The 113,999-nt window shown below is 60.3% G+C and carries 103 protein-coding genes, 4 tRNA genes and 1 pseudogene; 49 read left to right on the forward strand and 59 right to left on the reverse strand.

Annotation, left to right across the window (positions count from 1 at the left end; translation table 11 throughout):
- Positions 1–126: 126 nt before the first annotated feature.
- The 6 genes from msrQ to KVG87_RS22625 form a co-directional block, all read right to left on the reverse strand.
- Entirely contained in the window at positions 127–750 is a 624-nt protein-coding gene (gene msrQ / locus KVG87_RS22600) for a protein-methionine-sulfoxide reductase heme-binding subunit MsrQ (RefSeq protein WP_217852672.1), read from the reverse strand.
- Positions 750–1,763, reverse strand: a complete 1,014-nt coding sequence (gene msrP / locus KVG87_RS22605; protein WP_024014317.1) for a protein-methionine-sulfoxide reductase catalytic subunit MsrP — start codon at positions 1,761–1,763, stop codon at positions 750–752. The genes msrQ and msrP overlap by 1 nt, the downstream gene beginning before the upstream one ends.
- A 63-nt stretch (positions 1,764–1,826) precedes the next feature.
- Positions 1,827–2,684 (reverse strand): CDP-diacylglycerol--serine O-phosphatidyltransferase, encoded by an 858-nt coding sequence (gene pssA / locus KVG87_RS22610; RefSeq protein WP_016773182.1) that lies wholly within the window; start codon positions 2,682–2,684, stop codon positions 1,827–1,829.
- A 148-nt stretch (positions 2,685–2,832) separates the two neighbouring features.
- Positions 2,833–3,849, reverse strand: a complete 1,017-nt coding sequence (ilvC, locus tag KVG87_RS22615; protein WP_007909969.1) for a ketol-acid reductoisomerase — start codon at positions 3,847–3,849, stop codon at positions 2,833–2,835.
- A 46-nt stretch (positions 3,850–3,895) separates the two neighbouring features.
- Entirely contained in the window at positions 3,896–4,387 is a 492-nt protein-coding gene (gene ilvN / locus KVG87_RS22620; protein ID WP_003176102.1) for an acetolactate synthase small subunit, read from the reverse strand.
- Positions 4,388–4,389: 2 nt separating this feature from the next.
- Positions 4,390–6,114: an acetolactate synthase 3 large subunit gene (locus KVG87_RS22625; RefSeq protein ID WP_039761986.1), complete on the reverse strand. Its 1,725-nt coding sequence runs from the start codon at positions 6,112–6,114 to the stop codon at positions 4,390–4,392.
- 399 nt (positions 6,115–6,513) lie between these two features.
- Between KVG87_RS22625 and KVG87_RS22630 the strand changes: the two genes are divergently transcribed.
- Positions 6,514–6,930, forward strand: coding sequence for a DUF4124 domain-containing protein (locus tag KVG87_RS22630; RefSeq protein WP_133339013.1), 417 nt, complete (start codon positions 6,514–6,516; stop codon positions 6,928–6,930).
- Between the two features lie 22 nt (positions 6,931–6,952).
- Here the strand turns inward: KVG87_RS22630 and KVG87_RS22635 are convergent, their stop codons facing one another.
- Genes KVG87_RS22635 through mrcB form a run of 3 tightly spaced genes read right to left on the reverse strand, consistent with a single transcriptional unit; the run spans position 6,953 to position 10,378 of the window.
- A complete protein-coding gene (locus tag KVG87_RS22635; protein WP_076564127.1) occupies positions 6,953–7,288 on the reverse strand; it encodes a YqcC family protein in 336 nt (111 codons plus the stop codon).
- The gene (locus tag KVG87_RS22640) at positions 7,288–8,037 is read right to left on the reverse strand and encodes a tetratricopeptide repeat protein (RefSeq protein ID WP_016773179.1); all 750 of its coding nucleotides are present in this window, start codon (positions 8,035–8,037) and stop codon (positions 7,288–7,290) included. The genes KVG87_RS22635 and KVG87_RS22640 overlap by 1 nt, the downstream gene beginning before the upstream one ends.
- Positions 8,038–8,053: 16 nt before the next feature.
- Positions 8,054–10,378 carry a penicillin-binding protein 1B gene (gene mrcB, locus KVG87_RS22645; RefSeq protein WP_217852674.1) on the reverse strand — a complete coding sequence of 775 codons (2,325 nt, stop codon included), beginning with the start codon at positions 10,376–10,378 and terminating at the stop codon, positions 8,054–8,056.
- 116 nt (positions 10,379–10,494) lie between these two features.
- Between mrcB and KVG87_RS22650 the strand changes: the two genes are divergently transcribed.
- From KVG87_RS22650 to KVG87_RS22665, 4 genes are all read left to right on the forward strand, one after another.
- Positions 10,495–12,051 carry a bifunctional aminoglycoside phosphotransferase/ATP-binding protein gene (locus KVG87_RS22650; protein ID WP_130928041.1) on the forward strand — a complete coding sequence of 519 codons (1,557 nt, stop codon included), beginning with the start codon at positions 10,495–10,497 and terminating at the stop codon, positions 12,049–12,051.
- A 91-nt stretch (positions 12,052–12,142) separates the two neighbouring features.
- Entirely contained in the window at positions 12,143–12,487 is a 345-nt protein-coding gene (locus KVG87_RS22655) for a pentapeptide repeat-containing protein (protein ID WP_016773176.1), read from the forward strand.
- Between the two features lie 288 nt (positions 12,488–12,775).
- On the forward strand, positions 12,776–13,048 hold the full coding sequence (locus KVG87_RS22660; RefSeq protein WP_016773175.1) for a TfoX/Sxy family protein: 273 nt from the start codon (positions 12,776–12,778) through the stop codon (positions 13,046–13,048).
- Between the two features lie 15 nt (positions 13,049–13,063).
- A complete protein-coding gene (locus tag KVG87_RS22665) occupies positions 13,064–13,858 on the forward strand; it encodes a Crp/Fnr family transcriptional regulator (RefSeq protein WP_217852676.1) in 795 nt (264 codons plus the stop codon).
- A gap of 233 nt (positions 13,859–14,091) precedes the next feature.
- Here the strand turns inward: KVG87_RS22665 and KVG87_RS22670 are convergent, their stop codons facing one another.
- From KVG87_RS22670 to KVG87_RS22685, 4 genes are read right to left on the reverse strand one after another with little or no spacing between them, the layout of a single operon-like run.
- Positions 14,092–14,940, reverse strand: coding sequence for a ChaN family lipoprotein (locus KVG87_RS22670; RefSeq protein WP_217852678.1), 849 nt, complete (start codon positions 14,938–14,940; stop codon positions 14,092–14,094).
- A 19-nt stretch (positions 14,941–14,959) separates the two neighbouring features.
- The gene (locus KVG87_RS22675) at positions 14,960–15,727 is read right to left on the reverse strand and encodes a heme ABC transporter ATP-binding protein (RefSeq protein WP_217852680.1); all 768 of its coding nucleotides are present in this window, start codon (positions 15,725–15,727) and stop codon (positions 14,960–14,962) included.
- Positions 15,727–16,710, reverse strand: coding sequence for a FecCD family ABC transporter permease (locus tag KVG87_RS22680; RefSeq protein WP_163012295.1), 984 nt, complete (start codon positions 16,708–16,710; stop codon positions 15,727–15,729). Before KVG87_RS22680 ends, KVG87_RS22675 begins: the two co-directional genes overlap by 1 nt.
- 50 nt (positions 16,711–16,760) lie before the next feature.
- Positions 16,761–17,633, reverse strand: coding sequence for a heme/hemin ABC transporter substrate-binding protein (locus tag KVG87_RS22685; protein ID WP_217852682.1), 873 nt, complete (start codon positions 17,631–17,633; stop codon positions 16,761–16,763).
- Between the two features lie 164 nt (positions 17,634–17,797).
- On the opposite strand from KVG87_RS22685, the gene KVG87_RS22690 reads away from it, so the two are divergent.
- Entirely contained in the window at positions 17,798–18,115 is a 318-nt protein-coding gene (locus KVG87_RS22690) for a Rieske (2Fe-2S) protein (RefSeq protein ID WP_217852684.1), read from the forward strand.
- Here the strand turns inward: KVG87_RS22690 and sfsA are convergent.
- Together sfsA and KVG87_RS22700 are read right to left on the reverse strand one after the other, a co-directional pair.
- Positions 18,112–18,825, reverse strand: a complete 714-nt coding sequence (gene sfsA / locus KVG87_RS22695; RefSeq protein ID WP_122706084.1) for a DNA/RNA nuclease SfsA — start codon at positions 18,823–18,825, stop codon at positions 18,112–18,114. The two genes, KVG87_RS22690 and sfsA, sit on opposite strands and share 4 nt — an antisense overlap.
- Positions 18,825–19,994, reverse strand: a complete 1,170-nt coding sequence (locus KVG87_RS22700; protein WP_217852686.1) for a pyridoxal phosphate-dependent aminotransferase — start codon at positions 19,992–19,994, stop codon at positions 18,825–18,827. The genes sfsA and KVG87_RS22700 overlap by 1 nt, the downstream gene beginning before the upstream one ends.
- A 332-nt stretch (positions 19,995–20,326) precedes the next feature.
- Here KVG87_RS22700 and dksA point away from each other — a divergent pair, with 332 nt between their 5' ends.
- From dksA to KVG87_RS22770, 14 genes are all read left to right on the forward strand, one after another.
- Entirely contained in the window at positions 20,327–20,770 is a 444-nt protein-coding gene (gene dksA / locus KVG87_RS22705) for an RNA polymerase-binding protein DksA (protein ID WP_217852688.1), read from the forward strand.
- A gap of 211 nt (positions 20,771–20,981) precedes the next feature.
- Entirely contained in the window at positions 20,982–21,878 is an 897-nt protein-coding gene (gene gluQRS, locus KVG87_RS22710; RefSeq protein ID WP_076564137.1) for a tRNA glutamyl-Q(34) synthetase GluQRS, read from the forward strand.
- Positions 21,879–21,955: 77 nt separating this feature from the next.
- Entirely contained in the window at positions 21,956–22,132 is a 177-nt protein-coding gene (locus KVG87_RS22715; RefSeq protein WP_003176118.1) for a hypothetical protein, read from the forward strand.
- Positions 22,116–25,070 carry a sensor histidine kinase gene (locus KVG87_RS22720; protein ID WP_024014332.1) on the forward strand — a complete coding sequence of 985 codons (2,955 nt, stop codon included), beginning with the start codon at positions 22,116–22,118 and terminating at the stop codon, positions 25,068–25,070. The genes KVG87_RS22715 and KVG87_RS22720 overlap by 17 nt, the downstream gene beginning before the upstream one ends.
- 22 nt (positions 25,071–25,092) lie before the next feature.
- Positions 25,093–26,529: a sigma-54-dependent transcriptional regulator gene (locus tag KVG87_RS22725; RefSeq protein WP_217852690.1), complete on the forward strand. Its 1,437-nt coding sequence runs from the start codon at positions 25,093–25,095 to the stop codon at positions 26,527–26,529.
- 733 nt (positions 26,530–27,262) lie between these two features.
- Complete coding sequence (locus KVG87_RS22730; protein WP_039761624.1) at positions 27,263–28,663, forward strand: polynucleotide adenylyltransferase PcnB; 1,401 nt, start codon at positions 27,263–27,265, stop codon at positions 28,661–28,663.
- A 3-nt stretch (positions 28,664–28,666) separates the two neighbouring features.
- The gene (gene folK, locus KVG87_RS22735) at positions 28,667–29,152 is read left to right on the forward strand and encodes a 2-amino-4-hydroxy-6-hydroxymethyldihydropteridine diphosphokinase (RefSeq protein WP_217852692.1); all 486 of its coding nucleotides are present in this window, start codon (positions 28,667–28,669) and stop codon (positions 29,150–29,152) included.
- Positions 29,153–29,588: 436 nt separating this feature from the next.
- Positions 29,589–30,389, forward strand: a complete 801-nt coding sequence (gene panB / locus KVG87_RS22740; RefSeq protein ID WP_041477826.1) for a 3-methyl-2-oxobutanoate hydroxymethyltransferase — start codon at positions 29,589–29,591, stop codon at positions 30,387–30,389.
- Positions 30,386–31,246, forward strand: a complete 861-nt coding sequence (gene panC, locus KVG87_RS22745; protein WP_056790423.1) for a pantoate--beta-alanine ligase — start codon at positions 30,386–30,388, stop codon at positions 31,244–31,246. The genes panB and panC overlap by 4 nt, the downstream gene beginning before the upstream one ends.
- 359 nt (positions 31,247–31,605) lie before the next feature.
- Positions 31,606–33,270 carry a glucose-6-phosphate isomerase gene (gene pgi / locus KVG87_RS22750; RefSeq protein WP_076564140.1) on the forward strand — a complete coding sequence of 555 codons (1,665 nt, stop codon included), beginning with the start codon at positions 31,606–31,608 and terminating at the stop codon, positions 33,268–33,270.
- A 201-nt stretch (positions 33,271–33,471) separates the two neighbouring features.
- On the forward strand, positions 33,472–35,409 hold the full coding sequence (gene acs, locus KVG87_RS22755; RefSeq protein ID WP_217852694.1) for an acetate--CoA ligase: 1,938 nt from the start codon (positions 33,472–33,474) through the stop codon (positions 35,407–35,409).
- 135 nt (positions 35,410–35,544) lie between these two features.
- Positions 35,545–36,561: a class I SAM-dependent rRNA methyltransferase gene (locus KVG87_RS22760; protein WP_076564142.1), complete on the forward strand. Its 1,017-nt coding sequence runs from the start codon at positions 35,545–35,547 to the stop codon at positions 36,559–36,561.
- 222 nt (positions 36,562–36,783) lie between these two features.
- A complete protein-coding gene (locus tag KVG87_RS22765; RefSeq protein WP_217852696.1) occupies positions 36,784–39,735 on the forward strand; it encodes a DUF748 domain-containing protein in 2,952 nt (983 codons plus the stop codon).
- Positions 39,732–40,031, forward strand: a complete 300-nt coding sequence (locus KVG87_RS22770; protein WP_039761633.1) for a DUF2845 domain-containing protein — start codon at positions 39,732–39,734, stop codon at positions 40,029–40,031. The genes KVG87_RS22765 and KVG87_RS22770 overlap by 4 nt, the downstream gene beginning before the upstream one ends.
- A gap of 263 nt (positions 40,032–40,294) precedes the next feature.
- On the opposite strand, the gene KVG87_RS22775 is transcribed toward KVG87_RS22770, so the two are convergent.
- Both KVG87_RS22775 and KVG87_RS22780 read right to left on the reverse strand, forming a co-directional pair.
- Positions 40,295–40,648, reverse strand: a complete 354-nt coding sequence (locus KVG87_RS22775; protein ID WP_217852698.1) for a BON domain-containing protein — start codon at positions 40,646–40,648, stop codon at positions 40,295–40,297.
- Positions 40,649–40,942: 294 nt separating this feature from the next.
- A complete protein-coding gene (locus tag KVG87_RS22780) occupies positions 40,943–41,359 on the reverse strand; it encodes a pilin (protein WP_217852700.1) in 417 nt (138 codons plus the stop codon).
- A gap of 226 nt (positions 41,360–41,585) precedes the next feature.
- Here KVG87_RS22780 and pilB point away from each other — a divergent pair, with 226 nt between their 5' ends.
- Genes pilB through yacG form a run of 5 tightly spaced genes read left to right on the forward strand, consistent with a single transcriptional unit; the run spans position 41,586 to position 46,197 of the window.
- Positions 41,586–43,286: a type IV-A pilus assembly ATPase PilB gene (gene pilB, locus KVG87_RS22785; protein WP_073475466.1), complete on the forward strand. Its 1,701-nt coding sequence runs from the start codon at positions 41,586–41,588 to the stop codon at positions 43,284–43,286.
- A gap of 2 nt (positions 43,287–43,288) precedes the next feature.
- Positions 43,289–44,506, forward strand: coding sequence for a type II secretion system F family protein (locus tag KVG87_RS22790; protein ID WP_217852702.1), 1,218 nt, complete (start codon positions 43,289–43,291; stop codon positions 44,504–44,506).
- Position 44,507: 1 nt separating this feature from the next.
- Positions 44,508–45,380 carry a prepilin peptidase gene (locus KVG87_RS22795; RefSeq protein ID WP_217852704.1) on the forward strand — a complete coding sequence of 291 codons (873 nt, stop codon included), beginning with the start codon at positions 44,508–44,510 and terminating at the stop codon, positions 45,378–45,380.
- The gene (gene coaE / locus KVG87_RS22800; protein WP_217852706.1) at positions 45,377–46,000 is read left to right on the forward strand and encodes a dephospho-CoA kinase; all 624 of its coding nucleotides are present in this window, start codon (positions 45,377–45,379) and stop codon (positions 45,998–46,000) included. The genes KVG87_RS22795 and coaE overlap by 4 nt, the downstream gene beginning before the upstream one ends.
- The gene (gene yacG / locus KVG87_RS22805; protein WP_016773149.1) at positions 45,997–46,197 is read left to right on the forward strand and encodes a DNA gyrase inhibitor YacG; all 201 of its coding nucleotides are present in this window, start codon (positions 45,997–45,999) and stop codon (positions 46,195–46,197) included. Before coaE ends, yacG begins: the two co-directional genes overlap by 4 nt.
- 4 nt (positions 46,198–46,201) lie before the next feature.
- Here yacG and KVG87_RS22810 read toward each other — a convergent pair whose 3' ends face one another.
- Positions 46,202–46,417: a hypothetical protein gene (locus tag KVG87_RS22810; protein WP_016773148.1), complete on the reverse strand. Its 216-nt coding sequence runs from the start codon at positions 46,415–46,417 to the stop codon at positions 46,202–46,204.
- Positions 46,418–46,482: 65 nt separating this feature from the next.
- The gene (locus KVG87_RS22815; protein ID WP_217852708.1) at positions 46,483–47,172 is read right to left on the reverse strand and encodes an energy-coupling factor ABC transporter permease; all 690 of its coding nucleotides are present in this window, start codon (positions 47,170–47,172) and stop codon (positions 46,483–46,485) included.
- A 117-nt stretch (positions 47,173–47,289) separates the two neighbouring features.
- On the opposite strand from KVG87_RS22815, the gene KVG87_RS22820 reads away from it, so the two are divergent.
- The 4 genes from KVG87_RS22820 (at position 47,290) to KVG87_RS22835 (ending at position 50,027) form a co-directional block, all read left to right on the forward strand.
- On the forward strand, positions 47,290–47,916 hold the full coding sequence (locus KVG87_RS22820) for a DUF1780 domain-containing protein (RefSeq protein ID WP_007909887.1): 627 nt from the start codon (positions 47,290–47,292) through the stop codon (positions 47,914–47,916).
- The gene (locus tag KVG87_RS22825; protein ID WP_016773146.1) at positions 47,913–48,440 is read left to right on the forward strand and encodes an MOSC domain-containing protein; all 528 of its coding nucleotides are present in this window, start codon (positions 47,913–47,915) and stop codon (positions 48,438–48,440) included. Before KVG87_RS22820 ends, KVG87_RS22825 begins: the two co-directional genes overlap by 4 nt.
- Positions 48,441–48,491: 51 nt before the next feature.
- On the forward strand, positions 48,492–48,665 hold the full coding sequence (locus tag KVG87_RS22830; protein WP_007909875.1) for a DUF3094 domain-containing protein: 174 nt from the start codon (positions 48,492–48,494) through the stop codon (positions 48,663–48,665).
- Between the two features lie 63 nt (positions 48,666–48,728).
- The gene (locus KVG87_RS22835) at positions 48,729–50,027 is read left to right on the forward strand and encodes an NAD(P)/FAD-dependent oxidoreductase (protein ID WP_016773144.1); all 1,299 of its coding nucleotides are present in this window, start codon (positions 48,729–48,731) and stop codon (positions 50,025–50,027) included.
- Between the two features lie 208 nt (positions 50,028–50,235).
- On the opposite strand, the gene KVG87_RS26330 is transcribed toward KVG87_RS22835, so the two are convergent.
- The 9 genes and pseudogenes from KVG87_RS26330 to rluD all read right to left on the reverse strand — a co-directional run bounded on the left by KVG87_RS26330 (position 50,236) and on the right by rluD (position 57,112).
- Positions 50,236–51,099, reverse strand: a complete 864-nt coding sequence (locus KVG87_RS26330; RefSeq protein ID WP_437180906.1) for a methyl-accepting chemotaxis protein — start codon at positions 51,097–51,099, stop codon at positions 50,236–50,238.
- Positions 51,091–51,861: pseudogene (locus KVG87_RS26335) on the reverse strand (MCP four helix bundle domain-containing protein); the annotation flags it as partial. The pseudogene KVG87_RS26335 and the gene KVG87_RS26330, both read right to left, overlap by 9 nt.
- 161 nt (positions 51,862–52,022) lie before the next feature.
- Positions 52,023–52,099: transfer RNA gene (locus KVG87_RS22845), tRNA-Pro, on the reverse strand.
- A 97-nt stretch (positions 52,100–52,196) separates the two neighbouring features.
- A tRNA-Lys gene (locus KVG87_RS22850) sits at positions 52,197–52,272 on the reverse strand.
- 5 nt (positions 52,273–52,277) lie between these two features.
- A tRNA-Pro gene (locus KVG87_RS22855) sits at positions 52,278–52,354 on the reverse strand.
- Between the two features lie 9 nt (positions 52,355–52,363).
- Positions 52,364–52,439: transfer RNA gene (locus tag KVG87_RS22860), tRNA-Asn, on the reverse strand.
- Positions 52,440–52,735: 296 nt separating this feature from the next.
- Positions 52,736–55,300 carry an ATP-dependent chaperone ClpB gene (clpB, locus tag KVG87_RS22865; protein ID WP_073475480.1) on the reverse strand — a complete coding sequence of 855 codons (2,565 nt, stop codon included), beginning with the start codon at positions 55,298–55,300 and terminating at the stop codon, positions 52,736–52,738.
- 130 nt (positions 55,301–55,430) lie between these two features.
- Positions 55,431–56,153, reverse strand: a complete 723-nt coding sequence (gene pgeF / locus KVG87_RS22870; RefSeq protein WP_217852712.1) for a peptidoglycan editing factor PgeF — start codon at positions 56,151–56,153, stop codon at positions 55,431–55,433.
- Positions 56,150–57,112, reverse strand: a complete 963-nt coding sequence (gene rluD, locus KVG87_RS22875; RefSeq protein ID WP_016773140.1) for a 23S rRNA pseudouridine(1911/1915/1917) synthase RluD — start codon at positions 57,110–57,112, stop codon at positions 56,150–56,152. Before rluD ends, pgeF begins: the two co-directional genes overlap by 4 nt.
- 151 nt (positions 57,113–57,263) lie before the next feature.
- On the opposite strand from rluD, the gene KVG87_RS22880 reads away from it, so the two are divergent.
- From KVG87_RS22880 to KVG87_RS22895, 4 genes are all read left to right on the forward strand, one after another.
- The gene (locus tag KVG87_RS22880; protein WP_056790462.1) at positions 57,264–58,280 is read left to right on the forward strand and encodes an outer membrane protein assembly factor BamD; all 1,017 of its coding nucleotides are present in this window, start codon (positions 57,264–57,266) and stop codon (positions 58,278–58,280) included.
- Between the two features lie 126 nt (positions 58,281–58,406).
- A complete protein-coding gene (locus tag KVG87_RS22885; protein ID WP_016773138.1) occupies positions 58,407–58,640 on the forward strand; it encodes a PP0621 family protein in 234 nt (77 codons plus the stop codon).
- Positions 58,630–60,219 (forward strand): sensor histidine kinase, encoded by a 1,590-nt coding sequence (locus KVG87_RS22890; protein WP_217852714.1) that lies wholly within the window; start codon positions 58,630–58,632, stop codon positions 60,217–60,219. Before KVG87_RS22885 ends, KVG87_RS22890 begins: the two co-directional genes overlap by 11 nt.
- Positions 60,216–61,562, forward strand: a complete 1,347-nt coding sequence (locus KVG87_RS22895) for a sigma-54-dependent transcriptional regulator (RefSeq protein WP_217852716.1) — start codon at positions 60,216–60,218, stop codon at positions 61,560–61,562. Before KVG87_RS22890 ends, KVG87_RS22895 begins: the two co-directional genes overlap by 4 nt.
- 92 nt (positions 61,563–61,654) lie before the next feature.
- On the opposite strand, the gene thiO is transcribed toward KVG87_RS22895, so the two are convergent.
- The 7 genes from thiO to KVG87_RS22930 are packed head-to-tail and all read right to left on the reverse strand — an operon-like array spanning position 61,655 to position 68,425.
- Positions 61,655–62,755: a glycine oxidase ThiO gene (gene thiO, locus KVG87_RS22900; protein WP_217852719.1), complete on the reverse strand. Its 1,101-nt coding sequence runs from the start codon at positions 62,753–62,755 to the stop codon at positions 61,655–61,657.
- A gap of 57 nt (positions 62,756–62,812) precedes the next feature.
- Positions 62,813–63,214 (reverse strand): type IV pilin protein, encoded by a 402-nt coding sequence (locus KVG87_RS22905; RefSeq protein WP_039761672.1) that lies wholly within the window; start codon positions 63,212–63,214, stop codon positions 62,813–62,815.
- A 15-nt stretch (positions 63,215–63,229) separates the two neighbouring features.
- Positions 63,230–66,319, reverse strand: coding sequence for a pilus assembly protein (locus KVG87_RS22910; RefSeq protein WP_217852721.1), 3,090 nt, complete (start codon positions 66,317–66,319; stop codon positions 63,230–63,232).
- Entirely contained in the window at positions 66,306–66,785 is a 480-nt protein-coding gene (locus tag KVG87_RS22915; RefSeq protein ID WP_217852723.1) for a pilus assembly PilX family protein, read from the reverse strand. Before KVG87_RS22915 ends, KVG87_RS22910 begins: the two co-directional genes overlap by 14 nt.
- 10 nt (positions 66,786–66,795) lie before the next feature.
- Positions 66,796–67,509 (reverse strand): PilW family protein, encoded by a 714-nt coding sequence (locus KVG87_RS22920; RefSeq protein WP_076564158.1) that lies wholly within the window; start codon positions 67,507–67,509, stop codon positions 66,796–66,798.
- The gene (gene pilV / locus KVG87_RS22925) at positions 67,506–67,955 is read right to left on the reverse strand and encodes a type IV pilus modification protein PilV (RefSeq protein ID WP_071173641.1); all 450 of its coding nucleotides are present in this window, start codon (positions 67,953–67,955) and stop codon (positions 67,506–67,508) included. The genes KVG87_RS22920 and pilV overlap by 4 nt, the downstream gene beginning before the upstream one ends.
- Complete coding sequence (locus KVG87_RS22930; protein ID WP_041477800.1) at positions 67,952–68,425, reverse strand: GspH/FimT family pseudopilin; 474 nt, start codon at positions 68,423–68,425, stop codon at positions 67,952–67,954. The genes pilV and KVG87_RS22930 overlap by 4 nt, the downstream gene beginning before the upstream one ends.
- 130 nt (positions 68,426–68,555) lie before the next feature.
- Here KVG87_RS22930 and KVG87_RS22935 point away from each other — a divergent pair, with 130 nt between their 5' ends.
- Complete coding sequence (locus tag KVG87_RS22935; protein ID WP_217852725.1) at positions 68,556–69,125, forward strand: GspH/FimT family pseudopilin; 570 nt, start codon at positions 68,556–68,558, stop codon at positions 69,123–69,125.
- On the opposite strand, the gene ispH is transcribed toward KVG87_RS22935, so the two are convergent.
- The 6 genes from ispH to murJ form a co-directional block, all read right to left on the reverse strand.
- Positions 69,082–70,026, reverse strand: coding sequence for a 4-hydroxy-3-methylbut-2-enyl diphosphate reductase (gene ispH / locus KVG87_RS22940; RefSeq protein WP_016773129.1), 945 nt, complete (start codon positions 70,024–70,026; stop codon positions 69,082–69,084). The genes KVG87_RS22935 and ispH overlap by 44 nt on opposite strands.
- A gap of 206 nt (positions 70,027–70,232) precedes the next feature.
- Complete coding sequence (gene fkpB, locus KVG87_RS22945) at positions 70,233–70,685, reverse strand: FKBP-type peptidyl-prolyl cis-trans isomerase (RefSeq protein ID WP_016773128.1); 453 nt, start codon at positions 70,683–70,685, stop codon at positions 70,233–70,235.
- The gene (gene lspA, locus KVG87_RS22950) at positions 70,678–71,190 is read right to left on the reverse strand and encodes a signal peptidase II (RefSeq protein WP_024014359.1); all 513 of its coding nucleotides are present in this window, start codon (positions 71,188–71,190) and stop codon (positions 70,678–70,680) included. The genes fkpB and lspA overlap by 8 nt, the downstream gene beginning before the upstream one ends.
- Positions 71,183–74,014: an isoleucine--tRNA ligase gene (gene ileS, locus KVG87_RS22955; protein WP_133339081.1), complete on the reverse strand. Its 2,832-nt coding sequence runs from the start codon at positions 74,012–74,014 to the stop codon at positions 71,183–71,185. The genes lspA and ileS overlap by 8 nt, the downstream gene beginning before the upstream one ends.
- 13 nt (positions 74,015–74,027) lie before the next feature.
- A complete protein-coding gene (ribF, locus tag KVG87_RS22960; RefSeq protein WP_016773125.1) occupies positions 74,028–74,966 on the reverse strand; it encodes a bifunctional riboflavin kinase/FAD synthetase in 939 nt (312 codons plus the stop codon).
- A gap of 129 nt (positions 74,967–75,095) precedes the next feature.
- A complete protein-coding gene (murJ, locus tag KVG87_RS22965) occupies positions 75,096–76,634 on the reverse strand; it encodes a murein biosynthesis integral membrane protein MurJ (protein WP_016773124.1) in 1,539 nt (512 codons plus the stop codon).
- A 252-nt stretch (positions 76,635–76,886) separates the two neighbouring features.
- On the opposite strand from murJ, the gene rpsT reads away from it, so the two are divergent.
- On the forward strand, positions 76,887–77,159 hold the full coding sequence (gene rpsT, locus KVG87_RS22970; protein WP_003228351.1) for a 30S ribosomal protein S20: 273 nt from the start codon (positions 76,887–76,889) through the stop codon (positions 77,157–77,159).
- 184 nt (positions 77,160–77,343) lie between these two features.
- On the opposite strand, the gene KVG87_RS22975 is transcribed toward rpsT, so the two are convergent.
- The 5 genes from KVG87_RS22975 to rplU all read right to left on the reverse strand — a co-directional run bounded on the left by KVG87_RS22975 (position 77,344) and on the right by rplU (position 81,099).
- A complete protein-coding gene (locus KVG87_RS22975) occupies positions 77,344–77,811 on the reverse strand; it encodes a CreA family protein (protein WP_041477794.1) in 468 nt (155 codons plus the stop codon).
- A gap of 10 nt (positions 77,812–77,821) precedes the next feature.
- Positions 77,822–78,940 (reverse strand): glutamate 5-kinase, encoded by a 1,119-nt coding sequence (proB, locus tag KVG87_RS22980; RefSeq protein WP_076564163.1) that lies wholly within the window; start codon positions 78,938–78,940, stop codon positions 77,822–77,824.
- 137 nt (positions 78,941–79,077) lie between these two features.
- A complete protein-coding gene (gene cgtA / locus KVG87_RS22985; RefSeq protein ID WP_016773122.1) occupies positions 79,078–80,301 on the reverse strand; it encodes an Obg family GTPase CgtA in 1,224 nt (407 codons plus the stop codon).
- 193 nt (positions 80,302–80,494) lie between these two features.
- On the reverse strand, positions 80,495–80,752 hold the full coding sequence (rpmA, locus tag KVG87_RS22990) for a 50S ribosomal protein L27 (protein WP_016773121.1): 258 nt from the start codon (positions 80,750–80,752) through the stop codon (positions 80,495–80,497).
- Between the two features lie 35 nt (positions 80,753–80,787).
- Complete coding sequence (rplU, locus tag KVG87_RS22995) at positions 80,788–81,099, reverse strand: 50S ribosomal protein L21 (protein WP_007924746.1); 312 nt, start codon at positions 81,097–81,099, stop codon at positions 80,788–80,790.
- A 241-nt stretch (positions 81,100–81,340) separates the two neighbouring features.
- Between rplU and KVG87_RS23000 the strand changes: the two genes are divergently transcribed.
- The 3 genes from KVG87_RS23000 to KVG87_RS23010 all read left to right on the forward strand — a co-directional run bounded on the left by KVG87_RS23000 (position 81,341) and on the right by KVG87_RS23010 (position 83,294).
- Entirely contained in the window at positions 81,341–82,309 is a 969-nt protein-coding gene (locus tag KVG87_RS23000) for a polyprenyl synthetase family protein (RefSeq protein WP_016773120.1), read from the forward strand.
- Positions 82,310–82,490: 181 nt separating this feature from the next.
- Complete coding sequence (locus KVG87_RS23005; protein WP_016773119.1) at positions 82,491–82,832, forward strand: zinc ribbon domain-containing protein YjdM; 342 nt, start codon at positions 82,491–82,493, stop codon at positions 82,830–82,832.
- 204 nt (positions 82,833–83,036) lie between these two features.
- Positions 83,037–83,294: a PA4570 family protein gene (locus KVG87_RS23010; RefSeq protein WP_016773118.1), complete on the forward strand. Its 258-nt coding sequence runs from the start codon at positions 83,037–83,039 to the stop codon at positions 83,292–83,294.
- 130 nt (positions 83,295–83,424) lie between these two features.
- Here KVG87_RS23010 and bamJ read toward each other — a convergent pair whose 3' ends face one another.
- The 3 genes from bamJ to KVG87_RS23025 form a co-directional block, all read right to left on the reverse strand.
- Positions 83,425–84,042, reverse strand: coding sequence for a BamJ family beta-barrel-assembly machinery protein (gene bamJ / locus KVG87_RS23015; protein WP_016773117.1), 618 nt, complete (start codon positions 84,040–84,042; stop codon positions 83,425–83,427).
- Between the two features lie 120 nt (positions 84,043–84,162).
- Complete coding sequence (locus KVG87_RS23020; RefSeq protein WP_217852727.1) at positions 84,163–84,468, reverse strand: DUF6482 family protein; 306 nt, start codon at positions 84,466–84,468, stop codon at positions 84,163–84,165.
- 131 nt (positions 84,469–84,599) lie between these two features.
- Complete coding sequence (locus KVG87_RS23025) at positions 84,600–85,088, reverse strand: TIGR00645 family protein (protein ID WP_016773116.1); 489 nt, start codon at positions 85,086–85,088, stop codon at positions 84,600–84,602.
- 160 nt (positions 85,089–85,248) lie between these two features.
- Between KVG87_RS23025 and KVG87_RS23030 the strand changes: the two genes are divergently transcribed.
- Positions 85,249–87,078 carry a hypothetical protein gene (locus KVG87_RS23030; RefSeq protein WP_217852729.1) on the forward strand — a complete coding sequence of 610 codons (1,830 nt, stop codon included), beginning with the start codon at positions 85,249–85,251 and terminating at the stop codon, positions 87,076–87,078.
- Here KVG87_RS23030 and KVG87_RS23035 read toward each other — a convergent pair.
- Positions 87,075–87,395, reverse strand: coding sequence for a PA4575 family protein (locus KVG87_RS23035; RefSeq protein ID WP_016773114.1), 321 nt, complete (start codon positions 87,393–87,395; stop codon positions 87,075–87,077). The two genes, KVG87_RS23030 and KVG87_RS23035, sit on opposite strands and share 4 nt — an antisense overlap.
- 324 nt (positions 87,396–87,719) lie before the next feature.
- Positions 87,720–90,158 carry a Lon protease family protein gene (locus tag KVG87_RS23040; protein ID WP_016773113.1) on the reverse strand — a complete coding sequence of 813 codons (2,439 nt, stop codon included), beginning with the start codon at positions 90,156–90,158 and terminating at the stop codon, positions 87,720–87,722.
- A 302-nt stretch (positions 90,159–90,460) separates the two neighbouring features.
- Between KVG87_RS23040 and KVG87_RS23045 the strand changes: the two genes are divergently transcribed.
- The 4 genes from KVG87_RS23045 (at position 90,461) to KVG87_RS23060 (ending at position 94,038) form a co-directional block, all read left to right on the forward strand.
- Positions 90,461–90,949, forward strand: coding sequence for a DUF3015 domain-containing protein (locus KVG87_RS23045; RefSeq protein ID WP_016773112.1), 489 nt, complete (start codon positions 90,461–90,463; stop codon positions 90,947–90,949).
- 96 nt (positions 90,950–91,045) lie between these two features.
- Complete coding sequence (locus KVG87_RS23050) at positions 91,046–92,899, forward strand: Lnb N-terminal periplasmic domain-containing protein (protein ID WP_024014368.1); 1,854 nt, start codon at positions 91,046–91,048, stop codon at positions 92,897–92,899.
- A gap of 217 nt (positions 92,900–93,116) precedes the next feature.
- Entirely contained in the window at positions 93,117–93,473 is a 357-nt protein-coding gene (locus tag KVG87_RS23055) for a hypothetical protein (RefSeq protein WP_217852731.1), read from the forward strand.
- A 70-nt stretch (positions 93,474–93,543) separates the two neighbouring features.
- Complete coding sequence (locus KVG87_RS23060) at positions 93,544–94,038, forward strand: GreA/GreB family elongation factor (protein ID WP_042610511.1); 495 nt, start codon at positions 93,544–93,546, stop codon at positions 94,036–94,038.
- Here KVG87_RS23060 and gdhA read toward each other — a convergent pair.
- Together gdhA and ettA are read right to left on the reverse strand one after the other, a co-directional pair.
- A complete protein-coding gene (gene gdhA / locus KVG87_RS23065; protein WP_217852733.1) occupies positions 94,035–95,372 on the reverse strand; it encodes an NADP-specific glutamate dehydrogenase in 1,338 nt (445 codons plus the stop codon). The two genes, KVG87_RS23060 and gdhA, sit on opposite strands and share 4 nt — an antisense overlap.
- A 375-nt stretch (positions 95,373–95,747) precedes the next feature.
- Positions 95,748–97,412, reverse strand: a complete 1,665-nt coding sequence (gene ettA, locus KVG87_RS23070) for an energy-dependent translational throttle protein EttA (protein WP_016773108.1) — start codon at positions 97,410–97,412, stop codon at positions 95,748–95,750.
- A gap of 286 nt (positions 97,413–97,698) precedes the next feature.
- Between ettA and morA the strand changes: the two genes are divergently transcribed.
- The 5 genes from morA (at position 97,699) to KVG87_RS23095 (ending at position 106,179) form a co-directional block, all read left to right on the forward strand.
- Positions 97,699–101,547, forward strand: a complete 3,849-nt coding sequence (gene morA, locus KVG87_RS23075) for a cyclic di-GMP receptor MorA (RefSeq protein ID WP_150638468.1) — start codon at positions 97,699–97,701, stop codon at positions 101,545–101,547.
- 303 nt (positions 101,548–101,850) lie between these two features.
- Positions 101,851–103,104, forward strand: coding sequence for a serine hydroxymethyltransferase (gene glyA / locus KVG87_RS23080; protein ID WP_041477786.1), 1,254 nt, complete (start codon positions 101,851–101,853; stop codon positions 103,102–103,104).
- A gap of 284 nt (positions 103,105–103,388) precedes the next feature.
- Positions 103,389–104,702: a C4-dicarboxylate transporter DctA gene (locus tag KVG87_RS23085; RefSeq protein ID WP_041477785.1), complete on the forward strand. Its 1,314-nt coding sequence runs from the start codon at positions 103,389–103,391 to the stop codon at positions 104,700–104,702.
- Positions 104,703–104,751: 49 nt separating this feature from the next.
- Positions 104,752–105,456, forward strand: coding sequence for a FadR/GntR family transcriptional regulator (locus KVG87_RS23090; protein ID WP_016773102.1), 705 nt, complete (start codon positions 104,752–104,754; stop codon positions 105,454–105,456).
- Between the two features lie 18 nt (positions 105,457–105,474).
- A complete protein-coding gene (locus KVG87_RS23095; protein WP_217852736.1) occupies positions 105,475–106,179 on the forward strand; it encodes a GntR family transcriptional regulator in 705 nt (234 codons plus the stop codon).
- A gap of 114 nt (positions 106,180–106,293) precedes the next feature.
- Here KVG87_RS23095 and yjiA read toward each other — a convergent pair whose 3' ends face one another.
- The 3 genes from yjiA to KVG87_RS23110 all read right to left on the reverse strand — a co-directional run bounded on the left by yjiA (position 106,294) and on the right by KVG87_RS23110 (position 109,703).
- Positions 106,294–107,271: a GTPase gene (gene yjiA, locus KVG87_RS23100; RefSeq protein WP_217852738.1), complete on the reverse strand. Its 978-nt coding sequence runs from the start codon at positions 107,269–107,271 to the stop codon at positions 106,294–106,296.
- Between the two features lie 152 nt (positions 107,272–107,423).
- Entirely contained in the window at positions 107,424–107,621 is a 198-nt protein-coding gene (locus tag KVG87_RS23105; RefSeq protein WP_003228401.1) for a YbdD/YjiX family protein, read from the reverse strand.
- Between the two features lie 15 nt (positions 107,622–107,636).
- Positions 107,637–109,703 carry a carbon starvation CstA family protein gene (locus KVG87_RS23110; RefSeq protein WP_217852740.1) on the reverse strand — a complete coding sequence of 689 codons (2,067 nt, stop codon included), beginning with the start codon at positions 109,701–109,703 and terminating at the stop codon, positions 107,637–107,639.
- A 159-nt stretch (positions 109,704–109,862) separates the two neighbouring features.
- On the opposite strand from KVG87_RS23110, the gene KVG87_RS23115 reads away from it, so the two are divergent.
- Entirely contained in the window at positions 109,863–110,231 is a 369-nt protein-coding gene (locus KVG87_RS23115; RefSeq protein WP_217852742.1) for a PilZ domain-containing protein, read from the forward strand.
- Between the two features lie 205 nt (positions 110,232–110,436).
- Here KVG87_RS23115 and radA read toward each other — a convergent pair whose 3' ends face one another.
- From radA to katB, 3 genes are read right to left on the reverse strand one after another with little or no spacing between them, the layout of a single operon-like run.
- A complete protein-coding gene (gene radA / locus KVG87_RS23120; RefSeq protein ID WP_217852744.1) occupies positions 110,437–111,804 on the reverse strand; it encodes a DNA repair protein RadA in 1,368 nt (455 codons plus the stop codon).
- 47 nt (positions 111,805–111,851) lie between these two features.
- Positions 111,852–112,397 carry an ankyrin repeat domain-containing protein gene (locus tag KVG87_RS23125; protein WP_076564177.1) on the reverse strand — a complete coding sequence of 182 codons (546 nt, stop codon included), beginning with the start codon at positions 112,395–112,397 and terminating at the stop codon, positions 111,852–111,854.
- Positions 112,398–112,454: 57 nt separating this feature from the next.
- Positions 112,455–113,996, reverse strand: a complete 1,542-nt coding sequence (katB, locus tag KVG87_RS23130; protein WP_217852747.1) for a catalase KatB — start codon at positions 113,994–113,996, stop codon at positions 112,455–112,457.
- Positions 113,997–113,999 lie beyond the last annotated feature (3 nt).

A 113,999-nucleotide genomic window follows, 5' to 3' on the forward strand; every position in this document is an offset into this window, starting at 1 on the left:
GGCTTCGATGATCTGAAGCAAGCCGCTGTCGAAAACTGCGTAACTCTTTGAATCTCAAGGAGTTTTCCGTTTCGACTGCGCCGGAAGTGGGGCGAATTATAGACCTCTGGAATCTGCCGTCAACCGTTAATTTCGCTTTTCTTGCAGATTCTGCTTTTTACCCAGTAAACGCGGGATTCGCTTCATCACCGGCGGCAGACGAAGCAGCAAAAGCACGCCACCTATAAAGGCATAAATGCTCCACTCCTCCAGATCGGCCCGCACGATCCACAGCATATGCAGCAAACCCAGTCCGAGAATCAGGTAAACCAGGCGATGCAGCTTCTTCCAGCGAGCGCCCAAACGACGCTGACTATAACGATTGGACGTCACCGCCAATATCAACAATCCGAGAAAGCCCAACGCACCGACAATAATGTAAGGCCGCTTGCGTAGCTCAACGCCCAACTGTGACCAATCGAACCCGAGGATAAACGCCATATAGCTGAACAGATGCAGCGTCACATAAGCAAAACACCAAAGCCCTAACTGCCGGCGCACTGCAATCCACCCCGCCCAGCCACTCAGCTTTTGCAAAGGCGTCATGCTCAGGGTGATCAACAGCAACACCAGCGTGCCAAGCCCGAGACGATCAACCAGCACCTTGCCCGGATCAGGCCCGAGCAGATCGGCGAACGCTTGATAGAACCACAGCAATGGCCAGAACGCCGCAGCAATGAACACGCCCACTCGCCAGAACGGATAGCGCATCAGTAGTTCTTCCGCAGATCGAGCCCTGTATATAAAGAAGCGACTTCATCCGAGTAGCCGTTGAACATCTGCGTATCGCGCACATTCGGTTTGAACAGGCTGTTCGGCAAGCGCCGCTCGCGCGCCTGGGTCCATCGCGGATGGTCGACCGTAGGGTTCACGTTCGCATAGAAGCCATACTCATCGGCAGCAATGCTTTGCCAGGTGGTCTTCGGCTGCTCGCTGACCAGACTGATGCGCACAATGGACTTCACACTTTTAAAGCCGTACTTCCAGGGCACCACCAGACGCAAAGGCGCGCCGTTCTGGTTCGGCAGTTCGCGGCCATACATGCCCACCGCCAGGATCGCCAAAGGATTCATCGCCTCATCGAGACGCAAGCCTTCGACATACGGCCAGTCGATCAACGCAAAACCGGAACGCTGGCCGGGCATACTCTTGGGATCCTGCAGGGTTTCGAAACGGATGTACTTGGCCTTGGAAGTCGGCTCGACCTGCTTGAGCAAGGCCGAGATGGGAAAGCCGATCCAGGGAATGACCATCGACCACGCCTCGACGCAGCGCAGACGATAAATACGTTCCTCCAACTGATACGGTTTCATGAAGTCTTCCAGCGCATAACGCCCCGGCTTACCCACCTCCCCGTCAATCACCACGCTCCAGGGTTCGGTTTTCAGGTCGCCAGCGTTCCTCGCGGGATCGCCCTTGCCGGTACCGAATTCATAAAAGTTGTTGTAGTTCGTGGCGTCCTTATAAGGCGTGATCGCCTCGTCCTTGACGTTGACCGCCCCCCATTGAGTAGAAGGAAGCTTTTCGGCAAACCAGGCCGGAGCCTTGCCGGATTCAACATCAGAGTAGCGAGGGGCATCAGCGGCACTGGCCCAGCGCGGCAGACTGCTCACGGCAATACCGGCAGCAGTGGCGCCGAGCAATTGGCGACGGGAGAGATAAATGGCTTCAGGCGTGACATCCGACTCATGGCAGTCGGATGCTTTGGGGATCTTGATCAACATGACAACTCCGCAGCTTTGGAGGACAGGTGCACCCATAGACTGCGGAGTATGCGGGAAATTACATCACTCGGCGTTTTTGTGACGACGAAGGCGCAACAGATATTGCACCGGACCGGACGCCGCATAGGCGAGGAACACCAGCAGCAGAATGCGCGGCGGATCACTGAACACGACAGCGAATACCAGCACCACCGCGAGGATCGCCACGAACGGCACGCGACCTTTGAGATCCAGCTCCTTGAAGCTGTTGTACTTGATGTTGCTGACCATCAGCATGCCGGCCGCCGCCACCATCAAGGCCACCAGGAACGACATCTTCGAACCCTGGATGCCGTAATCGCTGAACGCCCAGACAATACCGGCCACCACACCTGCCGCCGCCGGGCTGGCCAGACCGATGAAGTAGCGTTTGTCCGCCGTGCCGACCTGGGTGTTGAAACGCGCCAGACGCAACGCCGCACCCGCTACATATATGAAGGCGACCATCCAGCCGACCTTGCCCATGTCTCCCAGCGCCCAGCCGAAGGCCAGCAATGCCGGCGCTACGCCGAAGGCGACCATGTCCGACAGCGAGTCATACTCGGCGCCGAAGGCACTTTGGGTATTGGTCATGCGCGCCACGCGACCATCGAGGCCGTCGAGCACCATCGCGACGAAAATCGCGATCGCAGCGAAGGCGAAATACTTGCTCGCATTCACCGAGTCGCCGGCGCTCAACGCGGCCTGGGCGCTCATCGAGTTGATGATGGAATAGAAGCCTGCGAACAGGTTGGCAGTGGTGAACAGGTTCGGCAGCAGATAGATACCACGATGCCGGACTTTACGACCTTCAGCGTCGTGCCCTTCTTCGATGTGCTCATCGATGGGCAGCAGGCTTTCGGCGTCGGAAGCCTTGTTCGGCTCTTCGGGACGTTCGCTCATGGACATTACCTTGCAACGGTTTGGAAAAAATTCGACAGAGGCTTGAGGACGACAGTTCGGCCACAAACGATGCAGCTTTATACCAGAAGCACCGGCCCAAACGAAAAAACGCGGCCGAGGCCGCGTTTTTCGTACAAGGGACGACGACTTAGTTTTTGGCTTTGTCGACGATCTTGTTGGCACCGATCCACGGCATCATGGAGCGCAGTTGCTCGCCGATGACTTCGATACCGTGAGCGGCGTTGTTACGACGCTTGGCGGTCATCGAAGGGTAGCCGGTTGCGCCTTCGCTGATGAACATTTTGGCGTATTCGCCGTCCTGAATACGTTTCAGGGCGTTGCGCATGGCCTGACGGGATTCGGCGTTGATCACTTCCGGGCCAGTCACGTACTCGCCGTACTCGGCGTTGTTGGAGATCGAGTAGTTCATGTTGGCGATACCGCCTTCGTACATGAGGTCAACGATCAGCTTGAGTTCGTGCAGGCACTCGAAGTAGGCCATTTCCGGCGCGTAGCCAGCTTCAACCAGAGTTTCGAAACCGGCTTTCACCAGTTCAACGGTACCGCCACACAGAACGGCTTGTTCGCCGAACAGGTCGGTTTCGGTCTCGTCCTTGAAGGTGGTTTCGATGATGCCGGTACGACCGCCACCGACGCCAGCGGCGTAGGACAGTGCAACGTTTTTGGCGTTGCCCGAGGCGTCCTGGTAGATCGCGATCAGGTCAGGGATACCGCCGCCTTTGACGAACTCGGAACGCACGGTGTGGCCCGGGGCTTTCGGCGCGATCATGATCACGTCGAGGTCGGCACGCGGAACAACCTGGTTGTAGTGAATCGCGAAGCCGTGGGAGAAGGCCAGAGTGGCGCCTTTCTTGATGTTCGGCTCGATTTCGTTCTTGTACAGCGAGGACTGGAACTCGTCCGGGGTCAGGATCATGACCAGGTCGGCAGCGGCAACAGCGGAAGCAACGTCGGTCACTTTCAGGCCGTGAGCTTCGGCTTTGGCAACGGTGGCCGAACCTTTACGCAGACCGACGGTAACGTCGACACCGGAGTCTTTCAGGTTGCACGCCTGAGCGTGGCCCTGGGAGCCGTAACCGATGATGGCAACTTTCTTGCCCTGGATGATCGACAGGTCGCAGTCTTTATCGTAGAAAACTTTCATGAATTTCCCCTTATATCCGGCCGTTCAGGCCATGCGCTAATTTGGTTTAGATGCTGAGTACTTTGTCGCCGCGAGCAATGCCGGTCACGCCGCTACGGACGGTCTCCAGAATCGATGCGGTGCCGATGGACTGAATGAAGCTGTCGAGCTTGTCGCTGGTACCGGTCAACTGAACGGTATACACGCTGGCGCTGACATCAACGATCTGTCCACGGTAGATATCGGTGGTGCGTTTGATCTCGGCGCGCTGGGCGCCAGTGGCCTTGACCTTGACCAGCATCAGTTCACGCTCGATGTGAGCGCTTTCCGACAGGTCCACCAGCTTGACCACTTCGATCAGCTTGTTCAGGTTTTTGGTGATCTGCTCGATCACTTCATCGTGGCCCACGGTGGTCAGCGTCAGACGCGACAGGGTCGGGTCTTCGGTCGGGGCCACGGTCAGGCTTTCGATGTTGTAGTTGCGCTGCGAGAACAGGCCGACTACACGAGACAGAGCGCCGGGTTCGTTTTCCAGAAGCAGGGAAATAATGTGCCGCATGATTAAGTACGCTCCGTCTTGCTCAGCCACATATCGCGCATGGAGCCGTCTTTGATCTGCATCGGGTAGACGTGCTCGCTGGTGTCGACCGCAACATCGATGATCACCAGGCGATCCTTCATGGCGAAGGCTTCGGCCATCTTCGACTTCAAATCTTTCGATTCGGTGATGCGTACGCCAACGTGGCCGTAGGCTTCAGCCAGCTTGATGAAGTCAGGCAGCGATTCCATGTAGGAGTGCGAGTGACGGCTGCCGTAGCTCATGTCCTGCCACTGGCGAACCATGCCCAGCACACCGTTGTTGAGGATGACGATCTTCACCGGCAAGCCGTATTGCAGGCAGGTCGACAGCTCCTGGATATTCATCTGGATACTGCCTTCGCCGGTGACGCAGGCAACGTCGTCGTCCGGGAAGCTCAGTTTGATGCCCATCGCGGCTGGCAGACCGAAGCCCATCGTGCCCAGACCACCGGAGTTGATCCAGCGGTTAGGCTTGTTGAACGTGTAGTACTGCGCAGCGAACATCTGGTGCTGACCAACGTCGGAGGTCACAAAGGCGTCGCCCTTGGTCACTTCGCAGAGGGTTTCGATCACGGTCTGCGGCTTGATCTTGCTGCCGTCGCCCTTTTCATAAGGGAACAGGCCGCGATCGCCACGCCATTCATCGACCTGCTTCCACCAACTGGCCACGGACTCCTTGTTCGGGGTCTCGCCAATTTCCTTGAGGATCGCGACCATTTCGGTCAGGACGCTCTCGACCGGACCCACGATTGGCACGTCGGCCTTGATGGTCTTGGAAATCGACGCCGGGTCGATGTCGATATGGATGATCTTGGCGTTCGGGCAGAATTTCGCTGGACCGTTGATCACCCGATCGTCGAAGCGTGCGCCGACGGCGAGGATCACGTCGGCATGGTGCATCGCCAGGTTCGCGGTGTAGCTGCCGTGCATACCCAGCATGCCGATGAACTGACGGTCAGTGCCTGGGAAAGCGCCCAGACCCATCAAGGTGTTGGTCACCGGCAGGTTGAGCATTTTCGCCAGCTCGGTCAGTTGCGCAGAGCCATTGCCGAGGATTACACCGCCGCCGGAGTACAGTACCGGGCGCTTGGCCGCCAGAAGCATTTCTGCCGCCTTGCGGATCTGCCCGGAGTGACCGCGAACGGCCGGGCTGTAGGAACGCAGCTTGGCTTTCTTCGGGAAAACGTATTCGAATTTCTCGGCCGGATTGGTCATGTCTTTCGGGATGTCGACCACGACCGGGCCCGGACGACCGGACTGCGCCAGGTAGAAGGCCTTCTTCATGACTTCCGGGATTTCCGAAGCGTGCTTGATCATGAAGCTGTGCTTCACGATCGGCCGGGAGATACCGATCATGTCGGTTTCCTGGAACGCGTCGGTGCCGACCATGGTGCTTGGCACCTGACCGGAAATGATCACCATCGGAATCGAGTCCATATAGGCGGTGGCGATACCGGTGATGGCGTTTGTGGCGCCTGGACCGGATGTCACCAATACCACGCCGGCTTTACCGGTGGCACGGGCGTAGCCGTCAGCCATATGGGTAGCCGCTTGTTCGTGACGAACCAGGATGTGGGTCACTTCCGGTTCTTTGAACAGGGCATCGTAAACATGCAGGAGAGCACCACCCGGGTACCCGTAGATATATTTGACGCCTTCGTCACGCAAAAAGCGGACGAGCATCTCACCGCCAGATAAAAGCTCCACGTTGTTCACCTCTAAAACGCCAGAATACCGTCCACAAAAAAGGGGCGGGTCTTAATAGGTTTACTTCTCGGCAGAGCATGAGCGACGGTGGTCGCCGACTACGTCAGCACTGACTGAGCAAGTATTGGGATCGTCCCAAGTGTTGCGGGCCTTTCCCACCCAGCGCGAGGTAACGCGTTGCGGGTGTAACAGGTCGGCGCGGATGTGCGCCTCATGATCTACCGAGTGGGTCTGCTTCTGGCAGTCCCTCTACAGCGGACTTTGGATTCTTCTGTTTCGCCCTCTGCAAGTCAAGTCGTCTGTGTGGTTAATTGTGGGTAAGCACATGAGAACGCAAGAAAAAACCTGAAAAGCGCTACTCTGTTAGCGTCAATTGCGCATTTTTGCCAAGGAATCAGCATGCGAACGCTCCTCCTCACTCTGCTGATCGGTCTCAGCCCATGGTGCTCGGCCGCTCAAATCTACAAATGGGTCGACGCCCAAGGCGTCACGCATTTCGATGCGCAGCCTCCGCAGGGCCTACCGTCGACGACCGTACAGACACCCTCCTCGCCCGCGCCGAAAGCTGCGCCGATGCCGGGCGGCGGCGTCCTTGGCGATCAGAAAGCCATTGATGCCAAGGTGAAGAAACAGGTCGCCGAGCAGCAGGCGCAGCTCAAGGCGTTTTGCGAACAGGCGCGCACAAACCTGGCGCAACTGCAGAACAATCCGCGTTTGCGTGAGGAGGTCGAGGGGGATGTGCGCAGGCTCGACGATACACAGCGTCAGGAACGCATCGTCGAAGCGAAGAAGCAGATTGCCGAGAACTGCCAGTAGGCCTGGCAGTTCCCAGTTTAGTTCAGCGGGATGCAGTGATCAGCAGGTCAAACTCTTTGAGCAGCACCTGCAATTGCCGATCCTTGCCGCCAAGGTTGCGCTGGGCGAAGACCATTTCCGCCATTTCCTGAATGCCCGAGGCGTTTGGCAAGGGCAGATCCTGTTCGAGGATCATCTTCATGCGCGGCAGGAAGATCCATTGCAGCCATTGTTCGAAGTCCAGCGTGTCGACCGAGAACGGCTCGACACTGCTCAGGGCTTCGACCGACGGCTGAACCTTATCCCACCAGCCCTGGGTGCGCAGCTCGCGTTCGATCAGCAACAGCTGATCGGCGATTTTCGGGAAACGCACGTCCATCACAGGGAAACCTTGGCCTTCTGACGGGCCAGCGCGGCGCCGGCGGAATCGCCTTGTTTCTCACGAGACTGAGCGATGATTTCCCACAGACTGGCTTGCAGATCCGGACGACCGTTGGCCATGGTCAGCGCACGACGGGCAAATTGCTCGGCTTGCGGCGCATCGCCCTGGGCCATGCGCACCTGCGCCAAACGGTAAAGCACTTGTGGCTCACGCGGGGCGACACGTTGCGCCCGCTCCAGGCTGGAAGAAGCACCATTGAGGTCGCCGCCGGCCTGCTGCTGTTGCGCGGTGGTCAGCAAGGCGAGCACAGGGCCGTCCAGTTGCTCATCCGCCGACAGGCCACCGCCGCTGCTGGCCGAAGGAATGCCACTGGGTGTCGACGGCATGCTGTAGCTGCCGGAGTTGATCGGTGCCGACTCAACCGCCGATGGGTTGTACGGCCCCGACGTAATGCCTCCGGATGCAGGCCCCGGGACGATCGGCGAAGAGCTGATCGGTGTCGACACCGCCGCACCGCCGCCCGGCACCATCACCACTACGCCGGTATCGCCTTGCGGAATCGCCTGAGTCTGGCCCTGCACCGGGCGCTTGACGGTGGTCTGGCGGAAACCGCCATTGGCGCCGATGCGTTCGCTGTTGGACACGGCCGTACCCGAATCCACTACCGGAATCGAACCACGCTGTACGGTGGAGCAGCCGCTGAGCAAAGCCACGGCGGTCACCGCTGGAATCAACCACTTGTTCACTTGAAACCCTCTTTGCTTAATTCATCCAGCCCTTGACCCAGTCCATCACCGACTCCGGCGAGGCAGGTGTTTCGCTTGCACACGCGGCGCCGGGTGGCGGCTCGCTGCCGCGAATATACGGCATCTGCACCGCGCCGGGGCAGTTGGCATCGGAACCCTGGCCGGTGCGCGAATCGACCCAGGCCTGCACGACGTTGTCCGGCTGCGGCATGTCCAGCGGCAGCGGATCGGCCTTGCGCATGAAACTGGTCCAGACCTGCAGCGCACCGGTGGCCCCGGTGAACGGCGTCTTGCCGTTGTCGTCGCGGCCGAGCCAGACCACTGCCAGCAGATCCTGACTGAAACCGGCAAACCAGCTGTCGCGCGAATCGTTACTGGTACCGGTCTTGCCCGCCAGTGTCAGGGTCTTGGGCAGCACGTTATAAACCGAACTGCCGGTACCTTCACGCATCACCCGCTGCATGGCGTTCTGGATCAGGTAAATCGAGGCAGGGTCGAAGCGCTGTTCGATCTGGAACGGATAACGCTTGAGCGGCTCGCCCTCGGCGGTCAGCACGCTGCGAATGCCGCGCATCGGCGTATTGAAACCACCGTTGGCCAGCGTCTGGTACATGGTCGCCACTTCGATCGGCGTCATGCCGCCAGCACCGAGCAGCATCGACGGGAACGCCGGGAATTCACGGGTAACTCCCAGACGACCTACGGTCTTGAGCACGTTCGGCACGCCGACTTCCAGGCCCAAGCGCGAGGTCGACAGGTTGTAGGAATGCGCCAGACCCTGATAGAGGAACACCGTACCGTGGGAGCGGCGATCGTAGTTCTGCGGTTTCCACACCTGGCCGTTGGCGCCCTTGACCGACAGTGGATCGTCCGACAGCCAACTGGTCAGCGTGTACTGGCTCGGTTTCTCAAGCGCGGTCAGATACACCGCCGGTTTGATCAGCGAGCCGATCGGGCGTACCGCATCGAGTGCGCGGTTGAAACCGGCGTAACTGGCCTGACGGCTGCCGATCATCGCCTGGACTTCACCGGTTTCCGGGTTGGTCACGACCATCGCCGCTTCGACGTCATCCGAGCCCTTGCGCCCGGCCAGACGCTTGAACGTGTCGTTGACCGAGGCTTCGGCTTTCATCTGCAGAATCGGGTCGAAACTGGTGAAGATGCGCAGGCCTTCTTCGGTCAAGTCTTCGTCGCGGTAGTCTTCGCGCAACTGACGTTTGACCAGGTCGATAAAGCCCGGGAACGAGCTGTCGGCGAGCTTGCCGCGAGTCGTTACACCGAGCGGCATTTTCTTCGCCGCTTCGACTTGTTCGGGGGTTGCCACGCCTTGCTGCGCCAGCACGTCGAGGACCAGATTGCGCCGCTCCAGCGCGCGTTCCGGGTTGCGGCGCGGGTTGTAGTAGGACGGTCCCTTGACCATGCCGACCAGCATCGCAACCTGATGCAGTTTCAGTTCGGACAAAGGCTGGCCGAAGAAGAACTGACTGGCCAGACCAAAACCGTGCACCGCACGCTGGCCGTCCTGACCGACGAAGACTTCGTTGAGGTAGGCCTCAAGGATTTCCTTCTTGTCGTAATGCAGTTCGAGCAGCAACGCCATCATCGCTTCGGTGAGCTTGCGGGTCAGGCTGCGTTCGCTGGTCAGGTAGAAGTTCTTCACCAACTGCTGGGTCAGCGTACTGCCGCCCTGGGTCATCTTGCCGCCGGAGGTGTTGATCCACACGGCGCGGGCGATCGATTTCGGCGACACGCCCCAGTGGCTGTAGAAGTCGCGGTCTTCCACGGCGATCAGGGTTTCGAGCAGATACGGCGGCACCTGATCAAGTTTGATCAGGATGCGGTCTTCGAGATTTTTCGGGTAAATGCCGCCGATCATCAGCGGCTCGAGGCGCACCACCGACAGCTTCGAACCGTTGGTCGCGGACAGCTCAGCAACGTAATCGCCGGAGAAGCGCACGCGAACCGGTTGCGGTTTCTCAAGGCCTTCATAGAACTGGAAGCCACGGGTGTTCAGGTCAACCGTATTGCCGCTGACGGCGGCGGCGCCGGGGCCATTGCTCACGGCTTCGCGGCGATAGCCGAGGGCATCGAGTTCGGTGAGGAAATCGTCCTTGCTGAGCTTCTGTCCGACGAACAGCTCGAGCGGGCGCGCGTACACCTTGGCCGGGATGGTCCAGCGCTTGCCGGAGAACTTCTCCTGCACCACGGCATCGAGGTAAACGGCAAAGCCGGCCAGCACTACAAGGCCGACCAGGCTGAGTTTAATGGCCCAGCTCAACCATGGGCTGAGGCCCTTGGCTGGTGGTTTTTTCTTGGTACGGGGGGATCGGGATCGAGTCATGGCGGCGGATTATACGCACTTTATCGATCCTCAACAGGCACGCGCAGAGGTTTGCGTCAGGCGGGCAAGCAGCCATAATGGCCGCCTCGAATTCCCCCGCCTCTGAAGGATCGCCCGTGAGCCAGTCCCTGATCGCTGCCCTGCAAAACCCGGCCCTCTACCCGCATCCCGTCGAAGGGTTTCAGGTCATCGAAACCCACATTTCGTGGGTGATTCTCACCGGCCCCTTTGCCTATAAAGTGAAGAAGCCGGTGAATTTCGGCTTCCTCGACTTCACCAGCCTCGACGCACGTGCGCATTTCTGCGCTGAAGAGCTGCGTCTGAACCAGCGTCTGACCGCTGATTTGTATCTGGACGTGTTGCCAATCACCGGCAGCGTCGAGGCACCGCAATTGGGCGGCGACGGCCCGGCTATCGAATACGTGCTGAAAATGCGCCAGTTCCCCCAGAGCGGGTTGCTCAGCACCCTGCAAGCCAATGGCGAACTGACCACTCAGCACATCGATGCGTTGGCCGAACAGATCGCCCATTTCCATCTCAACGCCCCGAAAGTCCCGGCCGAACACGACGCCGGCACGCCGGACAGCGTGATGGCGCCGGTCGCGCAAAACTTCGAGCAGATCCTGCCGTTCCTCAGCGACAAGAACGATTTGCTGCAACTTGAGGCATTGAAAGCTTGGGCCGAAAGCAGCTTCGAGCGCCTCAAGCCCCTGTTCGCCCAGCGCAAGTCACAAGGTTTCACCCGTGAATGCCACGGCGACATCCATTTGGGCAACGCCACGGTCATCGACGGCAATGTGGTGATCTTCGACTGCATCGAGTTCAACGAGCCGTTCCGTTTTACTGACGTCTGGGCCGACACCGGTTTCCTCGCCATGGACCTGGAAGACCGTGGCCTGAAGTCACTGGCGCGTCGCCTCATCAGCCAGTACCTGGAACTGACCGGCGACTATGAGGGCCTGGAAGTGCTGAACTTCTATAAAGCCTACCGCGCGCTGGTGCGGGCCAAGGTGGCATTGTTCAGCATGCCGGCCGACGCGACTGCGGTGCAGCGCGCCACCACCCTGCGCCAGTACCGCAACTACGCCAACCTGGCGGAAAGCTACAGCACCATTCCTTCGCGCTTCATGGCCATTACCCACGGTGTTTCCGCAGTCGGCAAGAGCCATGTGGCCATGCGCCTGGTCGAAGCGCTGGGCGCGATTCGCCTGCGTTCCGATGTCGAGCGCAAGCGCCTGTTTGGTGAGCAGACCGTTGCCAACGATGTGCAGGCCGGCATTTACAGCGCCGATGCCAGCACCGCGACCTACGCGCGCCTGCATGAAATCGCCGAGGTGATCCTGCACGCCGGCTTCCCGGTGGTGATCGACGCGACTTACCTCAAGCGTGAACAGCGCGACAACGCGGCGAAGATTGCCGAAGCCACCGGCACGCCGTTCCTGATCCTCGACTGCAACGCCCCGCAAGCGGTAATCGAGAGCTGGCTGGCGATGCGTCAGGCCGACCAGAAGGATCCGTCCGACGCCACCCTGGCAGTGATCGAAGCGCAGCAGGCCAACCGCGAAGCGCTGACCCCGGAGGAAATTCTGCGCAGCAAACGCGTGCAAACCAATGAATCCGGCACGCTGGACACTGTGGTCGCGCAAATCCGTCAGCGCCTGCCGGGTCTGTAAAAAACTATTTCGGCCGTGAAGCCCACGCTCGCTTCACGGCCGGCAAATAGTGGCACTATACTGGCGTCATAAAACCAACAGGTGATCTGACATGAGCCAGCCAAAACTGCTCGACACTCCGCTTTACGCCCTGCTGCACAAAGACGACATCGCAGGCTTCAACAAGGAACGCCCACTGGATGGTCCGATCGACATGGTCGGCGGCGATTTCCGTGGTCTCGACCTGCGCGAACTGAACGCCGACGGCGTGGATTTCCGCGATGCGTACTTCCGCTCCGCCGATCTGCGCGGCATCGACTTCCGCAAGGCTTCGCTCGAAGGCGCCAGCCTGGCCCATGCGCAGATTTCCGGGGCGTACTTTCCACCGGAGCTGAGTGCCGACGAGATCCTGATGTCGATGAATTTCGGCACACGGTTGCGCTATCGCACCCGCTGAAATCTGGAAATCTTCCTGACACCACGCCTTGCCCCTGTGGGAGCGAGCCTGCTCGCGAAGGCGTAGTGTCAGTTGATATCGATTGTGTCTGATACGCCCTCTTCGCGAGCAGGCTCGCTCCCACATTGTTAACCGCCTACCTCCCTCCCCTCTGCGTTCGCAGGTCCTTTACCCCCTTTCTTAGAAGCTTTTGCGTCGAATCCGACCAAACAACCACGCTTTTCCTACTGATGGCTACACTGCTGAGAAGCTCGCCCACGCACCATTCGGCCGTCGCAAGGAGGCTTGATGAATGATGAACTGCAACACCTGAAAAATCTTGGCAAGACATCGGCGCAATGGCTGCATGCCGTGGGCATCCACAGCGCCTCGGACTTGCGTCGCCTCGGTGCAGTGGATGCCTACCGGGCCGTGCGTACTCGAGGCTTTCGCGCATCGAAGGTGTTGTTGTATGCGATCGAGGGCGCGTTGATGGACGTGCACTGGAACGATATCCCCGCCGAGCGCAAGGACGCCTTGAACAAACAGCTCGAAGCCATTTCCGCACGTCACAAGAACTGAACAGGCGCTGACGCCATGTATTTACTGGGGGAGCAATCGGCCCACGCCGACGCGTTGATCAATCGCTTGCAGAATCTTCCCGGGCAGTGGCTGCAGGATTTGTCGCCGTGCGCGCCGGTCATCGAGCTGGAGGCCACGGATGATTTGTTTGCGCAGTTGCCGGACGATCAGCTGTTTTTGCTGAGCGAGGGCGTTGTGCATGGCTGCATCGCGGGCCGTGCGCTGTTCTACTGGCAGGAAGGTGATCTGCTCGGCCTGCAACGTGGCGAGCAATGGAGCGACTGTCGCATTTGCAGCGACAGCGCTGTGCGCCTGGTGCCCTATGGACGCGCTGAGGTTTTGCAGCATTTGTATGCCGAACCTGATCGAGCGGAGCAGTTGCTGAGCTATCTGCTCGGGCAAATGGCGCTGCTCGCCCATGCCGTGGCCGAGCTGAAACCTCGGGAGTTTCGTAGCACCAACGGCTTCAAACGCGTTGAGGCGGGCGCCGTGCTGATTCAACAGGGCGATGCAGCGGATCATGTCTTTGTGATTATTGACGGGCATGCCGAGGCGTTCCTCGACGGGCACAAGGTAGGCGACGTGGCCAAGGACGAGATTTTCGGCGCCATGGCGTTGTTTACCGGCGAGCCGCGCAACGCTTCGGTGGTGACGTCCGAGCCGAGCACGGTGATGTTGATTCCCGGTGATCAATTTTTGAGCATGACCCGCAGCAATCCGAAGATCGCCCATAGCCTGATTGAGGGTATGGCTCGACGCATCGGCCAGTTGAATCGGCAGATTACGCAGTTGACGACACAGCGCACCTAGCGCAAAGCCCTTTATTCACAGGGCCTCACCACCGCTCGCAAAACTAAATTACAGATTTGCAAAATCAGCGGTTGACGCGGTAATGAGAATCGCTATGATTATCACAACTGGTCGCGAGATCAGTCGATATTCTGAAAAGCCCTTGGTTCGGACTCTCAGATTATCTCCTCATCAGGCTAATCACGGTTATTTGACCCGGTTTTTTACCGGGTCTTTTTTTGCCTGTGGAAAAGTCATTTAGCGAATTGCTGGCGCATCTGCTCGCAGTAATCCGGCTTCGGCGTGGCCGGCGTGTACCAGACGTAATCGGCCATCGCCGCCGTTACCGCAGCGCCCTGCTCGGCCAGCATCAATACGATCGGTGGCTTGCCAGCGCCGAGATCCAACAGATGCAGCGGCACGCCAACATCCTTGCGCGCATGCCAGGCACCGGCCAGCAGGATCGAAGGCATTGGCGCAGCCAGCATGCGTTCGGCCATGCGTCGATCACGCTGTTGCTGAATCGCCAACATCGCCGGCATCTGTGATTCGGGCAGCAGGCCGCAGTGGGATTTACTGATTTGCCCAAGCAAGGTTTTTTTAACCGAAAGCGCATTACTGCGCGGGCCGTCGAGAGCAGGTGGATTTCGATAAAACGCGCGGATTTCGCTGTCGGCGAGATTGGCCGCCAGCAGCGGATACGGCTGCGTCAGGGCGAAGCGCACGATAGACCCGTAAAGATTCCAGTCCCATCCATCCTGCCAGGCCAATGCAGCAGGCAGATCTGCCGGAACAGATTTCGACTGGCGCAGCGCATCGACTTTCGCTTGTTGATCCGGCGTGAGCATTTCCAGCAGCAGACTGCCCTGCGCTCGGTGCTCGCCCAGCGACTGCAACAGCCACAATTGCGCAGCATGATGATCGGCATTGTCGTGCTGCTCACCGATGATCAAACGCTCAGGTTCAGCGAGACGCACCAGCAGTTGCTGCGCGGTGAGCATCTCGCCGCTGCGTAGATCGCGGATATCGCCGCCCACCGGTGGAGCCGCCACATGCTGACACCCCGCGAGCAACACCAGCGCCAGCAAACACAATCCACGCATGCGACACCTCGATGATGATTCAGCGGGCGATGATCAGCGGATGCCCACGCTCCGGGTGCGGTTGCACCAAAACCTCCAGGCCGAACACCGCTTTTAGCGTATCCGGGCGGAGCACCTGCTGCGGAGTATCCAGCGCAACCGGGCGCCCCTCCTCCAGCAACAGCACACGATCACAATAGCGTGCCGCCAGATTCAGATCATGCAAGATCACCAGCACCGCCGCGCCGCGATCGGCGAACTCGCGCACCGCCTGCAAGGTGGTGTGCTGATGCAGCGGATCGAGCATGGATGTCGGTTCGTCGAGCAACAGGGTTTGCCCGGCCTGACCCGGCCAGAGTTGCGCCAGCACCCTCGCCAGATGCACGCGCTGACGCTCGCCACCGGACAACGCCAGATAGCTGCGCCCACTCAGGTGCCCGGCGTCGGCGGCGGCCAGCGCTGCCGCGACAATCTCGTCGTCGCGCACGCGCCCGGTCTGGTACGGCAAACGGCCCATGCCGACGACCTCTTCCACGGCGAAGGCAAAGTCCAGCGTCGACACCTGCGGCAACACCGCCAGTCGTTGTGCCCGCTGCGTTCCGCTCCAGTGGCTCAACGCCTGACCGTCGAGAGAGACGCTGCCTTCACTGGCGCTCAACTCTCCACACAAGGCGCCGAGCAAGGTGCTTTTGCCGGCGCCGTTCGGTCCCAGCACGCCAAGCACTTCACCGGGTTCGAGTTGCAGCGTGACCCCACTGAGCACAGCCTTGCGGCCACGGCGGACATGCAGATCGCGTGCAGACAACATCAGGCACGCCCTCGCAGCAGCAGATAAAGAAAGAACGGCGCGCCGATAAACGCAGTAACAATGCCGATCGGCAACTCCGCCGGCGCCAGCGCCAGGCGCGCCACCAGATCGGCGAGCAATAACAGGCTCGCACCCGCCAGCACCGAGGCTGGCAACAGCACCTTATGATCGGGGCCGGCCAGCAGGCGCACCAGATGCGGCACCACCAGCCCGACAAAACCGATCATGCCCGCCGCCGCCACCGCCGCGCCGACACCCAGCGCTGTACAGAACACCAGTTCGCGCTTGAGCCGTTCGACATCGATGCCCAGATGTCCGGCCTCGGATTCACCGAGCAACAAGGCATTCAATGCCTTGGCCCGACGCGGCAGCCACAGCGCCACGCCGATGGTGATGATCAGCAGAGGCCAAAGCCGCGCGTAACTGGCGCCGTTGAGGCTGCCCAGGTTCCAGAAGGTCAGGGTGCGCAGCGTGGCGTCATCGGCCAGATAAGTGAACAGACCGACCGCCGAACTGGCCAGCGCCGTCAGCGCGATACCGGCCAGCAACATGGTCGCCACATGGGTCTGACCGTTGCGCCGGCCCAGCCGATAGACCAGCGCCGTCACTCCAAGTCCGCCAAGAAACGCACACACCGACAACAGATACGGCCCGAACCACTCCGGCAGGCCGCCAAAGAACGAACCGCCGACAATCGCAACCGCCGCGCCAAGTGCCGCGCCACTGGACACCCCGACCAGCCCTGGATCGGCCAGCGGATTACGAAACAGGCCCTGCATCGCCACCCCGGACAGCGCCAGCACGCCGCCGACCGCCAAGCCGAGCAAGGTTCGCGGCAGGCGGATCTGGCCGAGAATCAGCTCGGCCTGCTCCAATCCTTGCGGCGCCAATGGCACGCCGATCAGACGCAGCGCCGCGCGCAAGGTATCGAATAGCGGCAGGCTCACCGGCCCCAGCGCCAGCGACAGCCAGATCGCCAGCAGACACAGCACTGTCAGGCCGATAAACAAGCCACGGGGTTTGACCAGTGTGGTCATTGGCCGCCCTTGGCCGGGTAGAAGCCGTCAGTCAGGGTTTGCAAAGCAGCCGGCAACCGCGGCCCGAGACCGCCCACCAGCAGCGTCGGATCCAGCTCCATCACCCGACCGCTCTTCGCCGCGCGGCTGGAATTGAGGATCGGGTTTTCCTTGAACAATGCCGCTTTTGCGGCCTCGCCGGCCAGCGCACGGTCAGCGAACACCAGCACTTCGGGATCGAGGCTGGCGAGGGATTCGACAGAAAACGGTTTGTAGCCGGTATGCGTCGCAAGGTTGTGCCCGCCGGCTTGTTGCAGCAACCAATCGGCGGCGGTGTCCTTGCCGGCGATCAACGGCTTGCCGCCGGCATGCCCGAGCAACAGCAACACGCCGGGGGCTTTCTGCGTGGTCTGCACTTGGGCAACGCGCGCTTTCTGCGCCTGGAGCTGCTGTTGATAACTCTGCAGTAGCTGCGCCGCCTGGTTTTGTGCGCCGAGCAACTGGCCCAGATGGGTGACATTCTTTTTCAGTGTCGGCAGATCAGGCTGGGCTGAAAACAACTCGACCTTGACCTTGGCCGCTGTGACTTGCGCCAGAACCGGCGGCGGCCCCATTTCTTCGGTACCGATCAGAATGTCCGGGCGCAGGCTCAATATGCCTTCGGCCGACAGGCTGCGCTGATAACCAATACTCGGCAGCGCCTGCAACGATTGGGGATGCTGACTGGTGGTGTCGACCCCTACCAGCTTCGATTCACCGCCCAGTGCGCTGACCCATTCCGACAGCGCACCGCCGGCGCTGACCCAGCGTTGCGGTAAATCCGCTGCGCTCGCCTGATGGCTGAGAAAAAGGCCGACGCACAGTACGGCAACGCGGGTTTTCAGGCGCATACGCAGCTTCCTTGAACAAGGTTTCCCGGGCATCGGCGCAGCGAGCCAAGTATCCTCGGCAACGGCCAGACTCCCTGCGGGAGGAGGTCGCCATTTGATAATTGTTTGCATTTGAACGTCAAGCTCGGACATATCCCGACACGAGCGGACATTAGAGGATAGCCATGAAGTTTCTCTGCGCCGGCAGCGATCTGGCCGAAGCCGGCAGTCGCGGTTTCGTTATCGAAGGCAAAAAGCTTTTCGCCGTGCGTCGAGGTGGCCAAGTCTTTGTCTATTTCAATCGCTGCCCGCACCGGGGTGTCGGGCTGGAATGGCAGCCCGACCAGTTTCTCGACCCGAGCAACAGCCTGATCCAGTGCGCCACCCATGGCGCACTGTTTCTGATCGAGAACGGCGAATGCGTCGCCGGCCCCTGCGCCGGGCAGTCGCTCACGGCAATTGAATGCCGGGAAGATACACAAGGCGTTTGGATCGACGTTTAACCGTTTAGCCGCACATCGAGTCGGCGGTCGATAACCATTTCTTCGTGGTCCAGGCGCACGCCATACGCCAACACCTCGACACCGCAGGCGACCGCTTCACGCAGCGCCTCGGCGTAAGCCCAATCGATTTCCTCGGCCGGGCGCACGGCATCGATGCCGGTGAGGTTCACGCAGTACAACTGCACCGCCCGAATGCCGTCGCGCGCCAGATGCGCCAGCTCGCGCAGATGTTTGGCGCCGCGCTGGGTCACCGCATCGGGAAACGCCGCCACCGCCGTGCCGTCAAAGCCCAGGGTGACGCTTTTCACTTCGACATACGCCGGGCCGCTGGGGTATTCGAGGCGGAAGTCGATTCGGCTTTTTTCCTGTCCGTAGGCAACCTCACGCTTCAACGCGGTAAAGCCGTTCAACTCGGTAATCACGCCAGCCTGCAATGCTTCTTCGACCAAGCCGTTGGCACGTGCGGTGTTGACGCAAAACAGCCGGCCCTGCGGGGTCTCGCCAATTTCCCAAGTGCCGGGCAACTTGCGTTTAGGGTCGTTGGAGCGACTGAACCAGACCTGCCCGCCCTCGACCTGGCAATTGAGCATCGAACCGGTATTCGGGCAGTGAATGGTCAGCAACTCGCCGCTAACGGTCTCGATATCAGCGAGAAAACGCTTGTAACGTCGAATCAGCCGCGCCTCTTCCAGAGCAGGATAAAAGCGCATCAGCCTTGCCAGCTCTTCAAGCCGCGAGCGATGCGCTCCACGGCTTCCTGCAAACGTGCGAGGTTTTGTGTGTAAGCGAAGCGCACGTGATGACCGGCCTGATAACGACCGAAATCCATTCCCGGCGTAAAGGCGACGTGCTCGGTTTCGAGGAAATGCCGGCAGAACGCGAAGGCATCGCCGCCGAAACGGCTGATATCGGCGTACAGATAAAACGCACCTTCAGGCTCAACGGCAATGTTGAAACCGAGTTCACGCAGCGCTGGCAGGAGAAAATCGCGACGGCGCGCAAATTCGGCGCGGCGCTCTTCGAGAATCGCAATGGTGGCGGGCTCGAAACAGGCCAGCGCAGCGTATTGCGCCATGCTTGGCGCGCTGATGTAGAGGTTCTGCGCAAGCTTTTCCAATTCGCTGACCGCCGCGTCTGGCGCCACGAGCCAGCCCAGGCGCCAACCGGTCATACCGAAATACTTGGAGAAACTGTTGAGGACAAAAGCGCCGTCATCGACTTCCAGCACACTGGCAGCATCAGTGCCGTAGGTCAGGCCGTGGTAGATCTCATCCACCACCAAGTGTCCGTGCCGGGCCTTGATGGCTGTGGATAATCCGCCCAGTTCATCGCGGGTCAGCAGGGTTCCGGTCGGGTTGGCCGGCGAAGCGACGAGGGCGCCGACACTGTCGTGGTCCCAATGCCGCGCCACCAGATCCGGGGTCAGTTGGTAACGCACCTCCGGCCCGACCGGCACCAGTTGCGCCGCGCCTTCGACCAGCCGCAAGAAATGCCGGTTGCACGGGTAGCCGGGGTCGGCCAGCAGCCAGTGTTTACCCGGATCGACCAACAAGGCACTGGCCAGCAACAGCGCGCCGGAGCCGCCCGGCGTGATCAGAATCCGTCGTGGGTCGATATTCAGCCCGTAGCGCGATTGGTAGAAACCGGCGATCGCCTCGCGCAGTTCGGGAATGCCCCGGGCCGCGGTGTAACGGGTCTTGCCGGCAGTCAACGCGGCCTGGCCGGCGCGAATGATCGGCTCGGCGGTGGTGAAGTCCGGCTCGCCGATTTCCAGATGGATCACGTCGTGGCCTTCGGCCTGCAATTCATTGGCCCGCGCCAGCAGCGCCATCACATGGAACGGTTCGATCGCACGACTGCGCGCACTGTAGGGGGCCATTGGAATGCCTTCGACGGAAAAAAGAGACGATTCTACCTGTCTGCCGGAACGAGCGAGAACCCGTGAAGGTCACAGCCTCAAGAACGCTGGACTGTAACGATCTGAACGTACGCTCCAGGATTGACTAAAATCAGTGATTGAACAGGTCTCCCTTCCCACAGACACGGCTTGTCAGACATCTGCAAGCGCCACCCGCCGGGAGCTCGACATCCGGGAGTAGCGCAGGCCGAATTGATCTGGTAAGTTCGCCCGCTTGCAGCCGCAGGGCCGGCAGGTGTCGGTGATGGAGCAATCCTGCGCAATGGATTACAAGAGTAGAGGCGGTCTATTTCATGTCCACCCAAGCAAAGCAACAGCAGCAAACGTCGATCAGCGGCTTCGAACCTTACGTTCAGAAGGCGGGTGAAGAGTACATGGGCGCTCCAATGCGCGCGCACTTCACCAAGATCCTGAACAAGTGGAAACTGGACTTGATGCAGGAAGTAGACCGCACGGTTGACCACATGAAAGACGAAGCGGCCAACTTCCCTGACCCGGCCGACCGTGCCAGCCAGGAAGAAGAATTCGCCCTCGAGCTGCGCGCCCGCGACCGCGAGCGCAAGTTGATCAAGAAGATCGACAAGACGCTGGAGCTGATTCAGGACGAAGAATACGGCTGGTGCGAGTCCTGCGGCATCGAGATCGGCGTCAAGCGCCTCGAAGCCCGTCCGACCGCGGATCTGTGCATCGACTGCAAGACCCTGGCGGAAATCAAGGAAAAGCAGGTCGGCAAGTAATCTCGACCTGAACGAAAAACGGAGCGTGTGAACGCTCCGTTTTTGTTTCTGTGTTTTGCCCGCGGAACCTGCTTCTGCCTCTGTGGGAGCGAGCCTGCTCGCGAAAGCGTCCTTTCAGACAGCTCATTATTGACTGACACAGCGCTTTCGCGAGCAGGCTCGCTCCCACAGGGATACCCTGCTTAAATTCTGAATAGCTTTTATCGCCTCCATGACCGCCAAAACATCCCCCGCCTACATCGGCCGCTTCGCCCCTACCCCCAGTGGCCACCTGCACTTCGGTTCGCTGGTCGCTGCATTGGCGTCTTACCTCGACGCCCGCTCCGTCGGTGGGCGCTGGCTGGTACGAATGGAAGATCTCGATCCGCCGCGCGAAGAGCCCGGTGCGCAAGCGGCGATTCTCAAAGCGCTGGAAAGCTACGGCTTCGAATGGGACGGCGAAATGGTCCGCCAAAGCGATCGACACGCGGCTTATGCCGAAGTGCTCGATAGCCTGTTCAATCATGGCCTGGCCTACGCCTGCACCTGCTCGCGCAAACAACTGGAGCCCTATCACGGGATTTATCCGGGGTTTTGCCGCAATGCCGGGCATGATCAGCACGACGCCGCGATCCGCCTGCGCGTGCCTGAGCTGGAATACCACTTCATCGATCGCGTGCAGGGCGAATACCGTCAGCACCTGGGCCGCGACGTCGGCGACTTCGTCATTCGTCGGCGCGATGGTCTCTACGCTTATCAATTGGCGGTGGTGCTCGACGACGCCTGGCAAGGCATTACCGACATCGTGCGCGGCGCCGACCTGCTCGATTCGACGCCGCGTCAGCTGTACCTGCAAGAACTGCTCGGTCTGAAACAGCCGCGTTATCTGCACCTGCCGCTGATCACCCAGCCGGACGGCAACAAACTCGGCAAGTCCTACCGTTCGCCGCCGCTTGAGGCTGATCAGGCCACGCCGTTGCTGCTGCGGGCCTTGCGTGCATTGGGACAGAATCCCGGCACCGAACTGGCACACGCTTCGCCGCGCGAACTGCTGGCTTGGGGCAGCGCACATTGGGATGCTGCCAAGATCCCGCGCACACTGACCTTGCCGGAAGCGCAACTGCAATGACGACACTTGCAGTCGCGCGCCCATCCGTTACCATCGCCGCACGTTTTCGGGCACGCGCATAAAAAAGAGAGGCCGGGATGTACATCTATCGCTTGGTCCTGCTTTTGGTCGTCGGGATCTACCTGTTCTCCCCCGCCATCATGGATTGGTGGATCGACGCGACGGGCGCCTGGTATCGCCCTTATCTGCTCTGGCTGATCCTGATTGTCGTGACCTTCATCCTGCAGAGCCAAAAAGATGCCGATGAGCTTTAGCCTGACCCAGATGATCCTGATCAGCGCCGCGTACCTGGCGGCGCTGTTCGGCGTTGCCTGGGTCAGCGAACGGGGCATGATCCCGCGCGCGATCATTCGCCACCCGTTGACCTACACCCTGTCGCTGGGGGTTTATGCCAGTGCCTGGGCGTTCTACGGCACGGTGGGCCTGGCCTATCAGTACGGTTACGGCTTTCTGTCCAGCTATCTCGGCGTATCCGGTGCATTTCTGCTGGCGCCGGTGCTGCTCTATCCGATCCTGAAGATCACCCGCACCTATCAGCTGTCGTCGCTGGCCGACCTGTTTGCCTTCCGCTTTCGCAGCACCTGGGCCGGAGCGCTGACCACGATTTTCATGCTGATTGGCGTCTTGCCACTGCTTGCCCTGCAGATTCAGGCCGTGGCCGACTCGATCGGCATTCTCACCGGCGAACGCGTGCAGAGCCGCGTGGCGCTGGCGTTCTGTGCGCTGATCATCCTGTTCACGATCTTCTTCGGTTCCCGGCATATCGCCACGCGCGAGAAACATGAAGGGCTGGTGTTCGCGATTGCCTTCGAATCGATCATCAAACTGATCGCCCTCGGCGGCGTTGGCCTGTATGCGCTGTATGGCGTATTCGACGGCCCGCAACAGCTCGAACTGTGGCTGCTGCAAAACCAGACCGCCCTCGCCGCCCTGCACACGCCGTTGCAGGAAGGCCCGTGGCGCACACTGTTGCTGGTGTTCTTCGCCTCGGCGATCGTGATGCCGCACATGTATCACATGACCTTTACGGAAAACCTCAACCCGCGCTCGCTGGTCAGCGCCAGTTGGGGCCTGCCGTTGTTTCTGCTGTTGATGAGCCTCGCGGTGCCGCTGATTCTCTGGGCCGGGCTGAAACTCGGCGCCACCACCGACCCGGAATATTTCACCCTAGGCATCGGCATTGCCGCCAACAGCAAACCGCTGGCCTTGCTCGCCTACGTCGGTGGCCTGTCCGCCGCCAGTGGCCTGATCATCGTCACCACCCTGGCCTTGTCGGGCATGGCGCTGAACCATTTGGTGCTGCCGCTCTATCAGCCGCCGGCCGAGGGCAATATCTACCGCTGGCTGAAATGGACCCGTCGAGCGCTGATCGTGGCGATCATCATGGCCGGTTTCGGTTTCTACTTGATGCTTGGCGTCGAACAGGATCTGGCCAACCTCGGTATCGTCGCATTCGTGGCTACCCTGCAATTTTTGCCCGGGGTGTTGTCGGTGCTGTACTGGCCGACCGCTAACCGCCGCGGCTTTATTGCCGGTCTGCTGGCGGGGATCACGGTCTGGGTGGTGACCATGCTGCTGCCGCTGGTCGGCAATCTGCAGGGTTTCTATATCCCGCTGCTGAACATGATCTACGTGCTCGACGACACCAGTTGGCACATGGCGGCCATCGCCTCGCTGGCGGCCAACGTGCTGATGTTCACCCTGATCTCACTGTTCACCAACGCCAGCCCGGAAGAAGCCAGCGCCGCCGAAGCCTGTGCGGTGGATAACGTGCGCCGCCCGCAGCGCCGCGAACTGCACGCCGCCTCGCCGCAGGAATTCGCCACGCAGTTGGCCAAGCCGCTGGGTGCCAAGGCTGCGCAGAAAGAGGTCGAGCAAGCGCTGCGCGACTTGTATCTGCCCTTCGACGAACGCCGGCCGTATGCCTTGCGCCGCTTGCGCGACCGCATTGAGGCCAACCTGTCCGGCCTGATGGGCCCGAGCGTTGCGCAGGATATGGTGGAAACCTTCCTGCCCTATAAGGCTGGCGGCGAAAACTACGTCACCGAAGACATTCACTTCATTGAAAGCCGTCTCGAGGATTACCACTCGCGCCTCACCGGCCTGGCCGCCGAGCTCGACGCCCTGCGCCGCTACCACCGCCAGACCTTGCAGGAACTGCCGATGGGCGTCTGCTCGCTGGCCAAGGATCAGGAGATCCTGATGTGGAACAAGGCGATGGAAGAGCTTACCGGCATCGCCGCGCAGCGAGTGGTCGGTTCTCGCTTGAGCACCATCGCCAACCCGTGGAAAGAGTTGCTGCAAGGCTTTATCAACCTGCCCGACGAGCATTTGCACAAACAGCATCTGGCCCTCGATGGTCAGACCCGCTGGCTGAATCTGCACAAAGCGGCAATCGACGAGCCGTTGGCCCCGGGTAACAGTGGCCTGGTGTTACTGGTCGAGGATCTGACCGAAACGCAGATGCTCGAAGACAAACTGGTGCATTCCGAACGACTGGCCAGCATCGGCAGACTCGCAGCGGGTGTGGCCCACGAAATCGGCAACCCGATCACCGGCATCGCCTGCCTGGCTCAGAACCTGCGCGAAGAGCGTGAAGACGACGGCGAGCTGACGGAAATCAGCGGGCAGATTCTCGAGCAGACCAAACGCGTCTCGCGCATCGTCCAGTCGCTGATGAGCTTCGCCCATGCCGGCAGTCATCAGCACAACGACGAACCGGTGTGTCTGGCCGAAGTCGCGCAGGACGCCATTGGCCTGCTGGCGCTGAACCGGCGCAATTTCGAAGTGCAGTTCTACAACCTGTGCGATCCCGATCATTGGGTCGAAGGCGACCCGCAACGGCTTGCCCAGGTGCTGATCAATCTGCTCTCCAACGCCCGCGACGCCTCGCCGCCGCACAGTGCGGTACGGGTCAAGAGCGAAGCCGGCGAACACACGGTCGATCTGATCGTCGAAGACGAAGGCAGTGGCATTCCGTCGAGCATCATGGACCGATTGTTCGAACCTTTCTTCACCACCAAGGATCCGGGTGAAGGCACCGGTCTGGGCCTTGCACTGGTCTATTCCATCGTTGAAGAGCATTATGGACAAATCACCATCGACAGCCCGGCTGATGTACAAAGCCAACGCGGCACCCGTATCCGGGTGACCTTACCGCGTCATGTCGAAGCGACGTCCGCTGTGAACTGAGACCGTCGAGAGTATCGAATCAATGCCGCACATTTTGATCGTCGAAGACGAAACCATTATCCGCTCCGCCTTGCGCCGCCTGCTGGAACGCAACCAGTACCAGGTCAGCGAAGCCGGATCAGTGCAGGAAGCACAAGAACGCTTCACCATTCCTACGTTCGATCTGATCGTCAGCGACCTGCGCCTGCCGGGCGCTCCGGGCACCGAGCTGATCAAGCTCGGCCAGGGCACCCCGGTGCTGATCATGACCAGTTACGCCAGCCTGCGCTCGGCGGTCGACTCGATGAAAATGGGCGCGGTCGATTACATCGCCAAGCCGTTCGACCACGATGAAATGCTCCAGGCGGTTGCGCGGATCCTGCGTGATCGCCAGTCGGCGCCAGCTGCCGGCGAAGCCACGGCGAGCAAGCCTGCCGCCGGCAATGGCAAAGCCTCTGTGGATAACAGCAATGGTGAAATTGGCATCATCGGCTCCTGCCCACCGATGCAGGACCTGTACAGCAAAATCCGCAAAGTCGCGCCAACCGACTCCAACGTGTTGATTCAGGGTGAGTCCGGCACCGGTAAAGAGCTGGTGGCCCGCGCCCTGCACAATCTGTCGAAACGCGCCAAGGCGCCGATGATTTCGGTGAACTGCGCGGCGATTCCGGAAAGCCTCATCGAATCCGAACTGTTCGGCCACGAGAAAGGCGCGTTCACCGGGGCCAGCGCCGGTCGCGCCGGTCTGGTCGAAGCGGCGGACGGCGGCACCCTGTTTCTCGATGAGATCGGCGAACTGCCCCTCGAAGCCCAGGCTCGCTTGCTGCGGGTTCTGCAGGAGGGCGAGATCCGCCGCGTAGGTTCGGTGCAGTCGCAGAAAGTCGATGTGCGCCTGATCGCTGCAACGCACCGCGATCTGAAGAGCCTGGCGAAAATCGGCCAGTTCCGTGAAGACCTTTATTACCGTCTGCACGTGATTGCCCTGAAGCTGCCGCCGCTGCGCGAGCGTGGCGCCGACGTCAACGAAATCGCCAATGCCTTCCTCGCTCGCCAGAGCGCGCGGATCAATCGCACCGACCTGAAATTTGCCACCGATGCCGAACAGGCGATCCGGCACTATTCCTGGCCGGGTAACGTCCGTGAGCTGGAGAACGCTGTCGAGCGCGCGGTGATTCTCAGCGAAAGCCCGGAGATCTCGGCCGACCTGCTGGGCATCGACATCGAGCTGAGCGATCTGGAAGACGACGAGTTCATCGGTCTGCCGCCGCAAACCGGCGGTAACGCCAGCAACAGCAGCCATGAGCCGACCGAGGATCTGTCGCTGGAAGACTATTTCCAGCATTTCGTCCTCGAGCATCAGGACCACATGACCGAGACCGAACTGGCACGCAAACTCGGCGTCAGCCGCAAATGCCTGTGGGAACGCCGCCAGCGTCTGGGCATTCCACGGCGCAAGACCGGGGTTGCCAGCGAGAGCTGAGCGTTACCCACCGCGTGCGCGGGTAACGCATGACAATGTGAAAAAACTGTTACCGCAGTCGATTCACGTAACAGAAGCCGGGGTTATCGGTAACGAAACCCCGGCTTTTTTTCGCCCCTGCAAAACGGTTATATCGACCTAACCCCTTGTTTTACTGGGCGAGACAAAAGTTGGCACGCACCCTGCTATATGTTTGGTACAAGAACAATAACAAGCAATGCACAAGACAATAAAAATAAGACGAATCGACTCACGCACAATAAAAACAAGACGGCGAGAGGCGCAGCTAACTGATTCTTTTGGAGAGGCGTTGTATTTGGGGCTTGCCCCACGACCAGGCCGAGAACAACAAAAACTGTCCTAAGACAGAGCCTGTACTGGTTGGATCGACAGATCACTGCAATTCAGCGACCAAAGCAATCCGTTTGCTCTTGGCTCCCGATTGGGAGGGTCACGAAGGAAACACTTCGTGGCGAGGGCACTCAACAAAAACAAGAAGCCCGAATCAATAATAAAAAGAGCACGCAACTACTTCTTGGGGAGCTTCGGCTCCCCTTGTAGTTTCTCCCTTCCGTGAAATCTCCCCGTTTCCCTCGTTCAACCCTTGCAGCTTGCGGCTTGCAGCTCATATCTGCCGCGTCCTACACCATCCCCCGACTAAATGCTAGAATCTGCGCCCATCATGCGGTCATTCTTTTGGTATGGCCGAACATTCCTTCAAACAGTGCATCCCATGCTGAAGAAGCTGTTCCAGTCATTCCGAACTCCCGTGCGTCGTACGCAACACATCCGCAGCACCCCTGAAGTGCTCAACAGCGGCCAACATTCGCTGCAGAAAACGCAGTTCAGCCGCTATGCGGTGAATATCGTCGAACGCCTGCAAGGTGCCGGTTACCAGGCTTATCTGGTCGGTGGTTGCGTGCGTGACATGCTGTTGGGCATCACGCCCAAGGATTTCGACGTCGCCACCAGCGCCACCCCCGAGCAGGTCCGTGCCGAATTCCGCAATGCGCGGATCATCGGCCGCCGGTTCAAGCTGGTGCACATCCATTTCGGTCGCGAAATCATTGAAGTCGCGACCTTCCGCGCCAATCACCCGGTCAACGAAGACGAGGAAGACAGCAACCAGTCTTCGCGCAACGAGAGCGGGCGGATTCTGCGCGACAACGTCTACGGCACCCTGGAAGAAGACGCGCAACGCCGCGATTTCACCATCAACGCCCTGTATTACGATCCGGTCAGTGAGCGCATTCTCGATTACGCCAACGGCGTGCACGACATCCGCAATCACCTGATCCGCCTGATCGGCGACCCGAAGCAGCGTTACCAGGAAGACCCGGTGCGCATGCTGCGGGCCGTGCGTTTCGCCGCCAAGCTCAACTTCGGCATCGAGAAGCACACCGTGCAGCCGATCCGTGAGCTGGCGCCGATGCTGCGCGAGATTCCGTCGGCGCGGCTGTTCGAAGAAGTGCTCAAGCTGTTCCTCTCCGGGCACGGCGCGATCACCTTTGAAATGCTGGTTGATTTGCAACTGTTCGCCCCGCTGTTCCCGGCCAGTGCCGAGGCGCTGGAATACAACCCGGAATACACCCACACGCTGATCAGCGAAGCACTGACCAACACCGACCTGCGCATCAAACAGAACAAACCGGTGACCCCGGCGTTCCTCTTTGCCGCTCTGCTCTGGCCGGCGCTGCCGGCCCGCGTGTTGCGTCTGCAGGAACGTGGCATGCCGCCGATTCCGGCGATGCAGGAAGCCGCTCATGAGCTGATCGCCGAACAGTGCCAGCGCATCGCGATTCCGAAGCGATTCACCATGCCGATCCGCGAAATCTGGGACATGCAGGAACGCTTGCCACGCCGCAGTGGCAAACGCGCCGATCTGTTGCTGGACAACCCGCGCTTCCGTGCCGGTTACGATTTCCTCCTGCTGCGTGAAAGCGCCGGCGAGGAGACCGATGGCCTCGGCGAGTGGTGGACCGATTATCAGGACGCCAATGACAGCGAGCGTCGCGACATGATCCGCGACCTCAGCGGCAAGGGCGACGATGCCAGCGGCGCACCGCGCAAACGTCGCCGCAGCGGCGGTTCCAAGCGCAAGCGCGCCGGTGCTTCGAGCGCGACGGGCGAGTAAGCGATGGAACGCATCTACATCGGCCTGGGCAGCAACCTCGCTGACCCGGCCGACCAGTTGCGCAGCGCCATCGCGGCGCTGGGGCAATTGCCGCAGACGAGTCTTGCCGGCGTCTCAGCCTTTTATCAAAGCGATTCGCTGCTGCCGGGCCAGCCGCGTTACACCAACGCCGTCGCCGCGATCGACAGTTCGCTCGCACCGATCGAGCTGCTCGACGCCTTGCAAGCGATCGAAAATGCTCAGGGCCGCGAGCGTCTTGAGCGCTGGGGGCCACGCACGCTGGATCTGGATATTCTGCTGTTCGGCGATCGCCTGATCGATGAGCCACGGCTGAAGGTCCCGCATTACCAGATTCAGGAGCGGGCGTTCGTTCTCTATCCCTTGGCTGAGCTGGCGCCGCAGAATCTGCGTCTCGCCGATGGCCGCACCCTTCCCGCCCTGCTGGCCGCCTGCCCGTTCGTCGGCCTCGAACGCCTCTCCCAGCCCTGACAAAAATCTTCTGTGAAATGTGGTTATGTGGCGAGGGGATTTATCCCCGTTGGACTGCGAAGCAGGCCCAAATCTGACCAAGCTGCATACAAACATGGGGCCGCTCCGCGACCCAACGGGGATAAATCCCCTCGCCACAGGTCACTTGCCAATCTCCAGTTTTTGTCAGACAAAAATCCCCCCAATCAGGCCCGCCGCGCCGCTGAATCGCATCAGTAACGCCGGTAACACCGCCCGCGTAACAAGGCGGTAACACACGCAATTGACTTCCTGTTGGCTCATCACGACTATAGGCGTCCCGCTGCCGCCAACCCGGCATGAACGGGCGCAATCCAGGCCTTTCAAAGCACGACACAAGACCGTGCGCCTGAGTAGATGAAGAATCACGCGCGTGACTCGCAGCAGTTTCCAGAGCGCCTGAACGAGGATTTTTTACATGCCAGCCATCACCCTGACCACGCTCCAGAGCCTCAAGCAGAAAGGTGAAAAAATCACCATGCTGACCTGCTATGACGCGACCTTCGCCCATGCCTGCAATGAGGCCGGTGTCGAAGTGCTGCTGGTCGGCGACTCCCTGGGCATGGTCCTGCAGGGGCACGACAGCACCCTGCCTGTGACCACGGCGGAAATGGCCTATCACGTCGCCAGCGTCAAGCGTGGCAATGGCGATGCCCTGATCCTCGCCGACCTGCCGTTCATGGCCAACGCCACCCTCGAACAGACCATGAACAACAGCGCCATGCTGATGCAGGCCGGCGCGCACATGGTCAAGGTTGAAGGTCAGCTGTGGCTGGCGGAGTCGATCCGCCTGCTCGCCGAGCGCGGTGTGCCGGTGTGTGCGCACATGGGCCTGACCCCGCAAGCAGTGAACATTCTCGGTGGCTATAAAGTGCAGGGCCGCAATGAGAACCAGGCGCGGCAGATGCGTGCCGATGCGATCGCGCTGGAGCAGGCCGGTGCGGCCATGCTGTTGCTTGAGTGCGTGCCGAGCGAACTGGCGGCAGAAATCAGCCAGGCCGTGGGCATTCCGGTGATCGGTATCGGTGCCGGCAACGCCACCGACGGCCAGGTACTGGTATTGCACGACATGCTCGGCCTGTCGATCACCGGCCGCGTACCCAAATTCGTCAAGAATTTCATGCAAGGTCAGGACAGCATCCAGGCCGCGCTGAAGGCTTACGTCAGCGAAGTCAAAGCCACCACGTTCCCTGGCATCGAACACGGATTCTCTGCATGAACACCGTCAAAACCGTACGCGAACTGCGCGCCGCCGTCGCCCGCGCGCGCAGTGAAGGCAAGCGCATCGGCTTCGTGCCGACCATGGGCAACCTGCACAGCGGCCACGTCGCATTGATCACCAAGGCTACGCAGCGAGTGGATTTCGTGGTCGCGAGTATTTTCGTCAACCCGCTGCAATTCGGCGCCGGCGAAGACCTCGACAAATACCCGCGCACCCTCGCCGCCGATCAGGAAAAACTCCTCGAAGCCGGTTGTGACCTGCTGTTCGCGCCGACGGTTGAAGAGATGTACCCGGACGGCATGGCCGGGCAAACCCGGGTCAGCGTGCCGCAATTGTCCGAAGGCCTGTGTGGCGCCAGCCGTCCGGGGCACTTCGAAGGTGTGGCGACCGTAGTGAGCAAGCTGTTCAACATGGTCCAACCGGATCTGGCGATCTTCGGCCAGAAGGATTACCAGCAACTGGCGGTGATCCGCGCACTGGTGCATGACCTGAACATGCCGATCCAGATCATCGGCGAGCCGACCGTGCGTGCAGCGGACGGTCTGGCGCTGTCGTCACGCAACGGCTTCCTCAGTGAAGACCAGCGCGCCGTGGCGCCGGTGGTCTACCGCGTGCTGAGCAGCATTGCGGAATCGATTAAACAAGGTGAGCGTGATTACCCGGCGCTGATCGCTGCGCAGTTGCAGGTGCTGGAAGCGGCGGGGCTGCGTCCGGATTATCTGGAAATCCGTCATGGCCTGACCTTGCGTCCGGCGACGGCGGAAGATCGCGATCTGGTGATTCTGGTAGCGGCGTTCCTCGGCACCACGCGGTTGATCGACAACCTGCACCTGAATCTCGATAGCCCGATTTAAGCAGTAACGAATTTCCCTGTGGGAGCGAGCCTGCTCGCGAAGGCGGTGTATCAGCGACTTATAAGTTGCCTGACACTACGCCTTCGCGAGTAGGCTCGCTCCCACAAGTGTTTTCGGTGCATTCCGGTTGGGCGAAAGTCTTCCGGGCACCTCCGTTTGTCGGCCAGATTCCTCTGCGAATGTTAAAAAAGTACAGGGATCTGGTCAGACAAAGTCAAGACAGAACGCAGCGCGAGGTTTACTGTATTCGCCCTGTGTCCAGATCTCGTGTCGACGCAGTTGATCCCATGCGCTAAAAACCCGTGGTTGATCTGTACCGTGTTCAAAAGGCCGTTCAAGTAAAAAGGAAAACCGCAGCGATGGCGTACTACCGCACTCCTCACGACGTTACCGCTCTGCCCGCCTGGCAAGCGTTGAAAGATCACCGCCAAGCCATGCAGGATTTCAGCATGCGCGAAGCCTTCAACGCCGATCCGCAGCGTTTCAATCAGTTCACCCTCAGCAGCTGCGGTCTGTTTCTCGATTATTCGAAGAATTTGATCAACGCCGAGACCCGCAATCTGCTCGTGGGCCTGGCCAATGAAGTCGATCTGAAGGGCGCGATCAAAGCGTTGTTCGACGGCGAAATCGTCAACGCCTCCGAAGGCCGCCCGGCACTGCACACCGCCCTGCGCCGCCCGGTCGGCGACAAATTGTCGGTCAACGGCGTCAACGTGATGCCGGAAGTGCACAAGGTGCTGAACCAGATCACCGATCTGGTCGGCCGCATTCACGATGGCTTGTGGCGCGGTTACACCGAGAAGCCGATCACCGACGTGGTCAACATTGGCATCGGCGGCTCGTTCCTCGGCCCTGAGCTGGTGTCCGAAGCACTGCTGTCCTACGCGCAGAAAGGCGTACGTTGCCACTATCTGGCAAACATCGACGGCAGCGAATTCCACGAGCTGACGCAGAAACTGCGCGCCGAGACCACGCTGTTCATCGTTTCGTCGAAGTCGTTCAACACTCTCGAAACCCTGAAGAACGCGCAGGCCGCACGCGCCTGGTACCTGGCGCAGGGCGGCTCGGAAGCCGAGCTGTATCGCCACTTCATAGCTGTGTCGAGCAACAACGCCGCCGCTGTGGCTTTCGGGATTCGCGAAGAAAACATCTTCCCGATGTGGGACTGGGTCGGCGGGCGTTACTCGCTGTGGTCGGCCATCGGTTTGCCGATCGCGCTGGCCATCGGCATGTCCAACTTCAAGGAACTGCTGTCCGGTGCCTACACCATGGACCAGCATTTCCAGACCGCGCCGTTCGAACAGAACATGCCGGTGCTGCTGGCCCTGCTCGGCGTCTGGTACGGCAACTTCTGGGGTGCGCAGAGCCACGCGATCCTGCCGTATGACCACTACCTGCGCAACATCACCAAGCACTTGCAACAGCTGGACATGGAGTCCAACGGCAAGAGCGTGCGTCAGGACGGCACCTCGGTGTCGACCGATACCGGCCCGGTGATCTGGGGCGGCGTCGGCTGCAATGGTCAGCACGCTTATCACCAGCTGCTGCATCAGGGCACCCAACTGATCCCGGCCGACTTCATCGTGCCGATCGTCAGCTTCAACCCGGTTTCCGACCACCACCAGTGGCTGTACGCCAACTGCCTGTCGCAGAGCCAGGCGCTGATGCTCGGCAAGACCCTGCCGGAAGCCGAAGCCGAACTGCGCGACAAAGGCATGGACGAAGACGACGTGCGCAAACTCGCGCCGCACAAGGTGATCCCGGGCAATCGTCCGAGCAACACCTTGGTGGTCGAACGCATCAGCCCGCGTCGCCTCGGCGCGCTGGTTGCGATGTATGAGCACAAAGTGTTCGTGCAAAGCGTGGTCTGGGGCATCAACGCCTTCGACCAGTGGGGTGTGGAACTGGGCAAGGAATTGGGCAAAGGCGTCTACAACCGTCTGGTCGGTAGCGACGAGACCGTGGCTGACGATGCCTCGACTCAAGGCTTGATCAACTACTTCCGCGGGCGCCATCGCGGCTGATAAAAGCCTTCCGGCACAACGCTGTTCCCCTGTGGGAGCGAGCCTGCTCGCGAAAGCGGTTCGTCATTCAACACCTTCGTTGACTGACACTCCGCCTTCGCAAACAGGCTCGCTCCCACAGTTGTTTTGGCGCATGACTTGAACCTGTGCAGCGCTCGGCGCATCTTTATTCGTGTCGCACCACAAGAATAAGGAACCGTCATGTTCGATATCAGCACGTTCCCCAAAGCCGATGCCGTGCGCCAGGCCGCTCAGTTGAGCCAGGACGAGTATCGGCGCCTGTACCGCGAATCGATTGAACACCCCAGCGCCTTCTGGGCCGAGCAGGCCACGCGTTTCCTCGATTGGAGCACGCCGTGGCAGACCGTTCAGCGCTATGACCTGAAAACCGGAGAAGCCGCCTGGTTTGCCGGCGGCAAGCTCAACGTCAGTTACAACTGCATCGACCGTCACCTCAAGCAACGCGGCGAACAGACCGCCCTGCTCTGGGAAGGCGACGACCCAGCTGAGTCGGCGCAGATCACTTACAACAAACTCCATCACCACGTCTGCCGTTTGGCCAACGTGCTGAAAAGCCGTGGCGTGAAGAAAGGCGACCGGGTGTGCATCTACATGCCGATGATCCCCGAAGCCGCCTACGCCATGCTCGCCTGCGCGCGAATCGGCGCGATTCATTCGGTGGTGTTCGGCGGATTTTCCCCGGATTCCCTGCGTGATCGAATTCTCGACGCCGACTGCCGTACCGTGATCACCGCCGATGAAGGCGTGCGCGGCGGCCGCTTCGTGCCGCTGAAAAACAACGTCGACAAAGCCCTGCAAAGTTGCCCGAACGTCAGCACCGTGGTGGTCGTCGAGCGCACTCAGGGCCAAGTCGATTGGGTCAAAGGCCGTGACCTTTGGTATCACCAGGCCGTGCGCGAGGTCAGCGACGACTGCCCGCCGGAACCGATGGACGCCGAAGATCCGCTGTTCATCCTCTACACCTCCGGCAGCACCGGCAAACCCAAAGGCGTGCTGCACACCACCGGCGGCTATCTGCTGCAAGCGGCGATGACCTTCAAATATGTGCTCGACTACCGCGACGGCGAAGTGTTCTGGTGCACCGCCGACGTCGGCTGGGTCACCGGCCACAGTTACATCGTCTACGGGCCGCTGGCCAACGGTGCGACCACACTGATGTTCGAAGGCGTGCCGAGCTACCCGAGCAGTTCGCGCTTCTGGCAGGTCATCGACAAGCACAAGGTCAACATTTTCTACACCGCACCCACCGCCCTGCGCGCGCTGATGCGCGAAGGCGCCGGACCATTGAAGGAAACGTCGCGCGCCAGCCTCAGATTGCTCGGCAGCGTCGGTGAGCCGATCAACCCGGAAGCGTGGGAATGGTATTTCAATGCCGTCGGTGAACAGCGCTGCCCGATCGTCGACACCTGGTGGCAGACCGAAACCGGCGGCATCATGCTCAGCCCGCTGGTCAGCGCGCAACGGATCAAACCCGGCTGCGCGACGCAACCGATGTTTGGCGTGCAACCGGTGTTGCTGGACGAAGTCGGCAAGGAAATCAAAGGCGCCGGCAGTGGCATGCTGGCGATCAAATCGAGCTGGCCGGCGCAGATTCGCAGCGTCTACGGCGATCCGCAGCGGATGATCGACACCTACTTCAAGCCCTATCCCGGCTATTACTTCACCGGCGACGGCGCCCGCCGTGACGAGGACGGCGATTACTGGATCACCGGACGCATCGACGACGTGATCAACGTCTCCGGGCACCGCATCGGCACCGCCGAAGTGGAGAGCGCACTGGTGCTGCACGACAGCATCGCCGAGGCCGCCGTGGTCGGTTATCCCCACGACGTCAAAGGCCAGGGCATCTACGCGTTCGTGACGCCAATGAACGGCACCGAGGCCAACGAAGAGCTGAAGAAAGACCTGCTGGCGCATGTCAGCAAGGAGATCGGCAGCTTCGCCAAACCGGACCTGATCCAGTGGGCGCCGGCGCTGCCAAAGACCCGTTCGGGCAAGATCATGCGGCGTATTCTGCGCAAGATTGCCTGCAATGAGCTCGACAGTCTGGGCGATACTTCGACCCTGGCTGATCCGAGTGTGGTGCAGGACCTCGTCGACAAGCGGCTCAATACTTGAGAGCTGCAAGTTTCTAGCTACAAGCTGCAAGCTGAAGCGGTCCGCGCAGCTTTTCGCTTTTAGCTTGCAGCTAGAAACTTGCCGCTTGTAGCTCCCCGACTGCTAAGCTTCGCGTTTTTTCAGCAAGGCGCCCGCATGTCTTCCTTGAATCAGGCGCTGCGCGCCGCCCTCGATCAACGCCAGGACCTGCTCGCTGCGCTGCACAGCCAGGGCACCGATTGCTATCGGCTGTTCCACGGCAGCCAGGAAGGTGCCGGCGGCCTGACCATCGACCGCTACGGCCCGCAACTGCTGGTGCAGAGTTTTCACCAGACGCTCGAACGTGACGACCTGCTGCAACTGCACGCCATGGTCAACCAGACCCTGGGCTTCGACAGCCTGCTGGTCTACAACGACCGCTCCCGTGGCAACTCGCGGATCGATCGCGAGGACAGCATCTATAAAGCCGATGACGCCGCACTGGCGGATCTGGTCGGGCATGAATGGCGCCTGAACTACCGCGTGCGCGGGCGTCATGCCGGGCAGGATCCGCTGCTGTTCCTCGACCTGCGCAACACCCGTGGCTGGGTCAAGGATCACGCGCAAGGCAAAAGCGTGCTCAACCTGTTCGCCTACACCTGTGGTGTTGGCCTCAGTGCGGCGGCCGGCGGTGCGCGCGAGGTGTGCAACCTGGACTTTGCCGAGGGCAATCTTGCGGTCGGTCGCGAGAATGGATTGCTCAACCCGCAACTGCCGGAGATGCAATTCATTCAGTCCGATTACTTCCCGGCAATCCGCCAACTCGCCGGCCTGCCGATCAGCGTGCGACGCGGGCAGAAGCTGCCGAGCTATCAGCGCCTCGAACAGCGCCAATACGATCTGGTCCTGCTCGATCCGCCGGCGTGGGCCAAAAGCGCATTTGGCACGGTCGACCTGCTACGCGATTATCAAAGCCTGCTCAAACCGGCCCTGCTGACCACCGCCGACAATGGCGTACTGATCTGCTGCAATAACCTGGCGAAAGTCAGCATGGACGACTGGCGCGAACAAGTGCTGCGCTGCGCCGAAAAGGCCGGCCGCCCGGTGCGCGAATGGAGCGTGATGACCCCGGGTGCCGACTTCCCCTCGCGGGACCAGCAGCCACCGTTGAAGACACTGATTTTGCAGCTCTAATCCCTCAAGCATGAGCGATTACATTCCCCTGTGGGAGCGAGCCTGCTCGCGAAAGCGCAGTGTCAGTCGACTTGTTTTTCACTGAACCAGCGCATTCGCGAGCAGGCTCGCTCCCACCTGGGAGATCTATTCCTACAGAAATTTCTGAACAATCCTGTCCCACATCAAGCACTTCGGAACCAGAATCGCGTGCCATACTCCAAGGCACTCCGATTCAGACAGATGAAGCCGCACATGCCCAAAGGATTGATTCGCGCGATTGGCGCACTGCTGACAGCCCTGGCCCTCTACAGCCTGCTGGGGTTTCTGATCCTGCCGGGCATTGCCTTGCGCGTGGCCAACCAGCAACTGGCCAATTACGCGACGGTGCCGGCGCATCTGCAGCGCATCGAACTCAACCCCTTCAGCCTTGAGGTCACCCTGTGGGGCCTGGTGATCGGCGAGCCGGGCAAGGAGCAGGTCGGCTTCGACCGCCTCTATGCCAACCTGCAAATCGACAGCCTGTGGACCAAAGCGCTGCACCTGTCCGACATCGAACTGGACAAACCCAAAAGCGAAATCCTCTTCGCCAAGGACGGCAAGCTCAACCTGCTGGGCCTGTTCAACGTGCCGCCGAGCGAGCCGACACCCGCCGATCCCGACGCCAAGCCATTCCCGCTGCGTATCGACAACATCAAACTGGCCGGCGGCGTGGTGCATTTCGAGGATATGCGGCCCAGCGAGCCGATCGAATTTCTCTATAACGACCTCAGTTTCGAGCTGAAAAACCTCAGCACTCTGCCCGAGGACAGCGCCGACATGACCCTCGTCGCCATCGGCCCCGCTGGCGGGCGGATCGACTGGACGGGCAATTTCAGCCTGATCCCGTTCACCTCCGAAGGCACCCTGAAAGTCACCGATGGCCAGATGAAATCCTTCTGGCCATACGTGCGTGATGCCGTGCCGCTGGTGCTGGAAAACGGCGTGGTCAGCCTCAGCACCGAGTACAAACTCAACCTGTCGAAACAGACCGAACTGCTGCTGAGCAACGTCGCGGTGAGCATTGCGCCGTTCGCCATCAAGGCCCCGGACGGACGTCCACTGGCCAGGCTCGAACGCCTCGACGTCAGCGACACCTCGCTGGACCTGGCCAAGCAGCAAGTGGTGGTTGGCAAGATCCGCAGCAACAAACTGGAAACCTGGGCGGCGCTGGAAGCCGACGGCCAACTGGACTGGCAGAAGCTGTTCGCCAGCCAACCGTCGAAACCGGCGGCCAAAGCCGCTGCCGAACCGGCGGAAACACCTGCCGCCGCCGACTCGCCGAAACCTGAACCAAGCGCCCCGAGCAAGCCATGGCAGGTGCTAGTCAAAGATGTGCAACTGCGCAACTACACGGTCCATCTCGCCGACCGCTCGGCGCAACCGGCGGTGGCGCTGGACATCACCCCGCTGAACGTCGACCTGCAGGATTTCGACAGCCTCAACGGCTCGCCTTTCAAGCTCAAGCTCGACAGCGGTCTGGGCAAGCAAGGCAAGATCAGCGCCGACGGCACGGTCAATCTGGCCCCGGTCAACGCACAGCTCAACGTGAAAACCGAGGACGTCGACTTGCGTGTCGCGCAGTCCTACATCAACCCGTTCATTCGCCTGGAACTGCGCAGCGGCATGCTCGGCAGTGACCTCAAGGTCAACCTGAAAAGCACCGAGCCACTGGCCCTCAGCGTCACCGGTCGCGCGCAGATCGATCAACTGCACACCCTCGATACGCTGAAGACCCGCGACTTCCTCAAATGGCAGCAAGTCGTGGTCGACGGCATCAACTATCAGCACGGCGACAGCCTGTCGATCGACAAGGTCAACCTGTTGCAGCCGTATGTGCGTTTCATGATCAACGACGACCGCACCACCAACGTCGACGACCTACTGATCCCGCAACCAGCCGACAGCGGCGCCAAACCTGCCGGAGCCAAACCGGCTAGCAAGGACAAACCACTGGGCATTCACATCGGTGCGATTGCGATCAACGACGGCTCGGCCAACTTCGCCGACTTCAGCCTGACGCCGAATTTTGCCACCGCCGTGCAACAGCTCAACGGCCAGATCGGTACCATCGACAGTCGCCAGGCAAAACCGGCCAGCGTCGACATCAAAGGCAAGGTCGACCGTTATGCGCCGGTGACCATCAAGGGTGCGGTCAATCCGTTTGACCCGATGGCCAGCCTCGATATCGCCACCAGTTTCAAGCGCGTCGAACTGACAACCCTGACGCCCTACTCCGGCAAATTCGCCGGCTACCGCATCCGCAAGGGCCGGCTCAACCTTGATCTGCACTATCTGATCACCAAAGGCCAACTGAAAGCCGAGAACAAAGTCGTCGTCGAGCAGTTGCAACTGGGCGAGAAGGTCGACAGCCCTGATGCAGTGAGTCTGCCGCTGAAACTGGCGATCGCCCTGCTCAAGGACGTCGACGGCAAGATCTCCATCGAATTGCCAGTGACCGGCGACCTGAATAATCCACAGTTCAGCGTCATGCCCATCGTCTGGCAGACCCTGCGCAACCTCATCGTCAAAGCCGCCGCCGCGCCGTTCAAGATGATCGGCGGGCTGGTCAGTGGCGGCGGCTCCGAAGACCTCGGCACGGTGTCCTTCGCGCCGGGCTCCAGCGATCTGAGCAAAGACGCCGAAGCGGCGCTGGTGAAACTGTCGCAAGCGCTCAAGGAACGTCCGGCGCTGCGCCTGGAAATCGAAGGCACTGCCGCGAAGAGCAGCGATGGGCCACTGCTCGCCGAGCAACGTCTGGAACGCGAATACCAATACAACTACTACAAGATGCTCCAGCGCCGTGGCGACAAAGTTCCGGCCCAGGCCTCGCTGCTGCAAGTGCCCGAAAGCGAGAAAGGCGCGTTGCTCGAAGGCATCTACCGCACCCGCCTGAAAACCCAGCCACCGGCAGAATGGAAAGACCTGGGCAAGGAAGAACGCACGGCGAAAATGCGCCAAGGCGTGATCGCGTTCTGGAGCGGCAGCGAGGTGCTGTTGCGACAGTTGGGCCAGGATCGCGCCAGCACCATCAAGGATTACCTGGTCGACAAGGGCAAGCTCGAAGATGACCGCGTGTACTTCATCGACGCCAACCTCGGCGAGGCCGAAAGCGATGGCCGTGTGGTCACGCAAATGCACCTGGATGCCGAATGACCGTGCGTAACTGGCTGGCTGTGCTCGCTCTGACCTGCGCCGCCGGCCACGCGTCGGCTTCGGATACATTGCGCTGCGGCAGCCAGTTGATCAGCCTCGGCGACCGCGCCAGCGAAGTGCTGCAAAAATGTGGCGAGCCGGTCAGTCGCGACGTGCTCGGCTACAAGCGCAGTGCCAATCGCCGCGAAGAGTTTCAGGTCGAGGAATGGACCTACGGCCCGAACAACGGCATGTACCAGTACCTGCGCTTCGAAGGTAATCGCCTGCGGCAGATCAACAGCAAACGCGGTAATTAAGCCGTACGAAATTCACCCTGTGGGAGCGAGCCTGCTCGCGAATACGGTCTGTCTACTGACGAACTTGTCGGCTGACACTACGCATTCGCGAGCAGGCTCGCTCCCACATTGGTATCGCCCAAATAGAACAGGCCCCGACACAAGTGCCGGGGCCTGTAATGGCCACATCCGTGTGACCGTTCGCATGAACTCTAAAGTTGCGGCAGACGTATTGCTCGGCCCGTCTGTCGCGTCTTCTCCCGGTTCAGGCGAGAAGTCTTGCCTTACTCGGCTTTCAGGCCGTCAGCGGAGACCGCTTTAACGCCTTTGATTTTCTTGGCAATGCCAACGGCGACTTCTTTCTGCGACTCGGTTACCGCAGTGGTCGACGACAGGGAAACTACACCCTTGTTGGTTTCGACTTTGATGTCGGTGCCTGGAATGCCTTTTTCGGTAACCAGGTCAGCTTTGACCTTGGTGGTGATCCAGGTGTCGGAAGTAGCTTCTTTAGCCTCGGTAACTTCACCGGCAGCCAGAACCATTGGCGCTTGGGTAGCCTGAGCGGACTGGGCGAAAGCGCCACCAGCCATGGTCAGGGTCAGAGCGGTAGCAGCGGCAGTGATAGCGAACTTCTTCATACGAGTAACTCCTGTTTTTACTGGAAGTCTGCTGTAACGCTTGTCAGCAGGGTTACCGGAGATATTGCGAACGCTGTGCCAACTTTTTCGACCGCATAAAATCGTTTAAAAACAAACAGTTATGAAAAACGCTGATTTTCATTTTCATGCAAAATGCATGACGTGCGTGAAAATCACATGCAAGTTGCGGTTTTTTGGAAAGTTCATAAGCTGCTGAAATTATTGGAGCTTTTAAAAACCGTTGCGTAATAAAAAGCTCCGCAATTGCGGAGCTTTTTAAGTTGCAGGTGCGTGTCAAACGCCCGGGCAGCTCGTAGTTGTATATTCTTTCGAGCCGGAAAACTTACAGGTCCAGCCAGTGGTAGGACTGCGTGTCAGCGTTACGGTCTGGCCGAGAACAGGCGCTGGAGCGTTGAGCAGCGTACAAGTAATAGTACCCGTCCCATCGGCGACTTTTCCGGAGGCCGCCAACGTGCAATTCTGCGTGGCCGCTGTGCCGCCGTTCACGTTGGTAATGCTCGGGTCAGTCGATCCGGCATTGATCACGTCTTCAAAATTGACCTTAAGAGCTGATGCTTCCGCAATCCCAGCAATCACCTTCGACCGCGCCTGATACTTCGAATACTGAGGCAAAGCGATAGTCGCCAGAATGCCGATGATCGCCACGACGATCAGCAGCTCGATCAATGTGAAACCTTGTTGTTTTTTCATAGACACGCTCCATGCATGAGTCGAAATCTCATGATCTGAACAAGGCTCAGCACAGCCCATGCCAACGCCTTTCAGGCCCCGCCTGCTGGGCGCGCGCAATTTTCTGCGCCGTTTCCTACAACCCGCAACCGCACTATCTGACACTTTTTGTCACCTGCACCGGCCGTGTTTGGCGCTGTCACTTGACTAGGCTATAAGTCATGAACGGCAAGCGTGCGGAATCCCCATGAATGACATCGCTCTGAGCGGTCTGGCCAAGCAATTGGTCCAGGCCGAACTGCTCACGGAAACAAGCGCCCGGCAATCCTGGGCGCAGGCCCAGCGCAATCGCGTGTCGCTGGTCAATTACCTGGTACACAACAAACTGGTCAACAGCCGGCAGATCGCCGAGATCGCCTCGGAACATTTCGGCATGGCCCTGCTCGATCTCAGCTGCCTCGACAAGGAGACTCAGCCGAGGGGCCTGGTCAGTGAAAAACTGGTTCGTCAGCATTGCGCCCTGCCCTTGTGGCGGCGCGGCAACAAATTGTTCGTGGGCCTTTCCGACCCGAGCAATCAGCAGGCGATCAGCGACATCCAGTTCAGCACCGGCCTGAGCACCGAAGCGATTCTGGTCGAGGACGACAAACTCAGCGACGCCATCGACAAGTTCTTCGACAGCCACGCCTCGGGTCTGGAAGAAATGGCCGATGTCGATCTCGACGGCCTCGACGTCGAGTCCATTGATGACAACAAACAGGACGTGATCGGCGGCCTCGATGCCGACGACGCCCCGGTCGTGCGCTTCGTGCACAAAATGCTGCTCGATGCGATCAAGAGCGGCTCTTCCGACCTGCATTTCGAACCCTACGAAAAAAACTATCGGGTGCGCATGCGCACCGACGGCATGCTGCGCGAGGTGGCCAAGCCGCCGATCCAGTTGGCCGGGCGTATTGCCGCTCGCCTGAAGGTGATGGCCAGTCTGGATATTTCCGAACGGCGCAAACCTCAGGACGGGCGGATCAAGATGCGCCTGTCAAAAAGCAAATCCATCGATTTTCGCGTCAACACCCTGCCGACCCTGTGGGGCGAAAAAGTGGTGATCCGGATTCTCGACCCGTCCAGTGCACAAATGGGCATCGACGCACTGGGTTACGAAGCCGAACAAAAAGCCTTGTACCTCGCCGCGCTGAAACAGCCGCAAGGGATGATTCTGGTCACCGGCCCCACCGGCTCCGGTAAAACCGTGTCGCTGTACACCGGGCTGAATATCCTCAACACCGTCGACATCAACATTTCCACCGCCGAAGACCCGGTGGAAATCAACATGGAAGGCATCAACCAGGTCAACGTCAATCCCCGCCAAGGGCTGGACTTTGCCCAGGCGCTGCGCTCGTTTCTGCGTCAGGACCCGGACGTGATCATGGTCGGCGAGATCCGCGATCTGGAAACCGCCGAGATCGCGATCAAGGCCGCGCAGACCGGCCACTTGGTACTGTCGACCCTGCACACCAACAGCGCGGCGGAAACCCTCACGCGCCTGCACAACATGGGCATTCCCGGTTTCAACATTGCCACTTCGGTCAGCCTGATCATCGCCCAGCGCCTGGCGCGCAAATTGTGCGCGCACTGCAAGCGGCCGCTGGAAATCCCGCACGAGACCTTGCTCAAGGAAGGCTTCCCCGAGGAACGCATCGGCCATTTCACGATCTACGAGCCGGTCGGTTGCGATCACTGCAATGGCGGTTACAAAGGACGCGTGGGGATTTATGAAGTGGTAAAGAACACACCGGACCTGCAACGGTTGATCATGGCCGAAGGCAATTCGCTGGAAATCGATATTCAGATGCGCCGCGACGGCTTCGCCGATCTGCGCACTTCCGGGCTCCACAAGGCGATGCAAGGCATCACCAGCCTTGAGGAAATCAACCGGGTCACCAAGGATTGAACATGGCGGTCAAGGCAGTGAAAGTCAGCGTTTACGCCTGGGAAGGCATCGACCGCAAAGGCAGTAAAGTCAGCGGCGAGTTGAGCGGACAGAACCCCGCACTGATCAAGGCGCAACTGCGCAAACAGGGGATCAACCCGGGCAAGGTGCGCAAGAAATCCGCGTCCCTGCTGACCTTGGGCAAACGCATCAAACCGCAGGACATCGCCCTGTTCACCCGGCAGATGGCAACGATGATGAAGGCCGGTGTACCGCTGTTGCAGTCCTTCGACATCATCGGCGAAGGCTTCGAAAACCCGGCCATGCGCAAACTGGTCGATGAGGTCAAACAGGAAGTTGCCGCCGGTAACAGCTTCGCCACGGCCCTGCGCAAGAAGCCGCAATACTTCGACGAGTTGTACTGCAACCTGGTCGACGCCGGCGAACAGTCCGGTGCCCTCGACACTTTGCTCGAACGGGTCGCGACCTATAAGGAAAAAAGCGAAGCGCTCAAGGCCAAGATCAAGAAGGCCATGACTTACCCTACTGCGGTGGTGCTGGTGGCGGCGGTGGTGACCGGCATTCTGCTGGTCAAAGTGGTGCCGCAGTTCCAGTCGGTATTCTCCGGGTTCGGCGCCGAACTGCCGGGCTTCACCCTGATGATCATCAGCCTGTCGGAGTTCATGCAGCAGTGGTGGTGGGCGATTCTTTTTGCGCTGGTGGCAGCGTTTTTCGGCACTCGACACGCGTTGAAGACTTCGCAGGCCCTGCGCGACCGGCGCGATGCCTGGCTGCTGAAGCTGCCGCTGGTGGGCACCTTGACGTACAAGTCCGCCGTCGCCCGCTTTGCCCGCACCCTGTCGACCACTTTCGCGGCGGGTGTACCGTTGGTGGAAGCGCTGGATTCGGTCGCCGGCGCCACCGGCAATGTGGTGTTCAAGCGCGCGGTGCTGCGCGTGCGGCAAGACGTCTCGACCGGCATGCAGCTCAATTTCTCGATGCGCAGCACCGGTGTGTTTCCGAACATGGCAGTGCAGATGACCGCCATCGGCGAGGAGTCCGGGGCACTGGATGACATGCTCGACAAGGTCGCCGGTTTTTATGAAGCGGAAGTCGATAACATGGTCGACAACCTCACCAGCCTGATGGAGCCGTTCATCATGGTGGTACTGGGGGTCATCGTCGGTGGACTGGTGGTGGCCATGTACCTGCCGATCTTCCAACTCGGCTCAGCGATCTGACATGCCTATCGAAAAACTGTTTGCCGTGTATCCGCTGGCCTTTGTGGTCAGCGCGCTGCTGCTCGGGCTGGTGGTCGGCAGCTTCCTCAACGTAGTGGTCTGGCGCCTGCCGAAGATGCTCGAGCGCGACTGGCGCCAGCAGGCCCATGATGTGCTCGGCCTGCCCGCTGAAACGCCTGTGCCGACTTACAACCTGATGCTGCCGCACTCCGCGTGCCCGCATTGCGGACATCGGATCCGCCCTTGGGAAAACATTCCGCTGCTCAGTTATCTGCTGCTGCGCGGGCGCTGCTCGGCCTGCTCGACACCGATCAGCAAGCGTTATCCGCTGACCGAACTGGCCTGCAGCGTCCTCTCGGCATTCATTGCCTGGCATCTCGGCTTCGGTTGGCCGGCAGGTCTGCTGATCTTGCTGACATGGGGCTTGCTGGCGATGAGTCTGATCGACTGCGAACATCAACTGCTGCCCGATGTGCTGGTGCTGCCGCTGCTGTGGCTGGGGCTGATCGTCAACAGCTTCGGCGTGTTCGTGGCGTTGCCCGATGCGTTGTGGGGCGCGGTCGCGGGTTATCTGGCGCTGTGGTCGGTGTTCTGGCTGTTCAAACTGCTCACCGGCAAGGACGGCATCGGTCACGGCGATTTCAAACTATTGGCCTTGCTTGGCGCTTGGGGTGGCTGGCAGATTCTGCCGCTGACGATTCTTCTATCTTCCCTGGTGGGGGCGATATTGGGCGTTGTCATGCTGCGTCTGCGCGCCCAGGAAACCTCGACGCCGATCCCCTTCGGACCCTTTCTGGCAATTGCCGGCTGGATTGCCTTGCTCTGGGGTGGTCAAATAACCGACTTCTATTGGCAGTCTGTCGGTTTGAAATGAATACCCCTGTGGAAAAACCCTGGATCCTCGGCCTGACCGGCGGCATCGGCAGCGGCAAAAGTGCGGCGGCGCAGCACTTCATCGACCTCGGCGTGCACGTGGTGGACGCTGATCATGCGGCGCGCTGGGTAGTCGAGCCGGGGCGTCCAGCGCTGGCGAAAATCGCCGAGCATTTCGGTTCCGCCGTGTTGCAGGCCGACGGCACACTGGACCGTGCCGCCCTGCGCAAACTGATTTTTGAAGACCCTGAACAGCGGCGTTGGCTAGAGGCGCTGCTGCATCCGCTGATCGGCGAAGAAATCGCTGATCATCTGGCGCAGGCAAAATCGCCTTACGCGATTCTGGTTTCACCGTTGCTGATCGAGTCCGGGCAATACGCGATGACTCAGCGCATCCTGGTCATCGATGCGCCGCAACAACTGCAGATCGAACGCACCTTGCAGCGTGACCAGACCAGCGAAGCGCAGGTGCAGGCGATCCTCAAGGCGCAATCGAGCCGTGAAGACCGCGTGAGCCGTGCCGACGACGTGATCGTCAACGACCGCGACCTTGCCTGGCTGCACAGCGAGGTGGAGCGTCTGCATCACTTTTATCTGACTTTATCCGGAGGCCAAGCATGAGCCAGATTCCAACCGTTGAATGCCCGACCTGCGGCGCCCCCGTCGAATTCACCCCGGCGAACAAATTCCGTCCGTTTTGCTCCGATCGCTGCAAACTGATCGACCTCGGCGCCTGGGCCTCGGAAGAACACAAGATTCCGGTCGCCCCGGATGCCGAAGACGAGCTGTTTTCCGGCGATTTCGATCCGCGTCACTGAGCCCTCAGGGCCGCATGAAGCCGTAGTCCTGACTGTCGTCGAGGTTCTCCGCAAGAAAGCGCAACTCGTCGGCCAGGTCTTCGGCATTGCGCACTGCCTTGCTCTGCTGCACCACGGCGCTGAGCAGGGCGCGCAAACTCAGGCCCGGGTCAAAGCCCACTTCCTGCGCCAGCTCCAGACTCTGCCGGGTTTCCTGCCGCGCCCATTCGTAAACGCCCATGCCACTGCTCCTGAAGGAATTTGCGCGAGCATGAAATCTCTGCGGCCTGGCCGGTTTGATGTGGATCAAGACTTCGGATCGTCGTCCTTCCACGGCGCCGAAAGGTAACGGGTGCGGTTGAAGGTCTCCAGCCATTCCGGGCAGAACACCACCAATGCACTGACGACCATGCCGTTGATAAAGGCCTCGGGAAACAGCAGCAACCACAGGTAGCCGACGAAATCTTCCAGCCATTCCGGCATGGCGAAGAGGCCGTCGTACCACAGCAGCGTCAGGCTGAGGATCAGGCACAACAGGCCGGACAACGCAGCGGCGAAGAAACCGGAACAGAAGATGTAAACGAATGGATTGCGTGGCTGCGCACGCTCCACGAGGATTGCCACGCATTCGGTAATCAGCACTGGCAGCAGAATCAGCAACGCGCCATTGACGCCCACCGCAGCCAGGTCCTGACGCCCCAACAACACCAGGCCGATCTGCGCAACCAGCCCGCCGACGATCGCCAGGGGCCAATCGAGCAGCAGCGTCACGGCCGTCATGCCGATAAAGTGATAAGACACGCCGGTGTCGAAATCCCTGCGCACCAGCCACAGCAGAAACAGCGCGAACACCGTGCCGAACAGCAAGTGCTGCCGGCGACTGTCGCTGAACAGCTCGACCCATGGCGCATACATGATCGCCCAGAGCAGCACCGGCAGATAAATCAGCCAGCCGAGCGTCAGGCTTGCCGAGGACAGCAGTTCGGCACCGATCATGATTCCCTCACCTTCTCCATGGGCTTACCGCTTTGTCGCAGTCTACACCGCCGATGTATGTGCACCAGCCGATGCAAAGCTATCTGCTTGTCGCATTTGGACGCTAAGCTTGGGCTTATGGATGATTCAGATTATTTACGCCTGCTGACCATCGCGGCCGAGCAGGCCAATGCGTTCCTGTCCAATGCCCGCAAATGGGAGCGTGAGCGTTGGGTCTGCCAGCGCCTGCTGCAAGGCCTGAACATCCCCTACCGCGCCGACGAATTCGCCCCGGCCGGTGAGCCGCCGGACGTGTTGTTCCGCGATGCCAATTTCGAAGTTTTTTTCGTCCTCGATGAAGGCCGCCGTCTCAATGACGAATGGCGCGACGAATTGCAGCGTCGGCGCAGCGCGTTTTCCCTGAGCCAACTGGTGCGCCGCGAAGCCAAGCCCAAACGCATCCCGGCCAATGAATTTCTCCTGCGTCTGGCGCCGACCCTGCGCAAGAAGGCGCACAACTACAAGGAACGCGGCATGGATCTGGGTGAGCTGGACATCATCGCCTTCGCCAGCCTCAAGCGCGAAGTGCTCGACCTCAACAGTCATTTCCCGCCACCGACCGAATACCTGCGTCAGGGCTGGCGCTCGCTGTCGCTGGTCGGCCCGACATTCGCCCGTGTGCTGTTCGCCCACCCCGACGCACCGGACTTTCTGCGCAGCAACCTCGGCCGCAGCATTGTGTTCGACGTGGGCATAAGCCTGTGACGCCGCTGCAGCAGTTGATCGCCGAGGTTCCGCAAACCGGTCGTGTGCGCTGGATCGGCGTGCGTCCAGAATCCCGTGGGCCGATGCTTGAGCTGGACGCGGTCGAGGCGCGGCTGGAAGCCGGGCTCACCGGCGACCACGCCCGCCCGGGCGTTCGCAATGCGCGACAGGTGACGCTGATTCAGTGGGAGCACCTGGCGGTGATCAACGCATTGATGGGCCGTCCCGCTGACCAGCCAGTCCGGCCTGAAGATCTGCGGCGCAATCTCGTTATAAGCGGAATCAATTTGTTTAGCCTGAAGGGGCGGCGCTTTCGCATCGGGCAAGCGATACTCGAAACCACTGGCTGGTGTCAGCCCTGCGCACGCTTGCAGAACAACCTCGGCCCGGGCACGTTTCAAGCCGTGCGCGGGCATGGCGGGATCACTGCCCGGGTGTTACAAAGCGGCATCATTCGCCTCGACGATAGCGTGTGCGTCGAACCGGTTCCGGACAGCGGCTACGCTGCATTCAATCCGGGCTGAAAACCGCTGTAGCCTGTGCTCATTCAGTAACGTCTACCTGACGAGGCAAATATGACCAGCCGCCTGAACCCCGAAGACCAAAAGCATGTCGAAGAGTACCTGCAATTGTCCCAACACCGTGTCGAGCGCCGGCCTTTCCGGCCGTGGATGCTCCTGGTGCTGGTGCTGGCAGTGACCATTGGTCTGGGCCTGTTGAGCCGATTTATCAGTTACCTGACGTTATGAGCTGTCTTGCGCTCCCTCGGGTAACCGCACCGATTTCCTTTAAAAACCTTGCGAGTTATCCCTATGTCCCATCGTATTGTCATTGTCGGCGGCGGCGCCGGCGGTCTGGAGTTGGCTACCCGCCTGGGTAAGACTCTGGGCAAGCGCGGCACGGCCAGCGTGATGCTGGTCGACGCGAACCTGACCCACATCTGGAAACCGCTGCTGCACGAAGTGGCCGCCGGTTCCCTGAACTCCTCCGAAGACGAACTCAACTATGTCGCCCAGGCGAAATGGAACCACTTCGAGTTCCAGCTCGGGCGCATGAGCGGGCTTGATCGCGCGCAGAAGAAAATCCAGCTGGCCGCGACCTATGACGAAAACGGCGTCGAGCTGGTGCCGGCGCGTGAAGTGGCTTATGACTCGCTGGTCATCAGCGTCGGCAGCACCACCAACGATTTCGGCACCCAGGGCGCGGCGCAGCATTGTCTGTTCCTCGATACACGCAAACAGGCCGAGCGCTTCCATCAGCAATTGCTCAATCATTATCTGCGCGCCCACGCCGGGCAGACCGATGTGGTCGAGCAGATCAGCGTGGCCATCGTCGGTGCTGGCGCCACTGGCGTCGAACTGGCGGCAGAGCTGCACAACGCCGCCCATGAATTGGCCGCGTATGGTCTGGACCGGATCAAACCGGAAAACATGCACATCACTTTGATCGAAGCCGGCCCACGGGTGCTGCCCGCCCTGCCGGAGCGCATCAGCGGGCCGGTGCACAAGACCCTGGAGAAGCTCGGGGTCAATGTGATGACCAACGCAGCAGTCAGTGAAGTGACTGCCGACAGCCTGATCACCGCCGATGGCAACGAGATCAAGGCCAGCCTGAAAGTCTGGGCTGCCGGCATCCGCGCACCGGGTTTTCTCAAGGACATCGACGGTCTGGAGACCAACCGCATCAATCAGCTGCAAGTGCTGCCGACTCTGCAAACCACTCGCGACGAAAACATCTTTGCCTTCGGCGACTGCGCGGCGTGCCCGCAACCGGGCACTGATCGCAACGTGCCGCCACGGGCACAAGCGGCGCATCAACAGGCGTCGCTGCTGGCCAAGTCGCTGAAACTGCGCATCGAAGGCAAGACCCTGCCGGAGTACAAGTACACCGACTACGGCTCGCTGATTTCGCTGTCGCGTTTTTCTGCTGTGGGTAACTTGATGGGTAACCTGACCGGTAGCGTCATGCTCGAAGGCTGGCTGGCGCGGATGTTCTATGTGTCGCTGTACCGCATGCACCAGATGGCGCTGTACGGGCCGTTCCGCACGGCGATGCTGATGCTGGGGAGCAAGATTGGTCGTGGCACCGAACCGCGCCTGAAACTGCACTAAGGCCAACATCTGTGGGAGCTGGCTTGCCAGCGATGGCGCCGGGTCAGTTGATATTTCTGTTGCCTGACCCACCGCTATCGCGGGCAAGCCCGGCTCCCACAGGTTTTCGTGCTGCTCGAAGATCAGGCGCATTCGCGAGCAGGCTCGCTCCCACCTTTGATCTTTATTCCAAGCCCCGCATCGCGCGGGGCTTTTTATTGGCTGTCGATCACAGCTGGAAGCGCCGCACCATGCCCTGCAGCGCATTGGCCAGTTGCGACAGTTCGTGGCTCGACGCGCTGGTCTGATCAGCCCCCGCAGCCGAACGCACCGACAGGTCGCGAATGTTCACCAGATTGCGATCCACTTCCCGCGCCACCTGCGCCTGCTCCTCGGCAGCGCTGGCGATCACCAGGTTGCGCTCGTGAATCTCGTGCACCGACGCCGTGATCGTCACCAACGCCTCACCTGCCCGCTCTGCCAGAACCAGCGTGCTCGCCGCACGAGATGCGCTGGCCTGCATTGACTCCAGCGCCTGGCTCGAACCGCTGCGCATGCATTGCACCATCTGTTCGATTTCCTGCGTCGATTGCTGGGTGCGATACGCCAGCGCTCGCACCTCGTCGGCCACCACCGCAAAGCCGCGACCGCTTTCGCCCGCACGAGCCGCTTCGATGGCAGCGTTGAGCGCCAGCAGATTGGTCTGCTCGGCGATGGCGCGAATCACGTCCAGAACCTTGCCGATGTCCTGCGACTGATTGGCCAGCGACTGCACCAATTCGCCGGTGTTTTGCACATCACTGGCCAGGGCGTTGATCGCGCTGGCGGTTTCGCTGACGCGCTCCTGGCCCAATTGCGCCGACTGACTGGACTGGCGCGTGGCATCGGACGTCGACACCGCGTTGCGCGCGACCTCCTCCACCGCAGCGGTCATCTCGTTAACCGCAGTGGCGGCCTGTTCGATTTCGTTGTTCTGCTCTTGCAGGCCCTGAGTGCTGTCGACGGTGACGGCGCTCAGTTCATCCGCGGCGGTGGCCAGTTGCGTAGCTGAGCCGCTGATACCTTGCAGGGTTTCGCGCAGGTTCTGTTGCATCGTCGCCAAGGCCTTGAGCAAGCGGCTGACTTCGTCGTTGCCATGGGTTTCGATCGGTCGGGTGAGATCGCCCTTGGCGACACTTTCAGCGGCATCCACAGCGCTGCTCAGCGGGCGCACGATACTGCGCGTAAGCAACATCGCCAGCGCCACCGTGGCCAGCGCTGCCAAGGCAATGAACAGAGTTACGATGGTGCGCGAGGTTTCATAATGCGCGGCGGACTTCTCGCTTTCGGCAGCGACCTGGCGGGCGAACAGATCGGCGAGATCGTTGAGTTGCTTGCCGGAGCCGTCGACCACGGTCTTCATGTCAACCAGCAACAATTTGGTCAGCTCGTCACGCTTGCCTTGCTCAGCGAGGGTGAACGACTGGGCAATGCCGGTGCGATAGGCGGCGAAGGTTTTCTTGAACTGGTCATACAGCTGCTGGCCTTCGGCAGTGTCAACCAGTTTGTCGTAGGCTGCGATTTTTTCGCTCAGCTCCTTGTCGCGGGTGTCCATCTGGCCACGGTAGGTGGCGATGTTGGCCGGATCCTGATCGAGCGCCATGCGCAGGGAGATAGTGCGGATGCGCAGCATCAGTTCGCGGATCTCGTCGCCGCCACGGATGCTCGGCAACCAGCGGTTCTCCACCGCCACCTCACTGTCGCGAATGCTCGACATCTGCCCCAGCGCAAACACGCCGAGCAAGGCCACCAACACCGCGATCAGGGCAAATCCCAGGGCAGCCCGGGGAGCAATATTCAACTGACGAAGCAACATGACGAACGCCCTTATTCTTGTAATGGCCAGATCAAGGGGCGAAGCGTTGGCAGTCCCCTCGTGTTAGCGGGCTATCGGCAGGTTGTATGACGACTTGAAGGGATTCAGCTTTCGGCAGGCAAAAAAAATCCCCGTATCTTTCGATACGAGGATTTTCAATATGGTCGGGGTAAGGGGATTCGAACTCCTGACATCCTGCTCCCAAAGCAGGCGCGCTACCGGACTGCGCTATACCCCGGTAAAAAAAAGGCGACCTTTCAAAGATCGCCTTCTTCGATCAGCGCTTTTGGCCTCTGATCTTAAGATTCGATCCCAGCGCAAACTGGTTTCAAAAATGGTGGGTCGTGTGGGATTCGAACCTACGACCAATTGGTTAAAAGCCAACTGCTCTACCAACTGAGCTAACGACCCAAATATGGTCGGGGTAAGGGGATTCGAACTCCTGACATCCTGCTCCCAAAGCAGGCGCGCTACCGGACTGCGCTATACCCCGGTTTGAAATTGGCTCCGTGACCAGGACTCGAACCTGGGACCCAATGATTAACAGTCATTTGCTCTACCGACTGAGCTATCACGGAACTACATATTTCAATTTACAACGGTGAAGCTTTGTTGCATCTCGCCACCCGTTCGCATCGCTGCGTTCGTGTGTCTGAGGCGCGCTATTCTACAACCTAGAACACCTCTGTCAACCCCCTAAATTGCTTTCAAGTTAATGATTTGCAACTTATTTCAGATTCCAACCCGGTGGGTTGAAACGCTGCCGGTGACTGACTGCGGGGCGCACTTTACAAGCCTTTTCCTTTGAGTTCAACAGCCTGGCGAAAAAAAGGCCTCGCAATGCGAGGCCTTCCCGGTTTCATTGCCCTGAGGCTTAGCCGAAAACGATTTCGTCGTTCTCGACCTTGCCGGTGGCGGTGTCGCCCGGCATGAAATGACCCGACAGGATCAACTGCGCCAGCGGGTTTTCGATCCAGCGCTGGATCGCCCGTTTCAAAGGACGTGCGCCATACACCGGGTCGTAACCGACGGCGATCAGCTTGTCCATCGCTTCCGGGCTCAGCTCCAGCTTCAGCTCGCGCTCGGCCAGACGGCTGCGCAGGCGACCCAACTGGATCTCGGTAATCCCGGCGATCTGATCCCGCGCCAGCGGCTCGAAGATCACCACCTCGTCAACGCGGTTGATGAACTCCGGACGGAAGTGCGAGGTCAGCGCGTCCATCACAGCAGCACGCTGCGCCTCACGATCACCGACCAGTTCCTGGATCTGCATCGACCCGAGGTTGGAGGTCATCACGATCACCGTGTTGCGGAAGTCCACCGTACGCCCGTGACTGTCGGTCAGCCGGCCATCCTCAAGCACTTGCAGAAGGATGTTGAACACATCCGGATGGGCCTTCTCGACTTCGTCCATGAGGATCACCGAGTAAGGCTTGCGACGCACCGCTTCGGTCAGATAACCGCCCTCTTCATAGCCGACGTAGCCTGGTGGCGCACCGATCAGACGGGCCACGGAGTGTTTCTCCATGAATTCGGACATGTCGATCCGCACCATCGCCTCTTCAGTATCGAAGAGGAACTCGGCCAAAGCCTTGCACAGCTCGGTTTTACCGACACCGGTCGGGCCGAGGAACATGAACGAGCCGCTCGGCCGATTCGGGTCGGACAGCCCGGCGCGGGAACGCCGCACGGCGTTGGCCACAGCCACGACCGCTTCTTCCTGACCGATTACCCGTTTGTGCAACAGGCTCTCCATCTTCATCAGCTTGTCGCGCTCGCCTTCGAGCATTTTCGACACCGGGATGCCGGTCCACTTCGACACGACTTCGGCAATCTCTTCTTCAGTCACCTTGCTGCGCAGCAACTGGTTTTCGCTCTTGCCGTGCTGGTCGACCATTTGCAGGCTGCGCTCCAGGTCGGGGATCACCCCGTACTGCAACTCGGCCATGCGGTTCAGGTCGCCTTTGCGGCGTGCGGCTTCCAGTTCCTGGCGCGACTGTTCGATCTTCTGCTGAATCTGCGCAGAACCCTGCACCTCGGCTTTCTCCGAGTTCCAGATTTCCTCCAGATCGGAATACTCACGTTCGTGACGCTCGATTTCTTCCTGGAGTTTTTCCAAGCGTTTCTTCGCCGCGTCGTCGCTTTCTTTCTTCAGCGCCTGGGATTCCACCTTCAGCTGAATCAGGCGCCGCTCCAGACGATCGAGTACTTCCGGTTTGGAGTCGATCTCCATGCGGATACGGCTGGCCGCCTCGTCGATCAGGTCGATGGCCTTGTCCGGCAGCTGTCGATCCGTGATGTAGCGATGGCTAAGCTTGGCCGCAGCGATGATCGCGCCATCGGTGATCGCCACTTTGTGGTGGACCTCGTAACGCTCCTTGAGGCCACGCAGAATCGCGATGGTGTCTTCTTCGCTCGGCTCGTCCACCAGAACTTTCTGGAAACGCCGCTCGAGCGCCGCGTCCTTCTCTATATATTGGCGGTACTCATTGAGCGTGGTCGCGCCGACGCAGTGCAGCTCGCCGCGAGCCAGCGCAGGCTTGAGCATGTTGCCAGCGTCCATCGAGCCTTCGCCTTTACCGGCGCCGACCATGGTGTGCAGTTCGTCGATGAACAGAATGATCTGCCCTTCCTGCTTCGACAGTTCGTTGAGCAACGATTTCAGGCGCTCTTCGAACTCACCGCGATACTTGGCGCCGGCAATCAGCGCGCCCATGTCCAGCGACAGCAGGCGCTTGCCTTTAAGGCCGTCCGGCACTTCGCCGTTGATGATGCGCTGCGCCAGCCCTTCGGCGATCGCGGTTTTACCCACGCCAGGCTCACCGATCAGCACCGGGTTGTTCTTGGTGCGGCGTTGCAGAACCTGAATGGTGCGACGGATCTCGTCGTCACGGCCGATCACCGGATCAAGCTTGCCGTCTTCGGCGCGCTTGGTCAGGTCGACGGTGTACTTGTCCAGCGCCTGCCGCGACTCTTCGTGGTTGGCGTCATTCACCGCTTCGCCACCACGCAGGTTATTGATCGCGTTTTCCAGGGCTTTCTTGCTCACGCCTTGGCCGAGCAGCAACTTGCCGAGCTTGCTGTTCTCGTCCATCGCGGCGAGCAGCACCAGTTCGCTGGAAATGAACTGGTCGCCCTTCTGCTGAGCCAGACGGTCAGCCTGATTGAGCAGGCGCGCCAGATCCTGCGACATGTTGACGTCGCCGGTCGGATTCTGGATTTTCGGTAGTTGATCGAGCTCTTTGGTCAGCTCTTTACGCAAGCTGTTGACGTCGAAGCCTACTTGCATCAGCAACGGCTTGATCGAACCGCCCTGCTGTTCAAGCATGGCCTGCATCAAATGCGCCGGCTCGATGGCCGGATGATCGTGGCCAACCGCCAACGACTGGGCGTCGGACAGGGCCAACTGTAATTTGCTGGTTAAACGGTCAATACGCATGGGTCACCTTCCTTTTGAGCAGGCCGGACCTAAGAAACCATCCTGAATAAAGAAACCTGCCAGATACCACTGTAGATGCGGTCGATTCTGGGAGATTCAAGCGTCGGAGAGTTGATGCAGATCAGAGAGTTTAGCGGGTGAGCCAAACAAGGGAGGCGAAACGACCGGTGCGCGACGCACGGCGGTAAGAAAAGAAACGCGGATCGGTCACGGTGCAGAAACCGCCACCATAAACAGCCGTGACACCCCGTTCAGCCAGACGCAGGCGCGCCAGCAGATAAATATCAGCCATGAACTTGCCGGCATTGTTGCTCGGTACGAACGCTTCTGCTGCTTCAGGCAGTTGATTGATGAAGACTTCCCGTACTTCCGGACCGACTTCAAAGGCTTTGGGGCCAATGGCCGGGCCGAGCCAGACCAGTACCTCGTCAGCAGGAACATCGAGGCTGTCGAGAGTTGCCTCAAGCACGCCCGCCGCCAGACCACGCCAACCGGCATGGGCCGCCGCTACGCGAGTGCCCGCACGATCGCAGAACAACGCCGGCAAGCAATCCGCCGTCATCGCCGCGCAGGCGACTCCCGGTGTTGCCGTCCAGCTGGCATCTGCAGTTGCAACAATGCCCGGATCAGCATGGGCAACGGTGATCCCGTGCACTTGCTGCAACCAGGCAGGCTGTATGGAGAAGTGATCGGTCAAGCGTCGACGGTTCTCGGCGACGTCCTGCGGACGATCATCGACGTGATCGCCCAGATTCAGGCTGTCGAACGGCGCCTCGCTGACACCGCCCTCGCGGGTGGTGACACAGGCCTTGACGCTGGCCGGCGCAGGCCAGTCCGGCGTCAGCCAGTTCATCCGACGAAGGCCTCGCGATCCTGCTTGAGCAGGGTCAGCAGCCAGACGAAATCTTCCGGCAGCGGCGATTCCCAGCTCATGCGCTCACCGCTCGTCGGATGATCGAGTTCAAGGAAACGCGCGTGCAGCGCCTGACGCGGGAAGTGCTTGAGCGATTCCACCATGGTCGGGTTGGCCGCAGGCGGAATGCGGAAACGCCCGCCGTACGCCGGATCGCCGACCAACGGGAAGTTGATGTGGGCCATGTGCACGCGGATCTGGTGGGTCCGACCGGTTTCCAGTTTCACCCGCACGTGGGTGTGCGAACGGAAACGCTCGAGCACGCGGTAATGGCTGACGGCAGGCTTGCCGCCTTCCATCACTGCCATGCGCTGGCGTTGCTGGCCGTGACGACCGATCGGCGCATTGATCTTGCCACCGGCGGTGACAACGCCAATGACGATGCACTCATAGATGCGGCTGACACTGCGGCTCTGCAATTGCGCAACCAGTTTGGTCTGCGCCTGAATGGTCTTGGCCACCACCATCAGACCGGTGGTGTCCTTGTCCAGACGATGCACGATACCGGCGCGCGGGACATTGATGATGTCCGGCACATGGTGCAACAAAGCGTTGAGCAGGGTGCCATCGGCGTGACCGGCGGCCGGGTGCACCACCAGACCCGCAGGCTTGTTGATCACCAGGATGTCGTCGTCTTCATAGACGATATCGAGCTCGATGTCCTGGGCGATCCACTCGCCCTGGGCTTCCTGCTCGGCAGTCAGCTCAAGGACGGCACCGCCATGCACAATGTCGCGCGGGCGGATCACCGCCCCGTCCACAGTCAGGCGACCTTCTTTGATCCAGGCGGAAAGGCGCGAGCGTGAGTGCTCAGCGAAGAGTTGGGCGGCGACTTGATCGAGGCGTTGGCCGCCCAATTCGGACGGCACCTCTGCGCGAAGTTCAATTTTATCGGACATGCTCGGACTGGGCGTCGGCACAGCCTTTGGTTTCGGCTGCGCGCTTGTGGTTAAATACGGCGTCTTTTGCCCCGAGGCTTTTCAACGGGGCGCTCATCATAACAGGACGGCCCCGCCCAAGACAGCGGCCGTCATAGGGACGCAAGCCGCCATGCAAGTGAAACACCTGCTGCTGATCGCCATCCTCGCATTGACCGCTGCTTGCTCATCGAAGGAAGTCGTAGACGAAAACCTCAGCGAAGCCGAGCTGTATCAGCAGGCTCAGACTGACCTGGACAACAACAGCTACACCAGCGCCACAGCCAAGCTGAAGGCTCTGGAGTCGCGTTATCCGTTCGGTCGCTACGCCGATCAGGCTCAGCTGGAGTTGATCTACGCCAACTACAAGAACGCCGAGCCGGAAGCTGCAAAGTCTGCCGCCGAGCGATTCATTCGTTTGCATCCGCAGCATCCGAACGTGGATTACGCGTACTACCTCAAGGGTCTGACCTCGTTCGACCAGGACGTCGGCCTGCTGGCGCGCTTCCTGCCGCTGGACATGACCAAGCGCGACCCGGGCGCCGCCCGTGACTCGTACAACGAGTTCGCGCAGCTGACCAGCCGCTACCCGAACAGCCGCTACGCGCCGGACGCCAAGCAGCGCATGATCTATCTGCGCAACCTGCTGGCGGCCTACGAAATCCACGTTGCTGACTACTACCTGACCCGTCAGGCTTACGTAGCCGCTGCCAACCGTGGCAAGTATGTCGTGGAAAACTTCCAGGAAACCCCATCGGTCGGCGACGGCCTGGCGGTGATGACCGAAGCCTACCAGCGTCTGCACCTCGACGATCTGGCCGCCACCAGCCTGGAAACCCTGAAGCTCAACTACCCGGATCACCCGAGCCTGGAAGATGGCCAGTTCGTGCCACGCGTAGCCGAGGCTGACAACCGTTCGTTCCTGAGCAAAGCGACTTTGGGCCTGATCGAATCGCGTCCACCGCTGCCGCCGGGCGAAACCCGCGCCAACCAGGACGTGCAGAAGCAGTTCCAGGACGCGAAAGATGCGATCCCGAACGAGCTCAAGCCTAAAGACGAGAACGGCGACGTGATCGAAGAGCCAGAACCGGAATCCAGCGACACCGATCGCTCGTGGTTCAGCTACATGACCTTCGGCGTGTTCGACTGATCACACCGGCTGTACGAAAAAGGGAGATCTGCGGATCTCCCTTTTTTATTGCCGCACTTTAATAGGCTGTGCGCTGATCGGGTCCTTGGCTAAACTGCCGGATCATCAGTCGAAAAGCCGCTCATCATGCTTCGTTTATTGTTCTGGATTGCCCTGATCTTCGCCGCCATCTGGCTCTGGCGCAAATTCAAGGCCCCCGCCTCGTCCACCCGATCGCCGCGCGAACAGGACGCGCCGCCGATGGTGCGTTGCGCCCACTGCGGCGTGCACCTGCCGCGCGACCGCGCGCTGGGCAACCAGCAACTGTGGTATTGCAGCCAGGCTCATCTCGAGCAAGGTCCGGGCGCCAGTGGTCGCTGAGGCGGTCAACGCCGACCAGAAACAGGCGCAGCGTCTGCTGCGCCTTTATCACCTGTACCGTTTAAGTGTCGGCATCACTCTGGTGCTGCTGATCTCCAGCAACATGGACAACCGCCTGCTGACGTCGGCCAACGACGATCTGCTGCGCGGCGGCAGCTGGCTGTACCTGATCATCAATATGCTGCTGGTGGTGTTCCTCGAAAACACCCGGCGCCCGGCGCAGTTGTTCACCCTGGCCCTCGTCGACGTGCTGCTGTTGTGCGGCCTGTTCTACGCGGCCGGCGGCGTGGCCAGTGCGCTGGGCAATCTGCTGGTGGTCTCGGTGGCAATCAGCAACACCCTGCTGCGCCGACGCATCGGCCTGCTGATTGCCGCCATCGCGGCGATCGGCATTGTCGGCCTGAGTTTTCTGCTGGGTCTGAGCCGCCCCTTGAGCGCCAACGCGTACCTGCAAGCCGGCACCCTCGGCGCGCTGTGCTTCGCCGCCTCACTGCTGGTGCAAGGGCTGATCCGCCGCCTCGAAGTCAGCGAGACCCTGGCCGAACAGCGCGCCAGCGAGGTGGTCAGCCTGGAGGCGTTGAATGCGTTGATCCTGCAACGCATGCGCACGGGGATTCTGGTGCTCGACGAGCAACGCCGGGTGCAACTGGCCAATCACAGTGCGCAGAGTCTGCTCGGCCATAGTCACCTGCAAGGTCATTTGATCGACGAATATTCGCCAGCACTCGTCGAGCGTCTGCAACTGTGGCGTAACAACCCGACCTTGCGCCCGCAGAGCCTGAAAATCCCCGGCAATGGCCTTGAGCTGCAACCCAGCTTCATCGCCCTTGAGCAGAGTCCGAACCAGCAGACGCTGGTGTTTCTCGAAGACCTGGCGCAAATCACCCAACAAGCCCAGCAACTCAAGCTCGCTGCGCTCGGGCGTTTGACCGCCGGCATCTCCCATGAAATTCGCAATCCACTGGGCGCGATCAGTCATGCCGCGCAGCTGTTGGCCGAGTCCGAGGAACTCGATAGCGCAGATCGACGTCTGACGCAGATTATTCAAGACCACTCCCAGCGCATGAACCGAGTCATCGAAAACGTCCTGCAACTGTCCCGCCGCCAGCAAAGCGCGCCGCAACGGCTGGACCTCAAGCCGTGGCTGGAAGACTTCGTCGGCGAAACCCGCGAGCAGGCCAACGAGCGCCAGCACATTCATCTGCGGATCAATTCAGGAGATTTCACCACGCTGATGGACCCCAACCAATTGCGGCAGATTCTCGACAATCTGATACGCAACGCCTGGCGTCACAGTGCACAACTGCACGAGCAGGCCGACGTCTGGCTGGCACTGTTCGTCGACCCCGACAGCCAATTGGCAGTGCTCGAAGTGCAGGACAACGGCCCCGGCGTGTCGGCCGAGGAACAGGCACATCTGTTTGAGCCGTTCTTCACTACCAGCAGCCAAGGCACCGGTCTCGGCCTTTATCTGTCCCGTGAGCTGTGCGAAAGCAACCAGGCACGCCTAGACTTCAAATCACGCCAAGGCGGCGGCTGCTTTTGCATCACTTTTGCTCACGGACGGAAACAAAGTTGAATACAAGCCCACGGCAAAAAATTCTAATCGTCGACGACGAACCGGATATCCGCGAGCTCCTGGAAATCACCCTGGGACGGATGAAACTCGAGACCTTCAGCGCACGCAATCTGGGCGAAGCTCAGGCGCTGTTGCAGCGTGAGCACTTTGACCTGTGCCTGACCGACATGCGCCTGCCCGACGGCACCGGGCTGGAGCTGGTGCAACACATTCAGCAACGCGCTCCACACCTGCCGGTGGCGATGATCACGGCGTACGGAAGCCTGGAAACTGCGATCAATGCGCTGAAGGCCGGGGCGTTCGACTTCCTCACCAAACCGGTGGAACTGCCGCGCTTGCGCGAACTGGTCAGCTCGGCGCTGCGCCTGCCGACAGCGGGCGGCTTGAGCACGGCAATCGAGCGACGCTTGCTGGGCGACTCGCCGCCGATGGCCAATCTGCGCAGGCAGATCGACAAGCTCGCACGCAGTCAGGCGCCGGTGTACATCAGTGGTGAATCCGGCAGCGGCAAAGAACTGGTCGCCCGTCTGATCCACGAACAAGGTCCGCGCGCCAGCCAGCCGTTTGTGCCGGTGAACTGCGGGGCGATTCCATCGGAGCTGATGGAAAGCGAGTTCTTCGGTCACCGCAAAGGCAGCTTCACCGGCGCCGTCGAGGACAAACCGGGGCTGTTTCAAGCGGCCCATGGCGGCACTCTGTTTCTCGATGAAGTAGCCGACCTGCCGCTGTCGATGCAGGTAAAACTGCTGCGAGCGATCCAGGAAAAAGCCGTGCGCAGCGTCGGCGGCCAGCAGGAAACTGTGGTCGACGTACGCATCCTTTGCGCCACGCACAAAGACCTTGAAGCCGAAGTTTCAGCCGAGCGTTTCCGTCAGGATCTGTATTACCGGCTCAACGTCATCGAACTGCGCGTACCGTCCCTGCGCGAACGCCGCGACGACATCGAGGCGCTTGCCATGCACGTGCTCAAGCGCCTGGCCAAAGACACCGGGCAACCCGAAGCGCGCCTGCACCCGCAGGCACTGGAGACGCTGAAGAACTATCGCTTTCCCGGCAATGTGCGCGAACTGGAGAACGTCCTCGAACGCGCGCACACCCTGTGTGAAAACCGCACGATCGAAGCGCAGGATCTGCGTTTGAGCGAAGGCAATTGCACGGCGGACGGGGCGATGGCCGATCTGACGCAGATCGACAATCTCGAGGATTATCTGGAGAGTGTTGAACGCAAACTGATTTTGCAGGCGCTGGAGGAAACCCGCTGGAACCGCACGGCGGCGGCGCAGCGGTTGAGTCTGTCGTTTCGGTCAATGCGCTATCGGCTGAAGAAGTTGGGCCTGGATTAAAGGCCCCTTCGCGAGCAGGCTCGCTCCCATATTTGGAATGAGTATTCCTGAGGGAGCGAGCCTGCTCGCGAAGGCGGTCTACCAGCCTCTGACTAAATACGGCCCTCAGGCGCATACGGCGCCGGATCAATAATCGGCGCCCGCCCCAGCATGACATCGGCGAACAACTGGCATGACGCCGGCGCCAGCACCAGCCCGTTGCGGTAATGCCCGCAGTTCAGCCACAGCCCTTCGCATCCCGGCACCCGGCCAATAAAGGGAACCCCTTCCGGCGACCCCGGCCGCAGTCCGGCCCAGTGCCCGACCACTTCGGCATCCGCCAGCGCCGGCAACAATTCGATCGCCGAGGCCTTGAGGCTTTCCAGCGCGACATCGGTCGGGGTCTTGTCGTAGCCTTCGTGCTCCAGCGTGCTGCCGATCAGAATGTGACCGTCGCGACGCGGGATCGCATAACGCCCCTTGGCCAGCACCATGCTCGGCAGGAAATCAGCCGCGCACTTGTAGAGAATCATCTGGCCTTTGACCGGCTCGACCGGCAGCGACAGGTTTAGCGTCTTGAGCAGATCACCGCTCCATGCACCCGCCGTCAGCACAATCTGGTCGCCGCTGATCACCCCGGCGGAGGTTTGCACGCCAACCACGCGCTCGCCCTCGCGGACGAAGCCACTGACTTCACATTGCTCATGAATCGTCACGTTCGGCAGCGCCAGCAATGCGGCTTTCAGCGATTTGACCAGCCGTGGATTGCGCACGTTGGCGACATCGGCCATGTAGATCGCCCGGCTGAAACCGCTGCCGAGCACCGGCACCGCGTCATGTGCCGCCGAGATATCCACAGCCCGCAGCGGCCGATTTTCCCGCGCGGCCCAGGCCAGGGCTTCGGCTTCATCGTCCAGGTCCAGCCAATACAGACCAGTGGTGTGCACCTCAGGATCAACCCCCGTGTCGGCAAACAAGCGCTGGCCGAGCTGTGGATAAAAATCCTGCGACCAATGCGCCAGTGCGGTGACTGCCGGACTGTAGCGCCACGGGTATAACGGCGAGACGATGCCGCCGCCAGCCCAGGACGATTCCTGGCCGACATTCGAGCGATCCAGCAGCACCACGCTGCGCACTTCGGAGGCGAGATTGTAGGCAGTGAGCAGGCCAATCACCCCGCCGCCGACAATCACCACTTGCTGTTGCCTGGTCATTTTTGATCCAACCGTAAAAAAGACAGTGGGCGCAAAAGGCGCCCGAAAAAGAATGCGTCAGCGGCCCCAGCAATCCTTGGCGGTCACTCCGGTGGTCGCGTTGTTCATGCTTCGCACGCCAGTGTTGGTCAGGGTGAAATCCCCGCACTTGTCGGTGGCCATGGCCGAGCCGGTTTTACGCGTCGCGGTGAGCACAAAGGTCTGGTCGGTCAGCGTCGGGGTGATGGTGTAGAAATCATTGCCCGTGCTCAGTCCGGTGACGCCGGTGTAGACATTGTTGCGGGTGTAGAAGCGTTCGAGGGTCTGCGCCTGCTCCGAGAGCAGCGAGACCACTTCGGCGCGACGGCCCTTCTTCACGTATTCGTTGTAGCTGGGGATACTGATGGTGAGGATGATCCCGATAATCGCGATGACGATCATGATCTCGATCAGGGTAAAACCTCGGCTGGATCTGCGCATGCCTCAAATTCTCGCTTACTGGATTTGTCGCCACATGATACGACGGCTGCCGCCGCCACCCTTTTCCACAACGGTGGTGATGACGCCACTGGTGTCGCTCACGAGCTTGGTCTTGGCATCTCGGGAAATGACGTTAAGGGTCGGAATGCCACCGGTGAATACCACGCCACTGGATATCGTGTCATTGCTGTCGACCAAACGGTCACCCGTGGTGTCGATCACGGCGTAGTTGAGCATCTTACCGTTGAACGCATCCAGTTCGACCAACCTGCCCGTACCAAAGCTCGAACAAGGGTCAGTGGTATCAACGCTGGCAGTAGTGAAAACAACTCGTCCCAACACAATGCTGGCCTGGTTGATCACGCGCTCGCCGGTCAGCACGTTGTTATACACCAGCGGCAGATACCAGCCCTTTTCTGCCGGGTAAGTGGTTTCATTCTGGCTAGTGGTCAGGAACTGCCCGGTACTGCCGGAGAACGAACCGGTAATCGCCTGCGCCTGCAAGCTGCTGACGGTGATTTGTCCGGTCCCCCCTTCTGCATCCCAGATTGAATAGAACGCCTGCAGATCCTTGTTGGTCTTGTCGGCGGTTTCGTTGAACTTGCCGGTGCCGAAAAACACCTGCTTGCCGCCCTGTGGGTTGTCCGCCAGCAGCGGTTGCGCAGTGATCGGCTGCGTTGCCCCACCCGGGGCGGTGAACAGAGGTTTGCCGGCAAACGCCACGCCCCAGCTTTCTGCCCCGGGTGCGCTCAAGTCGAATTTCCACATACGCCCCTTCAGGTCACCAGCGTAGGCAGCCTGCACCACGTTCGAGGAATTGACCCTGAGTTTTACCGAAGACAGACCGTTAGTGGTTTCCGTGCTGTCGATGACGATTTTCCTGATCAGCGAACCATCCATTGCATCCAGTACGTACAAAGCCGCAACCCCCGAATTGCTGCCGTAACCATTGGCGATGAATGTCGCCCAGCGACCATTGGCCAAGCGTGCCACTTCCGGACGGGCGTAGGCGTAACCCAGATCATTGAAAGCATTCGACGCATTGGCCGTAGCCGGCGCACTGACTTCCCACAGTGCCTTGATCACGTTGCCTGCCGAGGCATCGAACAGTTGCAGCCCATAGAAGGTTTTGCCACCGGCCCCCGTTCCGCCAATGGCCAGGGTTTTCCAGGTGGTACCGGCCTGCGCATCGAACACGCCGACCTGACCATCCACCAGAAATTTGTGGCTGACGCCGTTGACGTAGTTGGTGTCCGCGATCAGTCGCAGGGAAGGCAGCACGCTGGAGGGCATATAGGCATAACGGCGGGTGCCGTTCGCCGAATTGATCACGTTGACGAAACCGTCGTTGGCGTTCACCACCAGACTGGTGTTCATGTTCGCAGCCTTGGTCGTCAGGTAGTTGGTGTAACTGCTGTCACCCGTCAGATCGGATGCGGTCTTGTCCGAAGGCGAGGCGAGCACCAGCGGCGAATTAATGATGTCGCCCAACAGCGCACTGCGAACTTTGAGCCCGGCCCTGTTGGTCCCTTTGCTCCACTCCACCAGATCATTGCCGTTGATTCCGGCGGGCAACCCCTGATTCAGCGTAGTCTGCTGCGCCGGGGAAAAGTTGAGGAGTGCCAGGGCAATGGGCGTGTTGCTCAAGGTGTTCCATGACTGGAAAGTCGGCGCTGTGGCAGAGGGCACGATGGTGGTGTCGGTCGACCATTGCGCCGCCGAGGTATTTACCGTGCCGGTCGAGGTAAAGCCGAACGACCTGATCGTGCCGCGCCAATCCTTGGGATCGTAGGTTGTCTGGTAAAAACTGCTGCCACTGGTCAATGTACTGCTGCTGGCAACACCGGCACCACCGGAGCCGGCCTTGGAAGTGATATCGCTCAATGCCGACGATAACGCCGCATTGAGCCCGGAGCTGTCGGTCGCCTGGTAATACCTGCCCTGCCCGTAACTGGCGGCGTCGGACAACATGTCGTTATCCGCAGCGAAACCCACGGTGTAGGTGTTCATGTTCTGCCGGGGAAAATCCACCGCGTTCCAGCTCTTGCCTGCTGCGTCGGTGCCGGTCGAACGCATGTCGATGTCGAAGGCGAATTTGGCGATGTCATCCAGATACAGAGTGTCACCTTCGCCGTCACCGTTGAGGTTGTCGCCATCGTTATTCACGCCATCCCAGTTCGGTAGCCGACTGCCTCCCAGCGGATCGTTGGTCGGGAAGGTACGGTCATAGGTCGGCAAGCCATCGGTAATCACCACGCCGTAGTTTTTCTGGCAGCGGTATTGAATCGGACTGGTATAGGTCGCCGGCGTGCCGTTGTAGTAAGGCGCCAAGCCACGCATGTAGCGCGTGACTTCGTAGTAGCTCTCGGCCAACGGCGTGTTGGCCACGGCGTTCAAGCCGTTGATCGATGAGATCAGCGCGTTGTAGTTGGTGTCTGCCTGGGCCTGGGTGACGCTGCCCGCGACGGGTGACAAATCGGTGATCGAGCGAGCGATGAAACCGCCGTTGCCCGGGTTGCTGCTGGTGGCCGGATTGAATGTCGACAGGCCCATGCGCAAGGTGCGGTTGCTGCTCACCAGTGCGGTGGAAACGTTGCGCGCCACGTTCATCCGGTAATCGTTGGGAATCGCCCCCGTGGTGAAGTCGCGGGTGCCGTTGCTGTTGGCCAGGCTGACTATGTAGGAAATGTAATCGGCGGAATACCGAGTGTTCTCGTTTCCTACAGGATCGGGCAGTTTCAGGCACAACGGCGCCACGCTGTTGTTGTAGAACGCATAGGCGCCTCCCGAGCACCCGGAAGTCGGCAGGCTCGATAGAAACACCGTGTCGCCGGTAATCTGCGGCGCATTGAGTGCAGAGCACAAGCCGAGGAAGGCATTGCACTGCCGGGCGGGAGTGCGGTTGACGTTCGGGTCGAATCCGGCGGCGTAGATGATGCTGTTCATACTGCCGGAGTCGTCGATCAGCAGCATCACGTTTGGCGCCACCGCAGCCGCGCTCAGCAATGGCGAATCGGAAGGCGTGAAAGCCCAGGCCGGTGCCGCCAGGTAACAACTCAGGAGCATGCCGATCAGCAGCGACACGCCGCGCTCAATACTTCGCATAGACACTCTCCACCACGCTACGCGAATTGCCGGCGATGCCGACCGCAGTGACTCGATACAACGTCGCCGAAGTGTTACTCGGCACGTTCACCGCCGTCAGGGTTGTGCCGATGTTCTGCACGCCATAAAAGCCATTACCGGCGGCGATCCAGGTCACCCCGGAGGTCGAATTGAAGCCGGCCGAGCTGACCACTGACGACTCCGCCGGCGGCAGACATTGGTTCGTGCCGCTGCACACCGCCAACGAGTAACTGTCCAGCTGCACCGCACTTTCGCCGATACGCAATGCCGCTTCGGCCGCCTGAAACGATTGATTGCGCAAGCTGACGCTGCCGGCCATTTTCTCTTGCAGGTTGGCGCTCTGCATCGAGGACAAACCGATCAATGTGAGCAACAGCAGAAACACCAGGCTCACCAACAGGGCCATGCCGCGCTGGGCCTGACGTTGTTGCAAGGAAATCCTCATCGCCGCCCCCTCATGGCAAGCGGTTGCGCAATGCCGCAACCACGTTGAAGGTTTGATTGCGCACCCGATTGTTCGGGTCGGTGAGGGTCAGGCTCAGGCGCACGCTGCGGATGCGCGCGGGATCGCCAGGGTTGCTGCTGTAGGTTGAGGCTGCGACGTCGGTTGCCGAGCTGGCCAGGCCGAAGGTGACGTTGAAGGCGCTGACATTGTTCACCAGCACTTGCTGCGCCGGATTGCCGCTGCCAGTGCCCATGAGGATCTGGTTATTGCTGAAGCTGTAGATCAGGCGCCGGATCGGGAACGCGATCTGCCCCATGGTCGGGCTGCGCAATCCGCTGTAGGCGACCGCGCTGTTGCGACAGTCGGAAATCACCGTCCAGGTCGGCGTTCCCCCGCCGCTGCCGACATCGGCGGTGACCATGGTCAGCTTGAGATTGGCGTTATCCCAGCTGATCGGGATGAGTTGCGCAGTGTTGAAATCCCCTGCTGAGCTGGAGTCGACGATGGTGCCGAGGCAGCCGAACATGCCGACCATGCGGATTTCCTGAATCATTTTGCTGAGGACGAAGCGCGCATCTTCCTGCATCGCTGCGGCGCTGTTCTGGCTGACGTAGGTGTTTTTTGCGGCGATGAAAATCTGCACCACACCGAGTACGACGATCAACCCCAAAGCCAGGGCAATCAGCAACTCGATCAGGCCGAAACCACGGCTGGTGTGCTTCATGGTGTGGCCACCGGATCGACCGCCGCACGGCTGCTCAGGACGAAACTGCGCTGGGCACTGGCAGCGTTGGCCGCGCGCGCGTCGCTCCAGGTAATGGTGATGGTGTAGACCCGCTGGTTGAGGGTGATGCTGCCCGTCGCGGTCGGACCGCCGAAGTTGGCGATATTGGTGGTGAAATCGTAGAGATCCTGGTCCCGCGCATTACTGAGATTGCCCGAGGTCGGTGGCGTAACGGTGTAGTTGGCGCCGGAATTGGCGCGGATGCGATCCATCATGTCATAGGCGATGAAGCTGGCCTGACTGGTCATCCGCGAACTGTCGGTGTACTTCAGCGCATTGAGCTGCACCGCCGCTGCGCCCAACAGCCCTACGGTGAGAATCAGCAGCGCGACCAGCACTTCGATCAGCGTCATGCCCTCCTGTGCGTTTTTGCTCCCTGCCCTCATCCGCAATTTCCACCCAGTTGAATACGTCCGTTCAAACACACGTTCAGCGTCCTGCTTTGCGTGCCCAGCGTGTAACCGATGACCACCGCCGTCGACGGTGCCGCCAGACCGCCGAGGTTGTTGAAATCCAGTGCGGTCACTCCTGAGGGTAGCGTCAGAGTCGCGCCACTGCTCATTGCTGGAACAACCCGCAACACATTGGCCGGATTGCCAGTACTGTCGTAGACCGCCAGCTCACCGGTCCATACACTGCCGCCGGCGGTCGGACGCAGACGCGTGGTCACGCCGCGATTGATTGCCTCGAGGCGAGCGAAATTGATTGCCCGCTGCAAGTCGCCGACTTCGGTATCCGCCTTGCTGCTCTGGATCGTACGGGTAAAGGCCGGCACCGCCAGCGTGATCAGTATCAGGAACACCGCAATGGCGACCAGCAACTCGACCAGCGTGAAACCTTTTGTACGAAGATCCATCGGTGCCCTCCGTTGCCGTCGGCTATACCTGCTTTTACACGCTAGAACATTCGCTCGGCACGCGCCGACTGATTTGCCCTGCGCGGCGCACGGATTGCGCTGCTCATACCATTCCACGGAGGGATTTTTCATGCCGCAACACGGTTTCAGCCTGATTGAACTGCTTATGGGACTGGCGATTGGCGCAATTGTTCTGCTGCTGGTCAGCCCGGCGTTCGCCGCGCTCAAGCAAGCGACTCAACGCGACCACGCGGCGCAGTCGCTGCTCGAAGGCATCCGCCACGCTCGCACACTGGCCATCACGCACAATCAGAGCGTGGTGATCCATGGCATCGGCAGTGACTGGAGTCACGGTTGGCGGATCATTCTGGATAGAAGCGGCAAGGGGCCGGAGGACAGCAGCAATCCGCTGCTGGTTGAACGCGCCAGTGAGGCGAAAGTGCCGATTGTCGGCAACTGGTGGGTGAGCCGCTATGTGCGGTTCAGTCATTTGGGGCAACCGCTGATGCCGGGACGGCGATTTCAGGCGGGGACGATACACGTCTGCTCGCCGCGCGAACCGATCAGCCAGCGGCAGATCGTGCTGGCGGCGACCGGTCGCGTGCGCCTGGTCAGTCAGGAGACCGAACAGGCGCTGTGCGACAAAGGCAGAAGCGTCAGATCGAACGGACGCGCAGCTCTTTCGGCATCGAGAACGTGATGTTCTCCTCACGGCCAGCCAGCTCATCGGCACCGGTCGCGCCCCAGGCCTGCAATTGCTGGATCACGCCCCGGACAAGCACTTCCGGTGCCGAGGCGCCAGCGGTAATGCCAATGCGCTCGACGCCGTCGAACCAGCTCTGTTGCAGATCCTCGGCACCGTCGATCAGGTACGCCGGAGTCGCCATGCGCTCAGCCAGTTCACGCAGACGGTTGGAGTTGGAACTGTTCGGGCTACCGACCACCAGCACCACGTCGCACTCGTCGGCCAGTTGCTTGACGGCGTCCTGGCGGTTTTGTGTGGCGTAGCAGATGTCGTCCTTGCGCGGACCACCGATGGCCGGGAAGCGCGTGCGCAGGGCATCAATCACGCGACTGGTATCGTCCATCGACAAGGTTGTCTGGGTGACGAAGGCGAGTCTTTCCGGATCGCGCACCTGCAATGCGGCCACGTCCTTTTCGTCTTCAACGAGGTAGATCGCGCCGCCATTGCTGGCGTCGTACTGGCCCATGGTGCCTTCGACTTCCGGGTGACCGGCGTGGCCGATCAGGATGCACTCGCGACCGTCGCGGCTGTATTTGGCGACTTCGATGTGCACCTTGGTCACCAGCGGGCAGGTTGCATCGAAGACTTTCAGGCCACGACCGGCGGCTTCGTTGCGTACGGCTTGGGAAACACCGTGGGCGCTGAAAATGACGATCACGTCATCGGGTACCTGATCGAGCTCTTCAACGAAAATCGCGCCACGGCTGCGCAGGTCTTCGACGACGAACTTGTTGTGCACCACTTCGTGACGCACATAGATCGGCGGCCCGAAGACTTCCAGGGCGCGGTTGACGATTTCGATCGCCCGGTCCACACCGGCGCAGAAGCCACGGGGGTTGGCGAGTTTGATTTGCATGCTGTGCCTCGTGTCTTGCGCGCGAAAACAATGGAAAACAGACTGTGGAGACCTGCTTGTTGTGGCGAGGGGAATCATCCCCGCTCGGCTGCGTAGCAGTCGCAGACCTTCAACGGACTTATCTCAGAATCCGTTGACTGGTCTGGGGGCGCTTCGCACCCCAGCGGGGATAAATCCCCTCGCCACAGAAGCTCACTCCTGCATTTTTAGATCGCTTTGACGGAAATGATTTCCACGTCAAAGGTCAGCGTCTTGCCCGCCAGCGGGTGGTTGAAGTCAACGGTCACTTGCGTGTCATCGAATTCCTTCACCACTCCTGGCAATTCAGTATTGGCCGCATCATTGAAGATCACCAGCAGACCCGGCGACAACTCCATGTCGGTGAACTGCGAACGCGGGATGGTCTGCACGTTCTGCGGGTTCGGCTGACCAAAAGCGTTTTCCGGCTCGACGGTCAGGGTGCGCTTGTCGCCGGCCTTGAAGCCGAACAGTGCGGCTTCGAAGCCCGGCAGCAGGTTGCCATCGCCGACCTTGAACGTCGCCGGGGCCTTGTCGAAGGTACTGTCGACGGTGTCACCGTTTTCCAGGCGCAAGGCAAAGTGCAGGGTGACTTCGGTGTTCTGGCCGATGCGTTGCTCAGTCGATAGCGGTTCAGTCATGAGCGGCCTCTTCGGTTTTCTTCGATTTGAACATGTCCAGTGCCAGCATGATCGCGCCAACGGTGATCGCGCTGTCGGCAATGTTGAACGCCGGGAAATACCAGCGGTTCTGCCAGTGCACCAGAATGAAGTCGATCACATGGCCTAGGGCAATGCGGTCATACAGGTTGCCCAGCGCGCCACCCAGCACCAACGCCAGGGCGACGGCCAGCCAGGTGTCGTTGCGGCCCAGACGCTTGAGCCAGACCACCAGCACGGCACTGACGACAATGGCGATCAGGGCAAACAGCCAGCGCTGCCAGCCGGAGCTGTCGGCGAGGAAGCTGAAGGCAGCGCCAGTGTTGTAGGCCAGGGTCCAGCTGAACAGGTCGGGAATGATCACGATCTGCTGGAACATTTCGAGCTTGGCTTCGAAGTAGAACTTGCTGGCCTGGTCAATGACCAGAACCAGCAAGCTCAACCACAGCCAGCTCAGCCGTCCGAAACGGCCAATGGCATCAGGCATAGTGACGAACCTCGCCAGCACCGCTGATGTTGTCGACGCAACGCCCGCAGATTTCCGGATGCTCCGGGTTCACGCCGACGTCTTCGCGGCAATGCCAGCAACGCGCGCATTTCGGGAACGCCGATTTGACGATCTTCAGTTTCAGACCGCTGACTTCGGTGGCCACTGCATCGGCCGGAGCCTGCACGAATGGTGCAACGCTGGCAGTCGAGGTGATCAGGACGAAGCGCAGCTCATTGCTCAGCTTGGCAAGATCGGCGCTCAGCGCCTCTTCGGCAAACAGCGTCACTTCGGCCTGCAGGTTGCCACCGACGGCTTTCGCGGCACGCTGGATTTCCATCTCTTTGTTGACCGCAACCTTCACTTCCATGATGCGATCCCAGTAGGCGCGACCCAGCTCGAAGCCTTCCGGCAGCTCGGTCAGGCCTTCGTACCAGGTGTTGAGCATGACCGACTCGTTACGCTCGCCCGGCAGGTATTGCCACAGTTCGTCAGCAGTGAAGGCGAGGATCGGCGCGATCCAGCGCACCAGCGCTTCGGAGATGTGGAACAGCGCGGTCTGGCACGAGCGCCGGGCCTTGCTGTCGGCGCCGGTGGTGTACTGGCGGTCCTTGATGATGTCGAGGTAGAAACCACCCAGCTCCTGCACGCAGAAGTTGTGGATCTTCGAGTACACGTTCCAGAAACGGTATTCGCCGTAGTGCTCTTGCAACTCGCGTTGCAGCAGCAGCGTGCGATCCACCGCCCAGCGATCCAGCGCCAGCATGTCTTCAGCCGGCAGCAGGTCGGTGGCCGGGTTGAAACCGGTCAGGTTGGAAAGCAGGAAGCGCGCTGTGTTACGGATACGACGATAGGCATCCGCGCTGCGCTGCAGGATCTGCTCGGACACCGCCATTTCGCCGGAGTAGTCGGTCGACGCGACCCACAGACGCATGATGTCGGCGCCCAGGGTGTCGTTGACCTTCTGCGGCGCGATCACGTTGCCCAGCGACTTGGACATCTTGCGCCCGGACTCATCGACGGTGAAACCGTGCGTCAGCAGTTCGCGGTACGGTGCGTGGTTGTCGATGGCGCAACCGGTCAGCAACGAGGAGTGGAACCAGCCACGGTGCTGGTCGGAACCTTCCAGGTACAGGTCGGCGCGCGGGCCGCTCTCGTGGCCCATCGGGTGCGAACCGCGCAGAACGTGCCAGTGCGTGGTGCCCGAGTCGAACCAGACGTCGAGGGTGTCGCTGATCTTGTCGTACTGCGGCGCTTCATCACCGAGCAGTTCGGCAGCGTCGAGTTTGAACCAGGCTTCGATGCCTTCGACTTCAACGCGTTTGGCGACTTCTTCCATCAGCTCGACGGTACGCGGGTGCAGCTCGCCGCTTTCCTTGTTGAGGAAGAACGGGATCGGCACGCCCCAGTTGCGCTGACGCGAGATGCACCAGTCCGGACGATTGGCGATCATCGAGTGCAGACGCGCCTGGCCCCAGGCCGGAACGAACTTGGTGTCTTCGATAGCTTTGAGCGAGCGCACGCGCAGGGTGTCGCCGCTGGTTGGCTCCTTGTCCATGCCGATGAACCACTGCGCAGTAGCGCGGTAGATCAGCGGGGTCTTGTGGCGCCAGCAGTGCATGTAGCTGTGTTCGATGACGGTGGTGTGCATCAGCGCACCGACTTCAGTCAGTTTTTCGACGATGGCCGGGTTGGCCTTCCAGATGAACTGGCCGCCGAAGAATTCCAGCGACGGCACGTATACGCCGTTGCTCTGCACCGGGTTGAGGATGTCGTCGTTGACCATGCCGTATTTCTTGCAGGTCACGAAGTCGTCCACGCCGTAGGCCGGGGCGGAGTGAACCACGCCGGTGCCTGCGCCCAGTTCGACGTAGTCAGCCAAGTACACCGGCGACAGACGATCGTAGAACGGGTGACGGAAGTTGATCAGCTCCAGCTCTTTACCGGTGGTGGTGGCGATGACCGAACCTTGCACGCCATAGCGCGCCAGGCAGGCTTCGACCAGCTCTTCAGCCAGCACCAGCAGCTTGTCGCCGATATCGACCAGGGCGTAGTTGAATTCCGGGTGCACGTTCAGCGCCTGGTTGGCCGGGATGGTCCACGGGGTGGTGGTCCAGATCACGATCGCAGCAGGTTTGCTCAGCGAGGCCAGACCAAACGCCGCAGCCAGTTTGGCTTCATCAGCGATCGGGAACGCGACGTCGATGGTCGAGGACTTCTTGTTCTCGTACTCGACTTCCGCTTCAGCCAGAGCCGAACCGCAATCGAAGCACCAGTTCACTGGCTTGAGGCCCTTGAAGACAAAACCACCCTTGACGATTTCGGCGAGGGCGCGGATTTCACCGGCCTCGTTCTTGAAATCCATGGTCTTGTACGGGTTGGCGAAGTCGCCCAGCACGCCGAGACGGATGAACTCGGACTTCTGCCCTTCGATCTGCTCGGTGGCGTAGGCACGGCACAGCTCGCGGGTTTTATCCGCGCCGAGGTTCTTGCCGTGGGTCACTTCCACCTTGTGCTCGATCGGCAGGCCGTGGCAGTCCCAGCCCGGGACGTACGGCGCGTCGAAACCCGACAGGGTTTTCGAGCGGATGATCATGTCCTTGAGAATCTTGTTCAGTGCGTGACCGATGTGGATCGTGCCGTTGGCGTACGGAGGGCCGTCGTGCAGGACGAACTTCGGACGATCCTTGCCAATCTCGCGCAACTTTCCGTACAGGCCAATACTGTCCCAGCGCTGCAGGATCTGCGGTTCGCGCTGTGGCAGGCCGGCCTTCATTGGGAAGGCGGTGTCCGGAAGGTTTAGCGTGGCTTTATAGTCGGTCATTTAAGGCTCTTCATTAGCGATGGGCGCTAGGTGCGGCTAGTGCACGGGCGGTGGCGACATCCGCATTGATCGCCGTTTTCAATGCCTCCAGAGAGGCGAAGCGCTGCTCTTCACGCAGCTTTTGGTGGAAAACCACCGTCAAACGCCGGTCATACAGATCGCCGGCAAAATCTAACAGATGGACCTCGAGGTGGGCTTTGCCATCTCCTTGCACCGTGGGGCGCACGCCGATATTGGCGACGCCGGGCCAGGTCTTGCCGTCGATGTCGACATTCACCAGATACACCCCGGTAAACGGCACGCGACGACGCTTGAGTTGAATGTTGGCAGTGGGCGTGCCCAGTTGCCGGGCCAGTTTCTGCCCATGCAGCACGCGACCGGCGATGCGGTACGGACGGCCGAGCAAGCGTTCGGCCAAGGCAAAATCGGCCGCAGCCAAGGCGTTGCGCACCTGCGTGCTGCTGACGCGAATGCCGTCCAGCTCAACGGTTTGCGCAGCTTCGACGGTGAAACCGTGAACCTGCCCGGCCTGCATGAGGAAATCGAAATCGCCGAGGCGGTCGCAACCGAAACGGAAATCGTCACCGACCTCCAGATGCTGCACGCCAAGGCCATCGACCAGAATGGTATCGACGAACTCACTGGCGCTGAGCTTGCTCAGCCGCTGGTTGAAAGCCAGGCACAAGACCCGGTCGACGCCTTCAGCGGCCAGCAATTGCAGCTTGTCGCGCAACCGCGCCAGACGTGCCGGTGCGGTGTCGGGGGCAAAGAACTCCCGCGGCTGCGGCTCGAAAATCACCACGCAGCTGGGTACGCCCAACTCGAGCGCACGCTCACGCAGCCGGGCCAGGATAGCCTGGTGACCACGGTGAACACCGTCAAAGTTGCCAATAGTGGCGACGCAGCCCCGATGCTGGGGGCGCAAGTTGTGGAGGCCTCGAACCAGCTGCATAACGCGCTTCTTGCTCATAAAGTGGTCGATTATAACCACACCCGACGGCCGACGACAGGCAACACCGTAACGCAAAGTGAACGAGCCGACAAAACCGCCGGCCCGTGCCTGTCGATAAAGGCTGAAACCTCAGCTCAAGGCTTTGCGATTGAAGTCGCGCAGGCGGAAACCCAGCAGCAGCAACATACCGAAATACGCCACCACACCGGCCACCACCAGTGCGCCCAGGCGCAGGAAGCGCTCGAGCATATGCCCCTCATCCCAGGCGGGCATGAAATGCATGCCGGCCAGCAACACCGCCGACATCACGGTCACCGCAACGACCAGCTTGAAGCCGAATTTGCCCCAGCCCGGTTGCGGTTGATACATCTTTTGCTTGCGCAGTTGATAGAACAGCAGCCCGGCGTTCAGGCAAGCACCGGCACTGATCGCCAAGGCAAGGCCGGCATGGGCCAGTGGGCCGATCAACGCCAGGTTGAACAACTGCGTGCAGACCAGCGTGAAAATTGCGATTTTCACCGGGGTGCGAATGTTCTGTTGCGCATAAAAGCCCGGCGCCAGCACTTTGATCACGATAATCCCGAGCAGGCCGACCGAATAGGCAATCAGCGCACGCTGGGTCATCTCGGCATCAAAGCCACTGAACTGGCCGTACTGAAACAATGAAACAGTCAGCGGTTCAGCAAGAATCCCCAGCGCCAATGCGCACGGCAGCACCAGCACAAAGCACAGGCGCAGCCCCCAATCGAGGATCCGCGAATACTCGTGGCGATCCTTGCTGGCGTAGGTCTTGGCCAGTGTCGGCAGCAGAATCGTGCCGAGCGCCACGCCCAATACGCCCGACGGCAATTCCATCAAACGGTCGGCGTAATACATCCACGACACTGAACCTGCGACCAGAAACGAGGCGAAGATGGTGTTGATGATCAATGAAATCTGGCTGACCGACACACCGAGAATCGCTGGCAGCATCTGCTTCATTACCCGCCACACGCCGCTGTCGCGCAGGTTCAGGCGTGGCAGCACGAGCATGCCGATCTTTTTCAGGTGCGGCAGCTGATACAGCAACTGCGCCAGACCGCCGACCAACACCGCCCACCCCAGCGCCATGACCGGCGGATCGAAATACGGCGTGAGGAACAGCGAAAACACGATCATGCTGACGTTGAGCAGAGTCGGTACGAAGGCCGGCACCGAGAAGCGGTTCCAGGTATTCAGAATCGCGCCGGCCAGCGACGACAGCGAGATCAGCAATATATAAGGAAAGGTCACCCGCAACAGATCGGAGGTGAGCTGGAATTTCTCCGGGGTATCGGTAAAACCGGGCGCTGTGGCCCAGATCACCCAAGGGGCGGCGATCATGCCCAGCGCCGTCACCACCGCCAACACCAGCGTCAGCAGGCCCGACACATAGGCAATAAAGGTGCGCGTCGCCTCTTCGCCCTGCTGGCTTTTATATTCGGCAAGGATCGGCACGAACGCCTGGGAAAACGCCCCCTCGGCGAAAATGCGCCGCAGCAGGTTGGGCAGTTTGAACGCAATAAAGAAGGCATCCGTGGCCATCCCGGCGCCGAATGTCCGCGCGATCAGCGTGTCACGAACAAAACCCAGAATCCGGGAAAGCATCGTGATAGAGCTGACGGCGGCCAACGATTTGAGCAGATTCATTGAGAGAGTTTGTGCCTGTCGATAAACAGCAGGCGAACAATGCGCCTACTTGTGCGATACTCCGCGCCGCAACAGCACAGAGCCAAAGCTCGCGAGTTTACAGGTCAAGCGCCGGAAATAAATATCCCGCCTCTTTATACCTACCACTTAGCGGAACGATTCAAGTGCCCTTGACAAGACAAGTCTTCATCGGCATGATTCGCGGCCTATTTTGTTTGCTATTTCCTAAAAAGTCTTTCGAGGAGCTCGACGGTGGCCAACTCACCTTCCGCCAAAAAACGTGCAAAACAGGCTGAGAAGCGTCGCAGCCACAACGCCAGCCTGCGTTCCATGGTTCGTACCTACATCAAGAATGTAGTTAAGGCCATCGACGCAAAAGACGCTGAAAAAGCTCAAGCTGCATACGTTCTGGCTGTGCCAGTTATCGACCGTATGGCCGATAAAGGCATCATCCACAAGAACAAGGCTGCTCGTCATAAGAGCCGTCTGAATGGCCACGTCAAAGCGCTGAAAGAAGCCGCTTAATCGACGTAGTCATTAAAAAACCGACCTCAGGGTCGGTTTTTTATTGCCTGTGATTTAACAAGCTACAGGCAAAAAAATGTGGGAGCGAGCCTGCTTGCGAATGCGATCTGCCAGTTGATATTTCTATCGACCGACATGACCTCTTCTCGAGCAGGCTCGCTCCCACAGTTCGGATTGGTGGCGCTTATTGCTGGACCGGCACCCACGGCAGGATCGGGATCGCCGTCACCGCATTCTGCGGACTACCCTCGATCAAGCGATCACTGTAGACCAGGTACACCAGCGTGTTGCGCTTCTTGTCGAGGAAACGCACCACCTGCATGGTCTTGAACACCAGCGAGGTGCGCTCCTTGAACACCTCGTCGCCGTCCTTCAACTCACCCTTGAACTTGATCGGCCCGACCTGACGGCATGCGATCGAGGCCTCTGCGCGATCCTCGGCCAGACCCAGACCACCCTTCACTCCGCCAGTCTTGGCGCGCGACAGGTAGCAGGTCACACCTTCGACTTTCGGATCGTCGAACGCTTCGACCACAATCCGGTCATTCGGCCCGACAAACTTGAACACCGTCGACACCTGACCGATTTCCTCGGCCGAGACCAGCAATGGCATGGCCATCAGCAGGCCCAACAATCCTTTCGCTACACGCATCGAATTTTCCTTAGACCAGAATCAGGTTGTCACGGTGAACCAGTTCCGGCTCAGCCATGTAACCGAGCAAACCGACAATCGCATCCGACGACTGACCGATGATTTTTTGCGCTTCCAGGGCGCTGTAATTGGCCAGACCCCGAGCGATCTCCCGACCGTCCGGCGCTACGCAGACGACCATCTCACCGCGACGGAAACTGCCTTGAACCAGTTTCACCCCCACCGGCAGCAGACTTTTGTTGCCCTTGGACAACGCCGACACCGCTCCCTCATCCAGCACCAGAGTGCCACGGGTTTGCAGATGACCGGCCAGCCACTGCTTGCGCGCCGCGAGCATGCCGCGCTCCGGCGATAGCAGCGTGCCGATGCGCTCGCCCGCCTTGAGACGATCAAGCACGCGCTCAAGGCGCCCGCCGACGATGATGGTGTGCGCACCGGAACGCGCTGCCAGGCGTGCCGCGCGCAGCTTGGTCTGCATGCCGCCACGCCCCAGCGCACCGCCGGTACCGCCCGCAACCGCATCCAGCGTCGGATCATCGGCGCGCGCCTCATAAATCAGCTGCGCGTCGGGGTTGTTGCGCGGATCGGCGTCGAACATGCCGTCGCGATCAGTGAGGATCACCAGCAGATCAGCCTCGACCAGATTGGCCACCAGCGCCGCCAGCGTGTCGTTGTCGCCAAAACGGATTTCATCGGTGACCACGGTGTCGTTTTCGTTGATCACCGGAATGACTTTCAGCTCGACCAGCGCACGCAAGGTACTGCGGGCGTTCAGGTAGCGCTTGCGGTCGGACAGGTCGTCGTGGGTCAGGAGAATCTGCGCAGTGTGCCGGCCATGCTCGGCGAAGCTCGACTCCCAGGCCTGCACCAACCCCATCTGACCGATTGCAGCGGCCGCCTGGAGCTCGTGCATGGCACTGGGTCGCACGGTCCAGCCCAAGCGACTCATACCGGCCGCCACCGCCCCGGAGGACACCAGCACCAGCTCGACGCCCGCTTCATGCAGCGCCACCATCTGCTCGACCCAGACACTCATTGCCGCGCGATCCAGCCCTTTGCCGTCAGCTGTAAGCAAAGCGCTGCCGATCTTCACGACCCAACGCTGCGCACCTGTCACCTTGCTCCGCATCATCTTCAACCTTAGCTTGAGGGCAGCGCGACCTGGCACTGCCCGTGACGTTAATCGTGGCGATTGCTGACCAACGATCGATTTCCGGATACTAAAACGCCGCTCGATTGAGCGGCGTTCAAGTTTATCGCAACGGATCAGTCACGCACGTAAATGATTTCCGGACCGTCTTCGTCATCCACATCTTCTTCGTCCCAGTCATCGTCGCCGATGTCATGGACCGACTTAACGCCGCTGCGACGCAGGGCACGCTTGTCGTCCAGCGCCTGCAACTGCGCGCGAGCTTCGTCTTCGATGCGCTGATCGAGATCGGCCAGCTCTTCCTTGTACGCAGGATCTGCGGCGAGGCGATCGGCACGGTCTTCCATGTAACGCATGATGTCGTGGCACAGACGCTCGGTACCGATCTTGGCGATGGCCGAGATCACGTACACCGGACCGGTCCACTCCAGACGATCGACGATTTCCTTGACCCGGGCATCGTGCTCTTCTTCAAGGATCTGGTCGCACTTGTTCAACACCAGCCAGCGATCACGCTCGGCCAGCGACGGGCTGAATTTGATCAGCTCGTTGACGATCACTTCAGCTGCGTCCGGAGCACTGGAATCATCCAGCGGCGCCATGTCGACGAGGTGCAGCAGCAAACGCGTACGCGCCAGGTGCTTGAGGAAGCGAATGCCCAGGCCGGCACCATCGGAAGCGCCTTCGATCAGACCCGGAATGTCGGCAATGACGAAGCTCTTCCAGCGATCGACGCTGACCACACCCAGGTTCGGCACCAGCGTGGTGAACGGGTAGTCGGCGACTTTCGGCTTGGCGGCCGAGACCGAACGGATAAAGGTACTTTTACCGGCGTTCGGCAAGCCCAGCAGACCGACGTCGGCCAGCACTTTCATTTCCAGTTTCAGGTCGCGCTGCTCGCCCGGCTTGCCTGGCGTGGTCTGACGCGGTGCACGGTTGGTACTGGATTTGAAACGGGTGTTGCCCAGACCGTGCCAGCCGCCCTGCACTACCATCAGTTTCTGACCGGCCTTGGTCAGGTCGCCGATGACTTCCTGAGTGGCAGAGTCGATCACGGTGGTGCCGACCGGCACGCGCAGGATCAGGTCTTCGCCCTTCTTGCCGGTGCAGTCGGTGCTGCCACCGTTGGAGCCACGCTCGGCATCGAAGTGACGGGTGTAACGGTAGTCGACCAGGGTGTTGAGGTTTTCGTCGGCCATCATGTAGATGGAACCGCCGTCACCGCCATCACCGCCGTTCGGGCCGCCGTTTTCAATGAATTTTTCCCGGCGGAAACTCATGGCACCGTTGCCACCGTCACCGGCCTTTACGCGAATCGATACTTCATCAACAAACTTCATAACCAACGCCTCTCGCCGTACGGACGAGCCGAAAAACAATCAAGACATAAGACTCTTGCAAAAATGAGCGCAGCGACCCCAAGACACGACCTGCATCGCACGCCGACAGCCCATACAAACAGCTTTGCAAGAGACTCACCCCACAAACGAAAAAGCCCCGTCGCAAGACAGGGCTTCTCCAGCGATCTCGCGATTAAGCCGCGATTACGCTCACGTAACGACGACCGAAGGCGCCCTTTACTTCGAACTTGATCACGCCTTCGATTTTAGCGAAGAGAGTGTGATCCTTGCCCATGCCAACGCCGTAGCCAGCGTGGAATTGGGTGCCGCGCTGACGCACGATGATGTTGCCGGCCTTGATGACCTGGCCGCCATACATCTTCACGCCAAGGCGTTTGGCTTCTGAGTCGCGACCGTTACGGGTACTACCACCAGCTTTTTTGTGTGCCATGAGTTCAATTCTCCTAGTGAGGAATTAGGCTGTAATTAAGCCTGAATACCGGTGATTTTGATCTCGGTGAACCACTGGCGGTGGCCCATACGCTTCATGTGGTGCTTACGGCGACGGAACTTGATGATGCGGACTTTATCGTGACGACCTTGGGAGATCACTTCAGCCTTGACGGTTGCGCCAGCAACAACTGGTGCGCCGATGTTCACGTCGTCGCCGTTGGCGACCAGCAGAACGCGATCAAAAGTCACGGATTCGCCAGTAGCGATTTCCAGTTTTTCGATCTTCAGGTATTCACCTTCAGCGACCTTGTATTGCTTACCGCCGGTAACGATTACTGCGTACATGGTATTTCTCCGATAATCCTGCTCACCCAGCTCTTTATAAGAAGAGGTATTGGCTGGCATGGCTGCATGGGGCTGGAACGGCCCAAGTGCAATTGCGTAAGGCAGGTGCTGCCCAGGAAGTTCAGGGTGCGCGATTGTACGCAAGCAATCCGCCTCGCGCAAGTGGCCGTCCATCGCGCCTTGACAGGTCTGGACGGGGGTCCTAGCATGCCGCGCAACCCTTCTGGAGCGACTCTCGCTGATGCAACCCCAAGCTTTCTACCGCGCGGTGGCGGACGATTTTAGCGCCGTCGACGGCATCATCAAGAAGCAACTGACGTCTCGAGTGCCGCTGGTATCGAAAATCGGCGATTACATTACGTCGGCCGGCGGCAAACGCCTGCGTCCTTTATTAGTGTTGCTGTGTGGCAAGGCCCTGGGTCGCGAAGGCGACGACATGCGCCTGCTGGCCGCCACCATCGAATTCCTGCACACCGCGACCCTGCTGCATGACGACGTCGTCGACATGTCCGGCATGCGTCGTGGCCGCTCGACCGCCAACGCCATGTGGGGCAATGCCCCGAGCGTGCTGGTCGGCGACTTCCTGTATTCGCGCTCGTTCGAAATGATGGTCGAACTGGGCTCGATGCCGGTGATGAAGATTTTGTCTCAAGCCACGCGGATCATCGCTGAAGGCGAAGTGTTGCAGCTGTCCAAGGTGCGTGACGCCAGCACCAGCGAAGAAACCTACATGGAAGTCATCCGCGGCAAGACCGCGATGCTCTTCGAAGCCTCGACCCACAGCGCCGCCGCCCTGGCTGGCGCGACCGCCGAGCAGAGCGAAGCCCTGCGCACGTTCGGCGATCACCTAGGTGTGGCGTTCCAGCTGGTTGATGACTTGCTCGACTATAAAGGCGACGCGGAAACCCTGGGCAAGAACGTCGGCGACGATCTGGCCGAAGGCAAGCCAACCCTGCCGCTGATCTACACCATGCGCGAAGGTACGGCCGAACAGGCGGCACTGGTGCGTCAGGCGATCCAGAAAGGCGGGATCGAAGACCTGGAAAGCATCCGCATCGCCGTCGAAGCGTCGGGCTCGCTGGAGTACACCGCGCAACTGGCCCGCGATTACGTGGCCCGCGCGATCAAGTGCCTCGAGGCGCTGCCGGCCAGCGAATACCGCGATGCGCTGGTTGAATTGAGCGAGTTCGCGGTAGCCCGCACACACTGATTCACGCCCCTGTGGGAGCGAGCCTGCTCGCGAAAGCAATCTGCCAATCGACTCAATGTTGACTGACACAGCGCTTTCGCGAGCAGGCTCGCTCCCACACTAGTTCTTTGCTATGCCCTCCTCCGCGTAAAACCCTATACAATGTGCGCCCTTTAGCCCTCCTGATACCCAAGGAACCTTAGTGAGCACGTTGCCACCCTGCCCGAAATGCAATTCCGAATACACCTACGAAGACGGTACCCAACTGGTCTGCCCCGAGTGCGCCCACGAGTGGTCTGCCAGCGGCGAAGCCGAAGTGGCGGCCGATGATGCCGTGAAGAAAGATTCGGTCGGCAACGTCCTGCAGGACGGCGACACCATCACCGTGATCAAGGACCTCAAGGTCAAGGGCACGTCGCTGGTGGTCAAGGTCGGCACCAAGGTCAAGAACATCCGCCTGTGCGATGGCGATCATGACATCGACTGCAAGATCGACGGCATAGGCCCGATGAAGCTCAAATCCGAGTTCGTCAGAAAAGTCTGAGCCTTGCGTCATCCATCCTGCGCCAGCCGTGGGATGGAGCTTTGCCCTCCCCCCTTCGGCTCAATGAATCCGCGTATGGCCATCAGCCAGTCATTTTGACCTGACACAATCTTTACCCGGAAAAATCCACGATCCGCCAATAGGCACTTGCTATTTGATGAATAAGAATTATTCTCATTGAAACCTTTCAAGGAGATGAGACCCATGACTTATTTGATCGACGCCTGGCTGGATCGCCCACACCCTTACCTCAGAATTCTCCATCGGGAAACCGGCGAAGTCTGCGCGGTGCTTGAAGAAGAAGCCTTGCATGAGCTGCAGGATCAAGGCGATCTGGACGTCAGCAGCCTCAATTCCAGCGAGCCGCTGGTACTCAAGGAGCTGGTGCGCAATCTGTTCCTGTTCTGCTATGCCCGGGCGTTGCGCCCGACCAATGAGCTGCACAACAAGATCGAAATATGAAACGCGGTCAAAACTGTAGGAGTGAGCCTGCTCGCGATAGCGGTGTGTCAGATAGCCAATCAACAACTGACACACCGCGTTCGCGAGCAGGCTCACTCCTACATTGGCCTGCCATCAAGCAGGCTCGGTATTACAGAACGTCCAGCAGCTCGACGTCGAACACCAGAACGCTGTGCGGCGGGATGCTGCCCACGCCTTGTGCGCCGTAAGCCAGTTCGCTCGGCACGTACAGGCGCCATTTGCTGCCGGCATTCATCAGTTGCAGCGCTTCGGTCCAGCCAGCGATCACGCCGCCAACCGGGAATTCTGCAGGCTGGCCGCGCTCGTAGGAGCTGTCGAACACAGTGCCGTCGATCAGCGTGCCGTGGTAATGCGTACGCACCTGGTCTTCACGGGTCGGCTTGGCGCCGTCGCCCTGAGTCAGCACTTCGAATTGCAGGCCGGAAGCCAGGGTGGTGATGCCATCACGCTTGGCGTTTTCGGCGAGGAAGGCCAGGCCTTCGCCAGCCGCAGCTTCAGCCTTGGCCGCTGCTTCGGCTTGCATGATCTCGCGGATCACTTTGAAGCTGGCGGACATTTCTTCCTGGCCAACACGGCTTGGCTTGCCGGCGAAAGCGTCGGTCAGACCGGCCAGGATCGCGTCCAGGCTGACACCCGGTGGCGGGTTGTCGCGCAGCTGGTCGCCGAGTTGACGGCCGATACCGTAGCTGACGCGGGTTTCGTCGGTGGACAGATTTACTTCGGACATGACACTGCTCCGCTGTGCGGACGGCCACAGGACTTGCCGTGCGTGCACAGCGCGTCCCGGCGCGCCCGGAACCAAAAGGGCGAGCAGACTAGCACAGATACCCCGGACTTGGGGCCGGGGCTACAGGGGCGAACGCCAGGCGAGCGGCACTCTCAGGCTTTCATCGAGGTCAGCGACCAGGCCACACATTTCGTCATGGACCGAGGTGTGCACAAGATTGAAGGGCAGTACCGGAAAGGCATGCAGCAGATCCCGCGCGTGCTCCACTGATCGCAGCGTCAGCATATTGCCCTTGAGATCGCTCAACGGATACGCCGTCCCATGCATCCTCGCTTCCAACAGGTAAATGCCCCCTTCCATGGAGATCAGGTTCAACTCGTCGACCTTCCTGGCAACAGCAAACGCGTTCAACTCTTGCAGGTTCATGGAAGCACCTCACACCGTGGCGAATCGCACCGTTACAGGGATAGGCCGCTGCGCTTGAAAGCACAAGCCACAAACGAAACCGCCCGTCTGTTTCGCAACAGACGGGCGGTTTTTTTGCCTTGATCGGCTGATCAGTGCTTGGTGACCTTGTCCAGGTAACCCATGGCAAACGCGGACACCACAAAAGTCATGTGAATGATCACGTACCACATCAGATGCTCAGGATCGACGTTCTTGGCATCCATGAAGATGCGCAGCAGGTGGATCGAAGAAATCGCCACGATCGACGCCGCGACTTTCATCTTCAGCGACGACGAGTCCATGGTACCCAGCCAGCTGAGCTTCTCTTTGCCTTCGTCGATGTCCAGTTGCGAGACGAAGTTCTCGTAGCCGGAAATCATCACCATCACCAGCAGACCGCCCACCAGCGCCATGTCGATCAGCGACAGCAGCACCAGAATCAGATCCGATTCAGCCATGGCGAAGACGTTGGGCAGGATATGGATGATTTCCTGGAAGAACTTCAATGCCAGCGCCAGCAGACCGAGGGACAGGCCGATGTAGATCGGCGCCAGCAGCCAGCGGGTGGCGTACATTGCATTTTCGATAAAGCGTTCCATTGACTCTCACACAAGGGGCTGGAAATGGCGGCGAGTATAACAGCCCGCTGTGACAGCCAGAAACCGCCGGAAAATCCGCCACCTGCGTGTGTGTGACAAAGTTTTTCTGCTAGTGTCCAAAGCATTGACAGCCCAATGACAGTGGACAGGACGCGTGGAAATGGATGTGCGATCAGCCTTGACGACTGCCGGAATCTGCCTCGCCTTGCTCATCGGCGGTTGCTCGCCCGGCGATGAAAAACAAGTCGCCAACCTTGACGAAAAGACCGCCACCTTCGAACAGTCACTGGACACGATCAGCGATCCCAAGCTCAAGGACGCCATCACCGAACTCGGCGGTTCGCTGCTGTTGCTCGAACGCGCCCGGCTCAAGCTCGACGACATCACCCCGCATACCGAATACGGTGCCGACGCCCTCGCCGTGCTCAAGCACTACCCTACCCCGCAAGCGCTGGTCGATACCTTCATCAATGGCCTGTTCGTGCTGCACAAGGACGCCAGCTCGGATTACCTCACCGATCTGCAGCCGGTATTCCCGTTCAACCTGAACATTCCCGGCGGTTTTCTGTTCCCGCACGGCATCGAGTGGCACTCGGTGACGTTGAGCAACAAACGCGTGATCGCCTGGCAGCCGGAGTGGTCGGAGACCGATCCAGGCATTCAACTCAGCCCGTCCAGCTCCAACGTGACCAATCCCGATGACCTGACGGTGACCTACCCGTTCATCGATGGCCTGAACGTCGACAAGAAAAGCCTGCCGCAACCGGTCAGCCTGCAAGGCCAGGTCGAAGTCATCGCGCCGCGTCGCCTGTACAGCTTTGACCTGACGCAGAAAGACGTCGGCCAGACCCGCAGCAACGACAATCTCAGCGTCAAACTGCTCAAGCTGGAAAAAAACTACGCCGAGGTCGAAGTCAGCAACAGCCTGCCGCTCGCGGCAGAAGTCGCCGAAACCCGGATCAATCCGCTGATCGTCCAGGCCCGCGACGCCAGTGGCCAATACCTGGTGCGCGCCGGCTCGATCAACGAAAGCCCGGAGCAGGTCGAGTTTTACCAGAAGCAACTGACGCAGTTACAAAAGCAGAAGAGCTGGAGCGACTCTCTGGAAAAACAGCTCAGCGACGACCAGCAAGCCTTCGAGAAAGACCACCCGCGTCGCTACAACAAGGTGTACTTCCACGGCCCGATCGAGACACTGGAAGTCAGCGTGCTCGACTTCTCCTCGGCAACGGTGACGCGCAAATCCCTGGACCTGCCGGTGCGCACCTTCAATCCGCACACCACGGCCAAAGCCGTGCAGCTGCTGGATCTGCCAGTTGTGGTGTATGACGATCTCGCCGCCAACTGGCTCAAAGGCGCGGACCTGACCGAGGAACAATTGAAGGCCGGCGTGCGCATTCATCAATCGGTGGAAGAGCCGAGCGCGGCGCGTATAGAGTTTTCCCACCGCCGCACCTTCAATGACGAATTGCTTGGCGACGAACTCAATCCCGGCGTCAGCCCGGTGACTTTCTTCACGGAAAAGCGCGGCGGCAAACTCGACGAGCCGATCGAACTGCCGCCCGAGGCGTATCAGGTCGATCCACTGCAAGCGACGATTACTTATGATCTGAATCTGTTTCCGGAAACCCCGGCGATTGCCGTGGGTTCGATGCCGTTGTTCCTGGCCACGGTGGCCAGGCAATCCTACGACGCGCAATCATTGCCCAAAGGCCTGGCGATCAAGGACAACACGCTGGTGGTCGACCTGAAAACCTTTCCGGCCAACGAGTGGCGCTTCTTCGTCAAAGACGACAGCGGCCACTACCTCAAGCAGATTCTTTCGGTCAGCCACGACGCCAGCACCGAAGGCCCGGCGCTACTCGGCGTGCACTACTTTTATGGTCGCCCGACTCGCGTGGAAACCTATCAGCGCACCGACCTCGCCACCGTGCAATACGGCTTTGAGGTCAAGCTCGACAAAGCGCAGGTGGACCAGACGGCGCCTTAACCGTTGAGACTGCGCCCACGGCCGCCGTTGATCTGCCGTAGCTGGGCTTGCAAGTGCAAGCTCCAGATCTGCGGATCATCGGCCAGTTCGTAACCATGCAAGGTCAGGCTTTCAACGATGGTGTCAAGAATCGACTCGGCCGCCACCGGGCCGTGGAACGGGCCTTGGGCTTTGATCGCGGAAGGCTGTTCGCCGGCCATGCCGGCCGCGAAGAGCAGCGTCCACATGCCATTGTCGCCGGCCAGCGGCTTGACGGCGCATTCGATCCGGGTCACCAGACCCAGGCATTGACGGGTGAGACAGAGGTTGCGCGACATGGCGGCGACCCTCGGTAAAGCCGGTATTCAGCCCCCACGGGAGGACTGGCTCGATCCAGTGATACTGTCGATATCCTTGACCTGAGAATAGAAGAAAAGTGTCCCGCGCAAGCCAAATGGAACCAGAAGGCGCCGAATGGTCATTGTGTGAATATTGGCGCCAGAGCAGTGGCACATTCCCCGAAGATCCCCGCAGAGATCAATCTGGAAAAGCACTGTGGGAGCGAGCCTGCTCGCGAAGACGATGGATCAGCCAACTCATTCGTCAACTGAAACAGCGCTTTCGCGAGCAGGCTCGCTCCCACAGGGTTTATTGCAAGCCTGTCAGGCCGGTTTGGCTTCGGCGAGAGCCTCCTGCGCCAGTTCCTTCTCGGCCTCTTTCAGGTCCTCTTCGCTGATCATCTCGGCGATATCGCGCAGGCGCTCAACCACTCGCGCATTGATGCTGCCTTCGGGGAATTCGCCATCGGCGTTCGGCTCCCCGGCCGGCTCACCCACCAGCAGGCTCAGCGCCTCATCGGCCTGACGCACTGCATACACGTGGAACTGCCCGGCGCGCACGGCGGCGAGGACTTTCTCATCGAGCATCAGCGTGGCGACGTTGGCCTGGGGAATGATCGCGCCCTGCTCGCCGGTCAGGCCGCGTGCTTCGCAGAGGCGGAAGAAGCCTTCGATCTTCTCGTTGACCCCGCCGACGGCCTGCACTTCGCCGAACTGGTTGATCGAACCGGTGATGGCAAAACATTGCTTGAGCGGGGTTTTCGACAGCGCCGAAATCAGCGTGCACGCCTCGCCCAGCGATGCGCTGTCGCCGTCGACGTAACCGTACGACTGTTCCAGCGCAATGCTCGCCGAGATCGCCAGCGGGAATTCCTGAGCGTAACGGCTGCCCAGATAACCGGTGAGGATCATCACGCCTTTGGAGTGAATCGGCTGGCCGAGGTTGACCTCACGTTCGATGTCGACGATACCGCTGCCGCCCGGGTACACCGTGGCGGAAATGCGCGCCGGCACGCCGAACGCCGAATCGCCGACCTCCAGCACCGTCAGCCCGTTGCACTTGCCGACCGCTGCGCCGTCAGTGTCGATGAGGATGATTCCGGCGAGCATGTCGTCGAGAATCCGCGCCGAGACCCGCCCGGTGCGGGTGGCCTTGGCTTTCAGGGCGCGTTCGATATGGCCGGCGTCGGTCATTTCATCGCCGGCCAGATGGCGAATGAAATCCGCCTCGCTGACCAGTTGGAACAGATCACCAATGCGCGCCGACAAGCGCCCCTGATGCTCGGCCAGCCGTGCGCTGTAGGTCGCCAATCGTGCCACCGCATCGGCGGTCAACGGCGCCATGCCTTCTTCCGAAGTACGGGTTTTCAGGAGCTGGGCGAACTGCTCGAGGCTTTCGTCGACCATCGGGATGTCTTCGTCGAAGTCGACCAGAACGCGGAACATCTCCTGGAAGTCCGGATCAAGATCCTGCAGCGTGTAATACAGCTGCCGCGCACCGATGATGATGACTTTGACCTGCAGCGGGATGTGCTGCGGATTCAGGGTCATGGTGGCGAAGCGGCCCATCTCGCCCAGCGGCGATTCCATTTTCAGTTTGCGCGATTGCAGGGCGCGTTTGAGCGCATCCCACACGAACGGCTCGCTGAGCATTTTTTCCGCTTCAAGAATCAGGAAGCCGCCGTTGGCGCGATGCAGCGCACCCGGACGCAACTGCCGGTAAGTGGTGTAGAGCGCGCCCTGATCGGTGGTGTACTCGATGCGGCCGAACAGGTTTTCGTAGGTCGGATGCGGTTCGAACACCACCGGTGCACCGCCGCTGGCCGGATGCCCGACCACCAGGCTTGGTGCGTATTGTTCTTCCAGCAACTTGCGCGCGACGGCGTCGGTCTTGCTGTCGTCGACCAGTTGCTCGACCACGGTTTTCAGCAGGTAGACCTGCATCGCTTGCAGGTAACCGCAGACCCCGGCGTTCTCCGCGTACTTCTCCGACAGCGGCGCCAGCAACGGCTGCAAGGCCAGGGTGATGGTCTCTTCGTTGAGGTGACGCAGTTGATTGTTCGACTCGCGCTTCCACTGCGGCAGGCTGGCGAGTTCTTCGTTCAGGCGCTCTTCGAGGCCGGAAATGTCATCGTGAAACCGCTCGCGCTCGGCTTCCGGCAACTGCGCGAATTCGGCTTCGTCCAGGGCCTTGCCGTCGAGCATCGGGGTGAAGGCGATATTGCTGCTGTCGCGGTACAGGGCGACGTCTTTTTCCAGGGCCAGCCGCTCGATAATGTCCAGCGCCTTGTCGTAGCGCTGGTTGAAGGCGCGGTCGATGGCGCTTTTTTTCTGCTGGTAGGACGGGTGTTCGAAAACAGCCGGAAAAGTCGCCAGCAGATTGTCGATCAGGCCGTTAATGTCGCCGATGAACGAGGCCGCCGTGCCCGATGGCAGCTCCAGTGCACGCGGTTCGCGCGGCTCATCGAAATTGTTGACGTAGACCCAGTCCGCCGGGGTCTGCAGGCGCTTGCCTTCGGCTTTCAGGTAGCGTTTGACGAACGAAAAACGGCCAGTGCCGGGCTCGCCCATGACGAATACGTTGTAACCGGGGCGTGGCATCGCCACACCGAACTGCAAGGCTTCGACCGCGCGTTCCTGGCCGAGCACACCGCGAAAGGGCTCCAGATCATTGGTGCTAGTGAAGCTGAACTGTTCAGCGGAAAACGGACGAGTCAGCGCTTCGGGCGCAAGACGCAGGCTGGCAGCAACAGGATCAGGCATCGGGCTTCCTTAACAATCAGGCGGGGCAGGTAGCGGCATTCTGGCGCTGCCCGTGCCCCACTGGCAAGGCGCGCCACATGACAAAGCATAGACAAGCGCGCGGCCGGCCGACGCGTCCCGCTAAATCAGAAGTTTATTCCAAATATTTTGCAAAAAGTCACGGAACCGCTGGAACGTGCCTAAACTCCAAACTGCGCGGCTGGAACTAATACCGGCCCACTGACACTTTCGGTTCTGTCCTCGGGCAGAGCGCGAAGGGCCAGAACCCTGTCCATTGGTATGCACATAAAGAGAACAAAGCTATGAAACGGATTCTTCTCGGTACTCTCTTCACCGCTGTATCCATCAACGCAATGGCGCAAGCCCCGGGCGGCCCGGATTGCGGTTGGGGCAACATGCTGTTCGAAGGTCAGCGTGGTACCCCGGCGCACTTCCTTGCTTCCACCACCAACGGCACTTCCGGTAACGCCACGTTCGGTATGACTTCCGGCACCAACGGTTGCTCGACCAACGCATCGCTGACCTACGGCGGCAAATCCTGGTTCGCCATGAATGGCATGATGAACGAGCTGTCCGAAGACATGGCCAAAGGCAATGGCGAAGCGCTGACCACTTATGCCGTGGTCCTGGGCGTAGCACCGGAAGATCGTGCGCACTTCGCGCAAGTGACCCACGAGCACTTCCAGCAGATCTTCAGCAAAGCTGACGTGACCGCTGAAGACGTGCATACCAACACCCTGGCAGTACTGAAATCGGACCCACGTCTGGCCAAGTACGCAACTCAGGCTTAAGCTCGACCCCGCCCGCTTCCTTCGGGAAGCGGGTTTTGTTTTTTTGGCCCGCCCCTCTTTGGGTCTTTTATTTCTTTCCTGTTCAAGTTGCCGACTATGCTCAAACGCCTTGCCTGGCTGGCGCTCTGTGTCTGCGCCCCGCTGTCCGCCGCGCCTCACATCGATCCTCAACGTTTGCAGCAACTGGCCAACGACCGCTTCTGGATTTCTCTGGGTCATTACGAAACCGCCAAGCTCGGCGGCTGGCGCAGCTATGTCAGCGACAAGAAGTTTTTTCTCGCGCCCGACGGCAATGAACATCCGGACCGTGAACTGGCCGCCACCGTGCAGGCGCTGTACGCCCCGGCCAGTCTCGGCGAACAACACGCACAATGCGTCTACCCGGCGCGTACACGCTGGCTGAAAGCGCAGCTCAATCTCGCCGACCTGCCAGCGCCCGAATGCGCCGAATACAAGCAATGGTTCAAGGACGTCTCGCCGCACAGTGCGGTGATGATTTTCCCGGCGGCGTATCTCAACAGCCCGTCGTCGATGTTCGGCCACACCCTGCTGCGCATCGATCAGGCGGATGTGCAGGCCGACAAGACCTCGCTGCTCAGCTACGCGATCAACTTCGGCGCCTACATCGAAGGCTCGGACAACAGCATTCTGTATGCCTGGAAAGGCTTGATGGGCGGCTACCCGGGGCTGTTCGCGCTGGTGCCGTACCAGGAAAAACTCTCGGAATACCGCAGCCTGGAAAACCGTGACCTGTGGGAATACCGCCTCAACCTGACTCAGGAAGAAACCGCACGCATGGTCGAGCATGTGTGGGAGCTCAAGCAGATCCAGTTCGACTATTTCTTCTTTGACGAAAACTGCTCGTATCGCTTGCTGGAGCTGCTGCAAGTGGCGCGGCCGAGCCTGCGCCTGACCGAACAATTCCCGCTGACCGCGATCCCGACCGACACTGTGAAAGCGGTGAAAGAGGCCGGGCTGGTCGAGCACATCGAATATCGCCCGTCCCGCGAACGTGAACTGCTCAGCCGCGCCGAGCCTTTGAGCGATGACGAACAGCAATGGGTGCTGAAAGTCAGCGCCGATCAAAAAGTCCTGCAAGAGCCAACGTTCAAAGCCCTGCCGCGCGCACGTCAGGCGTTGATCGTTGACGCCGCCTATCGTCTGGAGCGCTACCGCGCCAATGGTCAGGAGCGCGACCCGCAACGAGCGCAGCGCAGTTTCGAACTGCTGCGGGCGATCAACAAGAACCCGGCGCCGGAGTTGGAAATTCCGCAACCCGGTCTGCCCGAAGATGGCCACGAGTCCCGCACCTGGCAGGCCGGCCTCGGTACGCGCGGCGATCGCGCCTTTGGCGAATATGGCCTGCGCATGGCTTATCACGACCTCAACGACAACGCCGAAAGCTTTCCTCTCGGCGCGCAGATCGAGATCCTGCAACTGAAGCTGCGCCAGTACGAAGGCAATGACTGGCAGTTGCAGCAACTGGATCTGGCCACCATCCGTTCGCTGACACCGCGCAACGAGCTGCTGCAGCCGCTGTCGTGGCAAGTCACCGGTGGCCTTGAGCGCGTGCCGGGCAAGCATGACGACGAAACGCTGGTCAGCCATGTCAACGGTGGCGGCGGCGGCACGTGGCAGTTGGGCGAAGACGTGCTCGGCTTCGCGCTTGGCACGGTGCGCGTGGAGCACAACAACGACTTCGCCGAGTTCGTTTCCCCGGCTGGTGGCTTCAATACCGGCGTGCTGTGGAAAAACCCGCTGGGCAATCTGAGCCTGGAGGCCAAGGGCGACTACTTCTTCAACGGCGAAGTGCGCCGCAGCCTGAGCCTGAATCAGCAGTGGGAGCTGTCGCGCAACCTCGGTTTGCGCCTGAGCGCGCAACGCGAATTCAGCCAGCTCGCCAGCCCCGAGACGGAAGTCATGCTGGAAGTGAAGTGGTATCACTACTGATCCCGAGCCTGTGAATCTCCCTGTGGGAGCGAGCCTGCTCGCGAAAACGGTGGGCCTGTCAATAGTAGTGTTGCCTGACACGGCGCCTTCGCGAGCAGGCTCGCTCCCACAGGCGCTTTGTGGTGTGCAATGGATTTTTCACAGGCCTTCGACAGCCGCCTCATGAATCGCCTTCTAGACTTCCCGTATCAGCCGAAAATCGGCGCGGGAGAGTGCGATGTGGCGGTACGTGGGATTGTTGGGCGTTGTATTGGCGCTGGGCGGTTGCCAGACCACCCATGAAGACTTGATCGCCAAGGGTTATCCACCGGCCTTCGCCGACGGTTTCGATGACGGCTGCGTCAGCGGCCGGCAAGCAGCGGGCTCGATCAGCGGCGAGTTTCGCAAGAATGTGCCGCGCTATCTCAAGGATCAGCAATACGCCGACGGCTGGGTCGACGGCTTCCGCCAATGTCAGGCGATGCTCGAAAACAAGGATCGCGAGCAATATCGCAACGAGCATTGGGACGAACGCGAACGCGCCTGGCAGCAGCAGAAGGACCAGGACGTCGGGCGGGCTTATCGCTCGCAATAGGTCGCTTGCAGACATCCGTTGAAACCAAATGCCGGCAACCATGGCCCAAATCCTTTAACAGGAGGACTTCATGAGTCGCGCATTCGTCAACGAAGACAACGCCGCCGCGCAGGCCGATCAGCCGGTCGAACGTCAGGTCAGCACGCAGCCCAACTACGTCACCCCGCAAGGTCTGGCGCAATTGCAGGCGAAAGTCGCCGAGTTGCAGAGCCTGCACGCTGAGCAAACGGCCAAGGGCGAGCAGGCCGACAAGCAACGCTTGGCCGATCTGCAACGGGATCTGCGTTATTTCACTCAACGCCTGAGCAGCGCCCAAGTCGCAGTCGCTGCGACTTCCACCGACAAGGTGCAGATCGGTAGCTGGGTGACCTTCGCCGATGAACACGACACTGAACACCGCGTGCAACTGGTCGGCGAGGATCAGGCCGACGCCAGTCAGGGCCTGATCAACTGGGCCTCACCGCTGGGCCGGGCCTTGCTCGGCGCCCGGCTCAACGATGAAGTGCTATGGCAGCGGCCTGCCGGCGACCAACTGATCGAAGTGATTCGCATCGAACCGGCTTAAACCACGCCTTGCGCCAACATCGCATCGGCGACTTTGACGAAACCGGCGATGTTCGCGCCTTTGACGTAATTGACCTGACCGTTGTCTTCGCCGTAATGCACACAGGCGTGGTGGATCGACTGCATGATCGCGTGCAGCTTGCTGTCGACCTCGCCCGCCGTCCACAGCAGGCGCATGGCGTTCTGCGACATTTCCAGACCGCTGACGGCAACACCGCCCGCATTCGACGCCTTGCCCGGTGCGAACAGAATCCCGGCCTCGATAAAGATATCCACAGCCTCCAGCGTGGTCGGCATGTTCGCGCCTTCAGCCACACAGACGCAGCCATTGCGCAGTAGCGTGCGTGCGGCCTCGGCGTCGAGCTCGTTCTGCGTCGCGCAGGGCAGCGCGATATCGCACGGCAGCGACCACGGATGTTGGCCGGCGCGGAATTCCAGACCATGGGCGCTCGCCAGTTCGCTGATGCGCCCGCGTTTGATGTTCTTCAGCTCCAGCAGCGCCAGCCACTGTGCTTCGCTCAAGCCTGCTTCGCAGTACAGCGTGCCTTCGGAGTCGGACAGGGAAATCACTTTGCCGCCGAGATCCATGAATTTGCGCGCCGCGTACTGAGCAACGTTGCCAGAACCGGAAATCGCCACGCGCTTGCCTTCCACGCTCTGCCCGCGGCGCTTGAGCATCTCCTCGGCGAAGTACACGCAGCCGAAACCGGTGGCTTCCGGGCGAATCAGGCTGCCGCCGTAGGTCATGTCCTTGCCGGTGAGGACGCTGGTGAACTGGCTGCTCAGGCGCTTGTACTGGCCAAAGAGGAAACCGATCTCCCGCGCACCGACACCGATATCACCGGCCGGCACGTCAACGTCGGCGCCGATGTGGCGATACAACTCGCTCATGAACGCCTGGCAGAAACGCATGACTTCAGCATCGCTCTTGCCCTTCGGATCAAAGTCGGAACCGCCCTTGCCGCCGCCCATGGGCAGGGAGGTCAGCGAGTTCTTGAAGGTCTGCTCGAAGGCGAGAAATTTCAGCACGCCGAGGTTCACCGACGGATGAAAACGCAAGCCGCCCTTGTACGGGCCGATGGCGCTGTTCATCTGGATACGGAAGCCGCGATTGACCTGGACCTTACCCTGATCGTCGACCCACGACACGCGGAACACCAGCGCACGCTCCGGCTCGCAGATGCGCTCCAGAATGCCCGAAGTCAGGTAATGCGGATTGGCTTCAAGAAACGGCCACAGACTGCGCAGGACTTCTTCGACAGCCTGGTGGAATTCGGGTTGATCCGGGTCGCGTTTTTTCAGGCGCGCAAGGAAGGATTCGACGGATTCGATCATGGGCAAAGTCTCGGCAAATTTATTGTCGTTGGAGGAGATTGGGCCGGACTGTAACAAACGAATTGCGCACAGGAACAGAGCAAAATGTCGCAGTTATGAAATTAAATGGTGCACAGGATATAAATCAGGCTGGTTTTTGCCCAGTTTTGCACCTGAATGGTGAGATCAAATTCAAGCCATGCACCAACAGTTATACCGCCATCGCTGGCAAGCCAGCTCCCACAGTGGACATCGGTGAAACACATAACTCGAACACCCCACAAAACCCTGTGGGAGCTGGCTTGCCAGCGATGAATCCAACTCGGTATCCCTGAAAAACCGGGCAAAAAAAAACGGAGCCCGAAGGCTCCGTTCTTTTATGCAACCAACCCGATATCAGGCCAGTTTCTTGTGACGTACCCGGTGTGGCTGGGCCGCTGCTTCGCCGAGGCGTTTTTTGCGGTCGGCTTCGTACTCGGTGTAGTTGCCTTCGAAGAACACCGCTTGCGAGTCGTCTTCGTACGCCAGGATGTGCGTGGCGACACGGTCAAGGAACCACCGATCGTGGGAGATCACAATGGCGGCGCCCGGGAAGTCCAGCAGGGCTTCTTCCAGCGAACGCAGGGTTTCCACGTCGAGGTCGTTGGACGGTTCGTCGAGCAGCAGGACGTTGCCGCCCTCCTTCAGGGTCAGCGCCAGGTGCAGACGACCGCGCTCACCGCCGGAGAGGTCCTTGACGAACTTCTGCTGATCGCCGCCCTTGAAGTTGAAGCGACCGACGTAGGTACGCGACGGGATCTCGTAGTTGCCGATGCGGATCTGGTCGGAACCGTCGGAAATCTGCTGGAACACGGTCTTGCTGCCGTCGAGGTCTTCGCGGCTCTGGTCGACGCAGGCCAGTTGCACGGTTTCGCCGATTTCGATGCTGCCCGAATCCGGAGTTTCCTTGCCCATGAGCATGCGGAACAGCGTCGACTTACCGGCACCGTTACCACCGATCACGCCGACAATGGCGCCTTTCGGCATGGAGAACGACAGGTTGTCGATCAACACGCGATCGCCGTAGCCTTTGGTGACGTTCTTGAATTCGATGACCTTGTCGCCCAGGCGCGGACCGGCCGGGATGTAGATCTCGTTGGTCTCGCTGCGCTTCTGGAATTCCTGCGATTGCATTTCTTCGAAGCGTTGCAGACGTGCCTTGGATTTCGACTGGCGGGCCTTGGCGCCTTTGCGCACCCACTCCAGTTCTTCTTTCATGGCTTTTTCGTGAGCCGACTGCTGCTTGGATTCCTGGGCCAGACGATCGGACTTGGCTTCGAGCCAGCCCGAATAGTTGCCCTCGTAAGGAATGCCCGCGCCGCGGTCGAGTTCCAGAATCCAGCCGGCGACGTTGTCGAGGAAGTAACGGTCGTGCGTGATCGCGACCACGGTGCCCGGGAAGTCGTGGAGGAAATGCTCCAGCCACGCCACCGAATCAGCGTCCAAGTGGTTGGTCGGTTCGTCGAGCAGCAGCATGTCTGGTGCGGACAGCAGCAGACGGCACAGGGCGACACGACGCTTTTCACCACCGGACAGGTGTTCGACTTTCGCGTCCCAGGCTGGCAGACGCAGCGCATCAGCGGCGACTTCCAGTTGGCGCTCGAGGTTGTGGCCGTCGCTGGCCTGCAGAATCGCTTCGAGCTTGGCCTGTTCAGCGGCGAGCTTGTCGAAGTCGGCATCCGGGTCGGCGTAAGCCGCGTAGACTTCGTCCAGACGCGCTTGCGCATCCTTGATCACGCTGACCGCTTCCTCGACCACTTCACGTACGGTCTTGGCAGGGTCGAGCTGCGGCTCTTGCGGCAGGTAACCGATGTTCAGGTCCGGCATCGGACGGGCTTCGCCTTCGAACTCGGTGTCGACGCCAGCCATGATTTTCAGCAGCGTGGATTTACCCGAACCGTTGAGGCCGAGTACGCCGATCTTGGCGCCGGGGAAGAAGGACAGCGAAATGTTCTTGAGAATTTCCCGCTTCGGCGGAACAACTTTGCCCAGCCGATGCATGGTGAAGACGTATTGAGCCATGGAGAACCTTGGGTCAGTGACAGATGAATGATTGGAGCGCAGGCGATGCCTGGCCAGACCGGTGCGCGTCGTTCACTTGAGGATCATCAATGCGTGCGCGCGGAAAAAGTCTGATTCTAGGAGCTGGAACGCCCCCGCGTAACCGGCAAAGCTACCTTAATGACCGATGGCAGTCCAGCCGAGAGGGGCTGGCACTTCGCCACAACTCAAGGCATGCTAGCCGCCCTTCGGGCGTCCGGCTTATAGTGCACGTCGCGCCAGTCCAGCCAAATCGCAGGATCACAGCTTGACCAATGTCACTCCGCCAGCCTCTGTGAGCAGCACCCCACCGGCGCCCGGCTCGCCCCTGCGCGGGACATTAAAGGGTGCGCTGGCCACCCTCGTGCTGTTATTGCTCGCGTTGCTGTTCTGGCAACTGCTCGATCAATTGCGTGAAACCCAGAAGAACCAGCGCCAGTACACCATCGACTACACCGCCGACCTCGCCGCTCAAGTCAGCCTTAACATGGCGCTGAACGCGCAAATCGCCCTCAATCTGCTACCGATCGTCGAGCAACCGCAAACTGCCGACGAACAGCAGATGCTCCTGCGCAAACTGCAACGCTCGCTGCCCGACCTGCGCAGCATGGCCCTGCTCTCGCCCTCCGGCCGGATCATCAGCGACAGCGCCACCGACAGTTCCGACGCCGATTACCTGACCGAACTGGTACGCCGCAGCCGTGCCCAAGCGCATTACTTCAGCAATGCCGATGACGGCTCGGTGGTGCACCTGCTGTTGCATCAGGCCAGCGGCAGCAGTCGCGGTTACTGGGCCTTACGCCTGACGCCAACCTTCTTCGACTCGCTGACCAAACAGGACGCCACCGCCCTGCGCCCGTTGTGGCTGGTGGAAAACCGCCTCAATCACCAGATCATCAGCCGCGAAGCAGGGCTGCCCTCGGCCAAGGCTGGCGGGCTGACGCCTGACGATGTCGCCAACACCGTGCTGACCGTGCCGCTGAGCAGCAGCGACTGGCAACTGCGCGGGCTGTTCGACCGCCAGCGCGTACTCGAAGAACTGCTGCCGGCGTTCATCGGCAAATGCCTGCTCGGCCTGGCGTTCTCGATGTTGCCGGTGATTGCACTGCTGAACATGCGTCGGCGCCAGCGCCAGGTACATGAAGGCCGGCGGCGTTACCAGGATATTTTCGAAGGCACCGGCGTGGCCTTGTGCGTGCTTGACCTGTCCGGCCTCAAGCAGATGTTCGACAAGGCGCAGATCCAGACCAGCGACCAGCTCAAGGCCTGGCTCGACCAACCGCAGCAGCGCCAGCAGTTGCTCGCGGAAATGCGCGTCACCGAAGTCAACCAGGTTGCCTTGCAACTGCTCGATGTGCATTCCTGCGACGATGCCTGGCAACTGCTGATCGATGGCCAGCGCCATCCGCAGTGCGCGATCGGTCAGCAGATCCTCGACGCCGTCCTGCAGCAGCAGAAACAACTGGAACTGGAAATCAAACTGCCCAACAGCAATGGTCGCGACCAGCACCTGTGGATGGTCCTGCGCCTGCCGAGCGAGCAGCACGACTATAAAGCGGTGATTCTCAGCATCAACGACATCACCAGCCGCAAGCTGATCGAGCTGTCGTTGCTGGAGCGCGAAGGCTTCTGGTCGGACGTGGTGCGCACCGTGCCGGATCATCTGTATGTGCAAGACGTGATCAGCCAGCGGATGATTTTCAGCAACCACCACCTCGGCCAGACCCTCGGCTACAACCGCACTGAACTGCATCAGATGGGCGAGTACTTCTGGGAAATCCTCCTGCACCCGGAAGACGCCGACCATTACCATCGCTCGCGGCAGTTGCAGCGCCACGCCGGTTACAGCCAGCTGTTGCAATGCCAACTGCGCTTCCGTCATCGCGACGGCAAGTGGCGGCGCTTCGACATCCGTGAACAGGCGCTGGCGCGGGACAAGCACGATCAGGTCACGCGGATCATCGGCGTGGCCAAGGACATCACCGAACAGATCGAGGCCAGCGAATCGCTGCGTGACAGCGAGCAGCGTTACCGCATGCTCGCCGAAAGCATCAGCGACGTGATTTTCTCCACCGACAGCAAGCTCTCGCTGAACTACGTCAGCCCGTCGGTGCAGGCGGTGCTCGGTTACAACGCCGAATGGATCTTCCAGAACGGCTGGCAATCGATCATCGCCAATCCCGGGCAACTGAACGGCATTCATGTGCTGATGGACCGCGTCAGCAAGGCGCTGGACAAGCCCGAGCAACTGGCATTGCTGCGCAGTCAGGTGCAAACGCAGCTGTTCCTCTTCGATTGCCTGCGCGCCGACGGTCGCAAGATTCCGATCGAACTGCGCCTGGTGCTGGTGTGGGACGAACACGGCGCGTTCGAAGGCGTGCTCGGCGTCGGCCGCGATATCAGCCAGCAGCGCCGTGCCGAAAAAGATCTGCGCATGGCCGCTACGGTATTCGAGCACTCGACTTCGGCGATCCTGATCACCGACCCGGCCGGCTACATCGTCCAGGCCAACGAAGCCTTCAGTCGGGTCAGCGGCTACAGCGTCGGCGAAGTGCTCGACCAGTTGCCGAACATGCTCACCGTCGACGAGCAGCAGGACGCGCACTTGCGCTACGTGCTCAAGCAGTTGCACGAGCACAGCACCTGGGAAGGCGAAGTGTGGATGAAGCGCCGTAACGGCGAGCATTACCCGGCGTGGGTCGGCATTACTGCCGTGCTCGACGATGAGGGCGATCTGGCCAGTTACGTGTGTTTCTTCAGCGACATCAGCGAGCGCAAGGCCAGCGAGCAGCGCATCCACCGCCTCGCCTATTACGATGCCCTCACCCATTTGCCGAACCGCACGCTGTTCCAGGATCGTCTGCACACCGCGCTGCAAGCGGCCGAACGGCAGAAGTCGTGGGTGGTGCTGATGTTCCTCGACCTCGACCGTTTCAAACCGATCAACGACTCCCTCGGCCACGCCGCCGGCGACCGCATGCTCAAGGACATGGCCACGCGCCTGCTGGCATGCGTCGATGACGACGATACCGTCGCGCGCATGGGTGGCGACGAATTCACCTTGCTGCTGCAGCATCGCTCCAACCGCGAACTGGCGCTGAACCGGGCGATTCATGTCGCCGAGCAGATTCTCGCCAGCCTGGTGCGGCCGTTCGTGCTTGAGGGCCGCGAGTTCTTCGTCACCGCCAGTATCGGCATCGCCCTGAGTCCGCAGGACGGCAACGAACTCAGCCAGTTGATGAAGAACGCCGACACGGCGATGTACCACGCCAAGGAACGCGGCAAGAACAACTTCCAGTTCTATCAGGCCGACATGAACGCCAGTGCGCTGGAGCGTCTGGAACTGGAAAGCGATCTGCGCCATGCGCTGGAGCAGAACGAATTCGTCCTGTATTACCAGCCGCAGTTCAGTGGCGACGGCAAACGCTTGACCGGCGCCGAAGCGCTGCTGCGCTGGCGACATCCGCGTCGCGGGCTGGTGCCGCCGGGTGATTTCATTCCGGTGCTGGAAGAGCTCGGTCTGGTGGTGGACGTTGGCGACTGGGTCATCAGCGAGGCCTGTCGACAGCTGAAAACCTGGCACCAGCAACGGGTGCGGGTGCCGAAGGTGTCGGTGAACATTTCCGCACGGCAGTTCTCCGACGGCCAGTTGGGCACGCGAATCGCGACGATCCTGCGCGAAACCGGCCTGCCGCCGGCGTGTCTGGAGCTGGAACTGACCGAAAGCATCCTGATGCGCGAAGTCAGCGAGGCGATGCAGATTCTTGCCGGGCTGAAAAACCTTGGTCTGAGCATCGCAGTCGATGACTTCGGCACCGGTTATTCATCGCTCAACTACCTCAAGCAATTCCCGATCGACGTGCTGAAGATCGACCGCACCTTCGTCGACGGCCTGCCGTCCGGCGAACAGGACGCGCAGATCGCCCGGGCGATCATCGCCATGGCCCACAGCCTGAATCTTGCGGTGATTGCCGAGGGTGTGGAGACTCACGAGCAGCTGGACTTCCTGCGTGAGCATGGTTGCGATGAGGTGCAGGGCTATCTGTTCGGCCGGCCGATGCCGGCGGGACGGTTTGAAGCGCAGTTCTGTAACGACGCGCTGTTCATGTTCGACTGAAGAACTGCGGCGCGCCCGAAAAGATCGCAGCCTTCGATTGTTCCCACGCTCCGCGTGGGAATGCCTCACTGGACGCTCTGCGTCCGCTTCGGCAGGTGACGCGGAGCGTCACGGGCTGCATTCCCACGCAGAGCGTGGGAACGATCAATGTGGGAGCGAGCCTGCTCGCGAAGGGGCCGGCAAAAGCACCGCACATCTGTCATGAACGCCACTTGTCTGCGACATGACGTCGTTTCATATGTCATCCAAAAGCGGTTGGGTTAGAATGCCCCCCTTTTCTGCCCCCGATCCTTGAGGACCGCCATGTTCAGCCGTGATTTGACTATTGCCAAGTACGACGCCGACCTTTTTGCCGCCATGGAGCAAGAAGCTCAGCGTCAGGAAGAACACATTGAGCTGATCGCTTCGGAAAACTACACCAGCCCAGCGGTGATGGAAGCTCAAGGCTCGGTCCTGACCAACAAGTACGCCGAAGGCTATCCGGGCAAGCGTTACTACGGTGGTTGCGAATACGTGGACGTGGTTGAGCAACTGGCCATCGACCGTGCCAAGGAACTGTTCGGCGCCGATTACGCCAACGTTCAGCCGCACGCTGGTTCCCAAGCCAACGCTGCTGTTTACCTGGCTCTGCTGCAAGGTGGCGACACCATTCTGGGCATGAGCCTGGCCCATGGCGGTCACCTGACCCACGGCGCCAGCGTTTCCTCCTCGGGCAAGCTGTACAACGCCGTTCAATACGGTATCGATGCCAACGGCCTGATCGACTACGACGAAGTCGAGCGCCTGGCGGTCGAGCACAAGCCGAAAATGATCGTTGCCGGTTTCTCGGCCTACTCGCAGATCCTCGACTTCCCGCGCTTCCGCGAAATCGCTGACAAGGTCGGCGCTTACCTGTTCGTCGACATGGCTCACGTCGCCGGTCTGGTTGCCGCTGGTGTGTACCCGAACCCGGTGCCGTTCGCCGACGTCGTGACCACCACCACGCACAAGACCCTGCGCGGTCCACGTGGCGGTCTGATCCTGGCCAAAGCGAACGCCGAGATCGAGAAGAAGCTCAACTCCGCAGTATTCCCGGGGGCACAGGGTGGCCCGCTGGAGCACGTGATCGCGGCCAAGGCGATCTGCTTCAAGGAAGCGCTGCAGCCTGAGTTCAAGGCTTACCAGCAACAAGTGGTGAAGAACGCCAAGGCCATGGCCGAAGTGTTCATCGCACGCGGTTTCGACGTGGTTTCGGGCGGTACTGAAAACCACCTGTTCCTGCTGTCGCTGATCAAGCAGGACATCTCCGGTAAAGACGCTGACGCCGCTCTGGGCAAAGCGTTCATCACCGTGAACAAGAACTCCGTGCCGAACGATCCACGCTCGCCGTTCGTGACTTCCGGCCTGCGCTTCGGTACTCCGGCTGTCACCACTCGCGGTTTCAAAGAGGCTGAGTGCAAAGAGCTGGCCGGCTGGATCTGCGACATCTTGGCTGACCTGAACAACGAAGCGGTGATCGACGCCGTTCGCGAGAAAGTCAAAGCCATCTGCAAGAAACTGCCGGTGTACGGCGCTTAATCGCGACGTTAAACCAGCAGCATGAAAAACCGGCCAAGTGATTGGCCGGTTTTTTTTCGCCTGTTGAAAAGATCAAAAGATCGCAGTCTGCGGCAGCTCCTAGACGCGGCTTTGGCCGCTGGTCAGACCGGTCATGCCAATTTCATGTTTTCCTCTTGTAATCAGGAAAAACCCAAGCCTAGACTGCGCCTGCACTGGACATACCGGTAAGACCACAATAATTAAGTCCTGCATCCGCTACGCAACGCGTGCGGCAGCCAGGGCACCGACCCAGGATTTCTCCCATGCTCAGATGGTGCTCGCGTTCAATCTTCCTTCAAGTGGTTCTCGGACTGATGCTCGGCATCGTCTGCGGGCTTACCCTTCCTGAATACTCCGCTCAGCTCAAACCGCTCGGCGATGGCTTCATCAAACTGATCAAGATGCTGATTGGCCTGATCGTGTTCTGCGTGGTGGTCAGCGGCATCAGCGGCGCGGGCGATCTGAAGAAGGTCGGGCGCATCGGCCTCAAGTCGGTGATCTACTTCGAAGTGCTGACCACCATCGCCTTGGTGATCGGTCTGGTGTTCGCCTTCAGCACCGGCATTGGCAGCGGCGCGAACATTCATCTGGAGCAGCTCTCCAGCGCCGACATGGGCGACCTCGCCGAGCGCAGCCAGCACATGCACACCACCACGCAATTTCTGATGGACCTGATCCCGACCTCGGTGATCGGTGCCTTCGCTGACAACAATATCTTGCAAGTGCTGCTGTTCTCGGTGCTGTTCGGCAGTGCACTGAATCTGGTTGGCGAAGCGGCTTCCGGGATTTCGCGACTGATCAACGAACTCAGCCACGTGATTTTCCGCATCATGGGTATGATCGTCCGGCTGGCGCCGATCGGCGTATTCGGCGCCATCGCCTTCACCACCAGCAAATACGGCCTCGATTCGTTGCAGCACCTGGGCAGTCTGGTCGGTCTGTTCTACCTGACCTGCGTCGCCTTCGTCGCGCTGATCCTCGGTCTGGTGATGCGCGTCTCCGGCCTGCGCATGTGGCCGCTGCTCAAGTACCTGCGGGAAGAACTGCTGATCGTCATGGGCACCGCCTCTTCCGACGCCGTGCTGCCGCAGATCATGCGCAAGCTCGAACACCTCGGTATCGGCAGCTCGACGGTCGGTCTGGTGATCCCGACCGGGTACTCGTTCAACCTCGACGGCTTCTCGATTTACCTGACCCTGGCCATCGTGTTCATCGCCAACGCCACCGGCACGCCATTGGCGATGACCGACTTGCTGACCATCCTGCTGGTGTCGCTGATTACCTCCAAAGGCGCCCACGGCATTCCCGGTTCGGCGCTGGTGATTCTCGCGGCAACGCTGACGGCGATCCCGGCGATTCCCGTGGTTGGTCTGGTGCTGGTATTGGCCGTGGACTGGTTCATGGGCATCGGCCGGGCGCTGACCAATCTGATCGGCAACTGCGTCGCTACCGTGGCCATCGCCCGCTGGGAAAAGGACATCGACGTGCAGCGCGCGAACAAGGTGCTCAACGGCGAGCAGGGCTATAACTTTCAACCGCGAAAAACCGTCGCTCCGGCGGCGGCCAAAGAATTCTGAATGAGTGCCGTGCCTGCCAATGCGCAGGCACGGCGCAGGGAGCCAATACGTGATTACAACTTCAACCGTCGTCAATTCAGTGGTGGAAAAACTCCGCGCCGCGTTGGCCCGAGGCCAGTGGCGCTCCGGCGACATGCTGCCGGGCCAGCGCGAACTTGCCGAACAACTGGGCATCAGCCGGCCGAGCCTGCGCGAAGCGGTGATCGTGCTGGAAACACTCGGCCTGGTGCGCTCGATGCCGGGCAAAGGCGTGGTCGTCCTCGATGCGCAACTCAGCGACAGCCAGAGCCACGACAGCGCGGTGGCCGGCGCCAGTCTCGAAGATGTGCTGCAACTGCGCTACACCCTCGAGCCGTTCATCGTCGGGCTGGTCGCGCAATCGATCAGCAGCAAGGAAGTCGGCCAGTTGCGCCTGACCCTGATGGACATGCGCGAAGCCCTCGAGGCCGGTGACAGTGAAGCCGGGGTCAGCGCCTACATCGCCTTCCACGAAGAATTGTTCACGCTGACTTCGAACCCGATTTTCCAGAGCGTGGTGCAGCAGACCAGCAATGCCCTCAAGCAAAGCGCCGAAGTGTTGCGCAATTCCCCGGAACATCTGGCCGAACGTCTGGAAGAAAACGAAGCGGTGGTCCGCGCGATCCGCAGCAAGAACAGCGCTCAGGCCAGCGCCGAAATGCGTCGGCACATTCTGCGCGAAGGCCAGCGCATGGGCGTTGAGCTGAACATTCCGGACGACAACCTGCCCACCTGATCTGCCAGGAGAACGGCCATGAACAGTTTTGCTTCAGCCTCGCATGCCGATTCGACCGCCCTGCCCGTCTCTCGCCTCGGCACGCCGACGGAGGATCTGTATCCGCGACTGTTCGACGCGATTCTCGAGCAGCGTATCGATGAAGACAGCCGGTTCACCGAGGACAGTCTGCAGGCGATGTTCAGCGCCAGCCGCGCCGATGTGCGGCGGGTGCTGACGCAGTTGTCCCACGAGCAGATCGTGGTGTTGCGCGCCAATCATCGACCACGAGTGGCCGCGCCTGATCGGGAACTGATCCGGCAGACCTTGCATGCGCGACGGCTGGCTGAGAACACCTTGGTGCGGTTGGCCTGTCAGCGTCCGCAGCCAGACGATTTGAAATGCTTGCGCACGTTGATAGAGCGCGAGAAGCGCGCCGTCGAGCAGGATCGGCGCGGGGCGGCGATTCGGTTATCGGGGGAGTTTCATCTGCAGTTGGCACGGATGGCGGGAAATCTGCCGCTGGCGCATTTTCTGCGCAGTCTCGTGCCGCTGACGTCGTTGGCGATTGCGCGGAGTCAGTGTTCGACGCGAAGCTGTTGCGCATGGCAGGAGCATTTGGCGTTGGTTGAGATTGTGGAGCGAGGTGATGCTTGCAAGGCCGGGAGGCTGATGAATGGGCATCTGGATCATCTTGAGCAGACACTGCTGGGTTCAGACCTTGAGCATTGTGCTGTCGGTTAGACCGCCTTCGCGAGCAGGCTCGCTCCCACAGTGGATTGCATTCCTTCTGACAGAATGCGTTCTACTGTGGGAGCGAGCCTGCTCGCGAAGAGGCCTTTTGAGCTATTGAAATTATCAGGCTTGTTGCGCTGCAACCCTGGCAAACCCCTCCCGAATCTTCTCTTCCGGCAAGTCATCGGCAATAAACACGATCACACTCTCGCGCGTCTCGCCCTCGGCCCATTCGGTGTCCCAGTCGAAACCATAGAGTTTCAGCACACCCTGAAAAACCAGCCGCCGATCTTCCCCGGCAATATTCAACACGCCTTTGTAGCGCAGCAATTGCTTGCCGTGTTCTTCCAGCAGTTCGTTCATGAACTCGCTGAGCTGATCGATATCCAGCGCCTGATCGGTGCGCAACACCAGGCTGGAGATGCGATCGATCGACGGTGCCTTGCTCACCGGACGAAGGCTCAGACCGCCGCCCAGGTCAGCATTGAGGTTGAAACCACGCACATCCAGCAATTCAGCCAGATCGATATTGCCATGCTCGACCACGCGGATCGGCGCGCGGCGGTTGATTCGCGTAAGGCGCTCGCTCAGCGCGGTGAGCGTCGCCTCATCGACCAGATCGGTCTTGCTCACCAGCAAGCGATCGGCGAAACCGATCTGCGCCTGGGCGATGGTCTGAGTCAGGTGCACGTCGGCGTGGGCGGCGTCGACCAGGGTGATGATGCCGTCGAGCAGGTAACGCTCGCGCAGCTCTTCGTCGATGAAAAAGGTCTGCGCCACCGGTGCCGGATCGGCGAGACCGGTGCACTCGATCACCAGACGATCGAAGGCGATCTCGCCGCTGTCCAGGCGCTCGAGCAGCAAGTACAGCGCCTTGGTCAGGTCGGTGTGAATGGTGCAGCAGACGCAGCCGTTGGCCAGGGTCATGACTTGCACCGGCTCGTCACCCAGCAACTGAGTGTCGATGCCGGCGTCGCTGAATTCGTTTTCGATCACGGCGATTTTCAGGCCGTGCTCGGCTTTCAATAAATGACGCAGCAAGGTGGTCTTGCCGGCGCCGAGGAAACCGCTGAGGACCGTTACCGGAATGGGAGAAGACAAAACCCGATCTCCTGAAAAGAACACAAAAACAAATGTGGGAGCGAGCCTGCTCGCGAAAGCGGTGTGTCAGTCAAATCATTCATCAACTGACACTCCGTATTCGCGAGCAGGCTCGCTCCCACAGGGGATTACCTCAACCTGATGCTGTCAGCTCAACAGCACTTCGGCCCACCCTTGCCACCGTAACGGGCTTCCTGACGTTCGCGAAAGAACATCTCGTAGCTCATCACCGGTTTGTCCGGGTGTTTGGTTTGCATATGCTCGACGTAGGTGTCGTAGTCGGGCATGCCGACCATCAAGCGCGCGGCCTGACCGAGGTATTTACCGAGGCGACTCAGGTCATTGAACATGCTGCAATCCTCTGGTTACGCATCCGGCAGGGCCTGGAATGGCGATTCTTTATCCGTACGCTCTTTTTTGCCCCAGGCGGCGATGCCGACCTTGAGCGCATAGAACAGGATGCTGAACACCACGAACAGGAACAGCGCAGTGAGTGTGGCGTTGGTGTAGGCGTTGAAGATCACGTGCTGCATCTGCTCGACGCTTTTCGCTGGCGCCAGCACCTGACCGTTGGCCAGCGCATCGCTGTACTTCTTGGCCAGGGACAGGAAGCCGATCGCCGGGTTGGCGTCGAACAGCTTGATGAAACCAGCAGTGGTAGTGCAGATCAACAGCCAGGTGGCCGGCAACAGGGTGACCCAGATGTAGCGCTGGCGCTTCATCTTGATCAGGACCACGGTGCCGAGCATCAGCGCGATACCGGCGAGCATCTGGTTGGAGATGCCGAACAATGGCCACAGAGTGTTGATGCCGCCCAGTGGATCGATCACGCCCTGATACAGCAACCAGCCCCACATCGCCACACAACCGGCGGTGGCGATCAGGTTGGCACCCCACGACTCGGTGCGTTTCAGCGCCGGTACGAAGGAGCCGAGCAGATCCTGCAGCATGAAGCGTCCGGCACGGGTACCGGCGTCCACAGCGGTGAGGATGAACAGCGCTTCGAACAGGATCGCGAAGTGGTACCAGAACGCCATGGTGTTTTCACCCGGCAGGACACTGTGCAGGATCTGCGCGATCCCGACCGCCAGGGTCGGCGCACCACCGGCGCGGGCCAGAATGGTGGTTTCGCCGATATCATGGGCAACCGCTTGCAGCGCCTCCGGCGTAATCGCGAAGCCCCAGCTGGTGACCATTTGCGCCACTGACGCCGCATCACTGCCGACCACGGCGGCCGGGCTGTTCATGGCGAAGTACACGCCCGGCTCGATCACCGAAGCGGCAACCATGGCCATGATCGCTACGAACGATTCCATCAGCATGCCGCCGTAACCGATGTAGCGGGCGTTGGTTTCGTTATCCAGCAGCTTCGGCGTGGTGCCCGACGAGATCAACGCGTGGAAACCGGAAACCGCACCGCAAGCGATGGTGATGAACAGGAACGGGAACAGACCGCCCTTCCACACCGGACCGGTGCCGTCGACGAACTGGGTCAGCGCCGGCATTTTCAGCTCGGGCATGGTCACCAGAATGCCGATTGCCAGGGCGACGATGGTGCCGATCTTGAGGAAGGTCGACAGGTAGTCACGCGGCGCGAGAATCAGCCACACCGGCAGCGACGCGGCGACAAAACCGTAACCGACCAGCATCCAGGTAATCTGCACACCGGTGAAGGTGAAGGCTTTGGCCCATACCGGATCGGCAGCAATCTGCCCGCCCAGCCAGATCGAACCGAGCAGCAGCAACACACCGACCACGGAGATTTCGCCGATGCGGCCCGGGCGGATGTAGCGCATGTAGATGCCCATGAACATCGCGATCGGGATGGTCGCCATTACGGTGAAGATGCCCCACGGGCTCTCGGCCAGGGCCTTGACCACGATCAGCGCCAGCACCGCGAGGATGATGATCATGATCAGGAAGCAGCCGAACAGTGCGATGGTCCCGGGAATCCGGCCCATCTCTTCACGCACCATGTCGCCCAGGGAACGGCCGTTGCGTCGGGTCGACATGAACAGGACCATGAAGTCCTGCACCGCGCCCGCCAGCACCACACCGGCAATCAGCCAGAGTGTGCCGGGCAGATACCCCATCTGCGCCGCCAGCACCGGACCGACCAGCGGCCCCGCGCCAGCGATGGCCGCGAAGTGGTGACCGAAAAGAATGTGTTTGTTGGTCGGCACATAGTCCAGACCATCGTTGTTGAGCACGGCGGGGGTGGCCCGACGCGGATCCAGTTGCATCACGTTGTTGGCGATGAACAGACTGTAGTAACGGTACGCAACCAGATAAATGGCCACGGCAGCGACCACAATCCACAAGGCGTTGATCGCCTCGCCGCGGCGCAATGCCACTACGCCAAGGGCGCACGCTCCTACGATTGCCAGCACGAGCCAGGGTAAGTGGCGCAGCAGGCTATTATTATTTTTCATTTTATTATTCCAGCCAGGGTGGACAAGAAAGACAGCCACCCCGAGTTTAGCGCTTACGGCGCCAAAGGCCATACCCCGACATAGGTCTAGACGCTTGAGCGATTGGCTGGCGCCCGCATTCGCGGTCTATAGTCAGCGAACCTTCATGAGGATTGCGCCATGAGCGAGCACCCCGCCAATCGACGTCGTTTCAAACGTATTGCGTTCGATGCCCGAACCGAGCTGAAACAGGGCGAGTACATCTGGCCGGTCAAGTTGATCGACCTGTCGCTCAAGGGCCTGCTGATCGAGCGACCGGAGCCGTGGCTTGGGGATAATGAGCAGGACTTCCTAGTCGACATTCATTTGAGCGAAGACGTCGATATCGAAATGGACGTGCATCTGGCCCACGAGGAAAACGGCCACTTGGGGTTCATCTGCCGGCACATCAGCCTGGAATCGATCCAGCGCCTGCGCCGCTTGATCGAACTGAATCTGGCGGATGAGGCCGAGCTGGAGCGCGAACTGGGTGCCCTGATCGAAATCTAGCGCCACCCCCAACCCCGAATTGGAATGCCCTGTGGTGAGGGGGATCTATGTGGTGAAGGGACTTATGTGGCGAGGGGATTTATGTGGCGAGGGGATTTATGTGGCGAGGGGATTTATCCCCGTTGGGCTGCGCAGCAGACCCGTTTTTTCAGGGCCGCTACGCGCCCCAACGGGGATAAATCCCCTCACCACAGAGGTTCGGCGTTCACTCAAACAATGCGTCAAGTGCTTGTTCAAGGCGGGTCACGGCAATGATCTGCAACCCCGCCGGCGATTCCTTCGGAGCGTTACCCTTCGGCACGATGGCGCGTTTGAAGCCGTGCTTGGCCGCTTCTTTCAGCCGCTCCTGCCCGCTCGGCACCGGGCGCACTTCGCCAGACAGGCCGACTTCGCCGAACACCAGCAGATCATGCGGTAACGGCCGATTGCGCAAACTCGACATCACCGCCGCCATCAACGCCAGATCCGACGCCGTCTCCAGCACCTTCACGCCGCCTACCACGTTGAGGAACACGTCCTGATCGTGGGTCGGGATCCCGCCATGGCGGTGCAACACCGCGAGCAACATCGCCAATCGGTTCTGATCCAGGCCCAGCGTCACCCGACGCGGGTTGGCCAGATGACTGTCATCGACCAGCGCCTGCACTTCCACCAACATCGGCCGGGTGCCTTCCCATGTCGCCATGACCACACTGCCCGGGACTTCTTCCTGAGCGCGGGTGAGAAAAATCGCCGATGGGTTGGAGACTTCTTTCAGGCCCTTGTCGGTCATGCCGAACACGCCCAATTCGTTGACCGCCCCGAAACGGTTCTTCACCGCACGCAGCAGACGTAGACGACCATCGGATTCACCTTCGAAATACAGCACGGTATCGACCATGTGTTCCAGAACACGCGGACCGGCCAAGGCGCCCTCTTTGGTGACGTGGCCGACGAGGAAGATCGCCGTGCCGCTCTGCTTGGCGTAACGCACCAGCAACGCCGCACTTTCACGCACCTGCGACACGCCGCCCGGCGCCGATTGCAGCTGTTCGGTGAAGATGGTCTGGATCGAGTCGATCACCATCACCTTGGGCTTTTCCTGGCGGGCGGTGGCGATGATGGTTTCGATGCAGGTTTCGGTCATCACCCGCAGTTGATCCTGCGGCAGGCCGAGACGGCGGGCGCGCATCGCCACCTGCTGCTGGGATTCCTCACCAGTGACGTACAGCGCCGGCATGCTCTTGGCCAGATTGCACAGGGTCTGGAGCAGGATTGTCGATTTGCCGATCCCCGGATCACCGCCGATCAGCACCACCGAGCCATCGACCAGCCCGCCGCCGAGTACGCGATCAAGCTCACCGGAGGCGGTGGAAAAACGTGGAATCTCTTCGATGCTGACTTCGGCGAGCGTCTTGATCTGTGCCTGCTGCCCTGCCCAACCGGTGCGCCCGGCAGGGGCCGTGGCCCCGCCGCTTTCGATCATGGTTTCGGTCAGGGTGTTCCAGGCACCGCACTCACCGCACTGCCCGGCCCACTTGGGAAAGGTTGCGCCGCACTCGGTGCAGCCGTACATGCGCTTGGCCTTGGCCATCAGAACCCCCGGAACAAAAGACGCGATGATAACGCAGCCACCGCCGATCAGCGCGGCGCAGCAGTACGGATTTCGCCGCTGGCCAGACGTGCGGCGCTGTTGCCCAGCGGATCCTCGGCATTGAGGTCAGCGCCCTTGGCTTTCAACGCATCAAGCAATTCCAGACGCTTGAACAGCCCGGCGTACATCGCCGCTGTCTGCCCGGCGCCGTTACGCTGGTCGGGGCTGCAATCGGTGGCCATCAGGCGTCGGGCGATCTGTAATTCGCCTTTGAATATCGCGCCCATCAGCGCCGTGTTACCGCGTTGGTCCTGAGCACAGGCATCTGCGCCAGCGGCGAGCAGGCGTTCAACCGCCGGCGCCTGACCGTGGTAGGCGGCCAGAATCAGCGCGGTGTAACCCTTGCTGTCGCGGGTATCGAGGGAATAGCCGGACTCGATAAAGGTCTCGAGCATCGGCACGTCGCCACGCCGTGCGGCGTCGAAATAGTAATCCTGCAACTGCGCCTTGATTGCCTCGGGGCTTTGCTCGACCGGTGCCGCCCACGCGCTGAACGACAGGCACCCGGCCAGGCATAAAAGAAAAATACGCATCGGGCTCTCCTTGAGCGCACGCGAGGCCGGACAGCCCTCGCGTACGCCGCATCGCTATCAGTCGGTCAGTTTGGCCGCCAGTGCTTTCACACGGCTGAGGTCGCCCTTGGCCACTTCGGTCACACCGCTGCCGTACTCGGGGTCAGCCTTGTACAGGAAGGACAGGATGATGTGCTTGCTCTCGTCATCGGTGGTGGCCAGCGAGCCGCCGAAGCTGTCGATCAAGTCGCGACGCTCCTGCTTGCTGTACGAGCGATACAGATCACCGGCCTGCTTGAAGTTCTGCTCACGCTGGATCTTCGCCTGCTGCGTGCTGCCCGCCAGCGCCGACTGGCTGTAACGCGCCGCTGGCGTTTCTTCACGCGGTTGCAGGCGGCTTGGCTGGTAGTTGACGCCGGACTGGCTGGCGCCAAAATTCATCGCGCCATCCTGATTGCCATTGTTCACTGCGATTTTCGGTGCGTTGATCGGCAATTGCAGAGCGTTGGCACCAAGGCGATACATCTGCGTATCGGCATAAGAGAACACTCGGCCCTGCAACAAACGATCTTCCGAAGGTTCGATACCCGGAACTACGTTGGCCGGTGCCATGGCAACTTGTTCGGTTTCCTGGAAGACATTGGCTGGATTACGGTTCAGGACCATTTGTCCAACTTTGCGCTCGGCAATACCCGGCCAGATCTTGGTTGCATCCAATGGATCGAAATCAAACTTGGACAAATCCTGTGGCTTGAGAACTTGCACGTACAAGTCCCACTTCGGAAAGTTACCTTTATTGATATTACTCACCAAGTCGTTGGTCATATGACTGTAATCCTGACCCTGAACTTCGCTGACTTGTTTTGGCGTGAGGTTCTTGATGCCTTGAAGACTCTTCCAGTGAAACTTCACGTAGTGAACTTCATTCTTGGCATTGATCAGCTTATAGGCATGAACACCATTGCCATCCATCTCCCGGTAACTGGCCGGAGTACCGTAGTTGGAATACAACTCGGTCAGTGTGCGGGTGGCTTCCGGTACATGGGAGAAGAAATCGAACCGGCGCGAATCGTCATCGAGGTTGGTGCGCGGATCGGGCTTGAAGGCGTGCACCATGTCCGGGAATTTGATCGCATCACGGATGAAGAAGGTCGGGAAGTTGTTGCCGACCAGATCCCAATTGCCGTCCGCGGTGTAGAACTTGGTGGCGAAGCCGCGCGGATCACGCAGGGTTTCCGGGGAGTGGTTGCCATGCACCACCGCCGAGAAACGCACGAATACCGGCGTGCTCTGGCCTGCGGCGAACACCTTGGCCTTGCTCAGGTCGCTGAGGTCATCGGTCACGGTGAAGGTGCCGTGAGCGCCAGTGCCGCGTGCATGTACGACGCGCTCGGGAATGCGCTCACGATCGAAGCGCTGCAGCTTCTGGATCAGTTGCACATCCTGCAGCAGCACCGGGCCGTTGGCGCCGGCAGTTTGCGAGTTCTGATTGTCACCGACTGCCGCGCCGTTATCGCGGGTCAGCGGAGCGGCGTTGACCGAAAAGGTCAGCAGCCCGGCAGTCAGTACGCCGAAGGTGCGGCGGAAGGGAAAAGCCCCCAGTCCAGGAGTGGATGTCATATC

The organism is Pseudomonas siliginis, assembly GCF_019145195.1.
Lineage (GTDB): Bacteria > Pseudomonadota > Gammaproteobacteria > Pseudomonadales > Pseudomonadaceae > Aquipseudomonas > Aquipseudomonas siliginis.

What these genes read in the sequence shown, in the direction of transcription:
- panB (WP_041477826.1), top strand. Translation starts at nt 29,589, where the DNA reads ATGCCAGCCATCACCCTGACCACGCTCCAGAGCCTCAAGCAGAAAGGT.
- KVG87_RS22720 (WP_024014332.1), top strand. Translation starts at nt 22,116, where the DNA reads ATGCCGATGAGCTTTAGCCTGACCCAGATGATCCTGATCAGCGCCGCG.
- msrP (WP_024014317.1), bottom strand. Translation starts at nt 1,763, where the DNA reads ATGTTGATCAAGATCCCCAAAGCATCCGACTGCCATGAGTCGGATGTC.
- KVG87_RS23040 (WP_016773113.1), bottom strand. Translation starts at nt 90,158, where the DNA reads ATGCCTGATCCTGTTGCTGCCAGCCTGCGTCTTGCGCCCGAAGCGCTG.
- acs (WP_217852694.1), top strand. Translation starts at nt 33,472, where the DNA reads ATGTTCGATATCAGCACGTTCCCCAAAGCCGATGCCGTGCGCCAGGCC.
- panC (WP_056790423.1), top strand. Translation starts at nt 30,386, where the DNA reads ATGAACACCGTCAAAACCGTACGCGAACTGCGCGCCGCCGTCGCCCGC.
- fkpB (WP_016773128.1), bottom strand. Translation starts at nt 70,685, where the DNA reads ATGACTGAACCGCTATCGACTGAGCAACGCATCGGCCAGAACACCGAA.
- KVG87_RS23110 (WP_217852740.1), bottom strand. Translation starts at nt 109,703, where the DNA reads ATGAAAAATAATAATAGCCTGCTGCGCCACTTACCCTGGCTCGTGCTG.
- KVG87_RS22675 (WP_217852680.1), bottom strand. Translation starts at nt 15,727, where the DNA reads ATGTTGTCTGCACGCGATCTGCATGTCCGCCGTGGCCGCAAGGCTGTG.
- cgtA (WP_016773122.1), bottom strand. Translation starts at nt 80,301, where the DNA reads ATGAAGTTTGTTGATGAAGTATCGATTCGCGTAAAGGCCGGTGACGGT.
- gluQRS (WP_076564137.1), top strand. Translation starts at nt 20,982, where the DNA reads ATGACCGCCAAAACATCCCCCGCCTACATCGGCCGCTTCGCCCCTACC.
- ilvC (WP_007909969.1), bottom strand. Translation starts at nt 3,849, where the DNA reads ATGAAAGTTTTCTACGATAAAGACTGCGACCTGTCGATCATCCAGGGC.
- KVG87_RS23030 (WP_217852729.1), top strand. Translation starts at nt 85,249, where the DNA reads ATGGATGTGCGATCAGCCTTGACGACTGCCGGAATCTGCCTCGCCTTG.
- KVG87_RS22880 (WP_056790462.1), top strand. Translation starts at nt 57,264, where the DNA reads ATGCAAGTGAAACACCTGCTGCTGATCGCCATCCTCGCATTGACCGCT.
- KVG87_RS23105 (WP_003228401.1), bottom strand. Translation starts at nt 107,621, where the DNA reads ATGTTCAATGACCTGAGTCGCCTCGGTAAATACCTCGGTCAGGCCGCG.
- KVG87_RS26330 (WP_437180906.1), bottom strand. Translation starts at nt 51,099, where the DNA reads ATGCAACAGAACCTGCGCGAAACCCTGCAAGGTATCAGCGGCTCAGCT.
- mrcB (WP_217852674.1), bottom strand. Translation starts at nt 10,378, where the DNA reads ATGACTCGATCCCGATCCCCCCGTACCAAGAAAAAACCACCAGCCAAG.
- ribF (WP_016773125.1), bottom strand. Translation starts at nt 74,966, where the DNA reads ATGCAGCTGGTTCGAGGCCTCCACAACTTGCGCCCCCAGCATCGGGGC.
- KVG87_RS22690 (WP_217852684.1), top strand. Translation starts at nt 17,798, where the DNA reads ATGAAGTTTCTCTGCGCCGGCAGCGATCTGGCCGAAGCCGGCAGTCGC.
- KVG87_RS22790 (WP_217852702.1), top strand. Translation starts at nt 43,289, where the DNA reads ATGGCGGTCAAGGCAGTGAAAGTCAGCGTTTACGCCTGGGAAGGCATC.
- lspA (WP_024014359.1), bottom strand. Translation starts at nt 71,190, where the DNA reads ATGCCTGATGCCATTGGCCGTTTCGGACGGCTGAGCTGGCTGTGGTTG.
- KVG87_RS22885 (WP_016773138.1), top strand. Translation starts at nt 58,407, where the DNA reads ATGCTTCGTTTATTGTTCTGGATTGCCCTGATCTTCGCCGCCATCTGG.
- KVG87_RS23010 (WP_016773118.1), top strand. Translation starts at nt 83,037, where the DNA reads ATGACTTATTTGATCGACGCCTGGCTGGATCGCCCACACCCTTACCTC.
- KVG87_RS22715 (WP_003176118.1), top strand. Translation starts at nt 21,956, where the DNA reads ATGTACATCTATCGCTTGGTCCTGCTTTTGGTCGTCGGGATCTACCTG.
- KVG87_RS22780 (WP_217852700.1), bottom strand. Translation starts at nt 41,359, where the DNA reads ATGAAAAAACAACAAGGTTTCACATTGATCGAGCTGCTGATCGTCGTG.
- KVG87_RS22660 (WP_016773175.1), top strand. Translation starts at nt 12,776, where the DNA reads ATGAATGATGAACTGCAACACCTGAAAAATCTTGGCAAGACATCGGCG.
- pssA (WP_016773182.1), bottom strand. Translation starts at nt 2,684, where the DNA reads ATGAGCGAACGTCCCGAAGAGCCGAACAAGGCTTCCGACGCCGAAAGC.
- katB (WP_217852747.1), bottom strand. Translation starts at nt 113,996, where the DNA reads ATGACATCCACTCCTGGACTGGGGGCTTTTCCCTTCCGCCGCACCTTC.
- sfsA (WP_122706084.1), bottom strand. Translation starts at nt 18,825, where the DNA reads ATGCGCTTTTATCCTGCTCTGGAAGAGGCGCGGCTGATTCGACGTTAC.
- KVG87_RS22915 (WP_217852723.1), bottom strand. Translation starts at nt 66,785, where the DNA reads ATGAGGATTTCCTTGCAACAACGTCAGGCCCAGCGCGGCATGGCCCTG.
- KVG87_RS22765 (WP_217852696.1), top strand. Translation starts at nt 36,784, where the DNA reads ATGAAGCCGCACATGCCCAAAGGATTGATTCGCGCGATTGGCGCACTG.
- KVG87_RS23055 (WP_217852731.1), top strand. Translation starts at nt 93,117, where the DNA reads ATGTGGCGGTACGTGGGATTGTTGGGCGTTGTATTGGCGCTGGGCGGT.
- KVG87_RS22670 (WP_217852678.1), bottom strand. Translation starts at nt 14,940, where the DNA reads ATGCGTGGATTGTGTTTGCTGGCGCTGGTGTTGCTCGCGGGGTGTCAG.
- KVG87_RS22810 (WP_016773148.1), bottom strand. Translation starts at nt 46,417, where the DNA reads ATGGGCGTTTACGAATGGGCGCGGCAGGAAACCCGGCAGAGTCTGGAG.
- KVG87_RS22655 (WP_016773176.1), top strand. Translation starts at nt 12,143, where the DNA reads ATGAGCCAGCCAAAACTGCTCGACACTCCGCTTTACGCCCTGCTGCAC.
- clpB (WP_073475480.1), bottom strand. Translation starts at nt 55,300, where the DNA reads ATGCGTATTGACCGTTTAACCAGCAAATTACAGTTGGCCCTGTCCGAC.
- rluD (WP_016773140.1), bottom strand. Translation starts at nt 57,112, where the DNA reads ATGTCCGATAAAATTGAACTTCGCGCAGAGGTGCCGTCCGAATTGGGC.
- KVG87_RS23045 (WP_016773112.1), top strand. Translation starts at nt 90,461, where the DNA reads ATGAAACGGATTCTTCTCGGTACTCTCTTCACCGCTGTATCCATCAAC.
- KVG87_RS22795 (WP_217852704.1), top strand. Translation starts at nt 44,508, where the DNA reads ATGCCTATCGAAAAACTGTTTGCCGTGTATCCGCTGGCCTTTGTGGTC.
- KVG87_RS22975 (WP_041477794.1), bottom strand. Translation starts at nt 77,811, where the DNA reads ATGCGTGTAGCGAAAGGATTGTTGGGCCTGCTGATGGCCATGCCATTG.
- KVG87_RS22630 (WP_133339013.1), top strand. Translation starts at nt 6,514, where the DNA reads ATGCGAACGCTCCTCCTCACTCTGCTGATCGGTCTCAGCCCATGGTGC.
- KVG87_RS22905 (WP_039761672.1), bottom strand. Translation starts at nt 63,214, where the DNA reads ATGCGCAGATCCAGCCGAGGTTTTACCCTGATCGAGATCATGATCGTC.
- murJ (WP_016773124.1), bottom strand. Translation starts at nt 76,634, where the DNA reads ATGAATCTGCTCAAATCGTTGGCCGCCGTCAGCTCTATCACGATGCTT.
- KVG87_RS22835 (WP_016773144.1), top strand. Translation starts at nt 48,729, where the DNA reads ATGTCCCATCGTATTGTCATTGTCGGCGGCGGCGCCGGCGGTCTGGAG.
- KVG87_RS23000 (WP_016773120.1), top strand. Translation starts at nt 81,341, where the DNA reads ATGCAACCCCAAGCTTTCTACCGCGCGGTGGCGGACGATTTTAGCGCC.
- pgi (WP_076564140.1), top strand. Translation starts at nt 31,606, where the DNA reads ATGGCGTACTACCGCACTCCTCACGACGTTACCGCTCTGCCCGCCTGG.
- KVG87_RS22920 (WP_076564158.1), bottom strand. Translation starts at nt 67,509, where the DNA reads ATGAAGCACACCAGCCGTGGTTTCGGCCTGATCGAGTTGCTGATTGCC.
- KVG87_RS22830 (WP_007909875.1), top strand. Translation starts at nt 48,492, where the DNA reads ATGACCAGCCGCCTGAACCCCGAAGACCAAAAGCATGTCGAAGAGTAC.
- KVG87_RS22635 (WP_076564127.1), bottom strand. Translation starts at nt 7,288, where the DNA reads ATGGACGTGCGTTTCCCGAAAATCGCCGATCAGCTGTTGCTGATCGAA.
- KVG87_RS22820 (WP_007909887.1), top strand. Translation starts at nt 47,290, where the DNA reads ATGGATGATTCAGATTATTTACGCCTGCTGACCATCGCGGCCGAGCAG.
- msrQ (WP_217852672.1), bottom strand. Translation starts at nt 750, where the DNA reads ATGCGCTATCCGTTCTGGCGAGTGGGCGTGTTCATTGCTGCGGCGTTC.
- rpmA (WP_016773121.1), bottom strand. Translation starts at nt 80,752, where the DNA reads ATGGCACACAAAAAAGCTGGTGGTAGTACCCGTAACGGTCGCGACTCA.
- ettA (WP_016773108.1), bottom strand. Translation starts at nt 97,412, where the DNA reads ATGGCTCAATACGTCTTCACCATGCATCGGCTGGGCAAAGTTGTTCCG.
- coaE (WP_217852706.1), top strand. Translation starts at nt 45,377, where the DNA reads ATGAATACCCCTGTGGAAAAACCCTGGATCCTCGGCCTGACCGGCGGC.
- KVG87_RS22700 (WP_217852686.1), bottom strand. Translation starts at nt 19,994, where the DNA reads ATGGCCCCCTACAGTGCGCGCAGTCGTGCGATCGAACCGTTCCATGTG.
- KVG87_RS23085 (WP_041477785.1), top strand. Translation starts at nt 103,389, where the DNA reads ATGCTCAGATGGTGCTCGCGTTCAATCTTCCTTCAAGTGGTTCTCGGA.
- pgeF (WP_217852712.1), bottom strand. Translation starts at nt 56,153, where the DNA reads ATGAACTGGCTGACGCCGGACTGGCCTGCGCCGGCCAGCGTCAAGGCC.
- KVG87_RS22725 (WP_217852690.1), top strand. Translation starts at nt 25,093, where the DNA reads ATGCCGCACATTTTGATCGTCGAAGACGAAACCATTATCCGCTCCGCC.
- KVG87_RS23035 (WP_016773114.1), bottom strand. Translation starts at nt 87,395, where the DNA reads ATGTCGCGCAACCTCTGTCTCACCCGTCAATGCCTGGGTCTGGTGACC.
- KVG87_RS22685 (WP_217852682.1), bottom strand. Translation starts at nt 17,633, where the DNA reads ATGCGCCTGAAAACCCGCGTTGCCGTACTGTGCGTCGGCCTTTTTCTC.
- bamJ (WP_016773117.1), bottom strand. Translation starts at nt 84,042, where the DNA reads ATGTCCGAAGTAAATCTGTCCACCGACGAAACCCGCGTCAGCTACGGT.
- folK (WP_217852692.1), top strand. Translation starts at nt 28,667, where the DNA reads ATGGAACGCATCTACATCGGCCTGGGCAGCAACCTCGCTGACCCGGCC.
- KVG87_RS23125 (WP_076564177.1), bottom strand. Translation starts at nt 112,397, where the DNA reads ATGCGTATTTTTCTTTTATGCCTGGCCGGGTGCCTGTCGTTCAGCGCG.
- dksA (WP_217852688.1), top strand. Translation starts at nt 20,327, where the DNA reads ATGTCCACCCAAGCAAAGCAACAGCAGCAAACGTCGATCAGCGGCTTC.
- KVG87_RS22760 (WP_076564142.1), top strand. Translation starts at nt 35,545, where the DNA reads ATGTCTTCCTTGAATCAGGCGCTGCGCGCCGCCCTCGATCAACGCCAG.
- gdhA (WP_217852733.1), bottom strand. Translation starts at nt 95,372, where the DNA reads ATGATCGAATCCGTCGAATCCTTCCTTGCGCGCCTGAAAAAACGCGAC.
- pilV (WP_071173641.1), bottom strand. Translation starts at nt 67,955, where the DNA reads ATGAGGGCAGGGAGCAAAAACGCACAGGAGGGCATGACGCTGATCGAA.
- KVG87_RS22775 (WP_217852698.1), bottom strand. Translation starts at nt 40,648, where the DNA reads ATGAAGAAGTTCGCTATCACTGCCGCTGCTACCGCTCTGACCCTGACC.
- KVG87_RS22730 (WP_039761624.1), top strand. Translation starts at nt 27,263, where the DNA reads ATGCTGAAGAAGCTGTTCCAGTCATTCCGAACTCCCGTGCGTCGTACG.
- KVG87_RS22665 (WP_217852676.1), top strand. Translation starts at nt 13,064, where the DNA reads ATGTATTTACTGGGGGAGCAATCGGCCCACGCCGACGCGTTGATCAAT.
- KVG87_RS23050 (WP_024014368.1), top strand. Translation starts at nt 91,046, where the DNA reads ATGCTCAAACGCCTTGCCTGGCTGGCGCTCTGTGTCTGCGCCCCGCTG.
- KVG87_RS23060 (WP_042610511.1), top strand. Translation starts at nt 93,544, where the DNA reads ATGAGTCGCGCATTCGTCAACGAAGACAACGCCGCCGCGCAGGCCGAT.
- rplU (WP_007924746.1), bottom strand. Translation starts at nt 81,099, where the DNA reads ATGTACGCAGTAATCGTTACCGGCGGTAAGCAATACAAGGTCGCTGAA.
- pilB (WP_073475466.1), top strand. Translation starts at nt 41,586, where the DNA reads ATGAATGACATCGCTCTGAGCGGTCTGGCCAAGCAATTGGTCCAGGCC.
- proB (WP_076564163.1), bottom strand. Translation starts at nt 78,940, where the DNA reads ATGCGGAGCAAGGTGACAGGTGCGCAGCGTTGGGTCGTGAAGATCGGC.
- KVG87_RS22935 (WP_217852725.1), top strand. Translation starts at nt 68,556, where the DNA reads ATGCCGCAACACGGTTTCAGCCTGATTGAACTGCTTATGGGACTGGCG.
- yacG (WP_016773149.1), top strand. Translation starts at nt 45,997, where the DNA reads ATGAGCCAGATTCCAACCGTTGAATGCCCGACCTGCGGCGCCCCCGTC.
- ispH (WP_016773129.1), bottom strand. Translation starts at nt 70,026, where the DNA reads ATGCAAATCAAACTCGCCAACCCCCGTGGCTTCTGCGCCGGTGTGGAC.
- glyA (WP_041477786.1), top strand. Translation starts at nt 101,851, where the DNA reads ATGTTCAGCCGTGATTTGACTATTGCCAAGTACGACGCCGACCTTTTT.
- KVG87_RS22910 (WP_217852721.1), bottom strand. Translation starts at nt 66,319, where the DNA reads ATGCGAAGTATTGAGCGCGGCGTGTCGCTGCTGATCGGCATGCTCCTG.
- KVG87_RS22930 (WP_041477800.1), bottom strand. Translation starts at nt 68,425, where the DNA reads ATGGATCTTCGTACAAAAGGTTTCACGCTGGTCGAGTTGCTGGTCGCC.
- KVG87_RS22770 (WP_039761633.1), top strand. Translation starts at nt 39,732, where the DNA reads ATGACCGTGCGTAACTGGCTGGCTGTGCTCGCTCTGACCTGCGCCGCC.
- KVG87_RS23095 (WP_217852736.1), top strand. Translation starts at nt 105,475, where the DNA reads ATGAACAGTTTTGCTTCAGCCTCGCATGCCGATTCGACCGCCCTGCCC.
- KVG87_RS23025 (WP_016773116.1), bottom strand. Translation starts at nt 85,088, where the DNA reads ATGGAACGCTTTATCGAAAATGCAATGTACGCCACCCGCTGGCTGCTG.
- ilvN (WP_003176102.1), bottom strand. Translation starts at nt 4,387, where the DNA reads ATGCGGCACATTATTTCCCTGCTTCTGGAAAACGAACCCGGCGCTCTG.
- radA (WP_217852744.1), bottom strand. Translation starts at nt 111,804, where the DNA reads ATGGCCAAGGCCAAGCGCATGTACGGCTGCACCGAGTGCGGCGCAACC.
- thiO (WP_217852719.1), bottom strand. Translation starts at nt 62,755, where the DNA reads ATGACCAGGCAACAGCAAGTGGTGATTGTCGGCGGCGGGGTGATTGGC.
- KVG87_RS22815 (WP_217852708.1), bottom strand. Translation starts at nt 47,172, where the DNA reads ATGATCGGTGCCGAACTGCTGTCCTCGGCAAGCCTGACGCTCGGCTGG.
- ileS (WP_133339081.1), bottom strand. Translation starts at nt 74,014, where the DNA reads ATGACCGACTATAAAGCCACGCTAAACCTTCCGGACACCGCCTTCCCA.
- KVG87_RS23020 (WP_217852727.1), bottom strand. Translation starts at nt 84,468, where the DNA reads ATGAACCTGCAAGAGTTGAACGCGTTTGCTGTTGCCAGGAAGGTCGAC.
- KVG87_RS23115 (WP_217852742.1), top strand. Translation starts at nt 109,863, where the DNA reads ATGAGCGAGCACCCCGCCAATCGACGTCGTTTCAAACGTATTGCGTTC.